Genomic DNA, 114714 nt, shown 5'->3' with positions numbered 1-114714 from the left:
GCTGGTGTGGTTCGGCGTCGTGGTCCTCGGCGGTCTGGGCGCGGTCACCCGCCTCACCGTCGACGAGGCCGTGTCGCGACGTATCGGCCGGCCGTTTCCGTTCGGCACGCTCGTCGTCAACATCAGCGGGGCCTTCCTGCTCGGCGCGCTCGCCGGACTGGCACTGCGCCCGCACCTGGCGCTGCTGATCGGGACGGGCTTCGTCGGCTCCTACACGACCTTCTCGACGTGGATGCTGGAGACACAGCGGCTGGCTGAGGAACGCCAACTGGTCTCGGCGCTGGCCAACATCGGTGGCAGTGTCGTCTGCGGCCTGTTCGCCGCCTGGCTCGGGCAGCGCCTGGGAGCCGCTTTATGACCGAAATACAGACCATCACAGCGTATTTCGCTGAACGCCAACGCAGCGGGGGCCAGTTCCTGGCCGACGTACTGTTGGAACACTGCGCGCGCGAACAGGTCGCCGCGAGCATCTGCCTGCGGGGCATCGCCGGCTTCGGTACCACGCACGTGCTGCGGACCGATCGCTCGCTGACGCTGTCGGAGGACCCGCCGGTCACCGTGACGGCCGCCGACCGGCCGGAACGGATCCGCGCACTCGCCGATGCGGTGATCGACTCCACCGAGCGCGGACTGATCACTCTCGAACGGTCGTGGGTGGCGCCTGACGCACCGACCGGCGACGGGCCCGTGCGGCTCTCGCTGCTGCTGGGGCGAAAGCAACCGGTCGACGGCACGCCGGGATTCGTCGCGGTCTGCGAGGTGCTGCACCGGCGCGGATTCGTCACCGCGGACGTGTTTCTCGGCGTCGACGGCACCGTGGCCGGGCAGCGGCGCCGGGCGCGTTTCCTCAGCCGCAACACCGACGTACCGGTGCTCGTCACCGGCGTGGGTCCGCGTGCGGAGGCGGTGGCCGCCCTCGACGAGCTCACCGCGCTGCTGGACACTGCACTGATCAGCATCGCCCCGGTCGTGGTGTGCAAGGTCGAGGGCCGCACCGTCGCGGAGCCGCCCGGCAGCTGGCGCTCACACAAGCTGACGGTGCACACGAACGAGGACTCCAGACACGGGGGCCGACCCGTGCACCGCGACCTGATGGCGCGCCTGCGTACGAGCGATCACGCCGGCGGCGCCACCACGCTGCGCGGGCTCTGGGGTTTCCGCGGCGGCCAGCGCCCGCACGGCGACCGCATCCTGCAGATCGGTCGTCATGTTCCGGTGACGACCACAGTGCTCAGTACCGACGCCACGGCGGCCGCCGACTACGCCGTCATCGACGAGGTGACCGCCGAGCACGGCGTGGTCACCTGCGAGCCGGTGGCCGCGTTGATCGCGGTGCACGACGGCCGTCGGCAGGGCACGCCGGCACTCGACTGATCAGCCGGCCAACACCAGCACGCCACCCTCGGCCAGCGCGATCACCTTGACCACTTCCAACCCGACATAGGCCAGGTGCGCCCGCGACCGCGGCCCGTCCTCGCCGGCCAGGACGCGATCGGAGCGACGCGTCAGCGCCGGGCGCACCAGCAGCACCTGCACGGCCAGCACGACGACGGCCAACACGAAGACCCACATCGCCGCGCCCGACGCACCGCCACTCTTCTGCGCGGTGAACCCACCCGCGAGCACCGCAACGGCGAGGACTGCTTCGCAGGTGTTGAGCGCCCGGAACACCAGGCGTCCGATACCGAGCCCGATCGGCAGCGTGACACCTGGCGCCCGGAATTTCAGCGGCGCCTCGAGGAACGAGATCGCGAGCACCATGCCGAGCCAGATGAACGTCGCGGCCACCGCGACCGCCGAACCAGCGTGCACATGGGCGAGCTTAGAAGCTGGACCGCGCCGATCAGGCGTGGGATTCCTTCTTCTTGCCGAACGGCAGGACAGACACGATCCCGACGACGAGTGCGCCGACGGCGAGACCGATCACCGCCGAGGCGGCAGTGTTGACCAGCCAGGCGAGCACGGCGCCGACACCGCCGACGTGGTGGACGTACTCCTCGGCGTGGTGCACGAGGGAGTAGGGGCCGTGCCAGCCGAGTGTGTCGGTGCCGACGAGCAGGATGTGCCCGCCCACCCACAGCATCGCCGCCGTTCCGACCACGGACAGGAAGCTCAGCAGCTTCGGCATACCGGCCACCAGCCCACGCCCGATGCGCTGCACGAAGGAGCTGGATCGCTGGGTGAAGTGGAGCCCGACGTCGTCCATCTTGACGATGCCTGCGACCACGCCGTAGACCACCGCGGTGATCACCACGGCGACGAAGAGCAGGATCACCAACCGCGGCCAGAATGATTCTGCGGCAACCTCGTTCAGAGCGATCACCATGATCTCGGCGGAGAGGATGAAGTCCGTGCGGATCGCGCCCGCAACCATCTGCTTCTCGGCGTCCGGGCCTCGGGCTGCGGCCGTCTCGTGATGCGCACCGTGGCCGAGGAGCTTGCCGAACACCTTCTCGGCGCCCTCGTAGCACAGGTAGGTCGCGCCGAGCATCAGGATCGGCGTGAGCAGCCACGGCGCGAACTGACTGAGCAGCAGCGCCGCAGGCAGGATGAACACGATCTTGTTGCGCAGCGAGCCGATGGCGATCCGTTTGATGATCGGCAGCTCGCGCTCGGCAGTGACCCCGTGCACGTACTGCGGGGTGACCGCCGTGTCGTCGATGACCACCCCGGCAGCCTTGGCGGTCGCCCGCCCCGCGGCCGCGCCCACATCGTCGACGGATGCGGCCGCCATCCTGGCCAGCGCCGCCACATCGTCGAGGAGGGCGAACAGTCCGCCGCTCACCCGACACCTCTGATCGCACATGCGGTCATGGCGGGAAGGGTACCCGCAGCGGCCTGCCAGGACTCTGCCAGCGCCGAACTGCCGGATAAGCGCTCGCTGGTTGTCGGGACACCGTGTTACTTTGCGCTGGGATCGCCCGGGGGCAGCGTGACGGCGTCCCCGACAGAGGGGGTGGAGCATGCCGAAGGTCGTCCGCCCATGGCTGACGGTGGGGGTCGCCGCCCTCGGCATCGGCGCCATCGTCGCCGCACCCTCATCTGCCCCCAAAGGCGAAGTGCGCATTGCGAACTCGGCCATCGTGCAGCACGAGACCCAGGGTCCGCTGCAGTACTACCCCGACGTGCTGTCGCGGTCGCTGACCAATGCGCGGCGTCTCGTCGCCGAATACCTCGAGGATCCGCTTCCCGTCGTCCGAGCGGTCGCCGACAACCAGCACCGCGCCGTCACCGAGGTGCTGCGGGCAGCCGCTGACCTGGACCCCGAGGCGTTCGCGCAGGCCGTCCTCTCCGCGGTGAACCAACCGGTCGCAAGTCTCGGGCGCGTGGTCGCCCGCGGCGAACCGGTACGGACAGCGAACAGCCTGCTGGTCAGGTTGGCGTTGCCCGCAGCCAGTGGCGTGCTGGCCGGCGGGGCCGGCGTGGCCGACGTCGTCGATGCGGCGACCGACCTCGATCCCGTTCGTGTCGCCGGCGGGCTGGTCAATCTCCCGGCCCGGACGATGGACGGACTGCTCAACGGCCGCGTGGACGGTGAGCGCGACGAGTACTTCGGCCTTCTCGGTGCCGTCGTGGAAGCCCCTGTGAGCGACCAGATCTCGGGCCCGGTCGACTATCTCATCGGTTCCCTGCAGGACATCGGCGACACGATCGCGGCACCTTCCTCCGACGCCGACGCCCTGGCACACACGGCTGCGCCCCCCGGGGTGGCGTCTGCGGTACCGGCCGCTGACGAGGAAGCTCCCGCACCACGGCCGCGGAGCACACGGACACAGCGCCGCGACACTGATGTCGCAACGGAGGATGGCGACGCGCCGGCGCGCGACCGCTCCACGGAGAACGGCGCCTCGGTCAGCTCCGATGACCCAGACCACTCAGATGCCTCCGACCCGCCGGGCACCACGTCGTCCACCTCGCGCCACTCACACCGAAACCATTCGCCGGCCGGCACCGACGGCCCGTCGGCGTAGCTCGAGGGAGTTTCGAGCCGCGGCGGCTCGGGTATCTGCGGGGCACCCTGCGACAGATTGGTGGACCATGAAATCCCATCCGAGGACCCGACTGGCCGTGTTCGGCGGCGCGACGCTTCTCGTGTTCGCCGTCGGCTGCGGCGGTGGTGACAGTGGCGACTCGAGCAGCACGTCGTCGACCACCGAGAGCAGCACCACCAGCACCACCAGCACGACGGCGCCCTCCAGCACTGCACCGTCTATGAGCACGAGTCCCGCCCCCGGTGGCGCCACCGGCGGCGGCGATGCCAACGGCGGCGGCGGCTCCATCCCCGGCGGTCCCACCGGTGGCGGTGACGCCAACGGTGGCGGCGGCTCCATCCCCGGCGGTCCCACAGGTGGCGGTAACGCCAACGGTGGCGGCGGCTCCATTCCCGGCGGTCCCACCGGTAGCGGCGGACCCGGCGGCGGCGGCGGCTCCATCCCCGGCGGCCCGACCGGCAGCGGCGGACCCGGCGGTGGCAGCGGCTGTGTTCCCGGCGTCGGCTGCGTGACGGTCCCCTGAGCCAGCCGATGACACAGCCGGCTGTCCTGTTCGACGTTGACGGCACCCTGGTGGATTCGAACTATCTCCACGTCTACGCCTGGGTCCGCGCGTTCGAAGCCGAAGGCGTGCCCGTCGCGGCGTGGCGCATTCATCGGTGCATCGGGATGGACGGCACGACATTGGTGAAGACCCTGGCCGGCGAGGATGCCGGCCAGGGTCAGCTCGATCAGCTCAAGGATCGGCACAGCGAGTTCTACCAGGAGAGCACGCACCTGCTGACTCCGCTGCCCGGTGCGCGCGACCTGCTGCGGCGGGTCGCCGACCTCGGCCTGCAGGTGGTGCTGGCCACCTCGGCCCCCGACGACGAATTACGCACGCTGCGTGACGTTCTCGATTGCGACGACGTGGTGTCCGAGGTCACGTCGTCCGCGGATGTGGACACCGCCAAGCCGCAACCCGACATCGTCGAGGTGGCGTTGGCGCGCGCCGGCGTCACAGCCGCTCAGGCGGTGTTCGTCGGCGATGCGATCTGGGACTGCGAGGCCGCCCGGCGGGCGAAGCTGACCTCGGTCGGCGTGCTCTCGGGCGGAGTGTCACGCGCGGAGCTCTCCGAGGCCGGTGCGGCTGCCGTGTTCGAAGACGCCGCCGAGTTGTTGGCTCATCTCGACACCACGCCGATCGGCGAGCTCGCCGCTACCTCCTGAGCGCGGCCAGTCTGCGCTGAGACGCAGGACTCGGCACGTGTTGGGGCCACCAGAACCAGCGGCCCAGTATGGTGGCCATCGCCGGCGTCATGAACGACCGCACGATCAGTGTGTCGAACAGCAGGCCCAGCGCGATCGTGGTTCCGACCTGGGCCATCACCGCCAAGTCGCTGAATGCGAACGACGCCATCGTGAACGCGAACACCAGCCCCGCCGAGGTGACCACCGATCCGGTGCCCGCCATCGAGCGGATGATGCCGGTCTTCAAGCCGCCGACCTTCTCTTCCTTCAACCGCGACACGAGCAGAAGGTTGTAGTCCGACCCGACGGCAAGCAGCAGGATCACCGACATCGGCAAGACCATCCAGTGCAGCTCGAGCCCGATCAGGTGCTGCCACAGCAGAATCGACAACCCGAACGACGCGCCGAGGGACAACAGCACGGTGCCGACGATCACCGCGGCGGCGATCGCAGCCCGCGTGATGATCAACATGATGACGAAAACCAATGTGACAGCGGCGATCACGGCGATCAACAGGTCGTAGTGCGAACCGTCCTTCATGTCCTTGTAGGTGGGCGCAGTGCCGGCGAGGAAGACCGTGGAACCCTCCAACGGCGTGCCCTTGATCGCCTCCTTTGCCGCAGTCTTGATCGGGTCCACCGTGGCGAGGCCCTCGAGGGTCGCCGGGTCGCCCTCGTGACTGATGATGAACCGCACCGACTTTCCGTCAGGTGAGATGAACTGCTGGATACCCCGCTGAAAAGCTTTGTTGGTGAACACTTCCGGAGGCAGGTAGAACGTATCGTCGTTGCGCGAGTCGTCGAATGCGTCACCCATGGCCGACGCATTGTCCTGTTGCGCCGCGATCTGGTCCTGCATGCCCTTCTGCGTCTGGTACATCGTCAACATCATCGATTTCATCGACCGCATGGTGTCGATCTGACTGGGCAACATCGCCACCAGCTGGGGCATCAGCGTGTCGAGGCGTTCCAGGTCGGGAACGATGTTGCCGATGTCCTCGCTCATCGTGTTGATGCCGTCGAGGGTGTCGAACACCGAGCGGATCGCCCAGCACACCGGGATGTTGTAGCAGTGCGGTTCCCAGTAGAAGTAGCTGCGCAGCGGACGGATGAAATCGTCGAAGGTGGCGATGTTGTCGCGCAACGTGGCGACGTCGACGGCGGTGTCTTTGGTCTTGAGGACCAACTGATGCGTGGTGTCGCGCATCTGCTGCGTGACGCTGTACATCTTCTGCATCGTCTCGATGCTCTTCTGCATCTCGTCGGCCTGGCGGAGCATATCGGCCATCCGGTCCTGCTGGTACTTCTGGTTCAACTGCGAGAGCGTGCCCTGCACACTCATCCGAAATGGGATCGTGCTGTGCTTGATCGGCTTCCCGTCAGGCCGCGTGATCGTCTGCACGCGCGAAACACCCGGCACCCGGAACAGGGCCTTGGCGATCTTGTCGATGACCAGGAAGTCCGCGGGATTGCGCAGGTCGTGGTCGCTCTGCACCATCAGCAGGGTGGGGTTCATCCGCGCCGTGCCGAAGTGGCGCTCCGCAGCCGCGTAACCGATGTTGGCCGGGATGTCCGACGGCAGGTAGTTGCGGGCGTCGTAGTTGGTCTTGTAGCCGGGCAACGTCACGAGTCCGACGAGCGCCAGAGCCAACGTTCCGGCCAGCACCGGAACGGGCCATCGCACGACCAGCGTGCCGATGCGCCGCCAACCCCGGGAACTGATCGCGCGTTTGGGAGCGAACGCGCCAAAGCGGCCCGCCACCACGACGACTGCCGGTCCGAGCGTCAGGGCGGCCAGCACCGCCACCAGGGTGCCCACCGCGCACGGCACGCCGAGCGTGCTGAAGTACGGAAGCCGGGTGAAGCTGAGGCAGGACATGGCGCCCGCGATCGTCAGCCCCGACCCGAGGATGACGTGCGCCGTGCCGTTGAACATCGTGTAGAAGGCCGTCACCCGGTCCTGCCCGGCGCCGAGTGCCTCCTGATACCGCCCGATGGCGAAGATCGCGTAGTCCGTTCCCGCCGCGATGACCATCAGCACCAGGAGGTTCACCGCGAACGTCGACAGGCCGATGACGTCGTTGATCGCCAGGAACGACACGATGCCGCGGGCCGCGCCGAGTTCGATGAACACCATGAACAGGATCAGCAGCATCGTGACGACGGACCGGTAGACGAGCAGCAGCATGAGCGCGATGACGCCGATGGTGATCAGTGTGACCTTGAAGATGCTTCGGTCACCGGCGTGCGCCTGATCGGCGATCAGCGGCGCCGGTCCCGTCACGTAGGCCGTCATGCCCGGTGGCGCGGGTGTGGAGTCGACGATCTCGCGGACCGCTTCGACTGACTGGTTCGCCAGCGGCTCACCCTGGTTGCCGTGCAGATTGAGCTGGACGTACGCGGCTTTGCCGTCCGCGCTCTGCGCGCCGGCGGCCGTCAGTGGGTCCCCCCAGAAGTCGGCGACGTGCTGGACGTGGGTGGTGTCGGCCTCGAGCTTGTCGACGAGTGAGTCGTAGTAGCGGTGTGCGTCGTCGCCGAGCGGGTGATCGCCCTCGATGACGATCATCGCGGTGCTGTCGGAGTCGAACTCCTCGAAGTTCTCCCCGATCTGCTTCATCGAGATCCAGGCGGGGCCGTCCTTGGCGGCCAGGCCCACGGTCCGGTCCGCACCGACCTCCTCGAGCGATGGAAGCAGGACGTTGGTCGCGACGGTCAGCAGGATCCAGCCCAGCAGAATGGGCACGGCGAGCGCGCGGACGACCCGCGCCACTCCCGAGTGCTCACTCGCCATCGTGCCTCGTCCCCGTCAAGCCTGACCTCGCCCTTTTCCAGGCCCTTTTCCAGGCCCTTTTTCAGGCCCATCGCAGACCCACGTGCTGGAGCCGCTCACGCTCACCCGGCGCGTCGAGGTTACATACAACTAGCTCATCAAATCTTTCGCTGTTGATCCGGGCAGACGTTACCGGTTCGCCACCGTGCGCTCGCCGCGCCCGGCGAAACGGACTCGGGAACGTCACCGTTGCGTCCGTAAGCTGAGACTCGTGCCTGGGCAGCAGCGTCACGGGGTCGATCTCACCAATCTCGACCAGCCCCTCGCCGCGGACACCGAAGCGACCAAGGGCGATCTCGTCGACTACCTCGACGCTGTCGCAGACCGAATGCTGCCCGTTCTCGCGGACCGTCCGCTGACCGTCCTGCGAGTGCTCCGCGGCCGTGCCCCTTTCATGCAGAAGAACCTGCCGGCGTACACACCCGAGTGGGTGCCGACGGTGCACCTGTGGGCCGAGGCCTCGCATCGCGACATCCGTTACGCACTGTGCAACGACAGGCGCACGCTGATGTGGCTGGCCAATCAGCGTGCCGTCGAATACCACCCGGCACTGGGCCTGGCCGGCGACGTCTACCGGCCCACCCACCTGATCCTCGATCTCGACCCGCCGGACGGCGCGGAGTTCGCGGCGGTCGTCGCGGTCGCGGAGCTGGTCCGCAGGGCGCTGGCGGATGCCGGGTTGACGGGTGCGGTGAAGACCAGCGGCTCACGAGGGGTGCACGTCTTCGTTCCTGTCGACCTCGACGGGCTGGCGACACCGGGTGAGGACGTGGCCGCGGCGACACGCGCGCTCGCCGCTCGTGCCGAGGCGCTCGATCCCACGATCGCCACCACGGCGTTCATCGTCTCCGATCGCGCCGGCAAAGTGTTCATCGACGCCACCCGATCGGGCGGGGCCACTGTGGCGGCGGCGTACAGCCCACGCCTGCGGCCCGGAACACCGGTGTCGTTCCCGGTCGCGTGGTCGGATCTGGCCAGCGTGCGTCCGGCGGACTTCACCATCACCACGGCGCTCACACATCTTGGCGGACGGGACCCGTGGGCGGAGGCGATGCCGGCGCCACAGCGGCTGCCGGAGGAGCTGATCACGCACGGCAGGACGATCCCGGTTGCGCGTGTCGCGGCGATGCACGAAGGGAAGCGACGGGCCCGCGCCCGCAGACAGGCGGGCGGGTGACTCACGGCTTCTGTTACTGCGGGGGCGGCGCCGCCACCGTGGTCACCTTGTCGAGGCCACTGACGGTCAGGACCGACATCAGGATGGGATTGACGAGCACGTTGATGGCATCGGCGTGCTCGAACAGGACGCTGATGGCGCCGCTGTCCAGGTATTCGATCCGGGTCAGGTCCACACGCACCGGGGTGACACCCGTGACGTCACGGCCGGTGCGCACGGCCGCCCCGAGGGCTTCGGAGAACTCGGCGACGTTACTCAGGTCGAGTTCGCCGGCAGCCATCACCACGGTGGTGCCGTCATCGCGGCGCTTGGTGTGCACCTGCAGCGGCGTCGCCATCATCCGATCCTCGTCTGCATGTGCACCGTGGTGCCGGTGGTCTGGGAGTCGATGGAGACATCCTGCATCAGAGCGTGCATCAGCGGAAGTCCGCGCCCCCGAGTCACATCCGGCGTCGCTGACTGCGGCTTCCACCGGCCGGTGTCACGGATGGTCACGCGCAGGAGGTCGGCGAACCAGCTCGCGTGCAGGCTGACCGTTCCGCCGGGATCGTCGCGGTGGCCGTGTTCGACCGCGTTGGCCATCGCCTCACCGACCGCGATGAGCACATCGAGCGTCTGCTCTTTGCTGACGCCGGCGCTGCCCAGCCACGTTCGCAGCGCGGCTCTGCTGGGCGCCAATTCGCCGACGTCCGCGGTGATGTCGAGTTCCAGCGGCCCGGGCTGCCGGTAGAGCAACAGCGCCACGTCGTCGTCGTAACCGCTGTCGGGCGCCAGCCCGGTCATGATCACGTCGGCCAATTCGTCCAGTGCGGTGCCGCGATTGGCGCCGACCACTCCGGTGGCACGGGCGATTCCGTCGTCGATCGATTCCCGGCGCCGCTCCACCAGACCGTCGGTGTAGAGCAGCAGGGTGGCGCGCGGCGACATCGTGACCGTGGTTTCCGGCCGCGACTCGGAGTACTTGACAGCCAGCGGTGTCGAGCGGGCGTCGTCTAGGAGTTCGGTCGTGCGGTCGGCGAGCACGAGAATGGGTGGCGGGTGCCCCGCGCAGGAGTAGGTCAGCTCACCGGTACCGGGGGTGAGCACCGCGCAGAACGCGGTGGTGCACCGCGCGCCGGGCAGCCGAGCGGCGAAACGGTCGAGCGCCGAGAGCGTCGCCGCCGGGCTGGGATGCTCGAGGAGTAGTGCCCGGCACGCGCTGCGCAGCTGACCCATCACCGTCGCCGCGGCCAGTCCGTGCCCGACACAGTCCCCGACGATCAGCCCGATCCGCCCGTCGTCGAGGTCGACGACGTCATACCAGTCCCCCCCGACCTGCAGCGGGCGCGTGGCGGGTTGATAGCGCACGGCGAACCCTGTCGACAGTGCAGGCCCGAGGATCGCGTGCTGCAACGCCAGGGCGGTCTCTCGCTGCTGGTCGATCTGGTGCACCCGCTGCAGGCCCTGACCGAGCCGACCGGCCAGCACGGTGAGCAGCGTGTGGTCTTCGACGGTGAACCGGCGCTGCTCGAACAGCTCGATGTAGATCACCAAGATTCCACGGGGATGTTGCAGCGCCACACCGGCCGATCCCGGCTCCGATGTCGCCGGATCGAGGAGGTCGCCATCGCGGAGGGCCGAGATCGCGTGCCGCGCGCGTTCCGACAACCCGTCCCAGCCTGCGACACTCTCGCCTGCACAGACGACATCCATTGCGACCGGCGACGATTCGCCATCCCGAGGAGAAAGCGTGGCGGCGACGACGCGACGGGCCTGCCAGATCGCGCGCAGTTGTCCGGCTGCGGCGCGCACCGCATCGTCGAGCGTATCCGCCTGTGCCAGAGCCTCGTTCAGCGACGCCAGGGCCGACTCCCGCTGCACGAGATAGTGCTCGGCGGTCACGTCACGCATCGTGCCGACCACGACCTTGCGGCCGGTGTCCGGGTCTTCTGCGTGGCTGAACGTCGCGGTCACCCAGAGCCGATGCCCGTCGCGATGGGTGACAGGCACCTCGTTGATCGTGCCGTGCGGCTGGTCCATCAGGTTGCCGAACGCCTCGGCGACTTCGCGATGGGCATCGGCGTCGGTGGCGGCCGATGGCCACCAGGGATAGATCGGCGCGTAGGGCAGTCCGGACGCGTCGAATCCGAGGATGTCGGTGAAGGCACCGTTGATCTCGATGACCGAGCCGTCTTCGTCGCACACGAAGAACGCTTCCTGCAACGAGTCGACCAGCGCTGTGCGCCACCGCGCGTGGTGGTCACGCAGCCGGGCGAGTTCGACATTCGTGCGCACCCGCGCCAGCAGCTCGGCCGCGGCGAAGGGCTTGACCATGTAGTCGTCGGCACCGGCCTGCAGACCGCTGATCGAGGCCTCCTGCCCGGCACGTGCGGACAGCAGCAGCACCGGTAACGCAGCGGTACGCCGATCGGCGCGCAACGCCTTCACCAGAGCGAGTCCGTCGAGCCCCGGCATCATCACGTCGCTGATCAGCATGTCCGGCGGGTCGGTGCGCACCGATTCGAGTGCCCGTACACCGTCGGCCACCGCGTCGACGGTGTATCCGTCGGCCCGCAGCAACCGGGCCAGGTACTCCCGCATGTCCGCGTTGTCATCGGCGACCAGTACGCGAACGGGTCCACCGGAGAGCGGAGCAGGAACCGATCCGGATGTCGAACGTGCTGCGGCGGAACCACTCTCGAGGCCCTCGTCACCGTGCCAGCGCATCGCTTCCTCGACGTACGCGTCCGCCGAAGCACCCAGAGGCCGGACCGACGCCGCGGCGATCGCGTCAGCGGGCAGGTGAGCGGCGCCGAAGGGCAGTCGGATGTCGAAGGTGGTGCCCACGCCGTGTGTGCTGTCCACGTCGATGGTGCCGCCGTGCAATTCGACGAGTTCCTTGACCAGTGCCAGCCCGATGCCGCTTCCCTCGTGCGAGCGCGCGGCGACGTTCTCGATGCGGTGGAACCGCTCGAACAGGCGCGGAACCTCCTCGGGCGGGACCCCGGTGCCGGTGTCGGACACGGTGATCGACGCCCGATCGCCGTCGCGGCGGACGCTGACCGAAATCGTGCCCTGTAACGTGAATTTCAGCGCATTCGACAGCAGGTTGAAGACGATCTTCTCCCACATGTCCGTGTCGAGATACACCGGCTCGTCGAGCGTCGGGCAATCCACCGTGTAGGTCAGGCCCGCGCGTTCCACGGCGGACCGGAACACACTCGCGAGTTCCGCGGTCGCCGCGCCGATGTCGACGGGCACATAGGTCGCCTGTGCGCGGCCGGCCTCGATCCGCGAGAAGTCGAGCAGCGTGTTCACCAGCTTGGTCAGCCGTAACCCGTTGCGCCACACCACGTCGAGCTCTTCGCGGGCGGCGGCGTCGACGTCGTCGCGGCGGCGGAGCTCGGCGACGGGGTCGAGGATCAGGGTCAGCGGGGTGCGGAACTCATGGCTGATGTTGGAGAAGAACGTGGTCTTCGCCCGGTCGAGTTCGGCGAGCTCTTCGGCTCTGCGCTGCTGCGCACTGTAACTGCGGGCCAGACTGACACCGGCGGCGAGGTGGCCGGCCACCAGCGTGACGAAGCCGCGGTAGCCCTCGTCGAGCGGCCGGTAGCGGTTGAGTCCGGCCACCAGGAAACCCACCGGCGCACCGCCACCCTGCTGCAGCAGCGGCGTGACCAACGCCTGAACGGGCGGGTCTTTCCAGTCCCCGGTCGGCATGGGCGGGAAGTCCTCGAGATCGACCACGACCGTGTCGCCGGCCGCGGCCGGCGCGGCGGGCCAGATGCCCCCGTCCGCGTCCACGACGGGCGGCGCCGCGGGATGATCGACCCCGATCCCGCTCATCCCCGCCAGGTGCGCCGAGTCGTCGGCGTCGAACAGGTAGGTCAGCGTGAACGGCAGATCGCGCAGGTTGTGGCCCAACTGACGATCGGCGAACGCGAGGATCTCCGTCTCGGTGCGGACGACGCTGGGGTCGGACCCCAGGTCACGCAGCGTGGCCATTCGGCGTTCGCCGATCACCTGCACGGTGTCCTCGCTGACCACGCAGAGCAGCCCGACCACGGTGCCGACATCGTCGCGCAGCGGGCTGTAGGAGAACGTGTGATACGACTCCTCGAGATAGCCGGAACGTTCGACGAACAGCAGCAGCGCTGTGTCCCACGTCGCTTCACCGGTGGACATCACGTGCTCGATGCGGGGCGCGATGTCAGTCCAGATCTCGGCCCAGACCTCCCTGAAGGGTCGGCCGAGCGCCGAAGGATACTTGCGCCCCAACGTGTCTCGGCGATACGCCTCGTTGCAGAAGAAGGTCAGCTCGGGACCCCACCCCATCCACATCGAGAACCGCGAGGTCAGCAGAATGCTGACCGCGGTCTGCAGGCTCTGCGCCCACCCCGCCGGGTCGCCCAGCGGAGTGGCGGCCCAGTCCACCCGGGCGAGATCGCGGCCGACTTCGCCGCCCTCGGTGAACAGGCCGGGCGTGGTCACTGCGGGCCGGCGTCCGCAGCCGTCGCAGCCGCGACGGTGGGATAGGGACGCAGCACGTTGTCCAGCTTCGTCACCTCGATCGGCCGGATCACCTCCGGGTTGTCGGCGACCACGCGCACCGCGACGCCGCCGTCGCGGCCGCGTTCGAAACAGCTCAGTACTGCGTTCAGCCCTGCGCTGCCGAAATACGACACCTGTGTCAGATCGATGATCAGCGCCTTCGCCGGCGCAGCCGTGCCGGCTGACAACCCCTTGTCGAGCGCATCGGCGAGCGTGTCGACGGAGTTCGAATCGACTTCGCCGCGGACGCACACCACCACCGCGCCACCGTCAGCATCCTCTACGACGTCCAGCTGCCCCACACACCTTCGTCTTCGCCGTCACCGGCTCCACCACCGAACACAACGTCTCGACCATCGACGCTCGACCTTACGATCCGACTCGCTCGTGCACCGTCAGCATCAAATGATCGACCTGGCGACGCAACGCGGCGCCATCGACCAGCGCCAGCTCCGAGACCAATTGTGCCGCCAGTGCCCGCAATTTCGTGTTGGTCTGCTGCGATCGCCACAGCAACAGCTTGAAGGCCTGGTCGGCGTCGACGCCGTAGGTCACCATCAGCGCACCCTTGGCCTGCTCGATCGCGGCTCGGGCTTCGAAGAGATCGGGCAGCGATTCGTCGAGCACCGCGCGGCGCTCCCTGTCCAGGGTCTCGGTCAGGTCGACGTAGTACCCCTCGGTGCCGACCACTGCGCCCGCATCGTCGTACATCCGATCGGCGATGACGATGACGTTGTGCTCCACGCCGCCGGCGTCGACGAAGCGGTGCTTGCTGTTGAACGAACCGCCGAAGTGCAGGGCGTGATCGAGCAACTCCTGGACGTGTCGCCGGTCCTCGGGGTGCTTGTGGGAGAGCAACAGTTCGGTCGTGGGCTCGACGGTGCCGGGTTCGTAGCCGTGCATGCGCGCGACCTCGTCGGACCACTCCCAGCGCTGTCCGACGAACCAGAATCGGAATGCCCCTGCCGGGAGTTGACCCGCCGACGAACCCAGCCCAGATGAGGAGGCGGACGTGCGGGCGGATTCGGACATTGCGCCATTATCCCATCACGTGTCCGCCGGATCAGCCATCTGATCAGATGTCATGATCCCGCAACGCGTGTCGCCGCCTCACCCCGCGCGCGACGAGGTACAGGACGACGCCGACCGCCAGCAGGATTGCGGCGAACAGCCACACCTGCGCGCTCTGCTGCGTCAGAAGTAGGACGCACGAGGCGACGCCGAGTACCGGCACGAACGTCCACACCCGGAAGTGCCGGTGGGCGACCTCGTCACGGCGCAGGACCAGCACCGCGATGTTGGTCGACAGGAACACGAAGAGCAGCAGCAACACCACGGTCTCGGCCAGTGTCGAAAGATCCCCGACCAGGGTGAGCAGCATCGCCACCGCGGTGGTCGCGACGATCGCGACCCACGGGGTGCGGCGGCGCGGCAACACCCGGGTCAGCACCGCGGGCAGCAGGCCCTGCTCGGCCATGCCATAGGTGAGACGGCTGGACATGATCATCGTCAACAGTGCGCCGTTGGCCACTGCGATCAACGCGATCAGGCTGAACACCCAGTCGGGCACCCCGACGCCGGACGCGGCGACGACGGCCAGCAGCGGGCCGGAGGACTCGGACAGTTCGTTCGCCGGCAGCGCGATCGAACTGGCGATGCCGACCAGCGCGTACATCACTCCGGCGGTGATCAGGGCACCGAAGAGCGCCTTCGGGTACACCCGGCTCGGATCCTTGATCTCTTCTACGACATTGGCTGAGGTCTCGAATCCGACGAAGGAGTAGTAGGCGATGATCGCGCCGCCCAGGATCGCCAGCGCCGGTGTCGATCCGGCCGGGAATTCGACGACGCGGCCGACATCGCCCTGACCTCGGCCCAGCATCACCGCCACCACCGCGATGACGATCAGCAGACCGGACAGTTCGATGACCGTCATCACCACGTTGGTCTTCAGCGATTCGCTGATACCCCGGGCGTTCAGGCAGGCCACGAGCAGAAGGAACACCAGTGCAGCCGGCACCGCGGGCACGTCGACGAACGTCGCGAGGTAGTCGCCGGAGAACGCCAGCGCCAGGCCCGCGGCACTGGTCACGCCGGCGGCCAGCATCGAGAAGCCGACCAGGAACGACAGCAGGGGTTTGCCGAACGCGCGATCGGCGAACACCGATGCGCCACCCGCACGCGGGTACTTGGTGACCAGCTCCGCGTACGACCCGGCCGTCAGCAGTGCCAACACCAGCGCGATCACCAGCGGCGCCCACAGCACGCCACCCACTTCCTGCGCCAGCACGCCCATCAACGCATAGATCCCCGCGCCGAGGACATCGCCGAGGACGAACAGGAACAGCAGCGGACCCGTGATCCGCCGGGCCAGCTTCGTCGGCGCCGCATCGGCCCCCTGCGCGGTATCGGCCTCCGATGACATGGGGTGGTCCTTAAGTTCGTAGGTGCAGTTACTTCGTGTTGTTACGTTGTGCTGTGACCCGGGTGGGTCGGGTGAGGCTGTGTGGGTGTAGCCGGCCCTGGTGGTGCGGCTTGAAAGGACTGGCCGCCCGGCCTGCCTGGACTTCTCTGGCCGCTGATTGAGATCTGCGATGTGATCGCTTGTTTAAGGAAATGCTGGCGGGGTTGTCCGTGGGAATGATGTTGGCAGACAAACGAAAAGAGAATCGATGACAACGGACCAGTTGTGGGCTGGTGTGGATGTCGGTAGGGAACATCATTGGGTGTGTGTGGTCGACACCACCGGGACAGTGGTGCTCTCGCGCAAGCTGGTCAACGACGAGCAGTCCATCCGCGAGCTGATCACGCAGGTCGACGGGTTGGGGCCGCGGGTGTCCTGGACGGTGGACCTGACCATGACCTACGCCACCCTGCTGTTGACGGTGCTGGCCGACGTTGGCAAGTCGGTGCGCTATCTGGCGGGCCGAGCGGTGTGGCAGGCCTCGACGGTTTATCGCGGAGGTGAGTCCAAAACAGACGCCAAAGATGCCCGCGTGATCGCTGATCAATCGCGGATGCGCGGGCAGGATCTGCCGGTCTTGCATCCCGACGACGACCTGGTCACCGAACTTCGGATGCTGACCGCTCATCGCGCTGATCTGGTGGCTGATCGCACCCGCACCATCAACAGGCTGCATCAGCAACTGATCGCCATCTGCCCAGCGTTGGAACGGGTCGCCGAACTCAGCTCCGACCGCGGCTGGGTGGTGCTGTTGGCGCGCTACCAACGACCCAAAGCCATTCGGCAGAGCGGTGTTTCGCGACTGACGAAGATACTGTCCGATGCTGGAGTCCGTAACGCGTCGACCATCGCCGCCGCTGCTGTCTCGGCCGCCAAGGCCCAAACAGTCAAGCTGCCCGGCGAGGAGGTCGCCGCCACCCTGGTCTCTGAACTGGCCCAGGGGGTGATCGCCCTCGATGACCGCATCAAGACCACTGACGCCAACATCGAGGGCCGATTTCGCCGCCATCGGCTGGCCGAGGTGATCACCAGCATGCCCGGTATCGGATTCCGACTCGGCGCCGAGTTCCTGGCCGCAGTCGGTGATCCCGCGCTGATCGATTCGGCCGACCAACTCGCTGCCTGGGCCGGCTTGGCCCCGGTGTCTCGAGATTCGGGAACGCGGACCGGAAACCTGCGCACCCCCAAGCGCTACAGCCGTCGTCTGCGTCGAGTCATGTACATGTCGGCGCTGACCTCGATACGTTGTGACGCCGACTCTCGGGCCTACTACCAGCGCAAACGAAACGAAGGAAAGCGTCCGGTCCCGGCCACCATCTGCCTGGCGCGACGCCGCACCAACGTCCTCTACGCACTCATCCGCGACAACCGCACCTGGCAACCTGATTCACCCCCCGTCACCACAACGGCGGCTTGACTTCTCCATTGAGAGTCCTTTCCGGGCCGGTTCCGGGCCGGCCGCAGGCCAATCGGTACCCGCTGCGTCGCCATCTAGGCCCGGCACATCCGCAGAAGTCGCAGAATGGGCGGATGCGCTTCGGAAACTTCATGGCACCGTTCCACCCCACCGGGCAGAATCCGACGCTCGCGATCGAACGCGACCTCGATCTGATCGTGGCGATGGACCGCCTGGGCTTCCACGAGGCGTGGATCGGGGAGCATCATTCGGCAGGGTTCGAGATCATCGCCTCACCGGAGGTCATGATCGGCGTAGCCGCCGAGCGCACGAAGCACATCAAGCTCGGCACCGGCGTCAGCTCGCTGCCCTACCACCACCCGCTGATGCTCGCCGACCGCATGGTGCTGCTCGACCACCTCACCCGCGGCCGCGTGATGCTCGGGTGCGGCCCCGGCCAGCTCACGTCCGACGCGCACATGCTCGGCATCCCGGCCGACGAGCAGCGCCCCCGGATGGAGCAGTGCCTCGAAGCGATCATGCGGTTGCTGCGCGGCGAAACCGTCACGATGCACACCGACGGCTTCACCCTGCAGGACGCACGCCTGCAGCTGGCGCCCTACAGCGATCCGTGTTTCGACGTCGCGGTCGCGGCCTCCTTCTCCCCCACCGGGCCGCGCGGAGCGGGCAAGCACGGCATCGGGATGCTGTCGATCGCGGCGACAGCCCGGCAGGGAATGGATCTGCTGGCCCAGCACTGGAAGACCTGGGAGGAGGTGGCGCTGGAGCACGGTCACGTCGCGGACCGATCCAAGTGGCGCCTCGTCGGCCCGATGCACCTGGCCGAGACGCGCGAGCAGGCCGAGCGTGACGTCGCGTACGGAATCGCCGAATTCTCACGCTATTTCAGCCACATCCTGCCCGCCGGCCCGGTGCAGGGCGACACCGTCTCCGAAATCGTCGCCAACAACCGGGAGTCGGGCTTCGCGGTGATCGGCACGCCCGACGACGCCGTCGCCAAGATCGAGGAACTGATCGAGGCCAGCGACGGCGGATTCGGGGCCTTCCTGCTGTTCGATCACGACTGGGCGCCCCCGGCCGCCAAGCTGCGCAGTTACGAGTTGTTCGCCCAGTACGTGATCCCGCATTTCACCGGTCACCTCACGCCGCCGAGGGCATCACAGGAGTGGGTGACGGCAAGCGGACGCGAGTTCGTCGACCGCGCAGCGCATGCCATCGGCAAGGCGATCGAGGACCACGCCGCCGAGCAGCAGGCCAAGCATTCCCCGGCCGCGCCGTAGTGCCCGATCGGGCTGCCCTGGCACAGCACCTGATCGAGCAGTGGCGGCTGCGCGCCGACGAAGGCCTCGGGGCTGGACCCGAAGAGGATGCTGACGCGCTGACCCAACCGGTGCACACGTCCGACGGCGCACCGGCGCTGCTCAAGATCGGCTCGGCGGCGTTCGCCGGTGAGCATCTGGTGCTGCGCCGGTGGGCCGGCGACGGCGCCGTTCGGCTTCTCCGCGCCGATCCGCACCGTCATGCCGTGCTGACCGAGCGCGCCGGTCCCACCACTCTGGCATCGCTCACCGACACCGACGCGTGCGCGGTGGTGGCCGGCCTGTACGCGCGACTCCATGTGTCCGCGATGCCCCAACTACCCTCTGCCGCAGACACATTGCGATGCTGGCTCGACGATGCCTCGCTCGACTCCCCCGCGGTGCCACGCCGGCTGGTCGAACAGGCGCGGACCCTCGCCAGTGACCTGCTCGCCGACGGCGCAGGCGCCGAGGTGGTGCTCCACGGCAATCTGCACTTCTCGACGGTGCGCGCCGCCGAGCGCGCACCGTGGTTGGCCGTCGACCCACGGCCCGTCAACGGTGACCGCAACGACGACGTGGCACCGATGCTGACCCACCACTGGGACGGGATCGCCGGGCGGGTGCGCGACGCGATCCGGCAGCGCTTCTGGACGCTGGTGGACGTCGCAGGCCTCGACGAGGATCGCGCCCGTGCCTGGGTGATCGTGCGCATGGTGGCCGCATCGACATCGGTGGCCACCCGGGCCGATCGCGCCGACGAGGTGACGCGCTTCCTGACGGTCGCCAAGGCGGTGCAGGACTGATCCGCTCCCGGTGTCACTGCGCGGATGACGATTCGGTGAATACGCGCCGCCCGGCGAGCTGACCCGTCCGCAAACGGGTAAGCCGGACGGTATGGCTCTCGTCGACAGCACCGGGTTCGCGCATGTCCGCATCACCGTCAGTGACATCGCGCGCTCCAAGAAGTTCTATGACACGGTGTTCGGCTGGCCGCTGGTGGTGGACACCTCCTCGATGGCCGACGATCCGGGTATCGCCCAATCACCCGAGCGGTTCTTCGGCGGAGCGGTGTACCAGACACCGCAGGGCACGCTGTTCGGCCTGCGACCGGGCGGCAACGGCGTCTTCGATCCTCAGCACATGGGCCTCGATCACGTCAGCTTCGCCGTCGCCGGGCGCGCCGAGTTGGCCGCCGCCCAGAGCGCGTTGGCCGATGCGGGAATTCCGCACGGCGCCATCTCGGTCCTCGAGGAGGCCGGTATCGCGATCCTGTCCTTCCAGGATCCCGACGACATCAACATCGAACTGACCGCGCCCCTCGACTGAGGGCCGTCAGGTCACCTGCGTCGGCGCCTCGGAGAGCTTCACCAGTTCGACTTCTGGCCGCGTGGGCACCCTGTCGGCGTGGAACCACCGGAAAGCCAGGTTCCCCCTGGGGTAGTCGACCGTCGAGATCGCGTTCGGATGCGTCCCATGCTGTTCGGCAGGGTTCTTGGAGACGACCACCGTCACCGAGCCGTCGCTGTTCGGTGTCGCCGTCGCACCGTTGATCGAGACCCGGGCGTCGGTGACGATATGGCCGCCCATGAACTGGTTCCACACCACCAGGTTCCAGAAGCGGCAGGCCGGCGGACGATGGGTGATGACCAGCGCCTCGTCGTCCTCGAGGACGAAGCTCGCATAGGCGTAACAGGCGTCGCGGGCCGACCAGCCGAAATTCGAATCCGGGACCTGGTACGGCTCGCCGAAAACGTTGGCATGCTGGCCGGTTTCATGGCCGAGCGCGTGCGCATCGTCGACCCGGGCGCCGACCGTCAGCGGAACGATGGCGAACATCGTGCGCAGCCAGGCCGCGCAGGCACGCAGCGAGGCCGCGGTCTCGGCGTCGGAATGCCGGATCGGATCCGGCTCGTCGAGCGCCTCGATGTGCCAGCTGACCGGGCGCCCGGTCATCGGATCGGCCTGATAGTCGCGGGTCACCAACACCGCCGCCCCGGGCAGCGGTCCGATCTCGAAGGAGAACTCGCCGTCGGAGTCCATCCGTCCGCTGGTCTGCAGGTCGGAGTCGTTGACGATGCCGACCACACGGTCCGACCAGCTACCCGGCGCGGGCTCGTTGTAGGCGGTCACCGAAAAATACACGCTGTCACCGCGATTCCCGCTGATCCGGTATCGGCGGTGCTCGTCGATCGGGCACAGGTGATACCACGCGTCGGTGTTGTCGCCTCCCCAGCGTCGATCGCGGCGGAACGGAGTGTTGAGTTCCACGAACTGCGGTCGACTGCGCTCGGGAAAGAGGTACGTGTCGAAGGCGACCCCGAGCGTGGTGGCCAGCATGCGGTACCCGTCGGCGAGGTGGCGGTCGTCGACGACGGCGCGCTCCCCCTCGGTGAAGCCGCGGTCGAGCTCGCCCAGGGTCTGGATCAAATCCCGCCAGGCAGAGGTGGATTCGGCATTCACGTGGCAATTCCTCTCGTGATCAGGGTGGCGGTGCGGTCGAGCCAGCCGTCATCGGGCGCATCCGGCCGGGTCACCAGCGAGAGCAGCGTGATGCCGGCGACCGCTTCGGCGAGTTCGGTGGCGTCGATGCCCGCGCGGACGTCGCCACGCTGGACGGCATCGCGCAGGAAATCGCCGAGCCCGCGGGTGATCACGTCGCCGAAGCGTGTCAGCAGTGCGGCGTGCAGCGTGGGGTCGGCCGCCATCTCGGCGATCAATCCCGGGATCGCGGCGCGGGCAGCCGGGGTCGTCAGCAGGGCCGCGACGCGACGCACCATCTCGCGGATGTCGTGGGCAAGTGACCCGGTCGCCGGGATCTGAGTCGCCTCGCCGATCGGAAAAACCGCCTCGTGCACCAGATGCGCCTTGCTGGGCCAGCGCCGATAGATCGCGGGCTTACTGGTTCCCGCGCGCCGCGCGATCGCGCCGACCGACAACTCGGCGTACGGCACCTCGCCGATCATCTCGGCGGTGGCCGCCAGCACGGCGTCGTCGATACGCCGGTCGCGGGGCCGGCCGAGCTCTGTCGTCATTACGTGACTCAGAGTAACATAACTGTCTGTGACGCATGACACGCCGACCACCATCGAGCTGACCGACTTGGCGCAGCCGCGTTACAGCACTGCGGCACAACAGGTTCGGGACATGATCGCCTCGATGGCGGGCAGCTGCGCACTGACCTCTGAAGCGCTGCACACAGCCGCGCGGGACGCCACCGGCCTCGATGACTTCGGCTCCGATGACTATCGGGAACGCCTCGACGTCTACCTCGCCGCGCTGGTCGGCCTCGACGACCTGCACGACTGCGGCCGGGTCAACTTCTTCAGCCAGCTCTCGCAGTGGTTGAAGAACCGGTTGCTGCTCACCGACCTTCTCCGCCGGCATCCCGAGATCCACGACATCGAGCTGGCCCCGCCGGTCATCATCGCGGGGCTTCCCCGCACCGGAACGACGCATCTGCACAACATGCTGGCCGCAGGCCCGTCGTTCCGCACCATGCCCTATTGGGAGAGCGCCGAGCCGTTTCCCCTGCCTGCGGAGAGGGACGTCGCACCCGATCCCCGGGTGGCCCGCATGGAGACGGCGGTGTCGATGCTCGACCTGCTGCTCCCCCACTTCCGGGCCATGCACGAGATGACGAGCGAGCATGTGCACGAAGAGATCCAGCTGCTGGCCAACGACTTCTCCACGATGCTGATGGAGACGCTGGCGCACGTACCGGCGTGGCGTGACTACTACCTCGCCCACGATCAGACGCCGCACTACGAGTACCTGCGCACCCAGCTGAAGGCCATGCAGTTCCTCCGCGGCGGCCGCCGCTGGCTGCTCAAGTCTCCGCAGCACCTCGAGCAGCTCCCCGTGCTGCAGCGCGTCTTCCCCGGCGCCGTCGTCGTGTGCACGCACCGCGATCCGGTGCCTGTGGCGATATCGATGATCGCGATGGTGGTGTACACGGCCCGGATGTACAGCGCCGCACCGCCGGTGCGCGACATCGCGGCCGCCTGGGCGTCCCGCCTGGAGCTGATGCTCATGGCGCTGGTGCGCGATCGCGATGTGGTCGGCCCCGACCAGTCACTCGATGTCCACTTCGACACCTTCATGGCCGACGAACGCGGCGTCGCCGAACGGGTCTACGCACTCGCCGGCGAACCGATGACCGACGAGGCGCGTGCCGCGATCGACGGCTATCTGGCCGGGCACCAACGGAATCGGTTCGGCCGGGTGTCGTCCACCGCCGCGATGTTCGGGCTCGACGACGAGGCGCTGTCTACCCGGTTCCGCTCCTACACCGACCGCTTCCTCAGCTGATCACTCCGGTTCGGGTGCCTCCACCAGCAGCGACATGCCGTGCAGCGGCGGCATCTCGGTCGCGAAGCTGTGCAGATCGTCCACGGTCGCGATCTCGTTGCCGCTGAACATGTCCGACACGACCGCCCCCGGTGGCAGGTGCTCCGAGCGAACGGTGCCTGCGATCTGCTCCTGGGCGAAGTTGAGAACCGTCAGCTGGAATCGTCCCTCACCCTCGAGCTCGTGCACCAGCACCAGCATGCCGCGGTGCGACACCTCGGGAATGTCGAGCTGGCGGCTCGTCGCGATCCCGTAGTGCGAGCGCACCTTCAAGATGGCCTGCAACTGGCGGATGAAGCTGGTCTCGTCGGCGAGCTGCTGCGGAATGGGGCCGTAGAGGTTGCGCCCCAGCGGCATTCCCGCGGTGGACTGGCGGGCATGCGGGTTGATGCCCATCAGATCGTGCGCACCGCGGTTGATCCACCGGGTGTCCCCCTCGGCCACCAATTCGGCGACCTGGGACACCGGCAGCGTCAACTCGCCGACCAGATCCCACCCCGAGAGCGCGAACACTCCGGGCTGCAGCGCGTTGAACATGGCCAGCAGTAGATGCGCGCGGCGAATCGGGTCGACGTCGCCGATGTCGTCGAAGTCCTTCACACCGAGCGCCGCACACACGACGGAGGCTGTGGTGCAGGCGATTCCGTTGGTGGTGAAGGTCCGGTTGTATGGTGCGCCTGGCCCGGTGAGCTGCGCGATCAGGTCGCTGCGCACGCTTGCCGCGATCTGCTCACCGGTGACCTCCCCGCCGCGGAAGGTGTAGACATCGTCGCGGTGGCCGTTCTCCCAGTGCAGGAGTTCGTAGGTCAGCTCGTCGTGGTTCTGCAGCGCGTGTACCAGCGACGCGGGGTCCACCCCCAGCTCCAGCGTGGTGCGCAGCGTCAGCCGCAGGAACTCGGTGTCGCCCGTGGCCAGGGCGTGGTGATAAGCCGGGCGATTGACGAAGTCATAGGACAGGTCGGCGCCCGCCTCGCCGATCTGGCGGATGTCGTCGATGGTCAGGTTCAGCTCCTGGAACGTGAACCCGCCGACCTTGCGCACCATGCTGGCGATCAGGTGGTTGGCCGCCTCGGACAGCGGGTGCCCCTCCGACCACGCCGACGACCCTTCTGCTGCCGCCTTCTCGACGCCGAGAAAACCGTTGGCGTCCAAGCGCAGTGCGCCGGTACCGAGGTCGGCCAGAGAATGCAGGGCGTCGCCGATGACCAGCCGCATACCCGCGAACGACGGGTCCAGCCAGTTGATCGACGGCTGACCGTCTTTGAAGTAGTGCAGGTAGACCCAGCGCCGCTCCACGCCGTCGACGCCGGTGACGGGCCGCGTGACGCTCCAGTTGGTCTCTTTGATGCCCTCGGCGTAGAAGATGACCCGTTGCAGCCGGCCGATGATGTAGCCGGCCTTGTCGAGCCACTCCTCCGTCGCTGCGTCGATGTTGACCGAGTCGGCGCCGGACGGGACGTCGGGCAGCTCGTGCCAGTCGCGCGGATCGATCTCGACCATGTGATAGATGCCCGGGTAGTCCGCGTACTTCATCTCGGCCAACCGGAAATCGGCGCCCTTCCCGGTGTGGCCGGGCACGATGTCGTCGATGATCGTGCCGCCGTACCAGGCGGCCGTGGCGCACATCTGCCGGAACTCGTCCTCGGTGCCGAACGCCGGATCGATCTGCGTACCGATCCGGTCGAAGTGCCCGTCGACGCTCGGCGTGTACTGCCACCCGGAAATGCCGCCCGCGCGCTTGACGGGGCCGGTGTGGATGGCCTCGATGCCGATCTCGGCGAACGCCTTCCACATGTCCTCGTTGGCCATCGCTTTGAGGAACGACTCGTCGGGGCGGGTGATCAGCGACAACGGGTAGGCGGTGAACCACACGGAGGCGGTGTCGACGGCGCCGCGGGGATTCGGTGTGGCGAAGGGGTTCTGCCACATCGAACCCTGGCCCGAGAACTGGGCGCTGATCTCGTTGGCGTCGGCGAGCATCGACTGAGCGCGCAACCACTCCACATAGGCGGGGTTGGTGCCGTTGGCGGGGCCGTCCTGGGCCACCGAGCGACGGACGAACGACGACTTGACGCGCGGCCGGAACCTCAGCGTGCGGGGTCGCGCCGGATGAAGGTGCTCGGCGTAGGTGGGCTCGACCGACTCGTGCCCCTCGTCGGTGACCTCCAACTCCGACATGCAGCTCCTCCTCGTTGGCGCCGGTGACGACGCTCGTGCGTGATGTTCCTGCCCGTAATGCCAGGCTGTATTACCAGGGCACCGAGACCGGAAACCGCCAGACGCATACTGTGGCGCGATCGCCAGTGACGACGATACTGGCGGCCGGGGATAGCTTCGACGCCTGAGGGAGGGAGTGCGGTCTGAACAGGAAAACGGCAGGTCAGATCGGAGCGGCGCTCATCGCGTCCGCCGCGCTGGTGCTGCCCGGCTGTGCACCGGCAGCCGAGCCGCGCGCGGCCGGGCCCTCACCCGCATCCCCGCCGGTCGCCGCGCCGGCACCCCGGGTATTGGCGACGGATCCCGTCGGGCTCGCCGATGGGATCGTCGCCGACGAACGGGCGCTGCGCGATGCGTCGTCGTCCGACGGGACCGTCGTGGCCGCCGCCCGGCGCCAGCAGGCGGCCTATCGTCTGCTCGCGCGCCACCCCGAGTGGGACGGGCTCGCGCGGGCGCGGGTGCCGGATGAGCTGCGCGGCGCCTACGACCTCAACATCGACGCGCGCCGTCAACTCGGAGCCATGGCGCGGCCCCGGGCGACCCTGCCGGCGTGGCGGATCGTCGCGCCGCGGCCCGTCGCGGAATTGATGGGCTATTACCGCGAGGCGGAGTCGGCCTTCGGCGTCGACTGGCATGTGCTGGCGGCGGTGAATTTCGTCGAGACCGCGTTCGGGCGGGTAGCCGGGGTCAGTACGGCCGGCGCGCAGGGCCCGATGCAGTTCATGCCGTCGACGTTCGCGGCGTACGGGGCCGGCGGCGACATCCATGCCCCGCGCGACGCGATCATGGCCGCGGGCCGCTACCTCGCCGCCAACGGCTTCACCCGCGACCGCGACCATGCGCTGTACCGGTACAACAATTCGCGTCAGTACGTGCGGGCCGTCAACGACTACGCAACGGTGATCGCCGCCGACCCCGCCGGTCTGCGCGGCTACTTCCACTGGGGCGTCTACGTCAACACCACCGCCGGCGACGTGGTGCTGCCCGACGACTACGCGGCCGCCCAGCCGATCCCGGTACAGGATTATCTTGCATCGAAACCCGTTGCAGGGCGATGACTTTCGAGACCTCTCAGATGCCGCGTTCCACGGGCATCCTGCCCCGCTCGACGGCCGCCACCAGCGCGGCGTGATCGGCCTCGGTCTGGTCGGCGTAGCGGCGGGCGAAGGTGCACAGCGCCTTGTCCACCTTCTCGGAGCGGCCGAGATAGCCGGCGATCATGGAGGCGCCGCTGGTACGGGCGTGCCCCTTGGCGAGCAGCTGACCGACCACGGCGGTGTAGTCGACGAGGGCATCGGAGTCCATGGCGTCCAGCGGAATGGTGCCCTTCATGTTGCGGAACTGACGCACGTAGTACTGGAGGCCGTCGACCGTGGTCCATCCCAGCAGCGGGTCGCTGACCGTCTGCAGCGCCTTCTGGTACTCCACCACCCGCTGTCCCTGGTGGGCATGCCAGGCCGACTCACCGTGCACATAGCGGGCCAGCACGGACCGGCGCGCCTGCTTGAGCTGCAGGAAGACGACGTCCTCCGGTGACGAGCCCTCGAGGAGCGCCACGTAGGCGCGCAGGCCGACGCTGCCCACGCCGACCACCTTGTGCGCGACGTCGATCAAGGTGTATCCGCCCAGTACCCGGCGCCAGTGCGTGGACAGCGTCGGAAGATAGTCGTCGAGCGCCTCGGCGAGGGCGTCGGCTTCCCACTCGGGTAGCCGCGTGATCAACGGAGGCTCTTCGACGATCTGGCGGACGCCGTCGACTTCCTCGGTGAACCGAGGCAGGGCACGGTCACTGGTGCGATGACGAGCCCGCTTGGCCGAGCGCCGCACCTCGTCGGCCAGCGGCCCGTGCGCCTCGCCGGCCAGCCTGTCGACGTCGAGGCGGGTGAAGGACCGCGAGAACAGCGGCTCGTCGGCCAGTCGGCACACCTCACTCCGGTAGGCGGCGACGCACGAGCGGACCGCGCACCCGCAGTCGTCCTCGGAGGCGCCGTTGTGGCGGCCCGCCACCCAGATGCTGGCCACCAGGCGCCGCAGGTCCCACTCCCACCCGCCGGGATGGGCCTCGTCGAAGTCGTTGAGGTCGATGACCAGATCGCGTTCGGGTGAGGCGTAGAAACCGAAATTGCCGAGATGGGAGTCCCCGCACACCACTGGTGTGATGCCCGTGGCCGGCAGATGCGCGACGTCCTCGGCCATCACGACGGCGCTGCCGCGCAGGAATCCGTACGGCGAGGCGACCATGCGTCCCACACGGATGGGAACGAGACGGTCGACCCGCCCGCGATGGTTCTCCTCGATGAGCTGTACCGGATCCGGTCGGTCGGCGGGCGGAGTCCACTCGGCGAGTGATCGTCGCGGTACGCGTTGACGCAGGCTCTTGCCGAGCGCGTACCGCTCGGCGCGGGTAGCGGGCTGTTGGCGCAATGAGTGATATGCCGCGCTGTCGGTCTCCGCGAGAACGGTGTGTCGTGTCGGCTCGGCAGTCGTCATCGGGTCCATAGTGCGCGGGTCGGCGCGGCGGCGGAGGTGTTCTGCACCGACCGCTGCCCTCGCCATGGTCTTCCGCGCCGATTCCGAGGCGGTTTGTAGGCTCTGTGCATGCCGCTGACCAAGGGCGAGCAATTCGCCGGCTACGTGATCGAGCGGCTTCTCGGTACCGGCGGGATGGGTGAGGTGTATCTCGCACAGCACCCCCGCCTGCCCCGTCACGACGCGCTGAAGATCCTCGCGCCCACCTCGACCGCGGACACGGAGTTCCGCGCCCGGTTCATCCGGGAGGCCGAGATGGCGGCGGCGCTGCGGCACCCCAACATCGTCGGCGTGCTCGACCGGGGCGAGTTCGACGGCAGGCTGTGGATCTCGATGGACTACGTCGAGGGCACGGACGCGGGCCGGTTGATCGCCCAGACCTACCCGCGCGGCCTGCCCGAGGACGACGTCGTCGACATCGTGACGGCGGTGGCGGATGCACTCGACTTCGCTCACGAGCGGCGCCTGCTCCATCGTGACGTCAAGCCGGAGAACATCCTCGTGACGGCGTCGGACGGACGCCGGCGCCGAGTGCTGCTGACCGACTTCGGCATCGCCCGGCGCATCGACGACGTCAGCAACCTCACCGATGACAACGTCGCGATCGGAACCGTCAGCTACATGTCTCCCGAGCAGCTGCGCGGTCAGCCGCTCGACGGGCGCGCCGATCAATACGCGTTGGCGGCCACCGCCTTTCATCTGCTCACCGGTGCGCCGCCGTTCGACGATTCCAACCGTGCTGTCGTCATCGGCCATCATCTGGGCACACCGCCCCCGCGCATCTCCGCACGCCGGCCCGAACTCGCGCACCTCGACACGGTCCTCGTCAAAGCCCTCGCCAAAGATCCCGACCAGCGCTACCCCAGCTGCCTCGATTTCGCCGAAGCCCTCTCGCGCCGGCCTCGGCATGCCGAGGCGACGCAACCCCACGTGACAGCACCGGCAGCAGATCCGGCGGCCAGTCCCGGCACGCAACGCCTCGAGCATCTGGCGCTGCGCGGGACCGCAGACCGTGTGGAGCACCGCACTGTCGACGCCGGTGGTGCGATGCAGGCGGTGTCGTTCCAGTTGACGCCGTCCGATCCGCCCGCTCATCTGCCCACTCCCGTTCCCGTCGCGATCAACGTCCACCTCGCGACCGGTCAGCTGCGGGACGGCGCCGCAGTCGACGTGCACGGCGTCTGGGACGGCCGGACACTCGAGGCCGACGAGATCACCGTCTACCTGACCCCGGTCTCCCCGGCGCCCCGGTCGTCCCGCTCGACGGCGGCGTTCGAAACGCCACCTGACACGTCACGGACACGCCCCAACCGCCGGTTCGTCGTCCTCGCTGCGCTCGCCGCGGTGATCCTGGTGGCGGTGGGCGCCGTCGCGTGGTTCACCGACGGGTTCGGCCTCCGGACGCGGCCGGACGTGACCATCACGCCGGCCGGCGTCACCGTGTTCGCGCCGGCGGGCGCCGCCGACAATCCCGACAAGGCCGACCTGGTGATCGACGGCAATCCCGCGACGTCCTGGTCGACGGTCACCTACACCGATCCGGTCCCCTTCCCCAATTACGTCGAGGGCGAGGGTCTGATGCTGCACCTGTCGGAACCGGCGACGTTGCGCGCCGTCACCATCGACCTGTCCAGTACCGGAACGGCGGTCCAGATCCGGTCATCGCCCACGGAGAAGCCCGCCGCGCTGTCCGACACGACGCCCCTGTCCCCGACCACAACGCTGCAGCCGGGACACAACCGCATCGACATCACGGATTCGACGGCGACGTCCGACGTGCTGGTGTGGATCAGCACGTTGGGCACGACCGACGGCAAGAGTCGCACCGCGATCTCCGAGATCACCCTGCACGCGGCCGGATAGTCAGGCGGACAATCCCTCGACCACAGCCATCGCGGTGAGGTAGCGGACTTCCTCGGTGGCGGCGCGGTCGCTGAGGAACTGGCCGGAGGCGCCGGCCTGGGCGGCCATCAGCGCGCGGGTGAAAGCCTCCGGGGTGACGGTCAACGTCCGGCCGGTTTTCGCGATCAGGTCGACGAAGATCTCCTGCAAGCCTTCCCGAAGGCGCTCGACGCGCGCGTCCAGAGCCAGGGCGATGTCGGGCTGATGCGCGGCGCGTGCCACCAGGGCCGCGTGCAGCGCGATGCGGGGTTGATCGGTGACACCGGCCTCGAGCAGGTGGCGCACCACGCGGTCGGTCGGAAGAACGCCCGTGGTGCCCAGCAGGGGTTCGGCGGTGCGCCGCAATCGCTCGACGAGCGCGTCGTTCTGGTGCTCGTACACCTCGAAGAGCAGGTCCTCCATCGCGTCGTAGCTGGAGTAGAAGGCCCCGCGGGTGAAGCCGGCCGCGCGGCACACCTCTTCCACGCCGAACCACGTCCGCCCGCTGTCGCTGATCAGCGCATCGGTGGCCTCGATCAACCGTGCGCGTGTGTTGCTGCGCCGGCGGGTTCTCGGCGTCTCTGTGACCTTCACGACAAAGGGCCCTTCTAACTCGATACATTCCGTACTGGATGCATATCGTATTGAAGCATCCCACTGTTCTCGACGGCAACCCAGGAGGCGAGCATGAGCAGGCACGCTGCGCCACACACGCTGCAAATTCGTCCCGACGCCGAGGGTGACGCGCTCATCGTGGCGCGGGGCCTGACGTTCGACGGCGAGCACGGCCCGCTGTTCAGCGACGTGGACCTCGACCTCGACCGGGGCCTGCACGCAGTGCAGATGCCCGGCGGTCACAGCCAGAAAGCGTTGCTGCTCACGCTGGCCGGTCGCCTCAAGCCGGGTGCCGGCACCGTGAGGGTTCTCGGCGACGACTCACCGCGGGCAATCCGCCGGCACTGCGCGATCGCCGCGTTCGCCGACATCGACGATCTGGACGAGGCCGTCACCGTCGGAACGGTCCTGGCCGAGCAGCGCCGCTGGCTCGCTCCCCTGTTCCGCCGTCCGCGTGATGGGCATCGGGACGTCCTGGCGGAGGTGTTCGGGGATATCGATCGTCCCGCGCCGACTGACTACATCGGCGACCTGGGTGACCTGGAAACGTTCCTCCTCCAGGTCGCGCTGGCGCAGTACTCGGACCGACCGGTTCTGGTGGTCGGGGATCTCGAGCAGGTGCGTGACAACGAGCGGCGGGCACGGGCCGTACAACGTCTCGGCGCGCTCGCGGCCGACCGTCTGGTCGTGGTGGGCGTGACGAATGCGCTCGGCGATCAGGCTCCCGAGCACATGGTGCACATCCCGAACGTCGCAGAGAAGGACTGAGTAGATGCTGGGCGGACTTGCCTTCGGGTCGGAGATCAAACGCTTCGCCCGTAACCGGATGACGCGGATCGCCGTCGTCGTCCTGATGTTGATGCCGTTGACCTACGGCGCGCTGTACCTGTGGGCCTACTGGGATCCCTTCGGTCACGTGGACAAATTGCCTGTGGCGCTGGTCAATTCCGATCGCGGCACCGAGGTGTCCGGTCAGCACCTGAATGTCGGCGCAGAGATCGCCGACGGGCTCACCAGCGACAAGAGCCTGGACTGGCATCTGGTCGACGACGCCGAGGCGCGCGACGGGGTGACGCACGGCAAGTACTACTTCATGCTGGAGTTGCCGGCCGACTTCAGCGCGGCCATCGCCTCGCCCACCACCGGCAATCCCCGCAAGGCGCAACTGATCGCCGAGTACAACGACGCCAACAACTACATCTCGTCGAGCATCGGACGCACCGCTGTCGAGCAAGTGCTCAACGCCGTGTCGACCAGGATCTCGGGACAGGCCGTCAACCAGGTGCTGTCCGTGATCACCACGTCGGGGTCGGGGATCAAGCAAGCCGCCGACGGGGCGAATCGGCTTGCCGACGGCGCAGCCCAATTGAACAGCGGCGCCAACCAATTGGTGACGGGTCTGGATACCGCCCGCTCCGGATCAGCGGAACTGGCGGCCGGGTCCCGAAAGCTGTCGGACGGCATCGACACCGCGACCGATCCGCTGTTGAAGATCACCGATCTGGCGGCTCGGGTCGGCACCCAGAGCGATCAGGTCAACGGCCAAGTCCAGGACAGCTCAACGGCACTGACGGACGCCTCCGACGAACTCGGCACCATCATCGGAGCCCAGGACACCGCCGCCCAGTCGCTGACGTCGGTCATCGACAGCCTGTCGGCCAATCAGGATCCGTGTCGGTGATAGCGACTCAGAAGTTGCGCGACACCCGCGATCAACTGCTCGCGCATCAGCGCACCGCCGACATCCAGGCCAAGCTCGCCAAGGCCCGCGCCACCGCCGCCGAGGGCGGGCCCGTGGGTTCCGCGCTCTCTGACATCTCCGCCTCGAGCAAGGAACTCAGCAGCAAGCTCACCCAGTTGCGCGAGGGTGCTCAGCAGGTGGCGGCCGGCAACGCGCAGCTCAGCGCAGGAATCACGAAACTCGACGACGGCGCCCGCCAATTGAGCTCCGGCACAGCGCAGGTGAGTTCCGGATCGAGAGAGCTGGCGACCAAGCTGACCGAAGGCGCCCAGCGTGTTCCGGACTGGACGCCCCAGCAGAAGGACGCCATCGCCGCGACGGTCGGCGGACCTGTTCAGCTGACGAGTTCACACGAGAATTCGGCGCCCAACTTCGGCACCGGCATGGCGCCGTTCTTCCTGACACTCGCGCTGTTCTTCGGCGCCATGCTGCTGTGGATGGCGTTCCGTCCGCTGCAGAACCGGGCGATCGCCGCAGAGATCAATCCGATCCGCGTGACCCTGGCGAGTTACCTGCCCGCAGTCCTGATCGGGATTCCGCAGGCGATCATCCTGTACAGCGTCGTGCGGTTCGCCCTGCACGTCCACGCGGAACATCCGATGGCCATGCTGGGCTTCATGATCCTGGCCTCCTGCGCGTTCATCGCGGTGGCGCAAGCGATCAGCGCCCTGCTCGGTCCCGTGCTGGGCAAGGTGCTCCTGATGATGCTGCTCATGGTGCAGTTGGTCAGCGCCGGCGGCCTCTACCCCGTGGAAACCACCACGACGCCGTTCCAGGCTCTGCACAAGCTCGATCCGATGACATACGGCGTCAACGGATTACGGCAGTTGATCCTCGGCGGCATCGACGGCCGGCTGTGGCAGGCGTTGATCTTCCTGGTCGCGCTGTGGCTGGGGTCGATCCTGGTGACATCGCTGGCGGCACGGCGCAACCAGCTGTGGAACCTCACCCGGCTGGTCCCGGTGGTCAAGATGTAGGGACGGAGCAGGCCGGGCATCGTGTTTCGCTACTGGGGCGACGGATTCAGCTCGCGCTTGCACGCCGGCGTGTGGTCGGGATCGGTGGAGTCCACGATCACGCTCAGGTACGGGTTCTGCTCGTAGTCGAGGACGTGGAAGATCTTGGCGAGTGCATTTCGCGGTAACGCAACACAACCGGCCGTGGTCGGGTCGTCGTCCTGGCAATGGAGAAACACGGCGCATCCCAGTCCAGGCCGCTTCAGCGGATTGTGGTCGATGAGGACGCCGAATTCGTAGGCGTCCTCGTTCAGCGACTCCATCTGACGGTTGGGTTTACTGCTCCCCACGTAGAGCTTGTTGAAGTTCGATGGTTGGCCTTTTGCGTAGCGCTCCAACCAGTAGTCATCGTCGGTCTCCCACCAGGTGTTCTTTCCCGCCAGGAACCAGGGCATCTTCGTGTTCTTGTCGCGTTCGTTCGTCGTGAACGTCTGACCGAGACGGAATGACCCCATCGGTGTTCTCCAGGAATCGTCGATGGCGTACCCGATGCCACACTTGCCGAGACGCGCATCGGTGGCGATCAGCGATTGACCCCACGGCCCGTCCGCTTCGCCGCGAACGTGAAAATTCACCGTTCCTGTCGTCGACGTCAGGTTTTCTGCATGAACCACGACGACCTGACGGCAATTGCCCGGCACGACCCCGACTTGTGTCATGAGCCGAGCATGCCCGCCGCACAGCTCCATCACTCGCCGACGCGCCATTGTGATTGCCGGCCACGCCTGCGAACGTCGCGTCGAAAGCACATGCCGAAACAGATATAGCCACCCGATCCGGGTGGCTATATCTGCTCTTCTCTTGTGGAGCTGCCGGGGAATCGAACCTGCCCCGGAAATCCCCGCGAGCAGCAGATATGTCCGATCTGACTACTAGAAAGCGCGCGACCGGACGCTAGGCGACCTGCGGATACATCGAAGCTTGTTGATGGCATCAACAGTGCGACTTTCGCCGTCAGAGCCTGTGCGGGCACCGGTCTGCGTCGTAACCGCTGTGGTGTTGCAACGCCGGGTCCCGACGACGGCTTTTGCGACAGGTTTCAGGACAGTCGGAAGTGCGCCTTAGCCTCCGCCTTGCGAGTGAAGCCATTTCGCAATTCTTCCCGAGAGAGGCTCGTCGTTTGGGAACGCCACAATCATGTCTGCATCGTGCAAATGTGAGACGGCGCAAAGACGGTCGCCCGTGAGTGGGAGGACGGCGGTGGCCCAGTAGCCGCCGGTACTTCGCGGACATCGTGGGAGAGATCGGCGACGCCCGGCAGCGTTGGCCGCAGCGGCGGACGGAGCCGAGACCCTTCAATGAGACCCTGGCTCGCTCGCGTCGGGCCCCTTGTCGCTGTTGCCCACTTCGTCTCGAACTCGCGAGATCCTCGCAAAGGGCGAGCCGCCCATCAGAGCCGCGTCGCGAATGCTGTAACTATGGTTGCCTACGAACCAATGGGGATTCAGCCGACAACGCTTCAGCTTGCCGGACGTGCGCCGCGTCCAGCGCATACCCCGCGAATCCCTGAACACGATCTCAACTCCGAAAAACAGACTTGGGTCAGGCATCCCAGGAGCTGCAAAATCATGGCCGTCTAGCCGGTACATCCCGGGAGGTAGGACACGAATCGCAGACGGCGTGTAGTCCATGTCGAGCAACCCGCCCTCGTTCCCACGCATCCGCTTGCCGATTTGCGCGAGTTCCAGCAGTTCCCACCGCATGATCCGATAGAACAAGCGTTTCCAAAATCCATTGTCCAGAAAGTTCTCGACGAGAGGGCGATACACAAAGACGTCGTAGACGGGAAGCCCAGAACTGTTGCCGAGGCGGATCTCAACCGGCTCGCGGCCCTCGCGCCCAATCCAGGCGTAAACCTGGCGCGCTTGCTCGGTACGCCACTGGCGCCACCACTGATAGACAAGAAATATCAGCGTGAGGCTAGTCGCTCCACCGCCGACCCACGTCGCAACATCGCCCCACACCGGGGCCTGAGGACAGAACATGCGGCGATTGTGACATTCGCGGCAGCGCGTAACTTTCGCTGGCGCCGATAACAAAAAAGCCCAGGTGCTAGATACCTGGCGATCATGTCGCCGCCCGCGCCTACTAGAGCACCGACGGCGATGCGAGACAGCGCGCCGCTCAACCAGTTTCACACTTTCGTGGCACGGCTACGCTCCTCGTCAGGAACCGCGTCGTCCGCGGCGACCGCTTCGAAAGTGACTCGCGGCAAAATGACCTCCGAAGCTGCATCTGTGGCAACAGCCCGCACAGACAACCCGTGTGCGTCAGATCGATCTCGTGGCGGCGATCGTTGAGGCCTTGCCAACGTGCAAGAGCCGTGGCGGTCAGATGAAGTTGAGCATTTCCGGAGCCGGTGAGTGCAGGCCCTGATCGCAGAGCGAGACGTCAGGCTTGTCGGAGTACGCCTCTGACATCTTTACGACGCAACCGGGTGGGGGCACGTACTTCCCCCTCGGACCGCGATCGGAGCATCGGAGGCGGATTTGCGTGCGGCGGCGGAGCCGCTTGCCAGTTGGCAGTCGGTCACGCTGGTCCTCACTGGCGAAGATCATTCGTTCGCGGCCTTGCTCCACGGCATCTCGCACGATCCCAACGAGTTGGCCTGTGGCTTTGCGGATGATCGCCTTCTCGCCAACGTCATTCCTGCTGAGTGCGACTACTCGCTGCGGGCTCACCGGCCAGATGATGTATTCGGCGTCCAGCGTCCCTGGTCGCTCGTTGCGCACGAATGGAATCAGCACAGGGGCGTCGCACGTCATGAACCTTGCCTTCGGGTCATGCCAGACCTCGATCTGCCGTTTAATGAGCACATCCGCGCCACCCCACATGGCCTTGAACAGCAATTCCGTGTGGATACCCGCTGCCCGATGCGGATTCTCGTCGTCATCTGCGATCAGCCGAAACTTGTTGCTCTGAGCAGCCATCCACGCGCTGTATTGGATCTGGACACGCCTCTGCTGAAGAGTCCGCATCCGCTGCACAGCCATTGTGATCCCGAGGCCCAAGAGGTCATCGAAGCCCAATGCCTCCGGGTCTTCGAGACCGGCAAAAAGCCGTTGAACTCGAACAAGTTCCGTATCCACGACACCGAACAGCTTCTCGACTCGATTGTGCGGGGCGCCATCTGGTCCGATCACCCGATAGAAGTTCTCGTTAACGCAGACGTCCCTGGTGCCAAGCGGCTTCGCCAAGCCCGTCACTGTATCCAGCGTCCACACCCGCCGACCATCGAAAGACCACTGACGCAAGTACGCCTGCGGCACATAGTGATGTCGACGGCTCTCCGTGTCGGGCACCCGCTGCTGAGCGAGCAGCTTATCCATGTAGGCGCGAGCGGCCCCGGACAGATAACGCCCACCCCCGGTATGGGGAACCTGGCCCCACGGGTTTCGGACCCTGGTCACCCGCCACTCGCTGATATCGTCCAACTCCTGCTCGATGGTCATTGTCTAGTGGGTCTATCCGGTCCGGTCATCAGGTTGCCGCTCGCGCCGCCGAGCGCGCCGATGGTCACCTGTTGAAGAGCGCCGGTGAGCCAGAGTCCAATCTTCCCGGCGCGGCTCCGTTCCTCTTCGGGGCGCGGGTCGTCGGCGGCGACAGCCCCGAACGCTGCGATTAGCCTTTGCAGCTGCACCTCGCAGACGGCCATTGTCCGGCAACCCGCAACGCCTCGCCGGGCGGCTCGCCGACGAAGATGATCTCACCGCCGAAGCTGCCGCGCCTGGACCTTGAGGATCTTCACAATCTCGGGCACATATAGACCCGAATGTTGCCGCGATGTTGATGGAAAAGAGAAGCAGGCCAGAGACTGTGTCTCTGGCCTGCTCTTCTCTTGTGGAGCTGCCGGGAATCGAACCCGGGTCCTACGGCATTCCCTCAAGGCTTCTCCGTGCGCAGTCCGCTACGTCTCTACTTGGATCTCCTGATCACGCGAACAAGTCAGGATGACGATCCCAGTCGCTGTTGGTGTCCCGATGAGTCCCGCGACCGAACTCATCGGTTGATCCCTCTAGATGACGCCAGGGTCCGGGTCGAGGGCTGTCCCGGTCTGACGGACTTGCTGTCGCTTAGGCAGCGAGAGCGAAGTCGCGCTGATTGGAATCGGCGCTTAATTGGTTGCAACGACGCTTACGGTGGTCTCTTGCCTGCACCGGCACGCTTCCCTTGATTCGATGCGCGAAGTCGAAACCGTTCAGCCCCTCGCACCCCCGCTGACTTCCAGCAGGAACGTCCATACTACCGGCCCGTCCAACACAATCCAGCCGATATTTAGTCCACAGGGCGCACAACGTCGTCACGGTGCGTCGCGCAGCGCGCCGTACTCGGCGACGATGTCGGCCAGCGGCGCCGGCCGACCGAACAGATAGCCCTGTGCGAGCCGGCAACCAGCCGCCAACACCGTCGCTGCCTGGTCGGCCGTCTCGATGCCCTCGGCAATAACGTCCAGTCCGAGGTCGGCGCACATCCCGACCACCGAGCGGTACAGCGTCAACTCCCGCACCGCCTGGGAGCCGACGGTCAGGCTGCGGTCCAGCTTGACGACGCCGACCGGCAGCGCGTGCAGGTACGCCAGCGAGTTGTAGCCGGCACCGAAGTCGTCCAGGGCGACACGCGCGCCCATCCCGTTGAGGCGGTCGATCTGTGCGGCCGCATCTGCCAGATCCACGATGGGCAGCGTCTCGGTGATCTCCAAGACCAGACACCCCGGATCGATTTCGCACTCCGACAGCGTCCGCCGTACCTCGTCCTCGAACCCGGGGTGACCCAACCGCGAGGCACCGATGTTGACGTGGATGTCGACATCGAGGCCGCAGCGGGCCACGTCGGTGCACGCCAGCTGCAACACCATTCGGTCGAGCTCAGTACCGAGACCGGCCGATTCGGCTGCTGCGACAAAGGTTTCCGGCGAGATCTGTAGACCGTTGGGCGCCGTCCACCGGGCCAGCGCCTCCACCGCGACCAGCGTCTCCTCGGGCAACGCGACGATGGGCTGATACAGCAGCGTGAAGCCCGCCGGGACCTGGCCGGCGCCGGCACGCAGTGCGGACGGGAAGTCAGCGGGCAGCCCGGTCGCGGGCTGGTAGACCACCACGGTGTCCTTGCCGAGCCGTTTCCCCGCGTACATCGAGATGTCGGCCTGCCGCAGTAGGTCGTCGGAGCTCAGCGTGCTGGGACCGGACCCGGAATGGACCAACCCCATGCTCGCCCGGACCCGCAGCGACCAGCCGTGCAGCAGGAACGGATCCCGCAGCGCCACGCGGAGCCGATCGGCAACCAGGTCGGGATTCTCCGCATCAGCGTCGATGAGGATCGCGAACTCGTCACCGCCGATCCGCGCGAGAATGTCGTCGTCGTAAAGGCACTTCTGCAGCCGCTCTCCGACCGCACGCAACAGCTCGTCGCCCGCGGCGTGCCCATACCGGTCGTTGACGTCCTTGAAGTCGTCGAGGTCGACGAAGATCAGTCCGAACTCGCCGTCGCGCATGGCGGATTCGAGTCGCTGAGCGAACATCAGCCGGTTCGGCAGCCCGGTCAGCGCGTCGTGCATGACCTGATGGGCGAGGCGCCGCTGCACCTCGTAGAGACGGCGGGTCAGCAGGCGCTGCTGCCCCATCGCCACCACCTGACGCGATGCGACGAGAACCACCATGATCACCGTGATGGCGACCACCACCGGTCCCAGTTCGTGGCCTGTGAGGACGTGGAAGGCCAGCAGCACCGTGATACCGATGAAACCCGAGTACGGCAGGACCAGCTGCGCCCAGTCGATCAGGCGCGCGCGGCCCGACACCGGCGAGGGCGCCGGGTCCCTCGGGCGCATCGACAGCGCGATGAACAGCGGTCCCAGCGCCAAACCCATCTCGCCCCACGACGCCGCACCATGCAGGCCCATGGTCTCGAAGTAGGCGATCATGCGATCCGACGCCGCGATCAGCACGACGCCGCTGCCCAGCTGGAGATAGTTGACGCGGTAGGGGTGTTGTGGCCGATACACCATCCCGGCCACCGCCCCGATCACCACGACGACGAGCTCGAGAAGCGCGAACGGGACGACGACTGCCGGATCGGCCGACCGCGGAAACGCTGCCGTGGACATGGCGGCGAGGCCGAAGATCACCAGGATGGCGAACGAGGTGGCGGCCACCAGCCCGTCCAGCAACGTCAAGATCGCAGCGTGGCGCAGCGATCCGTCCTCCGGCACGGCGACCTGACCGCCACGCAGCGCCAACACCAGCACCGAGGCCAACCCGAGTACGGGGAACAACCAGTACAGGCCCACCCAGACGGGCGCCGAATCGTCGCCGAGCAACCACCAGGACGCCTGACCCGCCAGCAGAGCACTGACAGCGCCGACGGCGAGCAACCGCCACCACCGTGATGCTCCCCGCATGCGCCGCGCGGTGACGAGCCCGTAGCCGATGGCGCAGAGGCTGCTCGCGCACATCGCCACGGCGGCGATCCGGTGGGACACCTGATCACCCCAGGGCGCGAACGCATTGACCGCCAACAGCACGGTGACGGCAACGACAAGCGAGACACGCACCCCGAACCCCGTGCGGCCACCTCCCTCGCCTGACGACACGCACGTCGGCTACCCGCGCTGGAAGTAGCTAACCAGCGGCGATCAGCGCGACGGAGGCGAACGCGAGAATCATTCCGACCACCTGCGAGCGAGTGACGGACTCCCGCAGCACCGCCACCGCGAGCGCCACCGTCGCCGCCGGGTACAGCGCGACCAACACGCCCGTCAAGGACAGCAGCGACGAGTGCAACGCGAGCAGGGTCGCCACGTTGGCCACGGTGTCGAGGACCCCGGCGAGCACCGCCAACCGCAGCGGGACACCGCGCACCAGAACGAAGTTGGCCGTGAGCAGCGCCGCGATGACCACGATCGTCGTCGCGGCCATCCGGCCGAACACCAGCGGCCAGAGCCCCGCCGATGGCGGCACCTGGTCCAGGATCACGAAGTTCATGCCGAACGCGATCCCCGAGCCGACGGTCAACCAGGCCACTTTCACGGTGAACCGGTGCGGGCTTGGATCGCCGCCGAGATCTTCTGCCTGCCGACTCACCATGACGACCGCAATCAGCGCGACCGCCACGCCGACGAGAGCGAGCGCACTCGGCCGCTCCCCCAGCGCCACCCCGAAACCGACCGGCACAGCCGCGACGAGCACCGAGGTCAGGGGCGACACCACGGAGATCGGCCCGGAGCCGAGGGCGGCGTAGAACCACCACACCCCGAAGGCCTGGCCCACGCCTGCGAGCAGTCCCCACAGCACGGCAGATCGGCTCAGCTCACCGCCGTACGGCACGGCGAGGATTGTCAACAGGACCAGGGCCAGCGGGTAGGACAGGATCACCACCCGCAGGGCGGCGACGCGGCGCGAGGCGTAGCCGCCGACGAAGTCGCTGACGCCGTAGCCCAGCGCCGCGATCAGTGCGCTGAGGATCCCGGTCAGGAGGTCATGCCCTTGACGCGGCGCCCCAGCTCACGGGTGACTTCGCGCTCTGCGTCTCGGCGCGCCAGATCCTGGCGCTTGTCATGGGCCTGCTTACCGCGGGCCAACGCCAGTTCCACCTTCACCTTGCCGCCGGTGAAGTACAGCGACAGCGGCACCAGGGTCAGGTTGCCGTCGCGGGTCTTGCCGACGAGCGTGTCGATCTCGTTGCGGTGCAGGAGCAACTTGCGATTGCGCCGCGGCGCGTGGTTGGTCCAGGTGCCGTGGTGATACTCCGGGATGTGCAGGTTGCGCAGCCAGATCTCGCCGTCGTCGACGGTGGCGAACGCGTCGGCCAGCGACGCCTGCCCCTCCCGCAGGCTCTTGACCTCCGTCCCCATCAGCGCCACTCCGGCCTCGAAGGTCTCGAGGATGGAGAAGTTGTGGCGGGCTTTGCGGTTCGTGGCCACCACCTGATTGTTGGTGTCCTTGACGCCCTTGGCTTTCTTGGCCACCGCTACCTCCGCACGTAGAGGCGCAAGGTGACGTAGGAGGTGATCCCCGACATCGCCAGGCCGAGAAGCAACATCCAGGGCGCGCTGTAGTAGAGGACGTCGGCGTAGTCCACCCTGGCGATCAGGTTCGCTTGGTAGAACTGGTCGAGCGCGTTCTCGAGGAACAGCGCCCGCACTGCGATCAACCCCGCGATCGCGATCACCACGCCGACGAAGGCCGCCAGCATCGCCTCCAACAGGAATGGCAGCTGGGTGTACCAGCGCGTGGCGCCGACGAGTCGCATGATGCCGATCTCGGTGCGACGGGTGTAGGCCGCGACTTGGACCATGTTGGCGATCAACAGCACCGCGCCGATCGCCTGCACCAGCGCCACCGCGAATGCGACGTTGCTGATGCCGTCGAGAACCGCGAACAGTCGGTCGATCAGGTCCTTCTGGTTCAACACGTTGAGCACGCCGGGCTGGCCGATCATCGAGTCGTCGAAGTCCTTGTGCTGCTCGGGATCGTCGAGCTTGACGACGAAGGATGCCGGGAACGCGTCCTTGCCCGCGACGTCCTTGTACTGCGGGAACTTCCGGATCGCATCGTTGTAGGCATCGTCGCGGTTCAAGAAGCGCACCGAGCGCACGTCGTCGCGGTCCTCGATCGTCTTGCGCAGCGCCTTGCACGGGTCCGCATCGCAGGTCGGGTCGTTCGCCGACACGTCGTTGGTGAGGAAGACCTGGCTCTCGACCCGATCGAGGTAGATGGCGCGCGACTGATCCGCGAGCCGGACGACGAGGAGCCCGCCGCCGAACAGACCGATGGAGATCGCGGTGGTGAGCACCATCGCGATCGTCATGGTGACGTTGCGGCGAAGCCCGGTCAGGACTTCGTTGACGAGGAAGCCGAAGCGCACTAGCGATCCATTCCGTAGACGCCGCGCTGTTCGTCGCGAACCAGCCGGCCGAGTTCGAGTTCGACGACCCGCTGACGCATGGAGTCGACGATGTGGTGGTCGTGGGTGGCCATCAGCACCGTCGTGCCGGTGCGGTTGATCCGCTCGAGCAGATCCATGATGTCCTTGCTGGTGTCCGGGTCGAGGTTGCCGGTGGGCTCGTCGGCCAGCAGCACCAGCGGCCGGTTGACGAACGCGCGGGCGATCGCGACCCGCTGCTGCTCACCGCCGGACAGCTCGGCCGGCAGCCGGTTGGCCTTGCCCGACAGCCCGACCATCTCGAGCACGTCGGGCACCACGCGATTGATGGTGTCGGACCGCTTGCCGATCACCTCGAGCGCGAACGCGACGTTCTCGAAGACGGTCTTCTGCTGCAGCAGGCGGAAGTCCTGGAACACGCAGCCGATGACCTGACGCAGCCCGGGGATGTGCCGCCCGGACAGCTTGTTGACGTGGAACTTCGACACCCGGATGTCGCCGGAGGACGGGTGGTCTTCGCCCAGCAGCAGGCGCATGAACGTGGACTTGCCCGACCCGGACGGGCCGATGAGGAAGACGAACTCACCCTTGTCGATCTTCAGCGACACATTGTCGAGGGCGGGTCGCGCCGACGACTTGTACTGCTTGGAGACATGGTCGAGGGTGATCATCACGGCACGCCAGTGTAGCGGGGAGGGATGCGGTCACCACATCGCCGGACGGGTGGCCGCGGGCTCACTGCGGCGGCAACGCCGTCGTGGTCGCGGGCGCACCGGGCGGCGCGACGGTGGTCGGAGCCAGATTCGGCGGCGCTGTGAACGTGATCGGGCCGAGCGGTCCGGGCCCGTCGGGATCGATGACCGTCGTCGAGGCACCGCCCGGCGCCGTGCCGGTCGTGGTCGACGGCGTCGTGGCGTCGGACTCAGACGGCGACGGAGTCGGCGACGGGGTCGTCGTCGTCGTGGTCGTGGTCGTCGTCCTGGTGGTCGAGGTCTCGCTCGGCGCGACGTTGGTGCGCGGTACCCAGGTGTAGTTGGGGTCGGGCACGAAGCCCGGGGGCACCACCTGTGTCGAATCGGGCGTCGTGGCGCTGGGGGCCGGCTGGAAGGTCTGATTGACCCAGAACAGTGCGATGAACGCGAGGATCAGCGTCGCCGTCGAGGTGCGCATCCGGCCGCGGAAGATGTAGTTCGGCCAACTCTTCGCGGCCTGCGTGTTGCCGGCGCGTTTGGGCGCCAACCAGTCCAGCCACTTCATCGCTGTGTCTCCGCATCGGGGTCCTTGATGGCGGCATCGCCTTTCGGCATGGCGGGGTCGGTGCGCGCCGGGTGCGGGATCGCCGCGACCACCGGGGATGCTTCTCCCGGCGCCACGATTCCGGCCCGCCGCAACGCCCGGATCACCAGCACTCGCAGCCGCCGGCCGACCTCGAACTGCTTACCGGGCAACGTACGCGCGACCATGCGCAGGTTCACCGTCTCCAGTTCGATGCTCTCCACGCCCATGAGCTGGGGCGCATCCAGCAGCAGATCCTTGAGGTGCGTGTCGTGCAGGGCCTTGTCGGCGACGTCGTGCAGGACGTCGTTGACCGCGTTGAGGTCCGCCGACACCGGCACGGGAATGTCGATCACCGCACGGGCCCAGTCCTTGGACAGGTTGACGGTCTTGACGATCTGCCCGTTCGGGATCGTGAACATCTCCCCTTCCGACGAGCGCAGTTTGGTGACACGCAGCGTGACGTCCTCGACCGTGCCCTCGGCGGGTGCGGCGATGCCGGCGACGGTCAGCGCGACCAGGTCACCGAACCCGTACTGCTTCTCGGTGATGATGAAGAAGCCCGACAGCAGATCCTGCACCAGCCGCTGGGCGCCGAAGCCCAGCGCGGCGCCGATGACCGCGGCGGGGGCTACCAGCGACCCGATGGGGATCGCGAGGATGTCGGTGATCTGGACCGCCACCATCACGAACAGCAGACCCACCGAGACGTAGGAGATCACCGACGCGACGGCTTGCCGGTGCTTGGCGCTCTCCGAGCGCACCAGCTGGTCGCTCTCCTGGTACTCGGCGTCGATGCGGCGGGTGACGCGCTGCGCAGTCCAGTTGATGAAGCGGGTGGCCAGCAGCGCGCCGACCAGCAGCAGCGCGATCCGCACACCGCGGTCGAGGATCCACACGCCGATGTCGCCGCGCCAGAAGCCGTGCCACCGCGAGGCGAGGTCGAAAGCTACAAGCGTGGTGTTCACGGGTTACTCGTCGTCGTCTTTCCTGTTGCGCCACCGGATACCGGCCTCGAGGAACCCGTCGATGTCACCGTCGAGGACGGCGCCCGGGTTGCCGACCTCGAATTCGGTGCGGAGATCTTTGACCATCTGATAGGGGTGCAGAACGTAGGACCGCATCTGGTTACCCCAGGAGCTGCCGCTGTCACTTTTGAGCGCGTCGAGTTCGGCGCGCTCTTCCTGGCGCTTGCGTTCGAGCAGTTTGGCCTGCAGCACGCGCATCGCCGACACCTTGTTCTGCAGCTGCGACTTCTCGTTCTGGCAGGTGACGACGATGCCTGTGGGGATGTGGGTCAGCCGGACCGCCGAGTCGGTGGTGTTCACCGACTGACCGCCGGGGCCGCTGGAGCGGTAGACGTCGACGCGCACGTCCTGCTCCGGGATGTCGATGTGGTCGGTGGTCTCGGTGACGGGAAGCACCTCGACCTCGGCGAACGACGTCTGCCGGCGGCCCTGGTTGTCGAAGGGGCTGATGCGGACCAGCCGATGCGTGCCCTGCTCGACCGAGAGCGTGCCATAGGCGAACGGGGCGTGCACCGCGAACGTCGCGCTCTTGATGCCGGCCTCCTCGGCATAGGACGTGTCGTAGACCTCGACGGGGTACTTGTGCTGCTCGGCCCAGCGGATGTACATCCGCATCAGCATCTCGGCCCAGTCGGCCGCGTCCACGCCGCCGGCGCCCGACCGGATGTTGACCAGCGCCTCACGCTCGTCGTACTCCCCCGACAGCAGCGTGCGAACCTCGAGCGCCTCGATGTCCTCACGCAGCTGACGCAGCTCGGCGTCGGCGTCCGAGACAGCTTCGGCGACCGCGTCGGAACCGTCCTCCTCGGCGGCGAGTTCGTAGAGCACCGGCAGATCCTCGACGCGCTGCCGCAACTCCTCGACCCGGCGCAGCTCGTTCTGGGCGTGCGACAGGTCGCTGGTCACCTTCTGCGCCCGCGTCTGGTCGTCCCACAGCTTCGGGTCGGACGCCTCCTCCTCGAGCTGCGTGATGCGCCCACGAAGGCCCTCGACGTCGAGAACACGCTCCACAGTGGTGAGCGTGGAGTCGAGGGCAGCGATATCGGCTTGGCGGTCAGGATCCACGGGAGTTCAGGGTACCGGTCCGCGCGTTCTCCTCGACCGACGCCGACTGCGCTTTAGCATCGGGAGGCAACCTCGTCCGGCCACGACGCGACAGCCCCCTGCGCGTGGTCGGGCCGCGACAGAAGGCAGCCCACATGCCCCCACAGCGTCCGTACCACGTGGCGATCGTCGGCTCCGGACCCTCCGGGTTCTTCGCCGCCGCCGCCCTGCTGAAGGCCGCCGACGGCGACGACCTCACCCGCAGTGTCTGCGTCGACATGCTCGAGATGCTGCCCACCCCGTGGGGGCTGGTGCGCTCCGGTGTCGCGCCGGACCATCCGAAGATCAAGTCGATCTCGGCGCAGTTCGACAAAGTCTCGGCCGACCCGCGGTTCCGGTTCTTCGGCAACGTCGTGGTCGGCGAGCACGTCCAGCCGGCCGAACTCGCCGAGCGCTACGACGCGGTCATCTACGCCAACGGCGCCCAGTCCGACCGGCCGTTGGGCATTCCGGGTGAAGACCTGCCCGGCAGTGTGGCCGCGGTCGACTTCGTCGGCTGGTACAACGCCCACCCGCACTACGGCGAGATGGCCCCTGACGTCTCGTCGGGGCGCGCCGTCGTGGTGGGCAACGGGAACGTGGCCATCGACGTGGCCCGCATCCTGGTCAGCGATCCGGATCTGCTGGCCGAGACCGACATCGCCGACCACGCACTCGACTCCCTGCACGCGCGCGGTGTGGAGGAGGTGCTGGTGATCGGGCGGCGCGGTCCGCTGCAGGCTCCGTTCACGACGCTCGAGTTGCGCGAGCTCGGCGATCTGGAGGCTCTCGGCGATGTGGACGTGGTCATCGACCCGGCCGATTTCGCCGACATCACGGACGAGGACCTCGAGGCCGCGGGCAAGACGGTGCGCAACAACATCAAGGTGCTGCGCGGCTATGGCGAGCGGGAACTCAAGGGCGCCAAGCGGCGCATCGTGTTCCGGTTCCGCACCTCACCGATCGAGATCAAAGGCGACGACAAGGTCGAGTCGATCGTGCTGGGCCGCAACGAGTTGGTGCGCGGCGAGGACGGCCGGGTGTCGGCCCGCGACACCGGCGAGCGGGAGGACATTCCGGCGCAACTCGTCGTGCGCGCTGTCGGCTACCGCGGCGTACCGATGCCCGGCCTGCCGTTCGACGATCGGTCCGGCACCATCCCGCACACCGACGGGCGGATCGAGGGCAGCACCAACGAGTACGTGGTGGGGTGGATCAAGCGCGGCCCGACCGGCGTGATCGGCAGCAACAAGAGCGATTCCGCGGACACCGTCGCGACGCTGCTGACCGATCTGCAGGCGGCCGAGCCGACCGACCGGGGTGAGGACCACGCCGCGAACGTCGAGCAGTGGCTGCGGGTACGCCAACCCAAGGTGGTGACCAACGATCACTGGCGGCTGATCGACGAGCACGAGCGCACCACCGGGCAGGGGTCAGGACGACCGCGGATCAAGCTGACCAGTCTCGAGGAGCTACTCCGGATTGGGCACGGGTGAGGAGATCGCCCACTTCTCCGGATTGCGCGGCGAATACATCACGTCGATGAGCTGGCCCATCGTCGGCCAGGCATTCACGTCGACGACCATGCGGGTGTAGACGGTGTACTCGTTGACCGTCGGGCCGTTGATGACGCCGGTGATGGTCACGTATTGCTCACCGGTCATGTCGACGGGGCGCGGGCTCACCCCGGTGACCAGGAGCGTGCCTGGAGCCCAATCGTTGCCCACACCGCGCTTGCGCATGATCCGGGGCGCCAGGACGAGAACGATGGCACCGATGATGAGCAGCATGATCGCGAGTTCGGCCACACCGCCATGGTAGGACTCCACGTATGAGCACCCACTCGCCTGACATCGCCGCCGACCTCGCCCTGGCCCTCACGCTGGCAGAGGAGGCCGACGCGCTGACGATGCAACGGTTCGGAGCGGTGGATCTGCGCGTCGAGACCAAGCCGGACATGACCCCGGCCACCGACGCTGATCTGGACACCGAGACGCTGCTGCGAGAGCGACTGGCCGAGCAGCGCCCGGCCGATTCGGTGTTCGGCGAGGAGTTCGGCGGCACCTCGGAGTTCGCGGGCCGGCAGTGGGTGGTCGATCCGATCGACGGCACCAAGAACTTCGTGCGCGGGGTGCCGATCTGGGCGACGCTGATCGCGCTGCTCGTCGATGGCGTGCCGGAGGTCGGCGTGGTGAGCGCGCCTGCACTGGCGCGGCGCTGGTGGGCCGGCACCGGTCAGGGCGCGTTCACGTCTTTTCGCGGGACGACGCGCCCCATCTCAGTGTCCGGCGTCGCAGACCTCGGCTCGGCGAGCCTGTCCTACTCGGACCTGACGACGGGCTGGGAGAGCGCGCGCTCGACCTTCATCGACCTCACCGATGCGGTGTGGCGCACCCGCGGCTACGGCGACTTCTGGTCGTACTGCCTGGTGGCCGAGGGCGCCGTCGACGTCGCGGTGGAACCGGAGGTCAAGCTGTGGGATCTCGCCCCGCTGGACATCCTGGTCCGGGAGGCCGGCGGTCGGTTCACCGACCTCTCGGCACGGCCCGGTCCACACGGCGGCAGTGCGGTGGCGACCAACGGCCTGGTACACGACGCCGTGCTCGCCGCGCTTGTGAAATAGGCAACAATCCACCGATCTTACTCACTAGTCAGTTCCGATACCTTACTCTTGAGTCAGTTGCGCATCTGCGCTCATCCGATCCCCACTGGAGGCAGCTGACCAATGACGAATACCCTGCCGTCCAAGCGAACCGGCCAGGAAAGTGCCGTGGGCTTGCACAAGCACAAGCGGTCCGCGACCGACATCGGTATCGCGCTGCTCACGCCCCTGATCGGGCAAGAGTTCCTGGACAAGTACAACCTGCGGGACCCGCTGAACCGGGGCCTCAAGTACGGCGTAAAGCAGGCGTTCTCCGCGGCCGGCGCGACCACCCGTCAGTTCAAGCGCGTGCAGGGTCTCGGCAAACCCGCGACGCGGCTGAAGGCCAGCGGCGCCGACTACTTCGACCTCACCCCCGACGACGACCAGAAGATGATCGTCCAGACCGTCGAGGAGTTCGCCGAGGAGATCCTGCGCCCGGCCGCGCACGATGCCGACGCCGCGGCCACCTATCCCCCGGACCTGATCGCCAAGGCCGCCGAACTGGGCATCACCGCGATCAACATCCCCGAGGACTTCGACGGGATCGCCGAGAACCGCAGCACCATCACCAATGCGCTGGTCGCCGAGGCGCTCGCGTACGGCGACATGGGTCTGGCGCTGCCGATCCTGGCGCCGGGCGGTGTCGCGTCGGCCCTGACCCACTGGGGAAGTGCCGACCAGCAGGCGACCTACCTGCCGGAGTTCGCCGGCGAGAACGTCCCGCAGGCGTGCGTTGCGATCGCCGAGCCGCACCCGCTGTTCGACCCGACCTCCCTCAAGACAACCGCCGTGCGGACCCCGAGCGGTTATCGGCTCGACGGCGTCAAGTCGCTGGTGCCTGCCGCCGCCGACGCCGAGCTCTTCGTCATCGCCGCACAGCTGAACGGCAAGCCGACGCTGTTCCTGGTCGAATCGGCGGCCAGCGGCGTGACGGTCACTGCCGATCCCAGCATGGGCATCCGGGCGGCTGCGCTGGGTCGCGTCGAGCTCGACAAGGTCACCGTGCCGCTGAGCGCGCGCCTGGGTGAGGACGTCAGCGAAGCCGAGCACGACAGCAACTACTCCGAGGCCATCGCGTTGTCGCGGCTGGGCTGGGCGGCGCTGGCCGTCGGCACGTCCCACGCCGTCCTCGACTACGTGATCCCTTACGTCAAGGAACGCGAAGCGTTCGGAGAACCGATCGCGCACCGGCAGTCGGTGGCGTTCATGTGCGCCAACATCGCGATCGAGCTCGACGGCCTGCGACTGATCACCTGGCGGGGCGCCTCGCGCGCCGAGCAGGGCCTCTCCTTCGCCCGCGAAGCGGCGTTGGCCAAGCGACTGGGCACCGACAAGGGCATGCAGATCGGCCTCGACGGCGTGCAACTGCTCGGCGGCCACGGCTACACGAAGGAACACCCGGTCGAACGCTGGTACCGCGATCTGCGGGCACTCGGCGTCGCCGAGGGTGTCGTCGTTCTCTGACCAACAGCGTTCTCTAGAAAGGCGATACCACCATGGCGATCAATCTGGAAATGCCGAAGAAGCTGCAGGCGGTCATCGAGAAGGGCCACCAGGGTGCAGCAGAGATGCTGCGACCGATCTCGCGCAAGTACGACCTGCGTGAGCACGACTATCCGGTCGAGCTCGACACGCTGGCCACCCTCTTCGAGGGCATCTCGGAAGCGAACACGATCTCGTTCGCCGGCGCACAGGGGCTCAGCAAGGACGGTGACGGTCCCAAGGGAAACGTCAACGGCGCCAACATGTCTGCGCTCCTCAACGCGCTGGAGGTGAGCTGGGGCGACGTCGCGTTGCTGCTGTCGGTGCCCTACCAGGGCCTCGGCAACGCCGCGATCTCGAGTGTGGCCTCCCGTGAGCAGCTGGAGCGCTTGGGCAAGGTGTGGGCGGCAATGGCCATCACCGAGCCGGGGTTCGGCTCGGACTCCGCGGCGGTGTCGACGACGGCCGTCCTCGACGGGGACGAGTACGTCATCAACGGCGAGAAGATCTACGTGACCGCCGGGTCGCGCGCGACCCACATCGTGGTCTGGGCGACGCTGGACAAGTCCATGGGGCGCGCAGCGATCAAGTCGTTCATCGTGCCCCGCGAGCACCCGGGCGTGACCGTCGAGCGACTCGAGAACAAACTCGGCATCAAGGCGTCCGACACGGCGGCCATCCGGTTCGAGAACGCCCGCGTTCCGAAGGAGAACCTGCTCGGCAGCCCGGAGATCCAGGTGGACAAGGGCTTTGCCGGCGTCATGGAGACCTTCGACAACACGCGGCCCATCGTGGCGGCGATGGCCGTCGGCGTGGCCCGCGCCGCGCTTGAGGAATTGCGCAAGATCCTCACCGATGCCGGCATCGAGATCTCCTACGACAAGCCCGCACACGCGCAGAGCGCCGCGGCTGCGGAGTTCCTGCGGATGGAGGCGGATTGGGAGGCGGGCTACCTGCTGACCGTGCGCTCCGCGTGGCAGGCCGACAACAAGATCCCGAACTCCAAAGAAGCCTCGATGGGCAAGGCCAAGGCCGCCAGGGTCGGCACCGACATCACCCTCAAGGCCGTCGAAATGGCTGGCACCACAGGCTATTCTGAGCAGACCCTGCTGGAGAAGTGGGCTCGCGACTCGAAGATCCTGGACATCTTCGAAGGCACCCAGCAGATTCAGCAGCTCGTGGTCGCCCGTCGCCTACTCGGGTTGTCGTCGGCTCAACTGAAGTAGCGCGGTACTGGTCAGAACCCGTCGTGCACGACCACGCGGGTTCGACCGGTGACGCCGCCGCCGATGATGGTCTTGAGCACCTCGTCGACGCGGCGCACTGGTACATCGGTGGTGACACGCGCGAGATGGCCTGGGAAGAGGTCGGATTCGATCTGCGCCCAGACCTCTCTGCGCCGCGCGATCGGCAGCAGCACCGAGTCGATCCCGGCCAGGGTGACCCCGCGCAGGATGAAGGGCATCACGGTCGCGGGCAGGTCTGTCGACCCCGCCAAGCCCGAGATGGCCGCCACGCCGCCGTATTTCAGCGTGCTGAGGGCGTAGGCCAGCGTCGTGCCGCCGACACAGTCCACCACCGCGGCCCAGTGCGCCTTGCCCAATGCCCGAACCTTCTCGTCGGGACCGGGCACCCGGTCGATGACCTCTGCCGCACCGAGATCCCGCAGCAGGTCGCGCGCCTGCGCCTTGCCGGTCGAGGCCACTACCTCGTAGCCCAGGCCGGCCAGCAGGTCGACGCTGACGCTGCCCACCCCGCCGGTGGCGCCGGTGACCAGGACCGGTCCGTCGCCCGGTTGCACCCCGTGGGCGCGCAGCGCGTCGACGCTCAGCGCCGCGGTGAAGCCGGCTGTGCCGATCGCGGCCGCCTCGGCCGTGCTCAGCGTGCTGAGCTTGACCAGGTAGTCGGCGGGATACCGGGCGACCTGCGCGTAACCCCCGTGCCGTCCTGTGCCGATGTCCTGGCCGTGGGCGATCACCGCGTCGCCGACGGCGAAGTCGGGCGACGTGCTCGCGGTGACCGTTCCGGCGACATCGATGCCTGGGATCAACGGATAGGCCCGTGCCACGCCACCTTTCGGCGTGACGGCGAGCGCGTCCTTGTAGTTGACGCTGGAGTACTCGACGTGGATCTCGACATCGCCGTCGGGCAGGAACGACTCGTCGACCACCTCGTGACGCAGGACGATGCCGCCCTCGCCGTCCTCGTGCGCCACCATCGCGTTGATCTCGGTCATGCCGCCACGATAGCCACCGCCCGGAAACGAGGAAGCCCCCGGCCGTAGTCGGCCGGGGGCTTCGTCGTTCGGTGTCGAACCCCTTACGTCGGGGATTATCCGACGAGGTGCGAGATCAGGTCGGGCTTCATGGTCTGCAGCTCACGACCCCAGTACGCCCAGTTGTGCGTGCCGTTGTCGGGGAAGTTGAACACGCCGTTCTTCCCGCCGGCAGCGACGTAGTTGTCCTGGAACGTCCGGTTGGTGCGGATGGTCAGTCCTTCGAGGAAGGTGGCGGGCAGATCGCCGCCGCCGAGCTCGTTGGGCTGGCCGTTGCCGCAGTACACCCAGATGCGGGTGTTGTTGGCGACCAGATTCGGGATCTGCACCATCGGGTCGTTGTACTTCCAGGCGGGATCGGTCTCGGCAGGACCCCACATGTCGTTGGCCTTGTAGCCACCGGCGTCACCCATCGAGATGTTGATCAGGCCGGGCCACCAGCCCTCGGACGGGTTCAGGAAGCCCGACATCGAGCCGGCGTAGGTGAACTGGCCGGGGTGATGCGCGGCCAGCACCAGCGAGGCGCTGCCGGCCATCGACAGACCCACAGCTGCGCTGCCGGTCGACTTCACCTGACGCTCCGACGCGAGGAAGGCGGGCAGCTCCTGGGTCAGGAAGGTCTCCCAGTTGTAGGTCAGGCAGCCGGCCTTGCCGCACGCGGGCTTGTACCAGTTCGAGTAGAAGCTGGACTGCCCGCCGACCGGCATGACCACCGAGATGCCGGAGTCGAGGTACCACTCGAACGCCTGGGTGTTGATGTCCCAGCCGTTGAAGTCGTCCTGGGCGCGCAGGCCGTCGAGGAGGTAGAGCGCCGGCGAGTTCGGGCCGCCGCTCTGGAACTGCACCTTGATGTCACGGCCCATCGACGGCGACGGCACCATCAGGTACTCGACCGGCAGACCGGGCCGCGAGAACGCCCCTGCGGTCGCGGAGCCCCCGGCGAAGCCGATGATGCCCGGCAGCAAAATCGCGGCGAATGCGGCGATGCCGAAGCGGCGCGCCCACGGGCCACGAATCCTGTCAAGAAGTCTCATTCGGTCATTCCATCCATCTTCGGTGTACCGCCCGTGGCGGTTCGTCCTGCGGTTTCCCGTGCGGTCGCCGACACCACAGCGATGTCTTCACCGCGTTGTGGCGCCATCCCCAAGATGCCCGTGACGGCGCGGGATGGGCCGAGAAGAGTTCAGTTGTCGCGGTTGCAGTAAAGCATGCGACCACGAACCGACAAAGCCCAGCCACGGGGAACACGCCGGTTTTCGTCTGCGTGAATACCGTGGATCGCGAGGCCGACGCGTCGCCCAGGGACGTCAAAGCAGTGACCAGGCCCACATTCGCGTCATAAGCTCGCCGCATGACGAGTGGAGCACCACCCACCGTCCGGGATGCGGTCACCGTCTTCTTCCAGAGGAACATCGCCAACCCCGTGATGCGGCACCTGCCGTTCCAGACACTGCTGGAGACGACGGGACGCCGGTCGGGCCGGCCCCGACAGACTCCCTTGGGCGGGCGTCGGATCGACAACCACTTCTGGTTCGTCTCCGAGTTCGGCGAGAAATCCCAGTACGTCCGCAACATCGCCGCCGATCCGCGCGTCCGCATCCGACTGAACGGACGCTGGCATAGGGGTACGGCCGTCCCGCTGCCTGACGACGACCCTCATGCCCGCATGCAGGAGCTGCCCCGGTTCAACAACGTCGGGGTCAAGACCTTCGGCACCAATCTGCTCACGATCCGGGTCGACCTGGACGACTGATGCTCGAGCGGATCGGGCACCCCTTGACCCGACGTGAGAACTAAAAGTAACGTCAGTTTCACTTCGATCGAGGAGACGTCATGGAATCGTTCGTCCATTTGTCCAAAGGCACCGTTCCGAAGCGGGTTCACGCAGATCTGGATGGCCTCAAGGACGACGAGCTCGGCCGCGGAGGGTTCACCGGCCGATTCGCCCACCTCTACCGGCGCAACGATCCGACGGCGTACCGGTCGAGCGGCCCGCTGCGTCCCATCGATGTCCTCGCCGGCGAGCTGAAGCCCTCCGATGCCGGCGACGCCCTCGGCGCACCCCTGCTGATGTTCTCCAACGCCGACGCGCAGATCTTCCTGTCCCGGCGCAGCGCCGAGATGCCGTTCTGGGTTCGCCACGTCGACGGCGACCTCTTGTGTTTCGTGCACGAGGGCACCGGTTCACTGGACACCGAGTTCGGGCCGCTCCGGTACCGGGCAGGCGACTGGGTCTACCTGCCGAAGGCGTGCACATGGCGACAGCTACCCGAGGAACCGGGCACGTGGTTGATGATCCAGGCCACCGACGAGTTCCGCGTGCCGCCACCCGGAACGCTCGGCCGGCATTTCCCGTTCGACCCCTCCCAGGTGACGATCCCCGATCCTGCGCCCTGCGACGACGATGGCCGGGAGAGCTACGAGGTGCGGCTCGTGCACTCCCCCATCGACGGGCAGGACACCACGACGCTGTACTACGAGCACCATCCGCTCGACGTCCAGGGATGGCGGGGCGACAACTTTCCCTTCACCTTCAACATCGGCGATTACCACGTCGTGACCTCCGACAGCGTGCACCTGCCCCCGACGGTGCACCTGTTCATGCAGGCCACCGGCGTGTACGTGATGAACTTCCTGCCCAAGCCAGCCGAGGGGGTACCGGGCACCGAGCGCACACCGTGGTACCACCGCAACGTCGACTTCGACGAGATTGCGTTCTTCCACGGCGGTTCCCTCTACGGCATCCCGATGCCGCCCGGGTTGATCTCGCACGCCCCGCAGGGTGTGCACCACGGGGCGCCGGAGAAAGCGCGCGAGCGAGCACGACGCAAGTTCGACGACTATCACTCGGTGGACTGGCAGGTCATCTCGATCGACACGCGCAGGCGACTGACCCCCTCGCCCGAGGTGCTCGCCCACGATCTGGGACAGCACTGATGAGCGCCCGCCACGATTACGAGCGCATCCCGTATCTGGTTGCCTATCAGAACAATTCGGCCGTTCGCGACGTCTACGGCGGAGTGGCCGAACTGGTGGTGCTGGAGAGTTACCTGCTCAAGCCGGTAGCGCCGTCTGCGGCCGGAGCCGCTCCGGCGGCGACATCAGACACCGTACTGGTGTTCATGCACCCCATCGGGGGCGGCGCCTACCTGCCGATGATCACCGCGCTGGCACGCGCCGGCCACCACGTCATCTACTGCAACAGCCGGTTCCGCGGCACCGACTCGGCCCTGCTGATGGAGAAGGTCGTCGAGGACCTCGGCGAATGCATCAAAGACGCCAAGAATCGCCTCGGCTATCAGAAGGTGGTCCTCGCCGGGTGGAGCGGTGGCGGTTCGCTGTCGGTGTTCTACCAGCAGCAGGCGCAGCATCCGACGGTGACCGCGAGCCCGTCGGGCGACGGACCCGACCTCACCGCGCTGGGCCTGCTTCCCGCCGACGCCATCATGTTGCTCGCCGCACACATCAGCCGGCACGGCACGATGACCGAGTGGATGGACGCGTCGATCCTCGACGAGTCCGACCCGAGCCAGCGCGATCCCGAGCTCGACCTCTACAACCCGGACAACCCCAATCAGCCGCCCTACACGCCGGAGTTCCTGGAGCGCTATCACCAGGCGCAGATCGACCGCAACCGCCGGATCACCGGGTGGGTCAAGAACACGCTCGCCGAACTGAAGGCCGCCGGCAGGCCCGACGACGAGTTCGCGTTCGTCGTCCACGGCACTATGGCCGACCCCCGCTGGCTCGATCCGACGGTGGATCCGAACGAACGCACCCCGGGCACCTGCTATCTGGGCGATCCTCGGGTGGTGAACATGAGCCCCGTCGGCCTCGCGCGATTCTGCACACTGCGCAGCTGGCTCTCCCAGTGGAGCTACGACGACGCCCGCGCCGACGCCGTCAAGGCCGGCCCGGACATCGCGGTTCCCACGCTGGTGATCGGCAACCTCGCCGACGACGCGTGCACACCCAGCCACACCCGCAGGATCTTCGACGCGATCGGTCACCCCGACAAGGAGATGCACGAGATCCCCGGCGCCAACCACTACTACGCCGGCGCCGACCAGCGGGACAAACTGCGCGCGGCGGTGGACATCTGCACGGAATGGCTGCAGCGGCATGGGCTTTCGGCGTGAAAGTCACCGGCGGGCAGGAGCGAAGCGACCGGGGGAAATGTACGGGTCCGCTCGACGGTATCCGGGTGATCGAGGTCGGCACGCTGATCTCCGGTCCGTTCGCCGGGCGGTTGCTGGGCGACATGGGCGCCGATGTGGTCAAGATCGAGCCGCCGGGCGCTCCGGATCCGCTGCGCACGTGGGGGCAGGCCGAACTCGACGGGCACCACTTCTTCTGGACGGTCCACGCGCGCAACAAGAAGGCGGTCACGCTGAACCTGCGGGTGCCCGCCGGTCGTGAGCTGTTCCTCGAGCTGATCGAACGCAGCGACATCCTGGTGGAGAACTTCCGGCCCGGCACGCTGGAGAAGTGGGGCCTGGGCTACGACGTTCTGCGCGAACGCAATCGAGGGATCATCGTGGTGCGGGTGTCGGGGTACGGGCAGACGGGCCCGGAGGCACACAAGGCCGGCTACGCCTCGGTCGCCGAGGCGGCCAGCGGGTTGCGGCACATGAACGGCTTCCCCGGCGGGCCTCCCCCGCGGCTCGCCCTCTCCCTCGGCGACAGCCTCGCCGGAATGTTCGCCGCACAAGGTGCGCTGGCCGCGCTCTACCGCCGCAGCGTGACCGGCGAGGGCCAGGTCGTCGACGCGGCACTGACCGAATCGTGCCTGGCAGTGCAGGAATCGACGATTCCCGACTACGACGTGGGCGGCGTGGTGCGGGGCCCGTCGGGGACGCGACTGGAGGGCATCGCCCCGTCGAACATCTATCCGACCGCCGACGGCAGCTGGGTGGTGATCGCGGCCAATCAGGACACCGTGTTCCGCCGCCTGTGCCAGGCGATGGAGCAGCCCGAGTTGGCCACCGACGAGCGGTTCGCCACTCACGTCGCCCGGGGGCGCAATCAGGACGAACTCGACGCGATCATCGGCGCATGGGCCGCCGCCCGGGAACCCGCGGACATCATCACGACCCTGTCCGCGGCCGGCGTGATCAGCGGTCCGATCAACACCGTGGCCGAGGTCGTCACGGACCCGCAGTTGCAGGCGCGCGGCATGATCGCCGACCACTTCGACGAGCGAATCGGCCGCAACGTCAAGGGACCCGGTGTGGTGCCGGTGCTGTCGGAAACCCCGGGGACGATCCGTAGTGCCGGGCCTGCACGCCCGGGTCAGCACAACGAGGAGATCTACCGCGACCTGCTCGGTCACACCGACGCCGAACTGGCGGACCTCCGCGCCGAGGGGGTGCTGTGACGCATCTTCCTTCGCACGTGACCATCAGGGATGTCTCTCTTCGCGACGGACTGCAGATCGAAGCGCCGATCCCGTTGTCGGCCAAGCGGCAACTGCTGGCTGCCATCGCCGCGACCGGCGTGAGGGAAATGGAGGCCACCGCGTTCGTCTCCCCATCGAAGGTGCCTGCGCTGGCCGACGCCGCCGAGCTGGCCGAGCACCTCGGCGACTTCCCCGGCATCGATTTCTCCGCGCTGGTGGCCAGTCCCACCGGTGCCCATCGGGCGATCGCGGCGGGTCTGCAGTCCATCGAGTACGTGGTCTCGGCCGCCGACGGACACAGCCGCGCCAATGTCGGCCGCACGTCGGCGGAGGCGGCTGCGGTGATCCCGGACATCGTGACGATCGCCCATGACGCCGGCGCCCGGGTGGAGGTCATCGTCGCGACTGCGTGGGACTGTCCGTTCGACGGGCCGACGCCGGCGAATCGGGTGATCGACGTGGTGACCGCGGCCGTGGATGCCGGTGCGGACCGGCTGGCCATCGCCGACACGATCGGGACAGCGACCCCGCGCCGGGTCACAGAACTCGTCGCGCTGCTTCGCCCCCTGATAGGCGATCTGCCGTTGGGCGCGCACTTCCACAACACCCGCGGCGCGGGGCTGGCCAGTGCCTACGCCGCGATCCAGGCCGGCGTGACGCGGCTGGATGCTTCGGTCGGCGGATTGGGTGGCTGCCCGTTCGCCCCCGGCGCCAGCGGCAACATCGCCACCGAAGACCTGGTGTACCTGCTGCGGGACTGCGGCATCGGTGTCGACGTCGACCTCGACAGGGCGCTCGACGCCGCCCGGGTCGCCCGGGACGCAGTCGGTCATGAGCTCCCCAGCGCGCTGCTGCGCGCCGGCGACCGGATCCTGGGCTGATCGCGTGCCGCCCAGCCCGTCGGACTTGAGCGCCAAGGGACGCCAGACCCGCCTGGCGCTCGAGCAGGCAGCACGGAAGCTGTTCGCCGAACGTGGTTTTCACGGCACCACGCTGGGTGACATCACCTCGGCAGCCGGCCGGTCCCCCGCGGCGTTCTACCGGTACTTCGCCGACAAAGAAGACCTGCTGGCCGATCTCGCCGACTCCTTCCTCCACGAGGTGGTGACGCCGTCGGGTTTGATTGTCCCGCTTCCCGAGTCCCCCGACGACGAGGCGTTCTTCACCGCCGTCGTCACCGGTTACTGGACGATGTTCACCCAGAACATCGGCATCATGATCGCCGTCGCACAACTCGCGGCCACTCAGCCGCGATTCGCCGCGTTGCAGAACGGGTTCCGCCGCTTCGGCATCGACATCGTCGCAGCGTCCGTACGGCGCGCCCAGGATCAGGGTTTCGCGGGCGATCTGGATCCCGAGCACACCGCGGCGGCGATTGCGCTGCTGTTCGAGAACTTCACGACGGTCTTCGCCGGCGACACCGGCGCGAGCATCGGGATCACGATGAGCGACGACGACGCCATCGGCACGCTGTCGCGCATCTGGAAGAAGACGCTGTACGGACACTGACAGTCGACCAGCAAGGAGATCACCGTGGATTTCAGCCTCCCCGAACACCTTCCGGGGCTGCTGGCCGAGATGGACGCGTTCATCGAGGCCGAGATCAAGCCGCTCGAGCGCGAGCACATCCAGTATTTCGACCACCGGCGCGAGTACGCGCGCACCGACTGGGACAACGGCGGGGTGCCGCGCCGCGACTGGGAGGACCTCCTCACCGAGATGCGCCGACGCGCCGACGCGGCAGGGTGGTTGCGTTACGGTCTACCGTCGCGATTCGGTGGGCGCGACGGCAGCAACATCGACATGGCCGTCATCCGGGAACACCTGGCCCACAAAGGTCTCGGGCTGCACAACGACCTGCAGGACGAGTCGTCCATCGTCGGAAATTTCCCTCAGGTCATCATGATGGACCGGTTCGGCACCGACGAGCAGAAAACCGCATGGACCGAGGCGCTGATCACCGGCGAACGGTCGATGGCCTTCGGGCTGACCGAACCGAACCACGGCTCCGACGCCACGTGGCTGGAGACGACCGCGGTGCGCGACGGGGACGACTGGGTCATCAACGGCGCCAAGCGCTGGAACACCGGTGTGCACCGGGCCACCCATGATCTGATCTTCGCGCGCACCTCCGGCGAGCCCGGGCAGGCGCGTGGTATCACCGCGTTCCTGGTTCCGACCGACTCGCCCGGCTTCACCGTGCCCTACTACTGGTGGACGTTCAACATGCCCACCGATCACGGCGAGGTCGTCCTCGACAACGTCCGGGTACCCGCCGAAGCCGTGCTCGGCGAGGTGGGCCGTGGCCTCGATGTCGGGCAGACCTTCTTGCACGAGAACAGGATTCGGCAGGCGGCCAGCAGCCTGGGCGCCGGCCAGTACTGCATCGACCGCGCGGTCGGTTACGCCAACGAGCGGTCGGTGTTCGGCAAACCCCTGGCGGTCAACCAGGCGGTGCAGTGGCCGTTGGTGGAATTGCAGACCGAGGCCCAGATGGTGCGGCTGCTGGTGTACTACGCCGCCAGCCAGCTCGACGCCAACCACCACATGGAGGTCTCCGACAAGGTCTCGATGGCCAACTACCGCGCCAACCGCCTGGTGTGCGAGGCCGCCGACCGCGCGATGCAGGTACACGGCGGCGTCGGGTACAGCAGGCACGAACCGTTCGAGCACATCTACCGCCACCACCGGCGGTACCGCATCACCGAGGGCGCGGAGGAGATCCAGATCCGTCGTGTCGCCCAGCGCCTCTTCGGGTTCGGTCGCAGATGAGCCTGCCCGACCAACTGCGGGCGGTGCTGACCCCGCTGCTCGGCGACGTCGCGATCGACAATCTGACGCGACTCACCGGGGGCGCCAGCCGCACGACGTGGGCGTTCGACGCGGTGAGCGATACCCGTCGGGCTCTGATCCTGCGTACCGGCCCTCCCGACGACATCCACGCCGGCATGGAACTGGAGGCGCAGGTGCAGCAGCGTGCCGCGGCCGCCGGCGCCCCGGTGCCGCACATCCTCACCGCCAGCGATTCCGCGGCCGACGTGGGCAGCCCGTACCTGATCTGCGACGCGGTGCCCGGCGAGACGATCGTGCGGCGCATTTTCCGCGGACTCGACGACGCCGGACGGGCCCGACTGTTGCGTCAGTGTGCCGAGGCGCTGGCTGCGATCCACCGGGCCGACACCTCCGGTGTCGAGGTCAGCGCACCCGACGATCTGGCCGATTGGCGTGCCCGGCTCGACGACATCGGCGACACCACTGCCACATTCGAGTGGACGTTCCGCCGGCTCGCCGAGCAGCGACCGGCGCCGTCACCGATGCGGTTGGTGCATGGCGACTTCCGGATGGGGAACCTGATCGTGGACGACAGCGGCCTGGCGGCCGTCCTCGACTGGGAGCTCACGCATCTCGGCGAGGTGTACGAGGATCTGGCCTGGTTCTGCATCCGCGCATGGCGTTTCGGTGCCCCGGCCACGCTCGGCGCGGGCGGGCTGGGCAGTGTCGAGTCGTTCGTGCGATCGTACGAGGACGCCGCGGGCATCCACGTCGACCGCTCCGCCCTGCGCTGGTGGCTGACGGTGGCCACGCTGCGATGGGGAGTCATCTGCCGCCATCAGGCCGATCGCCACCTGTCCGGAGAGACGCCGTCGGTCGAGCTCGCTGCGATCGGTCGGCGGGTCAGCGAAACCGAATGGGACCTGCTCGATCTGCTCTCCGGCGGGGGTCCGGCATGACCACGCATCCCACTGCCGCCGAGCTGGTCGCCGCCGTCGCGATGTTCTTGGAGACCGACGTCCGGGCGGCCTGCGATGGCCAGGTCGGCTTCCACGCCCGGGTGGCGGCCAACGCTCTGCGCATCGTCGAACGCGAATTGCTCTGCGCTGCGCCGTCTTCGGTTCACGATGCGCTCGCCGAGCTGGGAGTCGTCGACGAGGCGGAGCTGACCGAGTCGATCCGCGCCGGCGACCTCGACGGGCGCGCCGACGACGTGATGGCCTGCCTGCGACTTCTGGTGGCGCACCGGTTGTCGATCGATCACCCGGGCTACGCGGACGGCTGAGGACCACTCAGACGCGACGCACCCGTAGAAGATGGGCGGGCTCGACGGCGCGGGTGCCGATCACCTCGCCGAGAGGGCCAGGACGTGCACGAGGGCACCGGACCGGGTGACGCGGCCGAGGCTGCGGACGTAGCGCTGCCGGTCGGCGTCGGCGAGCGCGACCACCGCAGGTGGGGGTTCGTCGATGACCCACGGCGGGGTCCGGCTGCTGTAGAAATTCTCGAACTGGCCGACTGGGGGCGTCCGGTCCATCTGGCCAGTACGGAAGCTGAACAACGCTCGAGGTCGAGACACCGGAGCCGAACAGCATCGCGGAGGCGGGCGCCGCGGCTACCATCGCGGCCATGGCGCTGCCCTCGTCACAGCCCGACCCGGTCACCTTGCGTGTGCTCGTCTACAGCGACAACCCGAGGACGCGGGAGCAGGTGCGGCTCGCACTGGGCAAGCGAGTGCACCCCGAGCTGCCCGAACTCAGCTACCTCGAGGTGGCCACCGGGCCGATGGTGATTAGGCAGATGGACGCCGGTGGATTCGATCTGGCGATCCTCGACGGAGAAGCCAGCCCGGTCGGCGGCATGGGCATCGCCAAGCAACTCAAGGACGAAGTCACGGACTGCCCGCCGGTGCTGGTCCTGACCGGCCGGCCGGACGACGCCTGGCTCGCCACCTGGTCGCGCGCCGAGGCCGCGGTCCCCCACCCGATCGATCCGATCCGGCTGGGCGACGCCGTCGTGTCGCTTTTACGGCCCCGTCAGTGACGCCAGCGGCACGTTAACGCGCTGTCACGCTTGCATTTTCGGGACGTTGCCACAGCGCGCTGATACTCCTTTAGCGATACTCATCAAAATGTGTGGCGTAGATCGCTATCGGGGTTAGGGTGTGGGAAAGCTCACATCGACAGCCCGCGAGGAGCTCTTACGCAGCATGAGCCTGTATACGCCGATCCTGGTGCTTGGTGCGATAGCTGCCGTGTTCGCCATCGGTTCGGTGGGCATCGCGGTCCTCATCGGTCCGCGGCGGTACAACCGCGCCAAGCTCGAGGCCTACGAGTGCGGCATCGAGCCGATGGACGCCGACGATCCCGCGGCGGCGGCCACGGGTCAGCGGTTCCCCATTCGCTACTACCTGACCGCGATGCTGTTCATCGTCTTCGACATCGAGATCGTGTTCCTGTACCCGTGGGCCGTCGCATTCGACAGTCTCGGGATGTTCGCGCTGGTCGAGATGCTGCTGTTCATGGTGATCGTCTTCGTCGCCTACGCCTACGTGTGGCGCAGAGGAGGCCTGCAATGGGACTAGAGGAACGGTTGCCCGGCGGCATCCTGCTCTCCACGGTGGAGGTAGTCGCGGGGTACGTGCGCAAGGGCTCCCTGTGGCCGGCCACATTCGGCCTGGCCTGCTGCGCCATCGAGATGATGGCGACGGCGGGACCGCGGTTCGACATCTCCCGCTTCGGCATGGAACGGTTCTCCGCGACGCCGCGGCAGGCCGATCTGATGATCGTCGCGGGGCGAGTCAGCCAGAAGATGGCCCCGGTGCTGCGCCAGATCTACGACCAGATGGCCGAGCCGAAATGGGTGCTGGCCATGGGTGTGTGTGCGTCCTCGGGTGGGATGTTCAACAACTACGCGGTGGTGCAGGGCGTCGACCACGTCGTGCCGGTCGACATCTACCTGCCCGGGTGCCCGCCCCGACCGGAGATGCTGTTGCACGCGATCCTCAAGCTGCACGACAAGATTCAGCAGATGCCCCTCGGCGTCAATCGCGAGGAGGCCATTAGAGCGGCCGAAGAGGCCGCGCTCGCCGTGCGGCCGACGATCGAGCTGAAGGGCTTGTTGAGGTGATGAGCGCTTGCGCGAAGAACAGACGATCATGACGGGCACCGAGGGGACCGGCCCCGAGGTGATCGGCGTGCGGCGCGGCATGTTCGGCGCCACGGGCAGCGGCGACACCTCCGGCTACGGTCGGTTGATCCGGCCGGTGGCGCTGCCCGGGAGCACGCCGCGGCCCTACGGCGGCTACTTCGACGACATCGTCGACGCACTGAGCGCCGCGCTCGGCGACGACACGACAGCCGAGGCGATCGAGAGGGTCATCGTGTATCGCGATGAACTCACTCTCGAGGTGCACCGCGAGAGACTGGTCGCGGTCGCGCAGGCGCTGCGTGACGACTCCGCACTGCGCTTCGAACTGTGTCTCGGGGTCAGCGGAGTGCACTATCCCGACGACACGGGGCGGGAGCTGCATGCGGTCTACCCGCTGATGTCGATCACCCACAATCGCCGCGTTCGCGTGGAAGTGGCTGCGCCCGACGATGATCCACACATCCCGTCGTTGTTCTCGGTCTATCCGACCACCGACTGGCACGAACGCGAGACCTACGACTTCTTCGGCATCATCTTCGACGGGCATCCCGCGCTGACCAGGATCGAGATGCCCGACGACTGGGTCGGGCATCCGCAGCGCAAGGACTATCCGCTCGGCGGCGTGCCGGTGGAGTACCACGGCGCCCAGATCCCCCCGCCCGATCAGCGGAGGTCCTACAACTGATGACCACCTCAGCGCACCGCCCGGAGAGGGTGGTCGTCGTCGGCGGCCAGGACTGGGACCAGGTCGTCACCGCCGCCCGCGAGAACGCCGCCGAGCACGCCGGTGAGCGGATCGTCGTCAACATGGGCCCGCAGCACCCGTCGACGCACGGCGTGCTTCGCCTGATCCTCGAGATCGAAGGCGAGACGATCGTCGAGGCCCGGTGCGGCATCGGCTATCTGCACACCGGCATCGAGAAGAACCTCGAATTCCGCACCTGGACACAGGGAGTCACGTTCGTCACCCGGATGGACTATCTCTCACCGTTCTTCAACGAGACGGTGTACTGCCTGGGCGTGGAGAAGCTGCTCGACGTCACCGACGCGATTCCCGAGAGGGCGTCGGTCATCCGGGTGATGATGATGGAGCTCAACCGGATCTCCAGCCACCTGGTCGCCCTGGCCACCGGCGGCATGGAATTGGGCGCGATGACGGCGATGTTCCTCGGCTTCCGCGAGCGAGAACTGATCCTGTCGGTGTTCGAGACGATCACCGGCCTGCGAATGAACAACGCCTACATCCGCCCCGGTGGTGTGGCGGTCGATCTGCCCGACGAGGCCATGCCGCAGCTACACGAGCTGTTGACGCTGCTGCCCGAACGTCTGCGCGACCTGGAGAATCTCCTCAACGAGAACTACATCTGGAAGGCGCGGACCGTCGGGGTCGGCTATCTGGACCTGACCGGATGCATGGCGTTGGGCATCACCGGCCCGGTGCTGCGCTCGACGGGCCTCCCCCACGATCTGCGCAAGACGCAGCCGTACTGCGGGTACGAGACGTACGACTTCGACGTCATCACCGACGATCGCTGTGACTCCTACGGGCGCTACCTGATTCGGGTCAAGGAGATGCGCGAGTCTATCAAGATCGTCGAGCAGTGCGTCGAGCGTCTCGAGGGACTCGCGGGGGCGCCGGTGATGATCGACGACAAGAAGCTCGCGTGGCCCGCCGACCTGAAGGTGGGTCCGGATGGTCTGGGCAATTCCGGTGAGCACGTCGCCAAGATCATGGGGCGGTCGATGGAGGGCCTGATCCATCACTTCAAGATCGTCACCGAAGGGTTCCGCGTGCCCGCCGGGCAGGTGTACACCGCCGTCGAATCCCCGCGCGGGGAACTCGGCGTGCACATGGTCTCCGACGGCGGGACGCGCCCGTACCGCGTGCACTACCGCGATCCATCGTTCACGAATCTGCAGGCCGTGGCGGCGATGTGCGAGGGCGGCATGGTCGCCGACGCGATCGCGGCGGTGGCGTCGATCGATCCGGTGATGGGCGGGGTGGACAGGTAGTCATGAGCGTATTTCTCGAACTCGGCCAGCGTCCCGACGAACCGGGCCCGCCGATCCACGGGCCGGCCACGTATCCGGCCGACGTGACGGAGCGGTTGACGCGCGACGCCACCGGAATCGTCGGCCGTTACCCCTACGCGCGGTCGGCGCTGCTGCCGCTGCTGCATCTGGTGCAGGCCGAGGACGGCTATCTGACTCCCGCCGGAATCGCTTTCTGCGCAGAGCACTTGAGCTTGACGCCGGCCGAGGTGACGGCTGTCGCGACGTTCTATTCGATGTACCGCCGCACTCCCACCGGAGACTATCTGGTGGGAGTGTGTACGAACACACTGTGCGCAGTGATGGGCGGGGACGCGATCCTCGACACACTGCAGGAGCGCCTGGGAATCCTCGCCGGGCAGAGCACGCCGGACGGCCGGATCACGTTGGAGCACGTCGAGTGCAACGCGGCCTGCGACTACGCGCCGGTGGTGATGGTGAACTGGGAGTTCTTCGACAACCAGACCCCGTCGTCGGCGCGCGATCTGGTGGACGCCTTGCAGGCCGGTCAGGCGCCGACACCGTCGCGCAGCGAGTCGCTGTGCACGTTCCGCGAGACCGCGAGAACGCTTGCCGGCGTTGATGATTCCATCGGCACCGACACCGCGGGCCCGGGGCCCGCGACATTGGCCGGCCTGCGGATCGCCCGCGAACGCGGGATGAGCGCGCCGGATGCCGACGCGCCCGCCAGCGACAGCACCTCCGACGCACCCGGCCACGACCAGGCCGAAGCCACCGAGTCCGTGAAAGACCAGCCGGCGCCCGCCCCGTCGGCCGAGGTACCCGCACGCGGGCAGACCGCTGACACCGATCCCACCGCGACGGACGCCTCATGACCCCACTGACGCCCGTTTTCAGCAGCTTCTGGGACGAACCGCAGCCCTGGACCATGGACACCTACCGCCGGCACGGTGGCTACGAAGCGCTCGGCAAGGCGTTGGCGATGGGACCCGACGACGTCATCACCCTGGTCAAGGATTCTGGGCTGCGCGGACGCGGGGGCGCGGGCTTCCCGACGGGCACGAAGTGGTCGTTCATCCCCCAAGGGGGTGAGGGCGCGGCGGCCAAGCCGCACTACCTGGTGATCAACGCCGACGAGTCGGAACCCGGCACCTGCAAAGACATGCCGCTGCTGCTGACCACGCCGCACTTCCTGGTCGAGGGCGCCATCATCGCGGCGTATGCGATCCGTGCCCACCACGCATTCATCTATCTGCGCGGCGAGGTGGTCCCGGTGTTGCGGCGGCTGCAGGCCGCGGTCGCGGAGGCGTACGGCGCCGGGTATCTGGGCACCGACATCGGCGGGTCCGGCTTCGATCTGGAGCTCGTGGTGCACGCCGGCGCGGGCGCCTACATCTGCGGCGAGGAGACCGCGCTGCTGGACTCGCTGGAGGGGCGGCGGGGGCAGCCGCGGCTGCGGCCGCCGTTCCCCGCCGTGGCCGGTCTGTACGCCTGCCCGACGGTGGTCAACAATGTCGAGTCGATCGCCAGCGTGCCGCCGATCCTGCGCAACGGGGTGGACTGGTTCCGGTCGATGGGCTCGGAGAAGTCGCCCGGTTTCACGCTGTACTCGCTGTCGGGCCATGTCACGACGCCGGGCCAGTACGAGGCGCCGCTGGGCATCACGCTGCGCGAGCTGCTCGATTACGCCGGCGGGGTGCGCGCCGGTCACGAGCTGAAGTTCTGGACTCCGGGCGGGTCGTCGACGCCGCTGTTGACCGCCGAACACCTCGACGTGCCTCTCGATTACGAGGGGATGGCAGGTGTCGGGTCGATGCTGGGCACCAAGGCTCTGCAGATCTTCGACGAGACGACGTGTGTGGTGCGCGCGGTGCGGCGCTGGACGCAGTTCTACGCGCACGAGTCGTGCGGCAAGTGCACACCGTGCCGGGAGGGCACCTACTGGCTGGCGCAGATCTACGAGCGGCTGGAGGCGGGGCGCGGCACCGAAGAGGATCTCGACAAGCTGCTCGACATCTCCGACAACATCTTCGGCAAGTCGTTCTGCGCCCTCGGCGACGGCGCGGCGAGCCCGATCCTGTCTTCACTCAAGTACTTCCGCGGCGAATACGAGGCTCATCTGGGCGGAGCCGGGTGCCCGTTCGACCCGTACGCGTCGATGCTGGCGGCCCCGGAAGGAGTAGGCGCGTGAGGCTGAGTTTTTCCGCGAGCAGACACAAACTCGAGTGGACACGCCGCGAAACTGCTCGAGTTCGCGTCTGCTCGCCGGAAGAGAGGGGCACGCATGACGCTGGCTGAGCACAGTCACGACGCCCCGGCAGTCGAGATGGTCACGCTGACCATCGACGGCACCGAGGTCAGCGTCCCCAAGGGCACGTTGGTGATCCGCGCCGCCGAGCTGATGGGCGTGCAGATCCCCCGCTTCTGCGACCATCCGCTCCTCGATCCCGTCGGCGCATGCCGGCAGTGCCTGGTGGAGGTCGAAGGACAACGAAAGCCGTTGGCGTCGTGCACCACGACCGTCTCGCCCGACATGGTGGTGCGCACCCAGCTCACCTCCGAAGCCGCCGACAAAGCGCAGCACGGGGTGATGGAACTGCTGCTGATCAATCACCCGCTGGACTGCCCGATCTGCGACAAGGGTGGCGAGTGCCCGCTGCAGAACCAGGCGATGGCGCACGGCCGCAGCGAAACCCGCTTCGAAGGCACCAAGCGCACGTTCCCCAAGCCGATCGCGATCTCGTCGGAGGTGCTCCTCGATCGCGAGCGGTGTGTGCTCTGCGCGCGCTGCACCCGGTTCTCCGATCAGATCGCCGGTGACCGGTTCATCGACCTGCTCGAACGCGGGGCGAGCCAGCAGGTCGGCATCGCGACCGGTGAGCCGTTCCAGTCGTATTTCTCGGGGAACACCGTGCAGATCTGCCCCGTCGGCGCACTGACGGGCACGGCCTACCGGTTTCGCGCGCGGCCGTTCGACCTGGTGTCCAGCCCGAGCGTGTGCGAGCACTGCGCCTCGGGCTGCGCGCAACGCACCGACCATCGCCGCGGAAAGGTCCTGCGCCGTCTCGCCGGTGACGACCCTGAGGTCAACGAAGAGTGGAACTGCGACAAGGGCCGCTGGGCGTTCGCCTACGCCACGGCGGGCGATCGCATCACCACCCCGCTGCTGCGCGAGGACGACGTGCTGCGTCCCGCGTCGTGGTCCGAGGCATTGAGCGTCGCGGCCGGGCGCCTCGCTGCGGCAGCGGGTCGCGCCGGGGTGCTCGTCGGCGGCCGCTGCACCGCCGAGGATGCCTACGCCTACTCGAAGTTCACTCGGATCGTGTTGGGCAGCAACGACATAGATTTCCGTGTCCGTCCGCACAGCGCCGAGGAGACGGCGTTCCTCGGCGCGCACGTGGCGGGCCTGCCGATGGACGTCACATACTCGGATCTGGAGAACGCGCCGGCTGTACTGCTCGCCGGCTTCGAACCCGAAGACGAGTCGCCGATCATGTTCCTGCGGCTGCGCAAAGCGGTGCGCAAGCGCGGACTCCAGGTGCTGTCGGTGGCGCCGTTCGCCTCGCGCGGACTGCGCAAGCTGTCCGGCGAGTTGGTGTCCGCCGTTCCCGGCGCAGAGGCCGCGGCGATCGACGAGCTGGCCGACAACGCCCTGCTCGCGATGCCGGGAGCGCTGATCCTCGTCGGGGAACGGCTCGCCTCCGCACCCGGAGCGTTGTCCGCGGCCGCGCGACTGGCGGCGAGCACCGGGGCGCGGCTGGCATGGGTGCCGCGCCGGGCCGGAGACCGGGGCGCTGTGGACGCCGGAGTCCTGCCTACCCTGCTGCCCGGCGGCCGCCCGGTGCGTGACGACGCCGCCCGCGCGGCGATGGCTCAGGAATGGCACGTCGACGCGCTGCCCACGAATCCGGGACGCGACACCGCCGGCATCCTCGCGGCCGCCGCCACCGGTGAGCTGCAGGCGCTGCTGGTCGGCGGTGTCGACCTCGACGACCTGCCTGATCCCGCGGCGGCGCGCGCCGCACTCGACGCGGCGCCGTTCGTCGTGAGCCTGGAGCTGCGGCAGAGCGCCGTGACCGATCGCGCCGACGTGGTGTTCCCCGTCGCTCCGGTGGTGGAGAAGGCCGGCTCGTTCGTCAACTGGGAGGGCCGAATTCGGCCGTTCGAACCGTCCCTGCACACCAACGCGCTGTCCGACTTCCGGGTCCTCGGCTTCCTCGCCGACGAGCTCGGCATCGACCTCGGCACCTCCTCGGCGACAGCCCTTGCCGAAGATAGGGCCCGCGTGGGTCTGTGGTCGGGAACACGGGACGGCATCGACCTGCCCGGTTCCCAGACATCCGAGCCGGCTGCCGGTCAGGCGATCCTGGCGACCTGGCGGCTCCTGCTCGACCGGGGCCGGTTGCAGGACGGTGAACCGCACCTCGCGGGAACCGCACACGCAGCGGTGGCACGGATGTCGGCGGCGACCGCCGCCGAGATCGACGCCGAACCCGGCGATCCGGTGACGCTGTCCACCGAGCGGGGCTCCATCACGCTGCCACTGGCGGTGACCGAGATGGCCGACCGGGTGGTCTGGGTGCCGACGAACTCGCCGGGGTCGACGGTGCACGCGAGCCTGGGCGTCACATCGGGCGCTGTGGTGACGATCGGGCGGGGGCAGCCGTGACATATCCCGATCCCACACTCTTCGGCCACGATCCGTGGTGGCTGATCCTCGCCAAAGCGCTGGGCATCTTCGTGTTCCTGCTGCTGACGGTGCTCGTCGCGATCCTGCTGGAACGAAAGATCCTGGGCCGCATGCAGATGCGGCTGGGTCCGAATCGGGTGGGCCCGTGGGGGTTGCTGCAGTCGCTGGCCGACGGGGTCAAGCTCGCGCTCAAGGAGGGCCTCATCCCCGCCGGGGTGGACAAGTGGATCTACCTCGCCGCCCCGGTCATCTCGGTGATCCCCGCGTTCATGGCTTTCGCCGTGATCCCCATGGGCGGGGAGATCTCGGTGTTCGGGCACCGCACCGCCCTGCAGTTGACCGATCTGCCGGTGGCCGTGCTCTACATCCTGGCTGTCACCTCGATCGGGGTGTACGGGATCGTGCTCGCGGGCTGGGCATCCGGCTCGGTGTATCCGCTGCTGGGCGGCCTGAGGTCGTCGGCGCAGGTGGTCTCCTACGAGATCGCGATGGCGCTGTCGTTCGCAGCGGTGTTCATCTACTCGGGCACCATGTCGACCTCGGGCATCGTTGCCGCCCAGGAGAACACCTGGTTCGTGTTCCTGCTGCTGCCGTCGTTCCTGGTGTACCTGACCTCGATGGTGGGTGAAACCAACCGGGCGCCTTTCGATCTGCCCGAAGCCGAGGGCGAACTCGTCGGCGGCTTCCACACCGAGTACTCGTCGCTGAAGTTCGCGATGTTCATGCTCGCCGAGTACGTCAACATGACCACCGTGTCGGCGTTGGCCACCACGCTGTTCCTCGGCGGGTGGCACGCGCCGTGGCCGGTGAGCCTGTGGGACGGCGCCAACCACGGCTGGTGGCCGCTGCTGTGGTTCACCGCCAAGGTCTGGGTGTTCCTGTTCGTGTTCATGTGGCTGCGCGCGACCCTGCCCCGGCTTCGCTACGACCAGTTCATGGCGTTGGGCTGGAAGCTCCTGATCCCGGTGTCCCTGGCGTGGATCATGGTCGTCGCCGTCACCCGGTCCCTCGGCGACGAAGGTCTGCCGACGTGGGTGACCGCGCTGATCGGTCTTGCCGCGGTCGTGCTCGCGGCGCTGGGGACGTTCGCGTGGCGTTCGCGGCGTGCGCGCCGGGAAGCGGCCTCCCCCACCACAGTCCCCCCGGCGGTGTCCGGCGCCTTCCCGGTGCCCCCGATACCCCAGAAGGAGCGTGCCGATGCCTAAGTTCCTCGACGCGGTCGCAGGATTCGCCGTCACCTTCGGGTCGATGTTCAAAAAGCCTGTCACCGAGGAGTATCCGGAGAAGCCCGGACCCGTCGCGAAGCGTTACCACGGCCGGCACCAACTCAACCGGTATCCCGACGGTCTCGAGAAGTGCATCGGGTGTGAGTTGTGCGCCTGGGCCTGCCCGGCCGACGCCATCTTCGTCGAAGGCGCCGACAACACCGAGGCGGAACGATTCTCCCCCGGCGAGCGGTACGGCCGGGTCTATCAGATCAACTATCTACGGTGCATCGGCTGCGGGCTGTGCATCGAGGCGTGCCCGACCCGCGCGCTGACCATGACCAACGATTACGAGCTGGCCGACGACAACCGGTCCGATCTGATCTACGGCAAGGACAAGCTCCTCGCCCCACTGAGCGAGGGTATGGAGGCGCCGCCGCACGCCATGGCTCCGGGGAGCACCGACGACGACTACTACCTGGGCCGTATCGACGGCACCGTGAATCCGCTGGATGCGCGGTGACCCATGGGTGAGGCGGTGCTGTTCTGGGTTCTCGGCGCGGTCGCGGTGATCGGTGCGTTGGGCGTCGTATCGGCGCCGAAGGCGGTGTATTCGGCGATCTCGCTGGCCGTGACGATGATCGCGCTGGCGGTGCTCTACATCGCGCAGGACGCCCCGTTCCTCGGCGTCGTGCAGGTGGTGGTGTACACGGGCGCGGTGATGATGCTGTTCCTGTTCGTGCTGATGCTGATCGGCGTGGATTCCTCGGAGTCACTGGTGGAAACGCTGCGCGGCCAACGTGTCTCGGCGATCGTGGTCGGTATCGGTTTCGGCGTGCTGCTCATCGCCGGGATCGGCACCGTGTCGACGAACGGGTTCACCGGTCTGGCACAGGCCAATGCTCCATCCTCGGGTCGCTCGGCGAGCCTCGCTTCCGAAGGCAACGTCGAAGGTCTGGCGGTCCTGCTGTTCACGAAATACCTGTGGGCGTTCGAGCTGACCGGTGCCCTGCTGATCACGGCTGCACTGGGCGCGATGGTGCTCGCCCACCGCGAGCGGTTCGAGCGCCGGAAGACCCAGCGGGAGCTCGCGATCGAGCGGTTCGCGCCGGGTGGTCATCCCACCACGCTGCCCAATCCCGGCGTGTACGCCCGCCACAACGCCGTCGACGTCCCCGCGCGACTGCCGGACGGACGCGGTTCGGAACTGTCGGTGAGTGCGATCCTGCAGATACGCCCCGTGCCCGGCGATGACCGTCCGGCCGACTCCACAAACGGACACCGGGAGCTGCGATGAATCCCGAGTACTACCTGTACCTGTCGGCACTGCTGTTTACCATCGGTGCCGCCGGAGTCCTGTTGCGCCGCAATGCCATCGTCATGTTCATGTGCATCGAGCTGATGCTCAACGCCGGCAACCTGGCGTTCGTCGCGTTCTCCCGGATGCACGGCACCCTCGACGGACAGGTCGTCGCATTCTTCACGATGGTCGTCGCGGCCTGTGAGGTCGTGATCGGGTTGGCGATCATCATGACCATCTTCCGGACGCGGCGCTCAGCAAATGTGGACGACGCCAGCCTGCTGAGGAACTGATGAACCTTCCCGTGTGGCTGCTCATCGCCCTGCCGTTGGGCGGCGCGGCCGTGCTGTTGCTGGGCGGCCGCCGCACCGACCGGTGGGGCCATCTGCTGGGTACGGTCGCCGCGCTGGCGTCGTTCGCCTGCGCGGCAGCGATGTTCGTCGCGATGGTGAGCCGCGAGGCGGAGCAACGGGCCGTGCACGAGACGCTGTTCAGCTGGGTGCCGGTGGGCGCCTTGCACGTGGACTTCGGTCTGCAGCTCGACCAATTGTCGATGTGCTTTGCGCTGTTGATCACCGGCGTGGGATCGCTGATCCACATCTATTCGATCGGGTACATGTCCCACGACCCGGACCGCCGCCGCTTTTTCGCCTACCTCAACCTGTTCCTGTCGGCGATGCTGCTGTTGGTGTTGGCCGACAACTATCTCGGCCTCTACATGGGCTGGGAGGGCGTGGGTCTGGCGTCCTATCTGCTCATCGGCTTCTGGTCGCACAAGCCCTCGGCCGCCACGGCGGCCAAGAAGGCGTTCGTCGTCAACCGGGTCGGTGACATCGGCCTGGCCGTGGCGCTGATGGTCATGTTCTCGGCGCTGGGCGCCGTGTCGTTCGAGGCCGTGTTCAGCGCCGCACCGCAACTGGGCGAGGGGACGTTGACGGCGATCGGCCTGATGCTGCTGCTCGCCGCGTGCGGCAAGTCGGCGCAGGTGCCGCTGCAGTCGTGGCTCGGCGATGCGATGGAGGGGCCCACCCCGGTGTCGGCGCTGATCCACGCCGCCACCATGGTCACCGCCGGTGTGTACCTGATCGTGCGGTCCGCGCCGGTCTACGACCTCGCGCCGCACGCACAGACCGCGGTGGTGGTCGTCGGCGCGGTCACCCTGTTGTTCGGTGCGATCATCGGGTGCGCCAAGGACGACATCAAGAAGGCCTTGGCCGCATCGACGATGAGCCAGATCGGCTACATGGTGCTGGCTGCCGGCCTCGGCCCGGCCGGCTATGCGTTCGCGATCATGCACCTGCTCACCCACGGCTTCTTCAAGGCCGGCCTGTTCCTCGGCGCCGGTTCGGTGATGCACGCGATGGACGACGAGGTGAACATGCGCCGCTACGGCGGTCTGCGCAAGGCCCTTCCGGTCACGTTCGTGACGTTCGGGCTGGGCTACCTCGCGATCATCGGCATTCCGCCACTGGCCGGGTTCTTCTCCAAGGACGGCATCATCGAGGCCGCGCTGGGCGCCGGCGGCGTCAAGGGCGTGTTCCTCGGCGCGGCAACGATTCTGGGCGCCGGCATCACCGCGTTCTACATGACGCGGGTGATGCTGATGACGTTCTTCGGGGAGAAGCGCTGGGCCGAGAAGTCGCATCCCCACGAGGCGCCCGCGGTGATGACGTGGCCGATGATCCTGTTGGCCGTCGGTTCGGTGGCTGCCGGCGGCGCGCTGGCGATCGGTGGCACGTTGCAGCACTGGCTGGAACCTGTCGTCGGGGCGCACGAGGCACACCATGTGCTGCCGGTGTGGGTGGTGACCGTGGTCGTGCTGGCCGTCGTCGCGGTGGGCATCGCGATCGCCTACCGGATGTACGGCAGCCGCGCGGTGCCCGACGAGGCGCCGCAGGGTTCGGCGTTGACGGTCGCGGCGCGGCGCGACCTCTACGGCGACGCCTTCAACGAACGCGTGCTGATGACGCCGGGCGCGCAACTGACCAGGGGGCTCACCGAATTGGACGACGAGGTGGTCGACGGCGCCGCCGGTGGCCTGGCCGCGGCGATCAGCCGGGTCTCTGACGGCCTGCGCGGAACGCAGACGGGTTTCGCCCGCTCCTATGCGCTGTCGATGCTCGCCGGCGCGACGTTCGTCGTCGCCCTGATCCTGGCGGTGAACCTGTGGTGACGGCACCGTGGTTGACGGTCCTGTGGGCGGTCCCGATGGTGGGCGCCGTGGTGGTCATGCTGCTGCCCGCGGCGGCACGCTCGCTCGCGAAGTGGGTCGCCCTCGCGGTGAGCGTGGTGGTCCTCGCGGTCACCGCGGTCGTCGCGCTCGGCTTCGACCCCGGCGGCGAGCAGTACCAGTTCGTCGAGAACTACCGCTGGATACCGTCTTTCGGCACCGGATACATCCTCGGTGTCGACGGCATCGCACTGGCTCTGGTCGTGTTGACCGCGGTGCTGGTACCGCTGCTGATCGTCGCCGGCTGGAATGACGCCGGGGATCGGATCAGCTGGGGCGGCCGCTCGGTGCACGTCTACTTCGCGCTGACGCTGGCCGTCGAGAGCATGGTGTTGATCTCACTGGTCTCTCTCGACATCCTGCTGTTCTACGTGTTCTTCGAGGCCATGCTGATCCCGATGTACTTCCTCATCGGCGGGTTCGGCGGCCGTGAACGCAGCCGGGCAGCGGTGAAGTTCCTGTTGTACAACCTCTTCGGCGGTCTGATCATGCTGGCCGCCGTCGTCGGCCTCTACGTGGCGACCGCCTCGAGTGACGCGTTCGACGCCGGCACCTTCGACCTGCGGGCCATCGTCGCCGCGGTCGCGAGCGGCGACTTCGTGATGAACCCGATGATCATGCACCTGCTCTTCGGCGGGTTCATGTTCGCGTTTGCGATCAAGGCCCCGCTGTGGCCCCTGCACCGCTGGCTGCCCGACGCAGCCGTCGAGGCGACTCCCGCGAGCGCGGTGCTGATGATGGCGATCATGGACAAGGTCGGCACGTTCGGCATGATCAGGTACTGCCTCACGCTGTTCCCGGACTCGGCCACCTATTTCAGTCCGCTCATCATCACACTGGCGGTCATCGGGATCATCTACGGCGCCGTCGTCGCGATCGGCCAGACCGATGTGATGAGGCTGATCGCCTACACGTCCATCTCGCACTTCGGCTTCATCATCCTGGGCATCTTCGTGATGACCAGCCAGGGTCAGGCGGGATCGACGCTCTACATGGTCAATCACGGCATCTCGACGGCGGCGCTGTTCCTGATCGCCGGATTCCTGGTGTCGCGCCGGGGGTCCCGCCTCATCAGCGCCTACGGCGGTGTCCAGAAGGTCGCGCCCGTGCTGGCCGGCACCTTCCTGGTCGCCGGCCTGGCCACGCTGTCGCTGCCGGGCCTGGCACCGTTCATCAGTGAATTCCTGGTGTTGATCGGCACGTTCACCCGCTATCCCGTGTTCGGCGTGCTGGCCGCCAGCGCGCTCGTGCTCTCCGCGATCTACATCCTGTGGACGTATCAGCGGATGATGACCGGTCCGACGCCGGAGTCTTTGGCCCACGGCGACTCTCGTCTCACCGACCTGCGACCGCGCGAACTCGTCGTCGTCGCACCGCTGATCGCGCTGCTGCTGGTCCTCGGGGTGTACCCCAAGCCTGCGCTGGACGTTATCGACCCCGCGGTGACACACACACTGACGACGATCGACCGACCCGACCCGACACCTCGAACGGCGGAAGGACCGGTGCGATGACCCTTCCCACGCCGTCAGTCGAATACAGCCTGATCGCCCCGATGCTCATCGTGTTCGGCGCGGCGGTCCTCGGCGTGCTCCTGGAAGCGCTTCTGCCGCGCCAGCACCGGTATCGCGCCCAGATTACGCTCAGCCTGGTGGCGCTACTCGGCGCGTTCGTCGCGGTCGTGCTGGTGGCCCGAGACATCGCAGGCGGCAACGGCTCATCCGCCGTGATGGGCGCGGTGTCGATCGACAAGCCGGCATTGTTCCTGCAGGCCACCATCCTGCTGGTGGCTGTTCTCGGCGTGCTACTCATCGGTGAGCGCCGTATCGCCCTGCCGGACCGGGCCGAGGGTCGCGCGGGATTGGATGCCTTCACCCCGCAGGCCTCCGCGGTCGCCGGCAGTGTCGCCGAGAAGCAGGCCACCGCAGCGGGTGTCATCCAAACCGAGGTCTTCCCGTTGACGATGTTCGCCGTCGGCGGGATGCTGCTCTTCCCCGCGGCCAACGACCTGCTGACCATGTTCATCGCACTGGAGGTGCTCTCACTCCCGCTGTACCTGCTGTGCGGGTTGGCGCGCCGCCGGCGGCTGCTGTCCCAGGAATCGTCGCTGAAGTACTTCCTGCTGGGCGCGTTCTCGTCGGCGTTCTTCCTGTACGGCGCCGCGATGCTGTACGGCTATGCCGGCACGCTGTCGCTTCCGGGGATCGCCGACGCGGTGGCAGCCGATCAGGGCACACCGTCGCTCGCGCTGGTCGGGATCGCGCTGCTGTTGGTGGGGGTGCTGTTCAAAGTCGGTGCGGTGCCGTTCCATTCCTGGATTCCCGACGTGTATCAGGGCGCGCCGACACCGATCACGGCGTTCATGGCCGCCGCCACCAAGGTGGCCGCGTTCGGCGCGATGCTGCGGGTGTTCTCGGTGGCTCTGCCCGGCCTGCACGATGATTGGCGCCCGGTGCTGTGGGCGGTCGCGATCGCCACGATGGCGGTGGGCACCATCACCGCCGTCACGCAGAACGACGTGAAGCGCATCCTGGCGTACTCCGCGGTCGCACACAGCGGGTTCATCCTGACCGGTGTCGTCGCGGGCACCGAGTCGGGTCTGTCCGCGACGCTGTTCTATCTGTTCGCCTACGGGTTTTCCACGGTCGGCGCGTTCGCGGTGGTGAGCCTGGTGCGCGACGCCGACGGCGAGGAGGAGACCGCGTTGGCGCGGTGGGCCGGACTGGGTAAGCGGTATCCACTGGTGGGCATCGTGTTCTCGCTGTTCCTGTTGGCATTCGCCGGCATCCCGCTGACCAGTGGATTCGTCAGCAAGTTCGCGGTGTTCAAGGCGGCCGGCGAAGGCGGGGCGATCCCGTTGGTGGTCGTCGGTGTGATCGCCAGCGCGATCGCCGCGTACTTCTACGTGCGGGTGATCGTGTTGATGTTCTTCACCGACCGACCCGACGACGCTCCGACGGTGGTGGTCCCCAGTGCGCTGACGACGGGCGTCGTCGCGGTGACCGCGATCGTGACGTTCCTGCTCGGTGCGCTGCCGCAACCGCTGCTCGACGTGGTCGACGCGGCGGGCCGTTTCCTGCCCTGATGGGCCCCGAGCGCCGACGCTGCTAGGTGGCCACTCCGTGCAGCAGGATCGAGGTGGTGCTGTCGACCCACGCCGGGCTCGCCAGGTAGTCGGGAGACTGCAGCATCGCCAACATCGTTGCGCCGCCGATCAGATGGACCAACCCGTCGGGGTCGACGTCCTCGCGGACCTCGCCGCGCTCCACGGCGTCGCGAAGTCGTGAGCGCACCGCGTCGAACAGATCTGTGAACCGGGCACTGACGCGGGCCAGCAGCGCCGGGTCTGCCGAGACGTCGGAGATCAGCCCGGGCAGCGCGGCCGCGACGACGGGGCTGGTGAACACGTCACGTGCGGCGGCCACCATGGCCCGCAGGTCGGCGGCGATGTCGCCGGGCGGGGTGTCGATCGCGGTCGGCGTCACGGGGAACACAGCCTCGTGGATGAGCTCTGCTTTGCTCGACCACCGTCGGTACAGCGCAGTCTTGGTGGTCCCCGCTCGCTCGGCCACGGCCGCCATCGTCACGTTCGGATAACCGATTTCGACCAGCAGGTCTGCGGTGGCCCGAAGAATCGCGGCGTCGATGCGGGGGTCGCGGGGACGTCCGGCGCTCGGGGGCTTGTCAGCCGAGGGCACGTCTGCTTTCATAACGCTACCCACCGTAACGTATTCGGGGTGCCGCGGCCTCGAATCCGCGGCGGGAAGGACATTCTCGTGCCCAACCACGCTGGCAACAACCCCGCAGTCGAAGATGTCGATCGACTCCAGCGGTCGAGCCGCGACATGGCCGACGTTCCGGCCACGCTGTCGCGGTGGTTGTCGTCGCTGATGCCGAACACCACGCCCGAGATCACCGTCGACAGCGGCATCGACGCCAACGGCATGTCCTCGGAAACCATCCTGCTGTCGGGTCGCTGGATGCAGGGCGGTACCCCTGTCGACCAGCGCTGGGTCGCACGCGTCGCACCGTCGGACGCCGACGTTCCGGTGTTCGAGCACTACCGGCTCGACCACCAGCACGAGGTCATCCGTCTGGTCGGCGAGCTGACCGACGTGCCGGTGCCCCAGGTGCGTTGGCTCGAACCGACCGGCGATGTGCTCGGCCGGCCGTTCTTCCTGATGGACCGCATCGACGGGATCGTGCCGCCGGACGTCATGCCCTACACCTTCGGGGGCAACTGGCTCTTCGACGCCGATCCCGCGCAGCAGCGCCGCCTGCAGGACGAGACCATCGCGGTACTGGCCAAGCTGCACGCGATCCCGAACGCGCAGCAGACGTTCGGCTTTCTGCAGGACGTCGATCCCCCCGGCGAGACAGCACTGCACCGGCACTTCGGCTGGCTGAAGAACTGGTATGAGTTCAGCGTGCCCGACATCGGCCGCGCACCGCTGGTCGAGCGCGCGCTGGCCTGGCTCGAGCAGAATTTCCCCGAGGATGTCGCAGTCACTGAACCCGTTCTGGTGTGGGGAGATTCGCGCATCGGCAACGTGATGTACCGCGACTTCTCCCCCGTCGCGGTCCTGGACTGGGAGATGGCCACCGTCGGGCCGCGCGAATTCGACGTGGCGTGGCTCGCCTTCGCGCACATGGTGTTCCAGGAACTCACCAAGCTGGCCGGCCTGCCCGGGATGCCGGATTTCCTGTCCGACGAGGACATCAGAGCCACCTACCAGGAGCTGACCGGCGTCGAGATCGGCGATCTGCGCTGGTTCCACGTCTACTCCGCAGTGGTGTGGTGCTGCGTGTTCATGCGCACCGGCGCGCGGCGCGTCCACTTCGGCGAGATCGAGAAGCCCACCGACGTCGAATCGCTGTTCTATCACGCGTCACTACTGAGAAAACTGTTGGGAGAGAACGCCTGATGCTCGGACCCATGGACGAATACCCGGTACACCAGGTGCCGCAGCCGATCGCGTGGCCGGGCTCCTCGGACCGCAACTTCTATGACCGGTCCTATTTCAACGCCCACGACCGCACCGGTGACATCTTCGTGATCAGCGGCATCGGCTACTACCCGAACCTCGGCGTGAAGGACGCGTTCCTCCTCGTACGGCGCGGGGACACCCAGACCGCGATCCACCTCTCCGATGCGATCGACCAGGACCGGCTCCACCAGAACGTCGGCGCCTACCGCGTCGAGGTCATCGAACCACTGCGCAAGCTACGCATCGTCTGCGACGAGACCGAGGGCATCGCCGCCGATCTCACGTGGGAAGGGCTGTTCGACGTCGTCCAGGAACAACCGCACATCATGCGGCGCGGCACCCGGGTCACCTTGGACGCGCAGCGCTTCGCCCAGCTGGGCACGTGGAGCGGGCAGCTCTCGATCGACGGCGAGGACATCACCGTCGATCCCGCACGCTGGATCGGCACCCGGGATCGCTCCTGGGGTATCCGTCCCGTCGGCGAGGCGGAGCCCGCGGGACGGCCCGACGACCCGCCGTTCGAGGGCATGTGGTGGCTCTACGTGCCGATGGCCTTCGACGACTTCGGGATCGTGATCATCATCCAGGAGGACCCGCAGGGGTTCCGCTCGGTCAACGACTGCACACGGATCTGGAAGGACGGGCGTGTCGAACAGCTCGGCTGGCCGCGGGTGAAGATCCACTACCGCTCCGGCACCCGCATCCCGACCGGCGCCACCATCGAGGCGACCGGACGTGACGGCAGCGCATTGCATTTCGACGTCGAGTCGAAGCTGCCTGTGCCGATCCACGTCGGCGGCGGCTACGGCGGAGACTCCGACTGGCTGCACGGAATGTGGAAGGGCGAACGCTTCACCGAGCGACTGACCTACGACATGACCGACCCGGCGGTCATCGGGCGGGCCGGGTTCGGAGTGATCGACCACGTCGGCCGCGCTGTGTGCCGCGACGCCGACGGCACCGAGCGCGAGGGCTGGGGCCTGTTCGAGCACGGCGCACTGGGCCGCCACGACCCGTCCGGCTTCGCCGACTGGCTCTCCGTCGCGCCCTGACAAGACTCAGGCGGGGTGCGGTTCGCGCACGGCCGCGCGGCCGAACACCATCGACTCCTCGATGCGGTCGAAGCGGTGGTCGATGACGTCGAGCACGTAGTTGTGCCGCACGTTCCACGGCCGGTGCGTGCCGGAGCGGGGCAGCGCGTGCGGTGCCCGCTTCACATAGCCGGACTCCAGATTGAACGTCGGCTTCTCGGTGATCGGGGTGTCGCCGCGGTGCGGATAGGCATGCGTGTAGCCGTGAGTTCGCATGTGCGCGATCAGCTTTGCCACGGCCTTCGCGGTCATGTCGGCCCGCAGTGTCCACGAGGCATTCGTGTAGCCGATACACCACGCCATGTTCGGCAGATCCTCGAGCAGGTACTCCTTGTAGACGAAGCGGTCCGTGGGGTCGATCTCGTCGCCGTCGACGAGCACCCGGATCCCACCGAGCGCCTGTAGCTGTAGTCCGGTCGCGGTGACGATGACGTCGGCGTCGAGGTGCCTGCCGGAGCGCAGCACGATGCCGGTCTCGTCGACGTGGTCGATGGTGTCGGTGACGACCTCGGTCTGTCCCCGGCTGATGTGCTCGAACAGGTCGTGGTCGAGCACCAGACACATCCGTTGGTCCCAGGGCTTGTATCGCGGCTTGAAGTGCACGTCGACGTCGTATCCGGGCGGAAGGGCAGCCACGGTGCGGTTACGGATCAGCCAACGTCCGAAGCGGGGGGCCTTGCGGAACATGAAGTAGGACAGCACATGGAAGGCCGAGTTCACGAAGCGCACCACCGCGTGGGAGAGCCGACGCGGGAGAACCTTGCGGATGGCGTTCACCATCGGGTCGACCCGAGCCATCGACATCATGTAGGTCGGTGAGCGCTGCAGCATCGTGACGTGAGCGGCCCGCTCGCTGAGCGCGGGAATCAAACTGATCGCGGTGGCGCCGCTGCCGATCACCACCATGCGCTTCCCGGTCGGGTCGAGGTCCTCGGGCCAGAACTGCGGGTGCACCACCTGCCCGCCGAAGGAGTCCAGACCGGCGATGTCGGGCCGGTACGGGTCGTCGTAGCTGTAGTAACCGGTGCCGCAGAACAGGAACCGGCCGCGGAACACCCGCTCCTGCCCGTTCTGCTGGGCCCGCACCGTCCAGGTGTCGCTGCCGGAATCCCACTCGGCAGACGTGACGTGGGTGTCGAACTGGATGTGCCGGTCGATGCCGTGCTTGCGCGCCGCGTCGGTCAGGTACTCCCGAATGTGTTCACCGTCGGCGACGTTCTCCCGCCGGGTCCACGGCTCCCACGGGAAGGAGAGCGTGAAGATGTCGCTGTCGGAGCGGATTCCGGGATAGCGAAACAGGTCCCATGTGCCGCCGATGCGGGAGCGCCGCTCGAGGATCGTGTACCGCACCCCGGGGTTGCGTTCGGCGATCCGGTAGGCCGCGCCGATGCCCGAGATGCCGGCACCGATGATCACGACGTCCGAGAATTCCTCCACCCGTACCTCCTGTGGTCCGCAGGCGTACCACCCACTCTAGAGACCCAGGCCACACCGTGGCGATGGATCAGCCCCAATCGTGTCGCTCCAATCTGTACATATGAGGCATCCGTGGTGTACACACCGGACATGTACCGCGGCGGCGCAGGTGTCTACCGTGGGAGCCCTGAGAACGGACAGCTCGAGAACGGACGGAGTTCGTCATGACCACCACCGCACCCGCTGCGAAGAAGAACACCTACGCGCCGCTGGAGCTGTTCGACATCGCGCGCCTGCTCGACGACGAAGAACGCGAGATCGCGGCGACCGTCCGCAAATTCGTCGACACCACGCTGCGGCCTGAGGTCGAGAACTGGTTCGAGTCCGCGACCCTGCCGAAGGAACTGGCCAAGGAGTTCGGCTCGCTGGGTTTGCTGGGCATGCATCTCGACGGGTACGGCTGCGCCGGCACGAACGCCGTCAGTTACGGGCTGGCGTGCATGGAACTCGAGGCGGGCGACAGCGGCTTCCGCAGCTTCGTCTCGGTCCAGGGCTCGCTCTCGATGTTCTCGATCCACCGCTACGGCTCCGAGGAACAGAAGGACGAGTGGCTGCCCAGGCTCGCCACCGGGGAGGCCGTCGGCTGCTTCGGCCTGACCGAACCGGACTTCGGCTCCAACCCGGCCGGCATGCGCACCCGGGCAAGGCGGGACGGGTCGGACTGGGTGCTGACCGGCACCAAGATGTGGATCACCAACGGCAACCTCGCCGACGTCGCGACCGTGTGGGCGCAGACCGATGACGGCATTCGCGGTTTCCTCGTGCCCACCGACACCCCCGGCTTCACCGCCAACGCCATCCACCGCAAGCTGTCGCTGCGTGCGTCGGTGACCTCGGAGCTGGTGCTCGACGAGGTGCGGCTGCCCGCCTCGGCGCAGCTCCCCCACGCCGACGGCCTGGGCGCGCCGCTGTCCTGCCTCAACGAAGCGCGCTTCGGCATCGTGTTCGGCTCCCTCGGGGCTGCGCGCGACTGCCTGGAAACCGCCATCGCCTACACCCAGGCCCGCGACGTGTTCGACAAGCCGCTGTCGAGCTATCAGCTGACTCAGGAGAAGCTCGCCAACATGACGGTGGAGCTCGGAAAGGGCATGCTGCTGGCCCTGCACCTGGGTCGCATCAAGGACAGCGACGGGGTCCGGCCGGAACAGATCAGCCTGGGCAAGCTCAACAACGTGCGGGAAGCGCTGGCGATCGCGCGGGAATGCCGAACGCTACTGGGCGGCAGCGGGATCACGCTGGAGTACTCCCCGCTGCGACACGCCAACAACCTCGAATCCGTCCTCACCTACGAGGGCACGTCGGAGATGCATCTGCTCTCGATCGGCAAGGCGCTGACCGGACACGCCGCGTTCAGGTCATGACCGCTGCGATCACGCACCTGATCGCCGGGCAGTGGGTGTCCGGCAACGGCGAGACCGTCGTCAGCCGCAACCCGGCCCGGCCGGACATCGTGGTGGCCGAAGGGGGTGGCGCGCTCGTCGCCGACGTCGACGCCGCGGTGACCGCTGCGAACGAGGCCGCGACAGCGTGGGCAGCGACGCCGATGCACCAGCGTGGGGCCGTCCTGCTGGCCGCCGCCGAGATCGTCGACAGTCGCGCTGCGGCGTGGGGCCTCGAGTTGGCTGCCGAAGAAGGCAAGACGAAAGCCGAGGGAATCGGCGAGGTGCGCCGGGCAGCGCAGATCCTGCGGTACTACGGCAACGAGGGCGACCGACAGGCCGGAGAGATCTATGCCTCCCCGCGCGCCGGCGAACAGATCCTGGTGACGCGCAAGCCGCTTGGCGTGGTCGCGGTGATCACCCCGTTCAACTTCCCCATCGCGATACCGGCGTGGAAGATCGCACCCGCTCTGGTGTTCGGCAACACGGTGGTGTGGAAGCCCGCCAGCACCGTGCCGCTGCTGGCGCTGCGCCTCGCCGAGGCGTTGACCACTGCGGGGTTGCCGGCCGGCGTGCTGAACCTGCTCGTCGGTGACGCCGAGGTCGGTGACGCGGTGGTGCGGCACAGCGGGATCGACGCGATCACGTTCACCGGTTCGACGGCGGTGGGGCGCCGGATCGCCGCGGCTGCGGCCGCTCGGGGGATACCGGCGCAGGCCGAGATGGGCGGCAAGAACGCCGCGGTGGTGCTCGACGACGCCGACGTCGATCTCGCGCTGGAGCAGGTGCTGCTCGGCGCGTTCCGCTCGACCGGCCAGAAATGCACCGCCACATCGCGCCTGATCGTCACCGCGGGCATCGCCGACCGATTCGTCGACGCCGTGTGCGAGCGAGCCGCGGCGCTGCGCGTCGGTGATCCCACCGACGATGCCACCGAGATGGGGCCTGTCATCAGTTCGACTGCCCAGCAGAATATTTCGGCAGGAATCGCCACAGCATCAGACCAGGGTGCCACGGTGCTGACCGGAGGCGCGCCGTACTCGGATGCCCGCGCCGACGGCTACTTCGTCGCCCCCACCGTCCTCGAGCTGGGCGCCGGCGACGCCGACGTGTGGACCGAGGAACTCTTCGGACCCGTGGTCGCCGTCAAGCGCGCCGCCGACGCCGATGAGGCGTTTGCACTGGCCAACGACAGCGAGTTCGGACTCTCTGCGGCGGTGTTCACCCAGGATCTCACCCGCGCGCTGCAGGCCGTTGAGACCATCGATGTCGGCGTGCTGCATGTGAATTCGGAGTCGGCGGGCGCCGACCCGCACGTACCGTTCGGCGGCGCGAAGAAGAGCGGGCTCGGCCCCAAGGAGCAGGGCGCGGCCGCTCGCGACTTCTTCACCCACACCACCACCGTGTACCTGCGCGGCGGCAGGCCGGTCGCGTGACGCCGGGCGCACTCGACGGCATCGTCGTCGTCGACTTCAGCCGCGTGCTGGCCGGGCCGTACGCGACGATGATGCTCGGCGACTTCGGTGCCGAGGTGATCAAGATCGAACGGCCGCAGATCGGGGACGACACCCGCCACTGGGGACCGCCGTACGACTCTGCCGGCGTCGCAACGTATTACAACGCGGTGAATCGCAACAAGCGATCGGTCACGCTGGATCTGACCGATCCCGCCGACCTGCAACGGGCCCGCGACCTGGTCAGCGGGGCCGACATCGTGGTCGAGAACTTCCGCGCAGGCACCATGGAGAAACTCGGGCTGGGCTACGACGACATCCGCGCGGTGCGACCCGACGTCATCTACTGCTCGATCACCGGTTTCGGCCGCGCGGGCGGAGCAGACCTGCCCGGTTACGACCTGCTGCTGCAGGCCGTCGGAGGACTGATGAGCGTCACCGGCACCGAGCCCGGCGACCCCACCAAGGTCGGAGTGGCGCTGGTCGATGTCCTCGCCGGCCTGCACGCGCTCAGCGGCATCCTGGCGGCCCTGGCGTACCGGGCGCGCACCGGAGAAGGCCAGCGGGTGGACACCAATCTGCTGTCGGTGCTGTTGTCGTCTCTGGTGAACCAGGCCTCGGGATACCTCGGCGCCGGAGTGGTGCCGCAGATGATGGGCAATCGCCACCCCAGCGTCGCGCCGTATCAGACATTCGAGACCGCCGACCGGCCGATCGCAGTCGCCGTCGGCAACGACAAACAGTTCCGCGCCTTGAGCGCGACGCTCGGCAGGGCGGAATGGGGCGAGGATCCGCGGTTCGCCACCAACCCGGCCCGCGTGCAGCACCGAGAGATGTTGTGCGCGTTGATCGAAGCCGAGATGCGTCGCAGCGGTGCCGACCACTGGTACACCGAACTGACCGCCGCGGGCGTGCCGGCCGGGCCCATCAACGACGTCGCCGAGGCGTTCGCCTACGCCCGCTCCCTCGGCATCGAGGCCGAGGTCACCGTGCCGGGCGGGGGCGCCCCGCAGGTCGCCAACCCGATCACGCTGTCGGCCACCCCCGTCACCTACCGCGCGGGGCCGCCCCCGCTGGGCGGCTGAGGCCGGTCGGACAGGAGCTGGCTGGCCCTGATCGCCAGCCACAGCCGGGTGCGAGTGTCGGCGTCGTCGAGGTCGTCGTCGAGGACGTCGCTGACACGGCGCAGGCGGTGACGCAGCGTGTGGCGATGCACGCCGGTGGCGGAGGCAGCGTTCTCGAGGCGGCCGTTGTGCCGCAGGTACGCCTCCAGCGTCGCCACCAGGTCTGCGCTCAACGGTGTCAAAGGTGCTGCGAGCACGGCCAATTCAGCGGTGGAGCGGCCGGCCAGGAGCACGTCGAGAGGTCCGAGCTCGGCATATTCGGCGAAGCGCACCCCGCCGGCATGGCATGCGATCCGCGCCTGCTCCAGTCCCATGGCGATGTCGCCCAGGGCGACCGGACCACTCGCCCCGCCCACCAGGTCCCGCGCCGGCCCGGACCGGATCTCGGCGATGCGTCCCCGATCCGCGGCGGGCAGCACGATCGCGAGTTCCTGACCTGTCGTCGTCACCGGGTGGGTCATCAGGTAGGGGCCGGCAGCGAGTCGCCGGCCCCAATCCCGCTGCGCGGTCAGTATCGGCCCGACGTCGGTGAGCAGCACCACGACCACCTCGTCGTGTCGCTCGAATCCGAAGTACCGCAGTACGCCGTCGTCGACAAGGCCGGAGCCGCGCAGCAGCTCGCGTGTCACGGCGCTGCGCAGCCGCTGCTCGGCCTCGACCACACCTGCCGGCTTCTCCAGTGCGATCGAGATCAACGACACGGCATGGGCCACCAGCAACCGCTCGGCGTTGGACAGCGGGGCGGCCGAGCGCACCGCCAATCGTGCCCGATGGGGTTGTGCCGCAGCGAGATTCTGCACGGTGATGAAGGCCTCGGAATCGCCGGTGACGTAGGCGCCACGCCGCACGGACGGCACGTTGTCCGTGAGCGCGGCAAGCAACCGGGTCCGTTGCGGCCCCGCGGCCGCCAGCACGCTGCGATCGGCGCCGAGCACGAGCACCGTCGCGGCCAGCCGCTCGGCCAGCGCATCGACCACCCCGGGGATGCCGCCGGTGACCGTCGCCCGCGCGAGCACCTCCTGGCCGTCGACCACCTGCTGCACCGCGCGCAGTTCGTCGTCGGCCAGCGCATCGGTGACCGTCTTGGTGATCGCGATGAAGGGCGTCGACGGCGGCACCTCGAGCACTGGCAACCCCGCCCGGTCTCCGGCGGCCAGGATGCCGGCGGGGACCTCACTCAACGTCGTTCCCGTGTCGACGGCGAGCGCGGCGCTGCCGGCCGAGACGAGCCGTGCCACGTAGGCGGCCTGCGCCGCGGTGTCGGTGCCGATGTTGATCCCGGTGGTCATCACGAGCTCGCCGCCGGACAGGTAGGGCGTCGGGTCGGCCAGCTCGATCGCGTGCGCCCAGGCGATCGGGCGATCCGCCGCGGACCCGCCCGCGACCAGACGCAGGCCCAGCCGGGCGACGCCGGCCAGTTCCCGCACGGTGATCGCCACTGCCGCGGTCTTTCCCGGCTCGAGACTACGTTCGCGCGTCTGCGGAGAGCGCGTCGACGATCTGGCTCAGAGTCTCCACCGGGATCGGGGCGGGCTGGTACAGACAGACTCGATCGGCGACGCCCGCAGTGCGGTCGCGGATGTGGGCGGCGATGTCCGCGGGCGTACCGCACGCGGCGATGGTGTGCAGTACGTCGTCGTCGATGAGCCCACCCATCTCGGCCCACCGCCCCTGCTTGGACAAGGCGTTGAGCTCGGGCTGCAAAACACCCCAGCCGTGCACCTCGAGCACGGGCCGATACGCCGGGGTGGAGCCGTAGAACGCCAGCAGCCGCCGCGCCGAGGCATGCCCGGGATCGGATTCGGCGTCGGAGACGATGACCTCCGGCACGACCGCCAGATCTTCCCGGCGCCGCCCGGCCGCGGCCAGCCCCGCGTCGACGTTGGGCAGAGTGACCTCGGTCAGGAAGCGTCGCGATCCGAACGGCATGACCAGCAGCCCGTCGGCGGTCTCGGCGACCATCCGTGTCAACCGCGGCCCCAGCGCACCCACGTAGATGGGGATCGGCGCGAAGTCGGCCGGCGGGCTGAACGTCGGCGTCATCAGCGTGTGCCGGTAGAAATCGCCGCGATGGTTCAGCCGCTCGCCGGTGCGCCACGTGTCGAAGATGGCCCGCAGTGCGCCGATCAGATCGCGCATCCGCTCGACGGGTGTGTCGAACTCGGCGCCGAACCGCTTCTCGATCTGCGTGCGGATCTGCGTACCCAGCCCCAGCGTGAACCGGCCGCCGCTGAGCAGCTGGTGGTCGACCGCCTGGTGAGCGAGGTGAATGGGATTGCGCGGGAACGCGATTGCGACGTTGGTCATCAGGTCCAGGTCGCCGACCGACGCGGCCAGCGTCAGCGGGCTGAACACATCGTGCGGCCCTTCGAAGGTGAACACCCCGCTCGCACCCGCCTCGCGCAGGGCCGCGGCCCGCTGCGCCGCACCGATCGGACTCATGAGCGCTGTCATCACCTGCACAACCGGGGACCTTAGCGCGATTTCGGCGTGCAAATCATCGCCAGGCGACGGGAAGCACGCCAGAATCGCTTCATGGCAGACGTGGTGATCGTGGGAGCGGGCTTCGCGGGGCTGTCGGCGGCGCGGGAGCTGACCCGCCTCGGCCGCGACGTCGTGGTGGTCGAGGGCCGCGACCGGGTGGGTGGTCGCTCGTACACCGGGGAGGTCGGCGGAGTCGCCGTGGACCTGGGCGCGACGTTCGTCGGGCCGACTCAGGACGCCGTGCTGGCGCTGGCCCGGGAGCTGGGCTGCGAGACCATGCCCACCTACAGCCACGGCAGGAACCTGATCCGGTGGCGGGGCCGGGTGCGCACCTATCGCAGCACCATCCCCCGCCTCTCGGTGCTCGAACTCCTCGACGTGTCCCGCATCCAGTGGCGGTTCGCACGCATCAGCAAGCAGGTGTCGGTCGCCGATCCGTGGTCGTCCCCGGTCGCCGAGGAGCTCGATGCGCTCACCCTCGACAGGTGGTTGCGGTCGATGCACGCGGGCGCCTCGACGCGCGATCTGATGGCGATCATGGCTCGGGTCACGTGGGGGTGCGAGCCGGACGCGGTGTCGATGCTGCACGCCGTGCGGTATGTGAAAGCCGCCGGCGGTCTCGACCGCATGCTCGACGTCAAGGGCGGGGCACAGCAGGATCGGTTCCTGGCCGGCACGCAGCAGATCGCTGTTCGGATGGCGGCCGAACTCGGCGAGCGGGTCGTGCTGGGTGCCCCGGTGCGCCGCATCGAGCGCCGTGACGGCGTCCTTCACGTGGTGTCCGACCGCGGCGAGTTCAGCGGCGCCGCGGTGATCGTCGCGCTACCACCCGAGCATCGCGACGCCATCGCGTTCGATCCGGCCTTGCCCGAGGGGTATGACGCGCTCGCCCGGCACTGGCCCCAGGGCCACCTCAGCAAGGCCTACGCCGCCTACGAGCGACCGTTCTGGCGCGAGAGCGGCTATTCCGGCGAAGCACTGTCCGATGAGGGCCCGGTCTTCATCACCTTCGACGTGAGCCCCGGCGATTCCGGACCCGGGGTGCTGCTGGGCTTCACCGACGCCCGCCTGTTCGATCCGCTGCCTCCCGAACAGCGCCGCGAGGCTGCGCTGTCGAATTTCGCGACGCTGTTCGGCGACGCCGCACTGCATCCCGTCGACTACCTCGACCACTGCTGGGGCGCAGAGCCTTTCGCCGCGGGCGGACCGACCGCGGCGGTGCCGCCGGGATCGTGGACGGCGCACGGCCGATTGCTGCGGACCCCGGTCGACGGGATCTTCTGGGCCGGCACGGAAACCGCCGACACATGGCCGGGGTTCCTCGACGGGGCGGTGCGCTCGGGGCAGCGGGCAGCCACCGAGGCACATCAGGAGCTGATGCGGCGCCCCTGAGTCTCGCCGCTCAGCCAACGGAGTTGCTCGTTGACGTGCGCGGGCTGCTCGAGGATCGCGCAGTGGCCCCCGGGCACCTCGACGAAGCGGGCCAGATTCGGCGCTGTCGACGCGATGCGCCGCGCGGAGACCATCGGCAGCAGGCGGTCTTTCGTGCTACCGATCACCATCGTCGGCACGGTGAGGCTCTCGAGGCTGATGTGCTGCGGCCCCATGTGGTCCACCAGGACGCGTGCCCAGCCACCGCGGCCGGCGGCCGGCGTGGTGTGGAACAACTCGAACACGAAGTCGCTGACCGCCGCCTCCGCGTCGCGGCCCACCGCGATCATCTTGACGAATCGGCGGCTGGGTCCGTCGGTCACGCGCATCAGCGGCGCTCCCCCGAAGGTCCGCAGCAGCGTGCCGCCTGCCCGCACCCGCGCTTGGGCCAGCGACGGCGGTACCGGTAACAGGTTCACGTGCCGCAGCAGGTCACCGGTCGTGGTGTTGATCAACGCTGCCGCGGCCGCGCACTCGGCGACGCGGTGCGGAAAACGCTCCGCCCAGGAGCTGATCGCGATGCCGCCCATGGAGTGCCCGGCGATCACGGCGCGCTCACCGGGGGCCAGCGTTGCGGCGAGCACCGCGTCGAGATCACCCGCGAGATGGTCCATGCTGTAGCCGCCGCGCCGCGGTGGCACCCCGCTGCGGCCGTGTCCGCGGTGGTCGTAGGCGATCACGCGGTGGTCGCGGGCCAAATCGGCGATCTGGTACGCCCACACCCGCAGGGAACAGGTGATGCCGTGGGCCAACACCACGGGGGGACCGTCCTGCGGCCCGAACACCTCGGTGTGTAGGCGCACACCATCGCGGGAGCGCACATCGACGATGCGTCCGGGCGCCAGATCGCGGGCGGGCGCGAAACACGTGCCCCGCGTGCGGCCACGACTGCGTGCTGCCATACCTGTCCCCCGGTTGCTTCGTTGCATCCGCGCAATACTGCCCTCGAAGACTGTACCGCCGGAACACCGACTCGCCGGTGCTGTTCAATGGTCGGCATGCGCGCAATCCACATCCGCAGTCTGGACGGGCCCAGCGCCGCCGAGCTGGTCGAGATCGACGAACCGGCCGCCGCCGAGGATTCCGTGGTCGTCGACGTACATGCCGCGGGCGTCGCGTTTCCCGATGCGCTGCAATCGCGCGGGCTCTACCAGTACAAGCCCGAACTCCCCTATGTGCCGGGCGCCGAGATCGCCGGCGTGGTGCGCAGCGCGCCCGAGGGCGCGCACGTACGTCCCGGCGACCGGGTGGCCGGGTTGACCATGCTGTCCGGCGCGATGGCCGAAGTCGTTGCGCTGCAAGCCGAGCGGGTGTTCGCACTGCCGGATGCGGTGTCGTTCGAAGCCGGTGCGGGATTGTTGTTCAACGATTTGACCGTGCATTTCGCGCTGCGCACCCGCGGACGGCTGCGCGAAGGTGAGACCGTGCTGGTGCACGGCGCCGCCGGGGGCATCGGCACCTCGACGCTGCGGCTGGCGTCCGCCTTCGGCGCCGCGCGCACGATTGCCGTTGTCAGCACCGACGCCAAGGCTGAGGTGGCCCGCGCCGCCGGCGCGTCGGACGTGGTGCTCGCCGACGGCTTCAAAGACGCGGTGAAGGACCTCACCGGTGGGCGCGGGGTCGACATCGTGCTGGATCCGGTGGGCGGGGACCGTTTCACCGATTCGCTGCGGTCCCTGGCTCCGGGCGGGCGCCTGTTGGTCGTCGGTTTCACCGGCGGCGAGATCCCGACGGTGAAAGTCAATCGCCTGCTGCTCAACAACGTCGACGCCGTGGGCGTGGGCTGGGGCGCGTGGACGATGACGCATCCGGGGTACCTGGCCGAGCAGTGGGCGGAGCTGGCGCCGTTGCTGGCCTCAGGCGCGGTGCGTCCGCCGGAACCCGACGTCTTCCCCGTGGAGCGGGCCGGCGAGGCCATCGCATCGCTGGAGGACCGGACTGCGCGCGGCAAGGTCGTGGTCACGCTGCGCTGAGCTCTGGGTCGTCGATTGGGCGCGGGTCCAGCGGCGCGAACCCGTGAGTCTTTGCACACTTCTTTGCCCGCTGCGATAGTGGAGACCATGCCGCCCGCTACCCGAGGATCGATCGTCGATCCACAGGTTGCTGGATTTCTCGATGCGGCAGCTCAGCGACCCACCGGCCTGGTCATCGAAGGGGAAGCCGGGATCGGCAAGACCACCGTGTGGCTGGCCCTGGTCGATCAGGCCGCCGCTGACGGCTTCCGGGTGTTGAGCGCCCGGGTGGGCCAGGCGGAATCGGTGATGGCGTTCGCCGCGCTGGCGGATCTGCTGGCCGATGTCGATCCCGGGGTGTTCGCCGGCCTACCGCCTCTGCAGCGGCTCGCTCTCGATCGGGTGCTGCTTCGGGCCGGCGACGACGGCCCGGTCACCGACCACCGCGTGGTGGCCGCCGCGTTCCTCGCCGTGGTGCACGTCCTGGCGCAGGCCGGCCCGGTCGTGGTTGCGATCGACGACATCCAGTGGATGGACGCGTCGAGCCGCGCGGCGGTGACGTTCGCCGCACGCCGGCTGCAGGGCCGGTTCGGGTTGCTGGTCACGGAGAGATGCCACCCGGGCGACGGCACGACGACGACGTGGCTGACGCTGAGCAGGCCCGACGGCATCTACCGCAGCGCGGTGCGGCCGCTCGACAGTGCCGCGCTGCACGCGTTGATCTCCGAGCGCGTGGGCCGCACCTTCTCCCGCCCGACAGTCCTGCGCATCACCGAGATCTCCGGCGGGAACCCGTTTTTCGCGCTGGAGCTGGCGCGCGCGATCGGCGAGGGCCAGCACGTCGCGGCGGTCACCGATCATGCCCTGCCGCCCACTCTGACCGAGGTGGTGCGCGCACACATCGGCTCGCTGGACGATCGGATGCGGGAGTTCCTGCTCAGCGTGGCGTGTCTGGCCGACGCGCGCGTGGATGTGCTCGTCGATGCCAATGGTACGAGCCGTGACGAAGTGATCGATCTGATCGAACGCGCCGAGGCGGCAGGCGTTCTCACCCTGCACGGCAACAAGGTGCGGTTCACCCATCCCCTCCTGGCCAGCGGGGTCTACGCCGACGCGGCTTCACCGGCTCGCCGGGCGATGCACCGCAGGCTGGCGTCGGCGGTGGCGCTCCCGGAGGTCCGCGCCCGCCACCTGGCGCTGGCCTCGGCGACCGGCACCGAGGAGATCTTCACCGCACTGGACGCCGCAGCGGACTCGGCCCGGTCCCGCGGTGCGCCCGCCGCGGCCGCGGAGCTGGTCGATCTGGCGATCGGGCTGGGTGGCGACACCGCGCTGCGCCGGCTGAAATCCGCCGAGAACCACTTCCTGGCAGGCAACGTCACCCGCGCGGGCGAATTGCTCGCGAACATGCCGCCCGGTGAGCCGGAGATCGTTCGCGCGTTGGTGGCAAGCCTGCTCGCCACGGTGCTGATGTATCAGAACGAGCACAGCGACGCCGTGGAGTTGCTGCGCGGCGCGGTGGACGACGCCGCCGGCAACGTCGCCGTCCTGATCCAGGTTCTGCTGCGATTGTCGTTCGCGCTCAACAACATCGGAGAGCCGGATGACGCGCGGCGGCACGGTCGCGACGCGGTGAAGCTCGCCGAGGAGCTCGGCGTGCCCGCGATCGTCAGCCCGGCGCTGGCCTGGTCGGTGTACATCGACTTCCAGAACGGACGAGGTCTCGATCAGCGGGCGCTGCGCCGCGCGCTCGAGTGCTACGACAGCGCCTTCGACGTCCCGATCATCTTCCGGGCACCTCTGGTGCAGGCGCTCACGCTGTCCTGGACGGGGCGACTGCAGCAGGCCCACGAGCAGTTCACCGAGCTGCGGGTGGTGTGCGCGGAGCGGGGCGCGGAAAGCGACATGATGGCGATCGCGGGTTTCCTTGCGATGAACCATATCTGGCGCGGTCGGTTCGCCGAGGCGGCGGCCGAGGCCACCGATGCGGTGGAGCGGGCCGAACAACTCGGCGGTGACGATGTCCTCATCATCCCGTTGACCGTGCGGGCGGTCGTGTCGTCATTCCTGGGCCATGAGGACGACGCCCGCACCGATGCCGGCCGGGTCGTCGCCGCCACCCGGGGTCGCAGCGCCTCGCACATCGCCGACTGGCCGGGCATGGCGCTGTGCTTCCTCGAAGGGTCGCTCGGCCGACACCGGGAAGCGTTGGCAGCACTCGACATGTCGTTCCTGGACGAACCCGGCCTGACGACCGAGATCGCCTACGGATGGCATCTTCCCGATGTCATCGAGGCGATGGTGGCGGTGGGCCGTCTCGACGAGGCCGAAAGACTCACGGCCGCACTGGAACGCAACGGCGTCGAGCACGATCGCGGGTGGATGAAGGCGGTCGGCGCGCGGTGTCGCGCTGTCGTACTCGCCGCCGCGGGGCAGGTGGCCGCGGCGGAGGAGGCCGCGTACCGGGCGTTGGCCGAGCACGACCGACTACCGATGCCCTTCGAGCGGGCGCGCACCCAGCTGGTGCTCGGCCAGCTCCAGCGCAGGCTGCGGCAGAAGCAACTCGCCGCAACGATATTGACCGAGGCGCTGCAGACGTTCGAGCAACTCGGAACCCCGCTGTGGGCCCGGCGGGCGCGTGCTGAGCTGGCCCGCGCGGTGGTGGCGCCCTCGGACGATCTGACGGCGTTGACCCCGTCCGAGCGCCGGGTGGCGGAGATGGCCGCCTCCGGAGCGACGAACAAGAACATCGCGGCAGAGATGTTCATCAGCACCAAGACCGTCGAGCACAATCTCACCCGCGTCTATCGCAAACTGGGCATCACGTCGCGCGCCGAGTTGGGTCGCCGGATGGACCGCCAGTCTGCGGACTAGGTGATCCAGTCGGGCTGGGCGTCGGCATCGACAGCGGAGAAGTCCTTGTGCGCGAGACCGGCGATGGTGCCTCCGTCGACGACGAACTCCGCACCGGTCGAGTAGCTCGACTCGTCGCTGGCCAGATAGACCACCAGATTGCTGACCTCGACGGGCTGGGCGATGCGCCCCAGCGCGGTGGTGAAGATGTCCTCGGGCACCCAGTCCGCCATCGGTGTCTTGACCAATCCGGGATGCACCGAGTTCACCCGGATGCCGAACGGCCCCAGTTCCAGCGCAGTGGATTTGGTCAGGCCTCGCACCGCGAATTTGGTGGCGGTGTAGCCGTGGCAGGCGATCGTGCCGGCCATTCCCTCGATCGAGGAGATGTTGATGATCGATCCGCGGCCCGCCGCCTTCATCGGTTCTGCGGCAGCGCGGATGCCCAGGAACACGCCGGTGAGATTGATGTCGAGGATGCGCTGCCACTCGGCCATGTCGTAGTCCTCGATCGTGCCGATGTTCAAGATCCCGGCGTTGTTGACCAGGACGTCCAGGGAGCCGAACGCGTCCTGCGCAGTGGCCACCGCCGCGCGCCAGTCGTTCGGATCGGTGACGTCGAGGTGCACGTAGCGGGCATCGTCGCCGAGTTCTGCAGCGACCCGTTCACCTTCGGCGTCGAGGATGTCACCGCACACCACCTTGGCACCGTGGGCAACCATCTGCCGCGCGTGTGAGGCGCCCATCCCACGGGCGGCTCCACTGATGAGGGCGACCTTGCCGGCCAATCGCGCTGTCATGGTGTCTCCTGCTGAGGCGGTCGGAAGCGCTGCGGATTGTCACCATACAGATCGCGGCAGGTGGATGGTCGCGTTTCGCCGCACTGTCGATTCCCCGGTCCGCTCGGCGCCACGTCGGCCATACTGTGCCGGTGAACGGGCTTGCGGGGAAAGGGATTCTGGTCACCGGTGCCGCGTCGGGCATCGGTGAGGCCACCGTGCGGCGGTTGACGGCCGAAGGCGCGATCGTCGTGGGGCTGGACCTGGCTGCCGGCGAGTCATCGGAGTTCGTGCGGGGCGACGTGCTCGATGCGGCGGCGCTTGACGCCGCGGTGCAGCGCGTCGTCGAGGTGGCGGGCCGCCTCGACGGCGTGGTGCACAGTGCGGGGGTGGGCGGTGGCGGACCAATTCATCTGCTGCCCGACCAGGAGTGGGACCGCGTCGTCGACGTCAACCTCAAGGGCACCTTCGTGGTGCTGCGCGCAGCGCTGGCCCAGATGATGACGCAGGATCGGGTGGACGGTGAACGGGGCGCGGTGGTGACGTTGTCCAGCGTCGAGGGCCTCGAGGGCACCGCGGGCGGCAGCGCCTACAACGCGTCGAAGGGCGGCGTCGTCCTGCTGACGAAGAACGCGGCGATCGACTACGGGCCGAGCGGGATTCGCGCCAACGTGATCTGTCCCGGCTTCATCGAGACGCCGCTGTTCGAGTCGGTGATGGGCCTCGAGGGCATGGCAGGCCCGCGCGAGGGTGTGCGTCACGAGCACAAGCTGCGCAGGTTCGGTCGCCCCGACGAGATCGCCGCCGTCGCCGCGTTTCTGCTGTCGGCCGACGCGAGTTTCGTCAGCGGACAGGCGATCGCGGTGGACGGCGGCTACACGGCCGGGCGGGACCACCAGGTGACCGAGCTGATGGGCCTCGGCGAGCAGTGAGGGCGGCCGATCACCACACCACGGCGACAGCGGCCGCGGTGAGCGCCAGTAGGCCGACAGACATAAACAGCGGGCGCGGCACGGGGTTTCCCGTCCGCCGCTGCCGAGCGTTGCCCATGCCGAGCACGCCGCCGAGGACGACGAGGATGGCGAGCTTCACGCCGATCTTCGGATAGTTCAGCTCGACCCCGGCCGGCCATGGCGCCGCCAGCGCGATGCCGGTGAGCAGCGAGACCAGCAGGCCGTAGTCCATCAACCGGGTGGTGACGAACCGGCGGGCCGCCGCCTCGGCGACCCACGCCCCGAAAGTGACCGCGAAACCGACCAGGTGCAGCAAGACCACTACGGACCGTAGTACTTCCATGCGGTGAGGCTACAACAGCCGGCGCCGACATCTCCTGCGATCAGGTGGGCGGTGGGCCGACGGGGACCTGATAGCAGTTGGTGCCGCCGATACCGAGCACGTACACGGTGTCGCAGCGCTGGAAAGTACCGTCCGGCCCGGGCAGGGAATCGCAACGGCCACCGCCATTTCCGAACACCACCGCATTGCTGCACGGTTGCGCTGCCGCCGGCCCTGCCGATACCACCGTCGCAAGACCCGCTCCGGCCAGCACTGCCGCCGCTCCCGCGATCATCCACTTGTTCGTCATGTCATGTCCCCTTCTTCGACTCCGCGCACTGACGCGGACCTGCCGGAGGACTGGCCTCTGCACCCGACCGCCGGCACATGACCCCTCGATTGTGCGCCCGCAACCACGCTCTGCGCAGGCGATTTACGTCACGCCTTTCGTCAGGAGATGCTGGTGGCGGATTCATTGCGCCGACCGAGCTCCACCAGTTACGCTACGCATCGTTGCGATATGGCGATCAGGAGGTCCAGTGACGCGGACGGTGCACGCAGCCCGGCGATTCGACACGTCGACCGACGAGATCGCCGCCGCCCTCGCCGATGTCAGCATTCCCGCGCTGCTTCTGTCGATGGTGCATCTGACCGGTGACCCGCGCTTCATCCGCGACTTCGCTCAGGCGGGCCTGTTCCTCAACGAGATCCAGGGTTTCATGAGCGAGGAGGACAAGGCCCGCGCCCGGGCGGCTGCACTTCCTGCGATCGTCGACTACCGCGACCGGGGCTGCCCACCCCTGCCGCCGCTGCCAACCGACCTGGTGCGGGAGATGCTCGACTGGGCGGCCTGCGAACCCGTCGACGACGCCAACATCGGACTGGTTCTCGAGGAACTCGATCTCGAGGGCACCGACCCGCGCCGCCCCTCCCCCGTGGATGCCGATCGCGCGGCCGGCCGGCGTGTGCTGGTGATCGGCTGCGGCGAGTCGGGCATCCTGGCCGGAATCCGGCTGCAGCAGGCCGGGATTGACTTCGAGATCATCGAGAAGAACGCCGGCCCTGGTGGAACGTGGTGGGAGAATCGCTACCCCGGTGCGCGGGTCGACGTCGCCAACCACCTGTACAGCTACAGCTTCGAACCCGGCACCCACTGGGAACACTTCTTCGCCGAGCAACCGGAGCTGGCTGCCTATTTCGCCGACGTGATGGATCGGCACGGCCTGCGCGAGCACGTGCGATGGAACAGCGAAGTGACATCGGCACGGTGGGACGACGAGACCTCCACGTGGCGGGTCGAGGTGCGCACCGGCCAGCAGGTGTACACGCTTACCGCAGACGCCGTGATCACCGCGGTCGGTCAACTGAACCGGCCCGCGCTGCCGGATCTCCCCGGTCGAGAGTCGTTCGCAGGACCGTCTTTTCACTCGGCGCGCTGGGACCGCGACGTCGACCTCACGGGGCGGCGGGTCGCGCTGGTCGGCGCCGGCGCCAGCGGTTTCCAGATCGCGCCCGCGATCGCCGACACGGTGGCCCAGCTGACCGTCTTCCAGCGCACCGCACAGTGGATGTTCCCGAATCCGATGTACCACGATCCGGTCCCCGACGGCGCGCGCTGGGCGCTGGAGAACCTCCCCGGTTACGCCCGCTGGTACCGCTTCCTGTTGTTCTGGCCCGGCGCGGACAAGGGCCTCGACGCCGCCCGCGTCGACCCCGGCTATCCCGATCAGCAGCATGCGGTCAGCGAGATCAACGCGTTGGCGCGCATGATGTTCACCGAGTGGATCACATCGCAGGTCGGTGACGACGAGGAATTGCTGGCCCGGGTGCTGCCCGACTATCCGGCGACCGCCAAACGGACCCTGCAGGACAACGGCAGCTGGCTCGGCACCCTGAAAAGGCCGAATGTCACGCTGGTCCGCACACCGCTGCAGGAGGTGACCCCCCACGGTGTCGTGACCACCGACGGCACCGTCTACGACGCTGATGTGATCGTGTACGCCACCGGGTTTCACGCCACCGAGGTGCTGATGCCGATGACGGTCACCGGCCGCGACGGGGCGGACCTGCACGAGGTGTGGGGACAGCGACCGCACGCCTACCTCGGCATCACGGTGCCGGGCTTCCCGAACTTCTTCATGACCTACGGCCCCGGAACACATCTGGCGCACGGCGGCAGCCTGATCATGCACTCAGAACTACAGATGCGCTACATCAACGCCTGCCTCGCCCATCTGATCGACCGCGGAGCGCGTGCCATGGAGCCTCTGCCCGAGCCGACCCAGGACTGGCACCGACGCACACAGGAGCGCATCACCGCGACGGTGTGGGCGCACCCGGCTGTCGAGCACTCCTACTTCAAGACCGAAAGCGGGGAGATCCACACCGTGAGCCCATGGCGCCTCTGCGAATATCACGACGCCGTGGCCGAACCCGAGTTCAGCCACTTCCGCATCGACTCCGCCGGCGACGACGCATCCCACGACCGCGATGGGGCGGCTTGAGATGCGCGCGGTCGTCGTCGACCCGGGCGGCACGGTACGTGTCGAAGACCGTCGCGACCCGGTGCTGCCCGGACCCGACGGGGCCGTCATCGAGGTCACCGCGACCGCGATCTGCGGCTCCGATCTGCACTTCCTCGAAGGGCACTACCCGATGGCCGAGCCGGTGTCGGTCGGCCACGAGGCCGTCGGCGTCGTGCGTGAGATCGGTTCGGACGTTACGAGTGTCGCGGTCGGAGACCGGGTGCTGGTGTCCTCGGTCGCCGGTTGCGGGCGCTGCGCAGGATGTGCGACCTCTGACCCGGTTCGCTGCGTGGCCGGCCCGCAGATCTTCGGCGCGGGCGTCCTCGGCGGCGCGCAGGCCGATCTGATGGCGGTCCCTGCCGCCGACTTCCAGCTGCTGCGCATCCCCGAAGGTATCGACACCGAGGCGGCACTGCTTCTGACCGACAATCTCGCAACCGGGTGGGCGGCGGCCCGCCGTGCGGACATCCCGGTCGGCGGCACCGTCGCAGTCATCGGCGCAGGCGCTGTCGGCCAGTGCGCCATCCGCAGCGCGTTGTTCCTGGGCGCAGCAAGGGTTTTCGCGATCGACCCGGTGGAGTATCGGCGTGACCGGGCCGCGCTGGCCGGCGCCACCCCGGCGCCGCCGCCTGCGGCAGCCACCGTCATGGAGGCGACGAACGGCCTGGGCGCGGACGCGGTGATCGACGCGGTCGGCACCGACACCACGCTCGACGACGCGATCACCGCCGTGCGGGTAGGCGGCACGGTGTCGGTCGTCGGGGTGCACGATCTGCAGCCGTACCCGTTCCCGGCGCTCCTGGGGCTGCTGCGCAGTCTGACGATCCGGTTCACGACGGCCCCGGTGCAGCAGACGTGGCCGGAGTTGATCCCGCTGCTGCGCAGCGGCCGTCTCGACGTGCAGGGAATCTTCACCGCCACGATGCCGCTGACCGAGGCGGCGCAGGCCTACGCGGCCGCGATGTCGAAGTCGGCGGGCCACGTCAAGATCCACCTGACGCCGTGATCGTTGCGCACCCTAGTGAAGGGGCGCAGCCCATCTCAGCCGAGTGCCACCGCCGTCGGCGGGCCCGATCGTCAACGATCCGCCCGCATCCGCGGCACGCCGGCCGAGGTTGGTCAACCCCGATCCGGTGATCGAGTCCGTGATGCCGCGGCCGTTGTCGACGACCTCGATGACCAACTCGTCGTTGGCGGCCACGGTGATCGCCAGCGAGGTGGCATCGGCATGGCGGACCGCATTGCTGACAGCTTCCCGGACCACTGCTTCTGCGTGGTCGGCGAGCGCCGCGTCGATCACCGACAGCGGTCCCGAATACTGCACGGTGGTCCGGATCTTGGGTGTCGCGAACTGCGCGATCGCCTCATCGAGGCGCTGCCGCAGGCGGGTGATGCCCGACTGGCCGCCATGCAGATCGAAGATCGCGGTGCGGATCTCCTGGATCACCTGCTGTAGGTCGTCGACGGACTCGCTGAGCCGCTGCTGCACCTCGGCGCTTCGGGCCCGCGGGATGGTGCCCTGCAGCGCCAACCCGACGGCGAACAGCCGCTGGATCACATGGTCGTGCAGATCACGGGCGATGCGGTCGCGGTCGGAGATGACGTCGAGTTCGCGCAGCCGGCGCTGGGTGGTGGCGAGCTGCCACGCCAGTGCCGCCTGATCCACGAACGCGGCCATCATGTCGAGCTCCCCGGCGTTGAAGGCGCGGACGCCGACCGGCCGCAGCGCGATCAGTACGCCCGCCACGGTGTCCGTGGCCCGCAACGGCAGGACGAGCGCGGGCCCGTCGGCGACGCATCCCGGTGCCAGCTGCAGCACGTCGAACCGGCCAGGGCATTGCTCTGCGAACACCGCGCCGACATCGGTGCCCGACACGGGAATCGTGGCCATGTCGGTCCCGGGACCCGAACCGGCGGTGGCGGCGACCATGAGTTCGTCGACCTCGCCGACCGGCTCGTCGAGGTCGGCCCGCACCGCGACGATCGACGCCGCAGCGCCACTGAGCGTGCGGCTTTCCTCGGCCATCCGCCGAAAGACCGCGGCCGGATCGGTGCCGCGCAACAATTCGGTGCCGATGTCACGGGTGGCCTCGATCCATGACTGCCGGGTCTTGGACTGCTCGTAGAGGCGCGCGTTGTCGATCGCGATACCGGCCGCCGCCGCGAGCGCCTGGACCAGCACCTCGTCGTCCTCGCTGAACGGCTGCCCGTCGGCCTTCTCGGTGAGGTAGAGGTTGCCGAACACCTCGTCCCGAATGCGGACCGGAACACCAAGGAAGGTCCGCATCGGCGGATGGTTCGCCGGGAAGCCCACCGAGGCCGCGTGATGGGAGATGTTGTCCAGCCGGATGGGCTTCGGATCGTCGAGCAGCACGCCGAGCACACCCCGCCCCTCGGGAAGGTGGCCGATCAGCTCGCGGGCTTCCCCGTCGATACCCTCGTAGATGAACTCCAGCAGTTCGTGGTCGTCGCCGCGCACCCCCAGTGCGCCGAAGCGGCAGTCGACGAGGTCGATCGCGGTGTGCACGATCGTCCTGAGCGTTTCGTCGAGTTCGAGTCCCGAGGTGACCACGAGCATCGCCTCGACCAGGCCGTCGAGCCGGTCGCGCCCCTCCACGATCTCCTCGACGCGTTCCTGCACCTCGATCAGCAGTTCCCGGAGGCGGAGCTGGGAGAGGGTATCGCGAAGCGGCCCCGCACTCGGATCGTTCTGGGCTCTGCCCCCAGTGCTCACATCATCATCTTGTCACTGTTTGTCACAAAGACCAGCGGTCTTCTCCACCGAAAACAAAATGCCTGCCCGTGACGTTCAGGGGCCTGATGCGCACATAGTGGGATTTCTCGGTGATCGTCCACGGACGGAGGTCTGCTGTGTCGGCTTCCGCCAGCTCCTCGTCCGTTCGCAGGGACCGCGCGCTCCCCGTGACGATCACGCTCCACCCGTCGGTGACGGTGTGATCGTCGGCCTCGAACAGCACCGTGTTGTTGATCGCAGCACTCACCAGTTTGGTGCCCTCGGCGGTGCGGAACAGGATCGTGCGGTTCTGCACGGCGAAGTTCACCGGAAAGATCGACGGCTCGCCGTCGACGCTGGTGACGAGCCGACCGAGGGAGACACGTGCCAGACGGTCCCAGCATTCCGACGCGGCGAGCACCGACACGGGCGCGGTCTTGTGAGCCATAGCGTGACGTTAGCCCCGCGATGCCGCGACGATATGCGGTCCAAAGTCCTTTATTTCAGGGAACTCTGCGTATTCGACGGGTACCACGAATGCAGCTGCGGCAGCAGAGCGTTCTTCTTGCGATGGTGCTCGGTCATCCTGCTGAGAATGTCGCCGAGTAGCTCATCGAGGTGCTCCCCCGGCCGCCACCCTCGAATCGCAATGCTCCGACATGGCGCAACGGTATCGGCGCCCGGTTACCGACCGATGAACGAGGATGAGGACTTTCGGCCCCACATTCACAGGACCGAAGCCCTGATCATCGACGCTTCGCTGGGCGCACGATGACAGCATGGATGTGGCGGTGATCGACACCGCAGGTCTGGAGCAGCTGGTGTCCGTGCTGAAGGACCTCGGCTACCGCGTGGTGGGACCGAAGTTGTCCGGCAGCGCCATCGTGCTCGACGAACTCGACAGCGCTGACGATCTGCCCATCGGGTGGGGCGTGGACGTGGCGCCGGGCCGGTACCGAATGCGCCGACGCGACGACGACGCGGCATTCGGCCATTCCGCCGGTCCCGGGTCGTGGAAGCAATTCCTGCACCCCGCCCGCCAGAAGGTCTGGTCGAGCGAGACCGAGCCTGCTGACGAGGCGCCGCGGTACGCGTTCCTCGGCGTCCGCGCATGCGATCTCGCATCGATGGCGATCCTCGACGGCGTGCTCGGCGCCGGTGCGCATCCCGACACGGCCTTCACCGGCCGTCGGCGGCGGGCCTTCGTCGTCGCGGTCAATTGCACTGAGCCCGGGGGCTTGTGCTTCTGCTCGTCGATGGGCACCGGCCCCGCTGCCACAGCCGGATTCGATCTGGCCCTGACCGAACGCACCGGCCCCGGCGGTCGACATTACGTCGTCGACGTCGGCAGCCCGGCCGGTGCCCAGGTACTGGGGCGGCTGGACCACCGCAGTGCAGATGACGACGACATCACCTGCGCGCGAGCGGCCGTCGCCGACGCCGCGGCACACATGGGCCGTCAGATGCCCGACGGCGACCTGCGGCAGCTGCTGATCGAGTCGCGGCAATCGCCACACTGGGACGAGGTTGCGTCGCGCTGCCTCACGTGCGGCAACTGCACCATGGTGTGCCCGACGTGCTTCTGTACCAGCGTCGAGGACGTCAGCGATCTCACCGGCACGCACGCCGAGCGGTGGATGACGTGGGCCTCGTGCTTCGAGCTGGAGTTCACGTTCGTCCACGAGGGCAACGTCCGGCAGTCGGGTTCCTCCCGGTACCGCCATTGGCTGACGCACAAGCTCGGCACCTGGCACGACCAGTTCGGCAGCTCGGGCTGCGTCGGATGCGGACGGTGTATAGCCTGGTGCCCCACCGGAATCGACATCACCGAAGAGATGGCGACCCTGCGCGAGCAAGCCGGCGATGCCTGACACCGCCACCGCGACCGCCCCCTCCCTATCGGGCATGGCGCCAGCGCCCTACCGCGTACTCGATCGCGTCGACGAGAACCGCGACACGGCGACCCTGCGCCTGTCCCCCGTCGCCGACGCGCTGCCCGCGCCCGCCCCTGGCCAGTTCATGATGATGTCCGCGTTCGGCGTTGGCGAGGTGGCCATCTCGGTCAGCGGTCTGCCCGGTTCCGCCGAGCCCACCGTCACCCACACGATCCGCGCCGTCGGTGCCGTCAGCCGGAAACTCCACGACGCCGCGCCCGGAACCGTCATCGGGCTCCGCGGCCCGTTCGGGACCGGGTGGGGCGTGCAGGACGCAGCGCATCGTGATCTGGTGATCGTCGCGGGCGGCGTGGGATTGGCGCCGCTGCGCCCGGTGATACTCGCCGTGCTCGACGACCGCGACTACTTCGGGCGCATCTGCGTGATCGTCGGAGCACGCCGACGCGAGGACTTCCTGTTCGCCGCTGACCTGGACGCCTGGAGTCAGCGTGACGACATCGATGTCCATCTCACCGTCGACGTGCCGGTCCAGGGCTGGCCGGGGGAAGTCGGGTTCGTGACCCAGCCGCTGCGCGGACTACCGCTGCGACCCGCGATGACCACCGCATTCCTGTGCGGCCCCGAAGCGATGATGCGCAACGGTGCGGCCGAGCTGATCCGGAAAGGCATGGGGGCCAGTGACATCGAAGTCTCGCTCGAACGCAACATGCAGTGTGGCATCGGCTGGTGCGGGCACTGCCAGCTCGGCCCCCTGCTCCTGTGTCGCGATGGACCCGTCGTGGGCTACGACGTCGCGGAACCACTGCTGCGGGTCAGGGAGCTGTAGGTGACCGCGCCGACCCTGGCGGTGTGGAAGTTCGCGTCGTGCGATGGCTGCCAGCTGACACTGCTCGACTGCGAAGACGAACTGCTCACCCTGACCAGTCAGCTGCAGATCGCCACCTTCTTGGAGGCATCGAGCACCGTCGCACCGGGCCCCTACGACGTGTCGCTGGTCGAGGGTTCGATCACCACGGCGACTGACGAGCGACGCATCGCCGAAATCCGTGACCAGTCCCGGATTCTCGTCGCGATCGGGGCGTGCGCCACCGCGGGCGGAATCCAAGCCTTGCGCAACGGGGCCGACATCGACGAGTTCACGTCCGTGGTCTACGCACGACCGGAGTACATCGACACGCTGGCCACCTCCACGCCGGCGTCGGCGCACGTGAAGGTCGACTACCAGCTGCAGGGCTGTCCGATCGATCGTGGGCAACTCCTGGAGACGCTGGCCGCGCTGCTGATCGGCCGCACGCCGAAACTGCCCGCCAAGACCGTGTGTACCGAATGCAAGGCACGGGGGGTGACCTGTGTGGTCGTCGCTGACGGCACACCGTGTCTCGGACCCATCACCCACGCCGGCTGCGGGGCGCTGTGCCCGCGGTTCTCTCGCGGCTGCCACGGCTGCTTCGGGCCGGCGGCCACCCCCAACACCGCCGCGCTGATCCCGTTGCTGCGCCGCGACGGACTGTCCGAACGCGGTGTGGAGCAGATGCTGACCACCTTCAACGCACCGCGCTTCGCCGAAGAACGGAACGACACATGACGGGGCGGGACGAGGTGCGAGAGACCCGCACACTGACCGTGGGTGCCCTGACCCGCGTGGAAGGCGAAGGGGCGCTGCATGTCACACTAACCGACGGTGAGGTCGACCATGTCGAACTCAACATCTACGAGGCGCCGCGGTTCTTCGAGGCGCTGCTACGCGGCCGCTCCTACACCGAACCGCCCGACATCACCGCCCGGGTGTGTGGCATCTGCCCCGTCGCCTATCAGATCAGCGCATGCAATGCGATCGAGAACGCATGTGGTGTCGCGATCGATCCTGCGCTGGCGGCGCTGCGGCGGCTGTTGTACTGCGGGGAGTGGATTCACAGCCACGCGCTGCACATCTTCCTGCTGCACCTGCCCGACTTCCTGGGGTATCCCGACGTGATCACCATGGCCGCCGATTACCGGGAGCTGGTGGAGCGCGGCCTGGCGCTGAAGAAGGCCGGCAACCAGCTGATGGAACAGATCGGCGGGCGGGCGATCCACCCGATCAACGTCAAGCTCGGGGGGTTTCACGCCACACCGACAGCAGCGCAGTTGCGGCCGCTGGCGGAGATGTTGCGTCGGGCTGCCGACGACGCGCTGCTCATCGTGGGCTGGCTCAGCCGGCTGGACTTTCCCGACATGGACGTCGACCACGAGTTCCTCGCGTTGACCCATCCGGATCACTACCCGATCGAGACCGGAACCATCGCGCGTAGCGCTGGAGAGACATTCGCGGTCCGCGACTTCACCGACCATGTCGTCGAGACTCAGGTCCCGCACTCCACCGCACTGCAGGCCAGACTCGACGGCGCCCGCTATCTGACCGGACCGCTGGCGCGGTACTCCCTGAACTCGTCGCGGCTGTCGCCGCTCGCCGCGCACGCAGCCGCTGAGGCCGGACTTGGCTCGGCGTGCCGTAACCCGTTCCGCAGCATCCTCGTTCGTGCGGTCGAGGTGGTGTACGCGATCGACGAAGCGCTGCGCATCATCGAGGCCTACCAGCCCCCCGCGCGACCGTCGGTCGAGGTTCCGGCCCGCGCCGGCGTCGGGCACGGTGTCAGCGAAGCGCCCCGCGGACTGCTCTATCACCGCTACGAGATCGACGACGACGGACTGGTGCGCACGGCGGCGATGGTGCCCCCCACCGCGCAGAACCAGGCTGCGATCGAACACGAGATGGCCCTGCTGGTGGGAGCGAACCTGACGCTCGACGACGCCGCGCTGACCGCGCTGTGTGAGCGGGCGATCCGCAACCACGATCCGTGCATCTCGTGCTCGGCGCATTTCCTGACCCTGCGCATCGACAGACGATGAGTGCAACCGTGATCGGACTCGGCAACGAGTTCCGGCGCGACGACGGGCTCGGGCCTGCCGTCGCTGCCGCCGTGCAGCGTCTCGATCTGGCTGACGTGAAAATTGCGACGGTGCAGGATGATCCGGCCGATCTGCTCGATGCCGTCGGGGACACAACCCTGGCGATCATCATCGACGCGGCGTCCGGCGACGGCGCGGTCCCCGGCCGAATCCGGCGCTGGCTGCCCCAGCAGCGACCGCCGATCGCCGTGAGCTCGCACGGTCTGGACCTGGCCGCGGTGCTCGCGCTGGGCCGGGCGCTGGGGCGCGCGCCGACACGCACGGTGGTGTTCACCGTCGATGCCGCCGATGTCGGTCACGGGTGCGGTCTGAGCCCGGCGGTGGCAGCCGCGGTGCCGCGGGCCGTCGCGGTGGTCGTCGACGAGATCGACGGCGCGTAGGCGTGAAACGCCGCCCTCAGCCGACGGTGGCGGCGAGCGTCGCGACCGCCGTTTCGATCCCGGCGGCGAGTTGGTCGACATCGGCCGCGGCGTCGAAGTCCCCGAGAATCCCGAACACCATCTCGTCGGCGTAGGTGAGGATCGCCACCCCGGTGCGCAGCCGCATCGCGATCGGAGGGATGGGCAGCACTCGGACGATGGTCCGCCCCATGATCGTCAGGCGTTCGCGCGGTCCCGGCACGTTGGTCGCCAGGGTGACGATGCCGCGTTGCGGCAGGCGGGTGAGCGCCCGCACCGCCCACGCGGTGACGGGGAACGGCATCAGGTTCGACAGCGCGACGAAGATGCCGCCCGCTTCCCGCTGCCCGCTGCTCTTGGCCGCGGACAACCGCCGGTGCACCGTCTGTAATTGCTCCACCGGATCCGCCGCGTCGGCGGGCAGCGCGGGCAGCATCAAGGACACGCGGTTGTCGGTACGGTCCGCGGCCCCGTTCGAGCGCATCGAGACGGGCACCAGGGTGCGCAGCGACGTCCGCGCGGGTGTTTCGCCGCGGCGCTCCAACGCGGCGCGGTAGCTGCTCGTGATCGCGGCGAGTGCGACGTCGTTGAGCGTCACGCCGTGTGCGTCACAGATGCGTGCGACATCGTCGAGCGACACCGCCGCCGCGGCGAAGCGTCGCATCGACGACACCGGGCCGTTGAGTGAGGAGGTCTGCGCGGGCCGCAGAATGGCGGTGGTCACCTGGAGCGCCCCGCCGACCGCCAACGCCGAGATCCGCGTCGCGGTGATCGCTGCCCGCCCCACGCCCCGCACCCAGCCCACCGGGTTCAACCCCCAATCTTTGTGCTGTGATGGCACTTTCGCCGATTGCTTGGCGGCACGGATCACGGTGTCGTATCCCGGTGACTCGTTGTCGACGAGCCGCGAGAACAGGTGCATCGTGGCGATGCCGTCGGCCATGCAGTGGTGGATCTTGACGAGCATCGCCCATCTGCTGTCCTGCAGACCTTCGATGATCCAGCACTCCCACAGGGGCCGGTCCCTGTCGAGCCGGCGCCCCATCACGTCGCCGACCAACGCGTTGAGGGCGTCGCCGTCACCAGGGGCCGGCAGGGCGGCGCGACGGATGTGGTGGGACAGATCGAAGTGCGGATCGTCCGCCCACTGTGGCGGGCCCAGGTCGAGGAGATGGGTCTGCAGCACCTGCCGGAACCGGGGGATGTCGGAGATCCGGTCGGCGAGACCGCTGACGATCGCGTCGACCGCGGGCATGGGACCTTCGAGGATGGACAGGCTCCCGACGGCGAGGCTGACGTGCCGGTCGGAGTCTTCGGCCTCCAGGAAGCCGGCGTCGAGGTTCGTCAGATGCTCCACCCTCCTACTGTCAGGTGTGGCCGTGACCTGTGGAAGGGAACGATGTCCTCTGCGCCGGGGACCTATCTCACTCGGGCGGCGGTCAGGCGGTGTTGTTGGTGCGGCCACCGTTGTCGGTCAGGCGGCGCAGGTCACGGTCCCAGTCGGCGTGGCGGCCTCGATCGAGTCGCATCCGCATGCCCGCCCACGCGCCGACCGCGGCACCGGTGATCGTGACCCACACCGCCACCGCTGCGATCACTGCCTGCACAGCTGCGTCTCTGTCAGTCAGGGGTGCTGCCCGCCGGTCTCCCGCGGGGTCGACCCAGATCGTGATGTGATCGCCCGCGGTCATCTTCGGTGTCCGCATCTCATCGGTGTGCGTGACGCCGTCGACCTGCCACCGGATCGGTGAGAGATAGGAGGTGTCGTAGAGCTGCGCCGTCACCTGGCTGTCGCCCGTGACGATCGCCTCGACGGGCGTGCGCTCGGCGCGCTGCACCGCAAACGACTGCGAAAACTGTTGCTCGACAGAGTCTTTGAGTGACGCCGCGGGCAGAAGAGCGAAGACCGACACGGCGATGACGACCACCAGCCCCATCGCTTCGACGCGGTCGCTGAACCGCACCAGCGGGTGGCGGCCCGACAGACGTCTCGTCCAGACCCCGAATGTGGTTGCTAGTAAAGACATGACGACTCCGCGACTATCCGGCTCGCTCGTGACTGAGCCAGGTGACGACCTGGTTCAGCGGCCGGCGCGGTGTTCTGGGTAGCGCCTCGGCGTGGGCCGGCGCCCACCCGATGCGCAACAACATCTGCGCGTGACCGCTGGAGCCGAAGACATCCTGTGCCACGGCGGCCCTGATGTCCGGTATCTCCAGCGGCCCGGTGATCGGGCAGCTCGCCAGACCCGCGGCGGTCGCCGTCAGCAGGACCAGGCTGGTCGCCTCTCCGGCACGCAACTGTGACATGCGGTCATCGGCGACGGTGCCCAACGCGAGGACCGCGGCATTGTCCGCACTGGGTTCGGCGTCGGCCGGTTGCTCGAGTGCTGCGCCGGCGAAGATCCGAGCGGGGATCGCGGCCCGCGGGTCCGCGTGTGGTGTGCTGCGGGCCGGGACACCGGCGGTGGACCCGTATCGACCACTCCAGGTGGTCAATTCGGCCGCGTAGCCGGGATCGTCGTGGTGTCGCTCTTCGGCGTCGATCACCCGCCGCTTGAGCGTGGTCAGCTCGTCGAACTGCCGAAGCATGACACCCGCTCGGGCCGCACGTGCCCCCATCAGCGCGATCGCAGCGCCGGGTACCGGTCTGCTGCTGTAGTTGCGCCGGTCTGTGCGCCGCCGCGGAATGGCGGAGGCGAGGACGATGTCTGCCTCCACGGGCCGGTATCGGCGCAGTTCTGCGGTCGCGAGGTGATCGGGCTTCTCCGCGTCGGGAAATCGGCGGATCTTTGCCTGCCACCCCACTGCCGCCAGGGCGATCTGCACGTGGTTCAGTGCCGCACCGCAGCTGAGGATCAGGTCGCGCGCATCGGGATCGGTGTGGGGAAGCGCCAGGTCGGGATTGGCGTAGAGGTCGACGCTGCGCTCACCGACCCGCCACAACCACGGTTGCGAGTTGTGGACCGACGGCGCCTCGACAGCCTGCGCCAGTGCCCACCGGAGGATGGTGGGGCTCGGTGCGTCCGAGGTCATTGGTGTCCGTCCTCATCGGCTCGTCGCAATGGTTCCGCTCATCAGCATGTCGTCTGGCAACCGGTGATGTAGAGGGTCTAAAGACCTACAGCGAGGGGACCTGCGAAATCCGCTACGCCGCGGGAGTGATCAATCCGTACTGACCGTCGTACCGGTGATAGAGCACGCAGGCTCGCCCGGCTTCGGCGTCGATGAAGAACAGGAACGGAAGACTCAAGAGACGCAACCGTTCCGGGGCATCCTGCTCCCGCAGGCACGCGAGAGGGTGAGGACTCACGGTCACGGCGTGTTCGAACGGCGCCACGTGGCCGGCCACCGACGGAGACACCAGCGCGAGCCGGTAGCCGCCGCCGGCGGTGCGATACAGCAGTCCGACCGTGTGCGAGCCGACCTCGGTGAACAAGTGGAAGTCGTAGTCCAGCAATTCCATCTCGGCGACCGCGTCGTCGACTGTGCAGGGCGTCATCGCGTAGGTCTTGCGGCGGATCAGCCGCCCCTCTGTGGTGGCCGGTGTGAGGTTGACGGGCAGCTGGGCCCGTGGTTCTCTGCGCCACGGGGGCACGCCGGCACCGCGATCACCCCGTCGGACGGCGAAATGCTCGAGCTGACGACGCAGTCTGGCCTCGAGGAGATCCACCGCCTCCCGCGCGGTGCCCGCGTGCACCTGGGCGCGGACCAGCCTGCCGTCGACGTCCAGGTTGGCTTGCGCGATCACCGGCGCTTCGACTGCGGGATCGTGGTGCCTGCTCAGCCGTACCCGGGCGGAGAGGACCGGACGATGTGACATCCGGCCCAGCTCACCGACTTTTCTGCGGGCGTAGTCGGCGGCGCCGGGTAGATCCCCGCTGACGGTGACATCGATGGTCGGGGACGGCGCGACGCTTCGGCTCATACGTCCTTGCTACGTGCCCGCGCGGCTCCCGTTTAGGGCCGGAAGTCACGTTCTGCGGTCGCCGTCATCGCGGGTGCGCGACGCCCAGCGCGCGGGCCGCGGCGGTGGCCACGGCACCGGCCAGCCGGGAGATCGGCGGGCTGCCGGGGGTGTGCACGGCGTTGGACAGGACCACGACGTAGGTGTCCGACCCGGGGTCGATCCACAGCGAGGTGCCGGTGAACCCGGTGTGCCCGAAACTGCCGACGGGAAAGAGAGTGCCGCGCGAGCCGGAGTATCCGGTGTCGATGTCCCAGCCGAGCCCACGCACGGCACGGAAGGGTCCCGGCGCGCTCGGCCTGTTCGGCGCCGTCATCGTCTGCAGTGTCGCCTGTCGAAGGGGAAAAGCGCTGGGACGCCCGGCTAGTCGGTCCAGCAGCGCCTGGGCGAAGAGTCCGACGTCGGCCGCTGTGGAGAACACGCCGGCATGGCCGGCCACCCCACCCATGCGACGCGATGTCGGGTCGTCGACGACGCCGCGCATCACCGAACCGAAGTGCGGATTGGTCGACGGCCTGCCCTCGGTGTCGAGCCGCGTCGGTGCGATGCGGCGCAGTAGTGCGCTGTTGCGTGCCACGGGTCCGGCCGTGGGCAGGTATCGGGTGTCGGTCATCCCCAACGGGGCGAACACGTTTCGTCGCACATAAACGTTCTCCGGCTCACCGGTCACCGCCTCGACGAGCGCGCCGAGGAGCTCGAAGTTGATGTCGGAGTAGCGGAATGCCGCACCGGGCGGCGCCTCCAGCGGCGCGGTGAGCGCGCGCCGCAGACCTTCGGGCCGGTTCTCGTGGGTGAGCCCCCACGGGTCGTCGAGGTTCACATCGCCCGGCAGGCCCGAGGTGTGGGTGAGCAGGGTCCGTACGGTGACGTCCGTTCGGCGGGGATCGTTCGTCGGATTGAACGCCGGCAGATACCGCTGCACGGGATCGTCGAGGCGCACCCGCCCCTGCTCGTAGAGCTGCATGACCGCGGTCGCCGTGGCGAGGACCTTGGTCAGTGACGCGATGTCGAACACGGTGTCGACGGTCATCGGCTCGGCGGGCGTGACGACACCGTCGACACCCGGTTCGCCCGCCGGCTTGCGCACCCCATAGGCATGCAACAGCGCGACCTGGCCGCGATGGCCGACCATCACCACCGCGCCGGGCAGCTGGCGACGCACGATCGCGGATGTCATCAGCGCCGAGACCTGGCCCAGCTCGCCCGGCGGTGGGCCCGGATACCCGTGGACCGGCGCGGCGTAGGCCGGGGACAGCGCGGACCCGGCGTCCGGCCCGGGCGGGACGGCGAGCGTCGCGACCAGGCCGAGCACGGCGGCCGCCACCGGCAGCGACCGGCGAGCGACGGCGGTCAGGACACGAGGGGGCACCCACCGAGAGTGCCAATGCCGGTACGTCCAGGCAAGGCGCGCAGTCAGGACGCCGGACTGGCGGGCTCGGCTGACGCCATGTCGACGGTGATGATCTCCGCGAGACCACTGACGCGCAATGTCGTCATCAGCAGGGGCGGGGCGACGATCGCGGCGATGTCGTCGGCAGCGGTGTACAGCACGTTGATCGCCGCGCTGTCCAGATATCCCACGCCGGCGAGGTCGACGATCAACGGCGCACCCGATCGCGTCGCCTCCGCGGTGACATCGGCCAGTGCCTGTCTGAAGGCGCCGATGTTGCTGAGGTCGATCTCGCCCGCCGCGACCAATCGAAGGTCCGCGGCGCCCGCCACGACGTCGAAGGAAAACTGTGTCGGCATCAAAGAATCCTCGCGGACAGAGTGACGGTGGTTCCTGCCTCATCGTGGTCGACGGTGATGTCGTCCATCAGCAGGCGCATCAGCGTGACCCCACGGCCACGCGTCGAATCGGGCACGTCATCCGGTACCTTCCAGGCGCCGGAATCGGTGATGGTCACCCGGACCCGATCGGCGGTAGCGCTCGCCCGCAGTGCCACGGCTCCGCCCGGGTCGTCGCGGTGCCCGTGCTCGATGGCGTTCGCGACCGCCTCGCCGGTGGCGACCAGGATGTCGACGACCTGGTGGGGTCCGACTCCGGCGTGGTGCAACCAGTCGCGCAACGCGGCGCGGGCGGGTGCCAACTGTTCGGCGTGGGCCGGAAACGTTCGCTCCAGCGGAGCGGTGGGCCGGTACAGGAGCAAGACGACGTCGTCGTGATAGCCGCCGGCGGGCGCCAGCCCGGCCATAACGGTGTCGACGACCTCGTCGAGCGCCGCGCCGCGATGCTCGCGGAGAACCTCGAGGGCCCGGAGGAGACCGTCGTCCAATGTCGTCCCCCGCCGCTCGACGAGGCCATCGGTGTAGAGCACCAGCGTCGCCCCGGCGGGCACGACGGCCCAGGCTTCCGGCCGCGGATGGCCGGTGCGAACCCCCAACGCGATGGTGTGTCCCCCGTCGAGCACCTCGACGGAACCGTCGGCCAGCATCAGTGCCGGCGGCGGATGCCCGGCGCTGGAGTAGACCAGCTCCCCGGTGGCGCTGTCGAGGATGACGCACACCGCGGTGGTGCATTGCGCACCGGGAAGGCGTGCCGCGAAACGGTCCAGGCGCGACAGCGTGGCCGCGGGGCTGGGATTGTCGAAAAGCAGTGCCCGACAGGCACTCCGCACCTGCCCCATGATGGTGGCGGCGGTCAGACCGTGGCCCACGCAGTCGCCCACGATCAGGGCGATACGGCCGTCGTCGAGGTCGACGACGTCGAACCAGTCTCCTCCCACCTGCAGGGGCCTGCTCGCCGCCTCGTAGCGGACCGCGAAACCTTGCGGCAGCCGGGCCGGGCCGAGAATCGCATGCTGGAGCGCCAGCGCGGTTTCCCGTTGCTGATCCACCTGGTGCACCCGGTGCAGCCCCTGGCTCAACCGGCCGGCCAGCACGGTCAGCAGAGTCTGGTCCTCGAGCGTGAAAGCGCGGGTTTCGGCCAGCTCGATCCGCACCACCAGAACACCGTCGGGATGCTGGATCGCCACCGCCGCCACGCCCGGCTGCGGTATCACCGGGGCGAGGAGGTCACCGCCGCGGATGTCGTGAATCTGGTCCTGCACCTCGGAGGGCAGTTGCGACCATCGCATCGGTTCGGTGCAGCTGACGACCCGGGGCTCGCCTCCGGACCCGCCCTCGGCGAAGGTCACCGCCAACACCTGCTGGGCCCGCCACAGTCGACGCAGCTCGTCGACTGCTGCCCTGAGCGCGTCATCCACTGTTTCCGCTTGTGCGAGTTGGCGATTGAGCGCATTCTCGCGGCT

At 68.0% G+C, this 114714-nt stretch carries 103 protein-coding genes, 1 other RNA gene and 1 pseudogene (2 of these 105 cut by a window edge); 59 read left to right on the top strand and 46 right to left on the bottom strand.

Annotated elements, in window-relative coordinates:
- Both crcB and ACZ50N_RS08370 read left to right on the top strand, forming a co-directional pair.
- On the top strand, positions 1–358 hold the 3' portion of the coding sequence (crcB, locus tag ACZ50N_RS08375; RefSeq protein ID WP_464475137.1) for a fluoride efflux transporter CrcB. 8 nt of this gene lie to the left of the window's left edge; only the last 358 of its 366 coding nucleotides appear in the window; the start codon falls outside the window, past its left edge; it ends in the stop codon at positions 356–358.
- The gene (locus tag ACZ50N_RS08370) at positions 355–1374 is read left to right on the top strand and encodes a putative PII-like signaling protein (protein ID WP_464475136.1); all 1020 of its coding nucleotides are present in this window, start codon (positions 355–357) and stop codon (positions 1372–1374) included. Before crcB ends, ACZ50N_RS08370 begins: the two co-directional genes overlap by 4 nt.
- Here ACZ50N_RS08370 and ACZ50N_RS08365 read toward each other — a convergent pair whose 3' ends face one another.
- A complete protein-coding gene (locus ACZ50N_RS08365; RefSeq protein ID WP_464475135.1) occupies positions 1375–1812 on the bottom strand; it encodes a hypothetical protein in 438 nt (145 codons plus the stop codon). It lies immediately after the preceding gene.
- Positions 1813–1843: 31 nt separating this feature from the next.
- Positions 1844–2785, bottom strand: a complete 942-nt coding sequence (locus ACZ50N_RS08360; protein WP_048425217.1) for a DUF808 domain-containing protein — start codon at positions 2783–2785, stop codon at positions 1844–1846.
- 178 nt (positions 2786–2963) lie between these two features.
- Between ACZ50N_RS08360 and ACZ50N_RS08355 the strand changes: the two genes are divergently transcribed.
- From ACZ50N_RS08355 to ACZ50N_RS08345, 3 genes are all read left to right on the top strand, one after another.
- Complete coding sequence (locus ACZ50N_RS08355; RefSeq protein WP_464475134.1) at positions 2964–3971, top strand: hypothetical protein; 1008 nt, start codon at positions 2964–2966, stop codon at positions 3969–3971.
- Between the two features lie 67 nt (positions 3972–4038).
- Positions 4039–4515, top strand: a complete 477-nt coding sequence (locus ACZ50N_RS08350; protein ID WP_277244039.1) for a hypothetical protein — start codon at positions 4039–4041, stop codon at positions 4513–4515.
- Positions 4516–4523: 8 nt separating this feature from the next.
- Positions 4524–5201, top strand: coding sequence for an HAD family hydrolase (locus ACZ50N_RS08345; RefSeq protein ID WP_464475133.1), 678 nt, complete (start codon positions 4524–4526; stop codon positions 5199–5201).
- Here the strand turns inward: ACZ50N_RS08345 and ACZ50N_RS08340 are convergent.
- Positions 5191–8013, bottom strand: coding sequence for an MMPL/RND family transporter (locus ACZ50N_RS08340; RefSeq protein ID WP_464475132.1), 2823 nt, complete (start codon positions 8011–8013; stop codon positions 5191–5193). The genes ACZ50N_RS08345 and ACZ50N_RS08340 overlap by 11 nt on opposite strands.
- A gap of 250 nt (positions 8014–8263) precedes the next feature.
- Here ACZ50N_RS08340 and ACZ50N_RS08335 point away from each other — a divergent pair, with 250 nt between their 5' ends.
- Positions 8264–9229 (top strand): DNA polymerase domain-containing protein, encoded by a 966-nt coding sequence (locus ACZ50N_RS08335; RefSeq protein ID WP_073683118.1) that lies wholly within the window; start codon positions 8264–8266, stop codon positions 9227–9229.
- 13 nt (positions 9230–9242) lie between these two features.
- Here ACZ50N_RS08335 and ACZ50N_RS08330 read toward each other — a convergent pair whose 3' ends face one another.
- The 5 genes from ACZ50N_RS08330 to ACZ50N_RS08310 form a co-directional block, all read right to left on the bottom strand.
- On the bottom strand, positions 9243–9566 hold the full coding sequence (locus ACZ50N_RS08330; protein WP_046365390.1) for an STAS domain-containing protein: 324 nt from the start codon (positions 9564–9566) through the stop codon (positions 9243–9245).
- The gene (locus ACZ50N_RS08325) at positions 9566–13699 is read right to left on the bottom strand and encodes a SpoIIE family protein phosphatase (protein ID WP_464475131.1); all 4134 of its coding nucleotides are present in this window, start codon (positions 13697–13699) and stop codon (positions 9566–9568) included. Before ACZ50N_RS08325 ends, ACZ50N_RS08330 begins: the two co-directional genes overlap by 1 nt.
- Positions 13696–14061 carry an STAS domain-containing protein gene (locus ACZ50N_RS08320; protein WP_133413299.1) on the bottom strand — a complete coding sequence of 122 codons (366 nt, stop codon included), beginning with the start codon at positions 14059–14061 and terminating at the stop codon, positions 13696–13698. The genes ACZ50N_RS08325 and ACZ50N_RS08320 overlap by 4 nt, the downstream gene beginning before the upstream one ends.
- Positions 14062–14128: 67 nt before the next feature.
- Complete coding sequence (locus ACZ50N_RS08315) at positions 14129–14791, bottom strand: PAS and ANTAR domain-containing protein (protein ID WP_073683120.1); 663 nt, start codon at positions 14789–14791, stop codon at positions 14129–14131.
- Between the two features lie 43 nt (positions 14792–14834).
- Positions 14835–16184, bottom strand: a complete 1350-nt coding sequence (locus tag ACZ50N_RS08310; protein WP_073683121.1) for an APC family permease — start codon at positions 16182–16184, stop codon at positions 14835–14837.
- Between the two features lie 247 nt (positions 16185–16431).
- Between ACZ50N_RS08310 and ACZ50N_RS08305 the strand changes: the two genes are divergently transcribed.
- From ACZ50N_RS08305 to ACZ50N_RS08290, 4 genes are all read left to right on the top strand, one after another.
- A complete protein-coding gene (locus ACZ50N_RS08305; RefSeq protein WP_464473412.1) occupies positions 16432–17640 on the top strand; it encodes an IS110 family RNA-guided transposase in 1209 nt (402 codons plus the stop codon).
- A 113-nt stretch (positions 17641–17753) separates the two neighbouring features.
- Positions 17754–18920, top strand: coding sequence for an LLM class flavin-dependent oxidoreductase (locus tag ACZ50N_RS08300; protein WP_073683122.1), 1167 nt, complete (start codon positions 17754–17756; stop codon positions 18918–18920).
- Complete coding sequence (locus tag ACZ50N_RS08295; protein ID WP_464475130.1) at positions 18920–19744, top strand: aminoglycoside phosphotransferase family protein; 825 nt, start codon at positions 18920–18922, stop codon at positions 19742–19744. The genes ACZ50N_RS08300 and ACZ50N_RS08295 overlap by 1 nt, the downstream gene beginning before the upstream one ends.
- A 91-nt stretch (positions 19745–19835) precedes the next feature.
- Positions 19836–20267: a VOC family protein gene (locus ACZ50N_RS08290; RefSeq protein ID WP_073683124.1), complete on the top strand. Its 432-nt coding sequence runs from the start codon at positions 19836–19838 to the stop codon at positions 20265–20267.
- A 6-nt stretch (positions 20268–20273) separates the two neighbouring features.
- Here the strand turns inward: ACZ50N_RS08290 and ACZ50N_RS08285 are convergent, their stop codons facing one another.
- Positions 20274–21401: a DUF1214 domain-containing protein gene (locus ACZ50N_RS08285; RefSeq protein WP_464475129.1), complete on the bottom strand. Its 1128-nt coding sequence runs from the start codon at positions 21399–21401 to the stop codon at positions 20274–20276.
- Positions 21398–21973: a TetR/AcrR family transcriptional regulator gene (locus tag ACZ50N_RS08280; RefSeq protein WP_046365382.1), complete on the bottom strand. Its 576-nt coding sequence runs from the start codon at positions 21971–21973 to the stop codon at positions 21398–21400. Before ACZ50N_RS08280 ends, ACZ50N_RS08285 begins: the two co-directional genes overlap by 4 nt.
- A gap of 28 nt (positions 21974–22001) precedes the next feature.
- Here ACZ50N_RS08280 and ACZ50N_RS08275 point away from each other — a divergent pair, with 28 nt between their 5' ends.
- On the top strand, positions 22002–23249 hold the full coding sequence (locus ACZ50N_RS08275) for a sulfotransferase family protein (protein ID WP_464475128.1): 1248 nt from the start codon (positions 22002–22004) through the stop codon (positions 23247–23249).
- Here ACZ50N_RS08275 and treS read toward each other — a convergent pair whose 3' ends face one another.
- On the bottom strand, positions 23250–25466 hold the full coding sequence (gene treS / locus ACZ50N_RS08270; RefSeq protein ID WP_046365380.1) for a maltose alpha-D-glucosyltransferase: 2217 nt from the start codon (positions 25464–25466) through the stop codon (positions 23250–23252).
- A 239-nt stretch (positions 25467–25705) separates the two neighbouring features.
- Between treS and ACZ50N_RS08265 the strand changes: the two genes are divergently transcribed.
- Positions 25706–26563, top strand: a complete 858-nt coding sequence (locus ACZ50N_RS08265; RefSeq protein ID WP_464475127.1) for a lytic transglycosylase domain-containing protein — start codon at positions 25706–25708, stop codon at positions 26561–26563.
- A 13-nt stretch (positions 26564–26576) separates the two neighbouring features.
- Here ACZ50N_RS08265 and ACZ50N_RS08260 read toward each other — a convergent pair whose 3' ends face one another.
- Positions 26577–28004 carry a DUF2252 domain-containing protein gene (locus ACZ50N_RS08260; protein WP_464468519.1) on the bottom strand — a complete coding sequence of 476 codons (1428 nt, stop codon included), beginning with the start codon at positions 28002–28004 and terminating at the stop codon, positions 26577–26579.
- Positions 28005–28103: 99 nt separating this feature from the next.
- Here ACZ50N_RS08260 and ACZ50N_RS08255 point away from each other — a divergent pair, with 99 nt between their 5' ends.
- Positions 28104–29897 carry a serine/threonine-protein kinase gene (locus ACZ50N_RS08255; RefSeq protein ID WP_464475126.1) on the top strand — a complete coding sequence of 598 codons (1794 nt, stop codon included), beginning with the start codon at positions 28104–28106 and terminating at the stop codon, positions 29895–29897.
- Here the strand turns inward: ACZ50N_RS08255 and ACZ50N_RS08250 are convergent, their stop codons facing one another.
- Complete coding sequence (locus ACZ50N_RS08250; RefSeq protein ID WP_046363680.1) at positions 29898–30509, bottom strand: TetR/AcrR family transcriptional regulator; 612 nt, start codon at positions 30507–30509, stop codon at positions 29898–29900.
- Positions 30510–30602: 93 nt separating this feature from the next.
- Here ACZ50N_RS08250 and ACZ50N_RS08245 point away from each other — a divergent pair, with 93 nt between their 5' ends.
- Both ACZ50N_RS08245 and ACZ50N_RS08240 read left to right on the top strand, forming a co-directional pair.
- Positions 30603–31298: a hypothetical protein gene (locus ACZ50N_RS08245; protein ID WP_464475125.1), complete on the top strand. Its 696-nt coding sequence runs from the start codon at positions 30603–30605 to the stop codon at positions 31296–31298.
- Between the two features lie 4 nt (positions 31299–31302).
- Positions 31303–33248 (top strand): annotated as a pseudogene (locus ACZ50N_RS08240) (YhgE/Pip family protein).
- Positions 33249–33277: 29 nt separating this feature from the next.
- On the opposite strand, the gene ACZ50N_RS08235 reads toward ACZ50N_RS08240, so the two are convergent.
- The 12 genes from ACZ50N_RS08235 to prfB form a co-directional block, all read right to left on the bottom strand.
- Positions 33278–33979: a hypothetical protein gene (locus ACZ50N_RS08235; RefSeq protein WP_464475124.1), complete on the bottom strand. Its 702-nt coding sequence runs from the start codon at positions 33977–33979 to the stop codon at positions 33278–33280.
- 603 nt (positions 33980–34582) lie between these two features.
- The gene (locus ACZ50N_RS08230) at positions 34583–35272 is read right to left on the bottom strand and encodes a hypothetical protein (protein WP_464475123.1); all 690 of its coding nucleotides are present in this window, start codon (positions 35270–35272) and stop codon (positions 34583–34585) included.
- Between the two features lie 345 nt (positions 35273–35617).
- A complete protein-coding gene (locus tag ACZ50N_RS08225) occupies positions 35618–36739 on the bottom strand; it encodes a DUF4238 domain-containing protein (RefSeq protein ID WP_464475122.1) in 1122 nt (373 codons plus the stop codon).
- A gap of 386 nt (positions 36740–37125) precedes the next feature.
- Positions 37126–37493: a transfer-messenger RNA gene (gene ssrA / locus ACZ50N_RS08220) on the bottom strand.
- 94 nt (positions 37494–37587) lie between these two features.
- Positions 37588–39837, bottom strand: a complete 2250-nt coding sequence (locus tag ACZ50N_RS08215; protein ID WP_464475121.1) for a putative bifunctional diguanylate cyclase/phosphodiesterase — start codon at positions 39835–39837, stop codon at positions 37588–37590.
- Positions 39838–39904: 67 nt separating this feature from the next.
- Positions 39905–40756 (bottom strand): DMT family transporter, encoded by an 852-nt coding sequence (locus ACZ50N_RS08210; RefSeq protein ID WP_464475610.1) that lies wholly within the window; start codon positions 40754–40756, stop codon positions 39905–39907.
- Positions 40753–41250 carry an SsrA-binding protein SmpB gene (smpB, locus tag ACZ50N_RS08205; RefSeq protein ID WP_046362764.1) on the bottom strand — a complete coding sequence of 166 codons (498 nt, stop codon included), beginning with the start codon at positions 41248–41250 and terminating at the stop codon, positions 40753–40755. Before smpB ends, ACZ50N_RS08210 begins: the two co-directional genes overlap by 4 nt.
- Before the next feature lie 2 nt (positions 41251–41252).
- The gene (gene ftsX, locus ACZ50N_RS08200; RefSeq protein ID WP_046362763.1) at positions 41253–42149 is read right to left on the bottom strand and encodes a permease-like cell division protein FtsX; all 897 of its coding nucleotides are present in this window, start codon (positions 42147–42149) and stop codon (positions 41253–41255) included.
- On the bottom strand, positions 42149–42838 hold the full coding sequence (gene ftsE / locus ACZ50N_RS08195; RefSeq protein ID WP_046362762.1) for a cell division ATP-binding protein FtsE: 690 nt from the start codon (positions 42836–42838) through the stop codon (positions 42149–42151). Before ftsE ends, ftsX begins: the two co-directional genes overlap by 1 nt.
- Before the next feature lie 64 nt (positions 42839–42902).
- On the bottom strand, positions 42903–43424 hold the full coding sequence (locus ACZ50N_RS08190) for an Rv3103c family proline-rich protein (protein WP_464475120.1): 522 nt from the start codon (positions 43422–43424) through the stop codon (positions 42903–42905).
- Positions 43421–44410, bottom strand: coding sequence for a mechanosensitive ion channel family protein (locus ACZ50N_RS08185; protein WP_082133196.1), 990 nt, complete (start codon positions 44408–44410; stop codon positions 43421–43423). Before ACZ50N_RS08185 ends, ACZ50N_RS08190 begins: the two co-directional genes overlap by 4 nt.
- A 3-nt stretch (positions 44411–44413) precedes the next feature.
- Positions 44414–45535 (bottom strand): peptide chain release factor 2, encoded by a 1122-nt coding sequence (gene prfB / locus ACZ50N_RS08180; protein ID WP_073683088.1) that lies wholly within the window; start codon positions 45533–45535, stop codon positions 44414–44416.
- Positions 45536–45669: 134 nt separating this feature from the next.
- Between prfB and ACZ50N_RS08175 the strand changes: the two genes are divergently transcribed.
- Positions 45670–47049 carry an FAD-dependent oxidoreductase gene (locus tag ACZ50N_RS08175; protein WP_464475119.1) on the top strand — a complete coding sequence of 460 codons (1380 nt, stop codon included), beginning with the start codon at positions 45670–45672 and terminating at the stop codon, positions 47047–47049.
- Here the strand turns inward: ACZ50N_RS08175 and ACZ50N_RS08170 are convergent.
- The gene (locus ACZ50N_RS08170) at positions 47026–47361 is read right to left on the bottom strand and encodes a hypothetical protein (protein WP_464475118.1); all 336 of its coding nucleotides are present in this window, start codon (positions 47359–47361) and stop codon (positions 47026–47028) included. The genes ACZ50N_RS08175 and ACZ50N_RS08170 overlap by 24 nt on opposite strands.
- A gap of 23 nt (positions 47362–47384) precedes the next feature.
- Between ACZ50N_RS08170 and hisN the strand changes: the two genes are divergently transcribed.
- The 3 genes from hisN (at position 47385) to ACZ50N_RS08155 (ending at position 50905) form a co-directional block, all read left to right on the top strand.
- Positions 47385–48176, top strand: a complete 792-nt coding sequence (gene hisN / locus ACZ50N_RS08165) for a histidinol-phosphatase (RefSeq protein ID WP_046362759.1) — start codon at positions 47385–47387, stop codon at positions 48174–48176.
- Positions 48177–48278: 102 nt separating this feature from the next.
- Entirely contained in the window at positions 48279–49661 is a 1383-nt protein-coding gene (locus ACZ50N_RS08160) for an acyl-CoA dehydrogenase family protein (protein ID WP_046362758.1), read from the top strand.
- Positions 49662–49693: 32 nt separating this feature from the next.
- Positions 49694–50905 (top strand): acyl-CoA dehydrogenase family protein, encoded by a 1212-nt coding sequence (locus ACZ50N_RS08155; RefSeq protein WP_133413324.1) that lies wholly within the window; start codon positions 49694–49696, stop codon positions 50903–50905.
- 11 nt (positions 50906–50916) lie between these two features.
- Here ACZ50N_RS08155 and ACZ50N_RS08150 read toward each other — a convergent pair whose 3' ends face one another.
- Complete coding sequence (locus tag ACZ50N_RS08150; RefSeq protein ID WP_464475117.1) at positions 50917–51915, bottom strand: MDR family oxidoreductase; 999 nt, start codon at positions 51913–51915, stop codon at positions 50917–50919.
- 95 nt (positions 51916–52010) lie between these two features.
- Positions 52011–52988, bottom strand: a complete 978-nt coding sequence (locus tag ACZ50N_RS08145) for an esterase family protein (RefSeq protein WP_046362755.1) — start codon at positions 52986–52988, stop codon at positions 52011–52013.
- A 317-nt stretch (positions 52989–53305) separates the two neighbouring features.
- Here ACZ50N_RS08145 and ACZ50N_RS08140 point away from each other — a divergent pair, with 317 nt between their 5' ends.
- From ACZ50N_RS08140 to ACZ50N_RS08100, 9 genes are all read left to right on the top strand, one after another.
- Positions 53306–53707, top strand: coding sequence for a nitroreductase/quinone reductase family protein (locus ACZ50N_RS08140; RefSeq protein WP_464475116.1), 402 nt, complete (start codon positions 53306–53308; stop codon positions 53705–53707).
- Between the two features lie 80 nt (positions 53708–53787).
- A complete protein-coding gene (locus ACZ50N_RS08135; RefSeq protein ID WP_048425182.1) occupies positions 53788–54891 on the top strand; it encodes a homogentisate 1,2-dioxygenase in 1104 nt (367 codons plus the stop codon).
- Complete coding sequence (locus ACZ50N_RS08130) at positions 54891–56093, top strand: alpha/beta fold hydrolase (protein WP_464475115.1); 1203 nt, start codon at positions 54891–54893, stop codon at positions 56091–56093. The genes ACZ50N_RS08135 and ACZ50N_RS08130 overlap by 1 nt, the downstream gene beginning before the upstream one ends.
- Entirely contained in the window at positions 56063–57331 is a 1269-nt protein-coding gene (locus tag ACZ50N_RS08125) for a CaiB/BaiF CoA transferase family protein (protein WP_464475114.1), read from the top strand. Before ACZ50N_RS08130 ends, ACZ50N_RS08125 begins: the two co-directional genes overlap by 31 nt.
- Entirely contained in the window at positions 57328–58233 is a 906-nt protein-coding gene (locus tag ACZ50N_RS08120; RefSeq protein WP_464475113.1) for a hydroxymethylglutaryl-CoA lyase, read from the top strand. The genes ACZ50N_RS08125 and ACZ50N_RS08120 overlap by 4 nt, the downstream gene beginning before the upstream one ends.
- Positions 58234–58237: 4 nt before the next feature.
- Positions 58238–58861 carry a TetR/AcrR family transcriptional regulator gene (locus tag ACZ50N_RS08115; protein ID WP_048425178.1) on the top strand — a complete coding sequence of 208 codons (624 nt, stop codon included), beginning with the start codon at positions 58238–58240 and terminating at the stop codon, positions 58859–58861.
- A 24-nt stretch (positions 58862–58885) separates the two neighbouring features.
- Positions 58886–60124, top strand: coding sequence for an acyl-CoA dehydrogenase family protein (locus tag ACZ50N_RS08110; protein ID WP_046362749.1), 1239 nt, complete (start codon positions 58886–58888; stop codon positions 60122–60124).
- On the top strand, positions 60121–61083 hold the full coding sequence (locus tag ACZ50N_RS08105) for a phosphotransferase family protein (protein ID WP_046362748.1): 963 nt from the start codon (positions 60121–60123) through the stop codon (positions 61081–61083). The genes ACZ50N_RS08110 and ACZ50N_RS08105 overlap by 4 nt, the downstream gene beginning before the upstream one ends.
- Complete coding sequence (locus ACZ50N_RS08100; protein ID WP_046362747.1) at positions 61080–61409, top strand: DUF6285 domain-containing protein; 330 nt, start codon at positions 61080–61082, stop codon at positions 61407–61409. The genes ACZ50N_RS08105 and ACZ50N_RS08100 overlap by 4 nt, the downstream gene beginning before the upstream one ends.
- A 60-nt stretch (positions 61410–61469) precedes the next feature.
- On the opposite strand, the gene ACZ50N_RS08095 is transcribed toward ACZ50N_RS08100, so the two are convergent.
- Positions 61470–61661, bottom strand: a complete 192-nt coding sequence (locus tag ACZ50N_RS08095; RefSeq protein ID WP_464475112.1) for a hypothetical protein — start codon at positions 61659–61661, stop codon at positions 61470–61472.
- Between the two features lie 92 nt (positions 61662–61753).
- Here ACZ50N_RS08095 and ACZ50N_RS08090 point away from each other — a divergent pair, with 92 nt between their 5' ends.
- The 15 genes from ACZ50N_RS08090 to nuoN all read left to right on the top strand — a co-directional run bounded on the left by ACZ50N_RS08090 (position 61754) and on the right by nuoN (position 77797).
- Positions 61754–62167: an Rv3143 family two-component system response regulator gene (locus tag ACZ50N_RS08090; protein ID WP_048425177.1), complete on the top strand. Its 414-nt coding sequence runs from the start codon at positions 61754–61756 to the stop codon at positions 62165–62167.
- A 166-nt stretch (positions 62168–62333) separates the two neighbouring features.
- On the top strand, positions 62334–62708 hold the full coding sequence (locus ACZ50N_RS08085) for an NADH-quinone oxidoreductase subunit A (RefSeq protein WP_046362744.1): 375 nt from the start codon (positions 62334–62336) through the stop codon (positions 62706–62708).
- On the top strand, positions 62699–63253 hold the full coding sequence (locus ACZ50N_RS08080; RefSeq protein WP_046362743.1) for a NuoB/complex I 20 kDa subunit family protein: 555 nt from the start codon (positions 62699–62701) through the stop codon (positions 63251–63253). Before ACZ50N_RS08085 ends, ACZ50N_RS08080 begins: the two co-directional genes overlap by 10 nt.
- A gap of 25 nt (positions 63254–63278) precedes the next feature.
- Entirely contained in the window at positions 63279–63959 is a 681-nt protein-coding gene (locus ACZ50N_RS08075; protein ID WP_464475609.1) for an NADH-quinone oxidoreductase subunit C, read from the top strand.
- Entirely contained in the window at positions 63959–65287 is a 1329-nt protein-coding gene (nuoD, locus tag ACZ50N_RS08070) for an NADH dehydrogenase (quinone) subunit D (protein ID WP_464468578.1), read from the top strand. Before ACZ50N_RS08075 ends, nuoD begins: the two co-directional genes overlap by 1 nt.
- A 2-nt stretch (positions 65288–65289) precedes the next feature.
- Positions 65290–66162 carry an NADH-quinone oxidoreductase subunit NuoE gene (gene nuoE, locus ACZ50N_RS08065; RefSeq protein WP_464475111.1) on the top strand — a complete coding sequence of 291 codons (873 nt, stop codon included), beginning with the start codon at positions 65290–65292 and terminating at the stop codon, positions 66160–66162.
- Positions 66159–67478 (top strand): NADH-quinone oxidoreductase subunit NuoF, encoded by a 1320-nt coding sequence (gene nuoF, locus ACZ50N_RS08060; protein WP_464475110.1) that lies wholly within the window; start codon positions 66159–66161, stop codon positions 67476–67478. The genes nuoE and nuoF overlap by 4 nt, the downstream gene beginning before the upstream one ends.
- Positions 67479–67571: 93 nt before the next feature.
- Complete coding sequence (locus tag ACZ50N_RS08055) at positions 67572–69956, top strand: NADH-quinone oxidoreductase subunit G (protein ID WP_464475109.1); 2385 nt, start codon at positions 67572–67574, stop codon at positions 69954–69956.
- Positions 69953–71182 (top strand): NADH-quinone oxidoreductase subunit NuoH, encoded by a 1230-nt coding sequence (gene nuoH, locus ACZ50N_RS08050; protein ID WP_464475108.1) that lies wholly within the window; start codon positions 69953–69955, stop codon positions 71180–71182. The genes ACZ50N_RS08055 and nuoH overlap by 4 nt, the downstream gene beginning before the upstream one ends.
- Positions 71175–71705 (top strand): NADH-quinone oxidoreductase subunit NuoI, encoded by a 531-nt coding sequence (gene nuoI / locus ACZ50N_RS08045; RefSeq protein ID WP_464475107.1) that lies wholly within the window; start codon positions 71175–71177, stop codon positions 71703–71705. Before nuoH ends, nuoI begins: the two co-directional genes overlap by 8 nt.
- A gap of 3 nt (positions 71706–71708) precedes the next feature.
- Positions 71709–72479 (top strand): NADH-quinone oxidoreductase subunit J, encoded by a 771-nt coding sequence (locus ACZ50N_RS08040; protein WP_464475106.1) that lies wholly within the window; start codon positions 71709–71711, stop codon positions 72477–72479.
- Entirely contained in the window at positions 72476–72775 is a 300-nt protein-coding gene (gene nuoK / locus ACZ50N_RS08035) for an NADH-quinone oxidoreductase subunit NuoK (protein WP_046364397.1), read from the top strand. Before ACZ50N_RS08040 ends, nuoK begins: the two co-directional genes overlap by 4 nt.
- Entirely contained in the window at positions 72775–74655 is a 1881-nt protein-coding gene (gene nuoL / locus ACZ50N_RS08030) for an NADH-quinone oxidoreductase subunit L (RefSeq protein ID WP_464475105.1), read from the top strand. Before nuoK ends, nuoL begins: the two co-directional genes overlap by 1 nt.
- Positions 74649–76226, top strand: a complete 1578-nt coding sequence (locus ACZ50N_RS08025; protein WP_133413335.1) for an NADH-quinone oxidoreductase subunit M — start codon at positions 74649–74651, stop codon at positions 76224–76226. Before nuoL ends, ACZ50N_RS08025 begins: the two co-directional genes overlap by 7 nt.
- Positions 76223–77797: an NADH-quinone oxidoreductase subunit NuoN gene (gene nuoN / locus ACZ50N_RS08020; protein ID WP_464475104.1), complete on the top strand. Its 1575-nt coding sequence runs from the start codon at positions 76223–76225 to the stop codon at positions 77795–77797. The genes ACZ50N_RS08025 and nuoN overlap by 4 nt, the downstream gene beginning before the upstream one ends.
- A 22-nt stretch (positions 77798–77819) precedes the next feature.
- On the opposite strand, the gene ACZ50N_RS08015 is transcribed toward nuoN, so the two are convergent.
- A complete protein-coding gene (locus tag ACZ50N_RS08015; protein WP_111509713.1) occupies positions 77820–78422 on the bottom strand; it encodes a TetR/AcrR family transcriptional regulator C-terminal ligand-binding domain-containing protein in 603 nt (200 codons plus the stop codon).
- 135 nt (positions 78423–78557) lie between these two features.
- On the opposite strand from ACZ50N_RS08015, the gene ACZ50N_RS08010 reads away from it, so the two are divergent.
- Positions 78558–79637: a phosphotransferase family protein gene (locus ACZ50N_RS08010; protein WP_464475608.1), complete on the top strand. Its 1080-nt coding sequence runs from the start codon at positions 78558–78560 to the stop codon at positions 79635–79637.
- Positions 79637–80752 (top strand): Rv3169 family protein, encoded by a 1116-nt coding sequence (locus tag ACZ50N_RS08005; protein WP_464475103.1) that lies wholly within the window; start codon positions 79637–79639, stop codon positions 80750–80752. Before ACZ50N_RS08010 ends, ACZ50N_RS08005 begins: the two co-directional genes overlap by 1 nt.
- Before the next feature lie 6 nt (positions 80753–80758).
- Here the strand turns inward: ACZ50N_RS08005 and ACZ50N_RS08000 are convergent, their stop codons facing one another.
- A complete protein-coding gene (locus ACZ50N_RS08000) occupies positions 80759–82228 on the bottom strand; it encodes a flavin-containing monooxygenase (RefSeq protein WP_464475102.1) in 1470 nt (489 codons plus the stop codon).
- A gap of 203 nt (positions 82229–82431) precedes the next feature.
- Between ACZ50N_RS08000 and ACZ50N_RS07995 the strand changes: the two genes are divergently transcribed.
- The 3 genes from ACZ50N_RS07995 to ACZ50N_RS07985 are packed head-to-tail and all read left to right on the top strand — an operon-like array spanning position 82432 to position 86185.
- Entirely contained in the window at positions 82432–83628 is a 1197-nt protein-coding gene (locus ACZ50N_RS07995; protein WP_046364404.1) for an acyl-CoA dehydrogenase family protein, read from the top strand.
- A complete protein-coding gene (locus ACZ50N_RS07990) occupies positions 83625–85082 on the top strand; it encodes an aldehyde dehydrogenase family protein (RefSeq protein ID WP_464475101.1) in 1458 nt (485 codons plus the stop codon). Before ACZ50N_RS07995 ends, ACZ50N_RS07990 begins: the two co-directional genes overlap by 4 nt.
- The gene (locus ACZ50N_RS07985; protein WP_464468591.1) at positions 85079–86185 is read left to right on the top strand and encodes a CaiB/BaiF CoA transferase family protein; all 1107 of its coding nucleotides are present in this window, start codon (positions 85079–85081) and stop codon (positions 86183–86185) included. Before ACZ50N_RS07990 ends, ACZ50N_RS07985 begins: the two co-directional genes overlap by 4 nt.
- On the opposite strand, the gene ACZ50N_RS07980 is transcribed toward ACZ50N_RS07985, so the two are convergent.
- Together ACZ50N_RS07980 and ACZ50N_RS07975 are read right to left on the bottom strand one after the other, a co-directional pair.
- Positions 86152–87663: a PucR family transcriptional regulator gene (locus ACZ50N_RS07980; protein WP_464475100.1), complete on the bottom strand. Its 1512-nt coding sequence runs from the start codon at positions 87661–87663 to the stop codon at positions 86152–86154. The two genes, ACZ50N_RS07985 and ACZ50N_RS07980, sit on opposite strands and share 34 nt — an antisense overlap.
- 25 nt (positions 87664–87688) lie before the next feature.
- Positions 87689–88678 (bottom strand): TIGR03617 family F420-dependent LLM class oxidoreductase, encoded by a 990-nt coding sequence (locus ACZ50N_RS07975; RefSeq protein WP_464475099.1) that lies wholly within the window; start codon positions 88676–88678, stop codon positions 87689–87691.
- Positions 88679–88759: 81 nt separating this feature from the next.
- Here ACZ50N_RS07975 and ACZ50N_RS07970 point away from each other — a divergent pair, with 81 nt between their 5' ends.
- The gene (locus ACZ50N_RS07970; protein WP_464475098.1) at positions 88760–90100 is read left to right on the top strand and encodes a flavin monoamine oxidase family protein; all 1341 of its coding nucleotides are present in this window, start codon (positions 88760–88762) and stop codon (positions 90098–90100) included.
- Here ACZ50N_RS07970 and ACZ50N_RS07965 read toward each other — a convergent pair.
- Positions 90076–91041, bottom strand: coding sequence for an alpha/beta fold hydrolase (locus ACZ50N_RS07965; RefSeq protein WP_464475097.1), 966 nt, complete (start codon positions 91039–91041; stop codon positions 90076–90078). The two genes, ACZ50N_RS07970 and ACZ50N_RS07965, sit on opposite strands and share 25 nt — an antisense overlap.
- A 96-nt stretch (positions 91042–91137) precedes the next feature.
- On the opposite strand from ACZ50N_RS07965, the gene ACZ50N_RS07960 reads away from it, so the two are divergent.
- The gene (locus ACZ50N_RS07960) at positions 91138–92112 is read left to right on the top strand and encodes an NADPH:quinone oxidoreductase family protein (RefSeq protein ID WP_046364417.1); all 975 of its coding nucleotides are present in this window, start codon (positions 91138–91140) and stop codon (positions 92110–92112) included.
- A gap of 87 nt (positions 92113–92199) precedes the next feature.
- The gene (locus ACZ50N_RS07955) at positions 92200–94965 is read left to right on the top strand and encodes a helix-turn-helix transcriptional regulator (protein WP_464475096.1); all 2766 of its coding nucleotides are present in this window, start codon (positions 92200–92202) and stop codon (positions 94963–94965) included.
- On the opposite strand, the gene ACZ50N_RS07950 is transcribed toward ACZ50N_RS07955, so the two are convergent.
- Positions 94962–95744, bottom strand: a complete 783-nt coding sequence (locus ACZ50N_RS07950; RefSeq protein ID WP_048425161.1) for an SDR family oxidoreductase — start codon at positions 95742–95744, stop codon at positions 94962–94964. The two genes, ACZ50N_RS07955 and ACZ50N_RS07950, sit on opposite strands and share 4 nt — an antisense overlap.
- 131 nt (positions 95745–95875) lie before the next feature.
- On the opposite strand from ACZ50N_RS07950, the gene ACZ50N_RS07945 reads away from it, so the two are divergent.
- Positions 95876–96655: an SDR family NAD(P)-dependent oxidoreductase gene (locus ACZ50N_RS07945; RefSeq protein WP_048425372.1), complete on the top strand. Its 780-nt coding sequence runs from the start codon at positions 95876–95878 to the stop codon at positions 96653–96655.
- A 10-nt stretch (positions 96656–96665) separates the two neighbouring features.
- Here the strand turns inward: ACZ50N_RS07945 and ACZ50N_RS07940 are convergent, their stop codons facing one another.
- Positions 96666–97019 carry a hypothetical protein gene (locus ACZ50N_RS07940; protein ID WP_048425160.1) on the bottom strand — a complete coding sequence of 118 codons (354 nt, stop codon included), beginning with the start codon at positions 97017–97019 and terminating at the stop codon, positions 96666–96668.
- Between the two features lie 40 nt (positions 97020–97059).
- Positions 97060–97308 (bottom strand): CDGP domain-containing protein, encoded by a 249-nt coding sequence (locus ACZ50N_RS07935; protein WP_046364411.1) that lies wholly within the window; start codon positions 97306–97308, stop codon positions 97060–97062.
- A gap of 229 nt (positions 97309–97537) precedes the next feature.
- Here ACZ50N_RS07935 and ACZ50N_RS07930 point away from each other — a divergent pair, with 229 nt between their 5' ends.
- Positions 97538–99502, top strand: a complete 1965-nt coding sequence (locus ACZ50N_RS07930; protein ID WP_464475095.1) for a flavin-containing monooxygenase — start codon at positions 97538–97540, stop codon at positions 99500–99502.
- Position 99503: 1 nt separating this feature from the next.
- The gene (locus tag ACZ50N_RS07925; RefSeq protein WP_048425371.1) at positions 99504–100529 is read left to right on the top strand and encodes an alcohol dehydrogenase catalytic domain-containing protein; all 1026 of its coding nucleotides are present in this window, start codon (positions 99504–99506) and stop codon (positions 100527–100529) included.
- A gap of 12 nt (positions 100530–100541) precedes the next feature.
- Here ACZ50N_RS07925 and ACZ50N_RS07920 read toward each other — a convergent pair whose 3' ends face one another.
- Together ACZ50N_RS07920 and ACZ50N_RS07915 are read right to left on the bottom strand one after the other, a co-directional pair.
- Complete coding sequence (locus ACZ50N_RS07920) at positions 100542–102257, bottom strand: GAF domain-containing sensor histidine kinase (RefSeq protein WP_048425158.1); 1716 nt, start codon at positions 102255–102257, stop codon at positions 100542–100544.
- Between the two features lie 22 nt (positions 102258–102279).
- Positions 102280–102705: a pyridoxamine 5'-phosphate oxidase family protein gene (locus ACZ50N_RS07915; protein ID WP_048425157.1), complete on the bottom strand. Its 426-nt coding sequence runs from the start codon at positions 102703–102705 to the stop codon at positions 102280–102282.
- A 331-nt stretch (positions 102706–103036) separates the two neighbouring features.
- Between ACZ50N_RS07915 and ACZ50N_RS07910 the strand changes: the two genes are divergently transcribed.
- Genes ACZ50N_RS07910 through ACZ50N_RS07890 form a run of 5 tightly spaced genes read left to right on the top strand, consistent with a single transcriptional unit; the run spans position 103037 to position 107481 of the window.
- Positions 103037–104128, top strand: coding sequence for a 4Fe-4S dicluster domain-containing protein (locus tag ACZ50N_RS07910; RefSeq protein ID WP_073683243.1), 1092 nt, complete (start codon positions 103037–103039; stop codon positions 104126–104128).
- A complete protein-coding gene (locus ACZ50N_RS07905; RefSeq protein ID WP_464475094.1) occupies positions 104121–104978 on the top strand; it encodes an FAD/NAD(P)-binding protein in 858 nt (285 codons plus the stop codon). Before ACZ50N_RS07910 ends, ACZ50N_RS07905 begins: the two co-directional genes overlap by 8 nt.
- A complete protein-coding gene (locus ACZ50N_RS07900) occupies positions 104979–105737 on the top strand; it encodes an NADH-quinone oxidoreductase subunit B family protein (RefSeq protein ID WP_073683245.1) in 759 nt (252 codons plus the stop codon).
- Positions 105734–107041 (top strand): Ni/Fe hydrogenase subunit alpha, encoded by a 1308-nt coding sequence (locus ACZ50N_RS07895; RefSeq protein WP_073683246.1) that lies wholly within the window; start codon positions 105734–105736, stop codon positions 107039–107041. The genes ACZ50N_RS07900 and ACZ50N_RS07895 overlap by 4 nt, the downstream gene beginning before the upstream one ends.
- A complete protein-coding gene (locus tag ACZ50N_RS07890) occupies positions 107038–107481 on the top strand; it encodes a hydrogenase maturation protease (protein WP_464475093.1) in 444 nt (147 codons plus the stop codon). The genes ACZ50N_RS07895 and ACZ50N_RS07890 overlap by 4 nt, the downstream gene beginning before the upstream one ends.
- Positions 107482–107497: 16 nt before the next feature.
- Here the strand turns inward: ACZ50N_RS07890 and ACZ50N_RS07885 are convergent, their stop codons facing one another.
- From ACZ50N_RS07885 to ACZ50N_RS07855, 7 genes are all read right to left on the bottom strand, one after another.
- Positions 107498–108856: a WS/DGAT/MGAT family O-acyltransferase gene (locus tag ACZ50N_RS07885; RefSeq protein ID WP_048425150.1), complete on the bottom strand. Its 1359-nt coding sequence runs from the start codon at positions 108854–108856 to the stop codon at positions 107498–107500.
- An 82-nt stretch (positions 108857–108938) separates the two neighbouring features.
- The gene (locus ACZ50N_RS07880) at positions 108939–109526 is read right to left on the bottom strand and encodes an Rv1733c family protein (protein WP_464475092.1); all 588 of its coding nucleotides are present in this window, start codon (positions 109524–109526) and stop codon (positions 108939–108941) included.
- A gap of 13 nt (positions 109527–109539) precedes the next feature.
- Positions 109540–110532: an Acg family FMN-binding oxidoreductase gene (locus tag ACZ50N_RS07875; protein ID WP_464468610.1), complete on the bottom strand. Its 993-nt coding sequence runs from the start codon at positions 110530–110532 to the stop codon at positions 109540–109542.
- 112 nt (positions 110533–110644) lie between these two features.
- Positions 110645–111424 carry a ribosome hibernation promotion factor gene (locus tag ACZ50N_RS07870; RefSeq protein WP_464475091.1) on the bottom strand — a complete coding sequence of 260 codons (780 nt, stop codon included), beginning with the start codon at positions 111422–111424 and terminating at the stop codon, positions 110645–110647.
- Between the two features lie 64 nt (positions 111425–111488).
- A complete protein-coding gene (locus tag ACZ50N_RS07865) occupies positions 111489–112832 on the bottom strand; it encodes a serine hydrolase domain-containing protein (RefSeq protein WP_464475090.1) in 1344 nt (447 codons plus the stop codon).
- 44 nt (positions 112833–112876) lie between these two features.
- Positions 112877–113212, bottom strand: coding sequence for an STAS domain-containing protein (locus ACZ50N_RS07860; protein ID WP_464475089.1), 336 nt, complete (start codon positions 113210–113212; stop codon positions 112877–112879).
- On the bottom strand, positions 113212–114714 hold the 3' portion of the coding sequence (locus ACZ50N_RS07855; protein WP_464475088.1) for a SpoIIE family protein phosphatase. 999 nt of this gene lie beyond the right edge of the window; only the last 1503 of its 2502 coding nucleotides appear in the window; the start codon falls outside the window, past its right edge; the stop codon is at positions 113212–113214. The genes ACZ50N_RS07860 and ACZ50N_RS07855 overlap by 1 nt, the downstream gene beginning before the upstream one ends.

Source organism: Mycolicibacterium obuense (assembly GCF_055397605.1).
Note: the sequence above shows the minus strand (reverse complement) of the source record. Positions and strands in the feature narration are given on the sequence as shown.

Coding starts and splice junctions, on each gene's coding strand:
- ACZ50N_RS08370 (WP_464475136.1), top strand. CDS start 355: ATGACCGAAATACAGACCATCACAGCGTATTTCGCTGAACGCCAACGC.
- ACZ50N_RS08355 (WP_464475134.1), top strand. CDS start 2,964: ATGCCGAAGGTCGTCCGCCCATGGCTGACGGTGGGGGTCGCCGCCCTC.
- ACZ50N_RS08350 (WP_277244039.1), top strand. CDS start 4,039: ATGAAATCCCATCCGAGGACCCGACTGGCCGTGTTCGGCGGCGCGACG.
- ACZ50N_RS08345 (WP_464475133.1), top strand. CDS start 4,524: ATGACACAGCCGGCTGTCCTGTTCGACGTTGACGGCACCCTGGTGGAT.
- ACZ50N_RS08340 (WP_464475132.1), bottom strand. CDS start 8,013: ATGGCGAGTGAGCACTCGGGAGTGGCGCGGGTCGTCCGCGCGCTCGCC.
- ACZ50N_RS08330 (WP_046365390.1), bottom strand. CDS start 9,566: ATGGCGACGCCGCTGCAGGTGCACACCAAGCGCCGCGATGACGGCACC.
- ACZ50N_RS08315 (WP_073683120.1), bottom strand. CDS start 14,791: ATGTCCGAATCCGCCCGCACGTCCGCCTCCTCATCTGGGCTGGGTTCG.
- ACZ50N_RS08310 (WP_073683121.1), bottom strand. CDS start 16,184: ATGTCATCGGAGGCCGATACCGCGCAGGGGGCCGATGCGGCGCCGACG.
- ACZ50N_RS08305 (WP_464473412.1), top strand. CDS start 16,432: ATGACAACGGACCAGTTGTGGGCTGGTGTGGATGTCGGTAGGGAACAT.
- ACZ50N_RS08300 (WP_073683122.1), top strand. CDS start 17,754: ATGCGCTTCGGAAACTTCATGGCACCGTTCCACCCCACCGGGCAGAAT.
- ACZ50N_RS08290 (WP_073683124.1), top strand. CDS start 19,836: ATGGCTCTCGTCGACAGCACCGGGTTCGCGCATGTCCGCATCACCGTC.
- ACZ50N_RS08280 (WP_046365382.1), bottom strand. CDS start 21,973: ATGACGACAGAGCTCGGCCGGCCCCGCGACCGGCGTATCGACGACGCC.
- treS (WP_046365380.1), bottom strand. CDS start 25,466: ATGTCGGAGTTGGAGGTCACCGACGAGGGGCACGAGTCGGTCGAGCCC.
- ACZ50N_RS08260 (WP_464468519.1), bottom strand. CDS start 28,004: ATGGACCCGATGACGACTGCCGAGCCGACACGACACACCGTTCTCGCG.
- ACZ50N_RS08255 (WP_464475126.1), top strand. CDS start 28,104: ATGCCGCTGACCAAGGGCGAGCAATTCGCCGGCTACGTGATCGAGCGG.
- ACZ50N_RS08245 (WP_464475125.1), top strand. CDS start 30,603: ATGAGCAGGCACGCTGCGCCACACACGCTGCAAATTCGTCCCGACGCC.
- ACZ50N_RS08230 (WP_464475123.1), bottom strand. CDS start 35,272: ATGTTCTGTCCTCAGGCCCCGGTGTGGGGCGATGTTGCGACGTGGGTC.
- ACZ50N_RS08225 (WP_464475122.1), bottom strand. CDS start 36,739: ATGACCATCGAGCAGGAGTTGGACGATATCAGCGAGTGGCGGGTGACC.
- ftsE (WP_046362762.1), bottom strand. CDS start 42,838: ATGATCACCCTCGACCATGTCTCCAAGCAGTACAAGTCGTCGGCGCGA.
- ACZ50N_RS08190 (WP_464475120.1), bottom strand. CDS start 43,424: ATGAAGTGGCTGGACTGGTTGGCGCCCAAACGCGCCGGCAACACGCAG.
- ACZ50N_RS08175 (WP_464475119.1), top strand. CDS start 45,670: ATGCCCCCACAGCGTCCGTACCACGTGGCGATCGTCGGCTCCGGACCC.
- hisN (WP_046362759.1), top strand. CDS start 47,385: ATGAGCACCCACTCGCCTGACATCGCCGCCGACCTCGCCCTGGCCCTC.
- ACZ50N_RS08160 (WP_046362758.1), top strand. CDS start 48,279: ATGACGAATACCCTGCCGTCCAAGCGAACCGGCCAGGAAAGTGCCGTG.
- ACZ50N_RS08155 (WP_133413324.1), top strand. CDS start 49,694: ATGGCGATCAATCTGGAAATGCCGAAGAAGCTGCAGGCGGTCATCGAG.
- ACZ50N_RS08150 (WP_464475117.1), bottom strand. CDS start 51,915: ATGACCGAGATCAACGCGATGGTGGCGCACGAGGACGGCGAGGGCGGC.
- ACZ50N_RS08145 (WP_046362755.1), bottom strand. CDS start 52,988: ATGAGACTTCTTGACAGGATTCGTGGCCCGTGGGCGCGCCGCTTCGGC.
- ACZ50N_RS08140 (WP_464475116.1), top strand. CDS start 53,306: ATGACGAGTGGAGCACCACCCACCGTCCGGGATGCGGTCACCGTCTTC.
- ACZ50N_RS08135 (WP_048425182.1), top strand. CDS start 53,788: ATGGAATCGTTCGTCCATTTGTCCAAAGGCACCGTTCCGAAGCGGGTT.
- ACZ50N_RS08130 (WP_464475115.1), top strand. CDS start 54,891: ATGAGCGCCCGCCACGATTACGAGCGCATCCCGTATCTGGTTGCCTAT.
- ACZ50N_RS08125 (WP_464475114.1), top strand. CDS start 56,063: ATGGCTGCAGCGGCATGGGCTTTCGGCGTGAAAGTCACCGGCGGGCAG.
- ACZ50N_RS08105 (WP_046362748.1), top strand. CDS start 60,121: ATGAGCCTGCCCGACCAACTGCGGGCGGTGCTGACCCCGCTGCTCGGC.
- ACZ50N_RS08100 (WP_046362747.1), top strand. CDS start 61,080: ATGACCACGCATCCCACTGCCGCCGAGCTGGTCGCCGCCGTCGCGATG.
- ACZ50N_RS08095 (WP_464475112.1), bottom strand. CDS start 61,661: ATGGACCGGACGCCCCCAGTCGGCCAGTTCGAGAATTTCTACAGCAGC.
- ACZ50N_RS08090 (WP_048425177.1), top strand. CDS start 61,754: ATGGCGCTGCCCTCGTCACAGCCCGACCCGGTCACCTTGCGTGTGCTC.
- ACZ50N_RS08085 (WP_046362744.1), top strand. CDS start 62,334: ATGAGCCTGTATACGCCGATCCTGGTGCTTGGTGCGATAGCTGCCGTG.
- ACZ50N_RS08080 (WP_046362743.1), top strand. CDS start 62,699: ATGGGACTAGAGGAACGGTTGCCCGGCGGCATCCTGCTCTCCACGGTG.
- nuoD (WP_464468578.1), top strand. CDS start 63,959: ATGACCACCTCAGCGCACCGCCCGGAGAGGGTGGTCGTCGTCGGCGGC.
- nuoE (WP_464475111.1), top strand. CDS start 65,290: ATGAGCGTATTTCTCGAACTCGGCCAGCGTCCCGACGAACCGGGCCCG.
- nuoF (WP_464475110.1), top strand. CDS start 66,159: ATGACCCCACTGACGCCCGTTTTCAGCAGCTTCTGGGACGAACCGCAG.
- ACZ50N_RS08055 (WP_464475109.1), top strand. CDS start 67,572: ATGACGCTGGCTGAGCACAGTCACGACGCCCCGGCAGTCGAGATGGTC.
- nuoI (WP_464475107.1), top strand. CDS start 71,175: ATGCCTAAGTTCCTCGACGCGGTCGCAGGATTCGCCGTCACCTTCGGG.
- ACZ50N_RS08040 (WP_464475106.1), top strand. CDS start 71,709: ATGGGTGAGGCGGTGCTGTTCTGGGTTCTCGGCGCGGTCGCGGTGATC.
- nuoK (WP_046364397.1), top strand. CDS start 72,476: ATGAATCCCGAGTACTACCTGTACCTGTCGGCACTGCTGTTTACCATC.
- nuoL (WP_464475105.1), top strand. CDS start 72,775: ATGAACCTTCCCGTGTGGCTGCTCATCGCCCTGCCGTTGGGCGGCGCG.
- nuoN (WP_464475104.1), top strand. CDS start 76,223: ATGACCCTTCCCACGCCGTCAGTCGAATACAGCCTGATCGCCCCGATG.
- ACZ50N_RS08015 (WP_111509713.1), bottom strand. CDS start 78,422: ATGAAAGCAGACGTGCCCTCGGCTGACAAGCCCCCGAGCGCCGGACGT.
- ACZ50N_RS08010 (WP_464475608.1), top strand. CDS start 78,558: ATGGCCGACGTTCCGGCCACGCTGTCGCGGTGGTTGTCGTCGCTGATG.
- ACZ50N_RS08005 (WP_464475103.1), top strand. CDS start 79,637: ATGCTCGGACCCATGGACGAATACCCGGTACACCAGGTGCCGCAGCCG.
- ACZ50N_RS07995 (WP_046364404.1), top strand. CDS start 82,432: ATGACCACCACCGCACCCGCTGCGAAGAAGAACACCTACGCGCCGCTG.
- ACZ50N_RS07990 (WP_464475101.1), top strand. CDS start 83,625: ATGACCGCTGCGATCACGCACCTGATCGCCGGGCAGTGGGTGTCCGGC.
- ACZ50N_RS07975 (WP_464475099.1), bottom strand. CDS start 88,678: ATGACAGCGCTCATGAGTCCGATCGGTGCGGCGCAGCGGGCCGCGGCC.
- ACZ50N_RS07970 (WP_464475098.1), top strand. CDS start 88,760: ATGGCAGACGTGGTGATCGTGGGAGCGGGCTTCGCGGGGCTGTCGGCG.
- ACZ50N_RS07965 (WP_464475097.1), bottom strand. CDS start 91,041: ATGGCAGCACGCAGTCGTGGCCGCACGCGGGGCACGTGTTTCGCGCCC.
- ACZ50N_RS07960 (WP_046364417.1), top strand. CDS start 91,138: ATGCGCGCAATCCACATCCGCAGTCTGGACGGGCCCAGCGCCGCCGAG.
- ACZ50N_RS07955 (WP_464475096.1), top strand. CDS start 92,200: ATGCCGCCCGCTACCCGAGGATCGATCGTCGATCCACAGGTTGCTGGA.
- ACZ50N_RS07950 (WP_048425161.1), bottom strand. CDS start 95,744: ATGACAGCGCGATTGGCCGGCAAGGTCGCCCTCATCAGTGGAGCCGCC.
- ACZ50N_RS07940 (WP_048425160.1), bottom strand. CDS start 97,019: ATGGAAGTACTACGGTCCGTAGTGGTCTTGCTGCACCTGGTCGGTTTC.
- ACZ50N_RS07935 (WP_046364411.1), bottom strand. CDS start 97,308: ATGACGAACAAGTGGATGATCGCGGGAGCGGCGGCAGTGCTGGCCGGA.
- ACZ50N_RS07925 (WP_048425371.1), top strand. CDS start 99,504: ATGCGCGCGGTCGTCGTCGACCCGGGCGGCACGGTACGTGTCGAAGAC.
- ACZ50N_RS07915 (WP_048425157.1), bottom strand. CDS start 102,705: ATGGCTCACAAGACCGCGCCCGTGTCGGTGCTCGCCGCGTCGGAATGC.
- ACZ50N_RS07910 (WP_073683243.1), top strand. CDS start 103,037: ATGGATGTGGCGGTGATCGACACCGCAGGTCTGGAGCAGCTGGTGTCC.
- ACZ50N_RS07905 (WP_464475094.1), top strand. CDS start 104,121: ATGCCTGACACCGCCACCGCGACCGCCCCCTCCCTATCGGGCATGGCG.
- ACZ50N_RS07895 (WP_073683246.1), top strand. CDS start 105,734: ATGACGGGGCGGGACGAGGTGCGAGAGACCCGCACACTGACCGTGGGT.
- ACZ50N_RS07890 (WP_464475093.1), top strand. CDS start 107,038: ATGAGTGCAACCGTGATCGGACTCGGCAACGAGTTCCGGCGCGACGAC.
- ACZ50N_RS07880 (WP_464475092.1), bottom strand. CDS start 109,526: ATGTCTTTACTAGCAACCACATTCGGGGTCTGGACGAGACGTCTGTCG.
- ACZ50N_RS07875 (WP_464468610.1), bottom strand. CDS start 110,532: ATGACCTCGGACGCACCGAGCCCCACCATCCTCCGGTGGGCACTGGCG.
- ACZ50N_RS07870 (WP_464475091.1), bottom strand. CDS start 111,424: ATGAGCCGAAGCGTCGCGCCGTCCCCGACCATCGATGTCACCGTCAGC.
- ACZ50N_RS07860 (WP_464475089.1), bottom strand. CDS start 113,212: ATGCCGACACAGTTTTCCTTCGACGTCGTGGCGGGCGCCGCGGACCTT.